Source organism: Cupriavidus sp. 05T42 (assembly GCF_056396345.1).
Genome location: NZ_JBFTLH010000002.1, coordinates 1 through 112,630, shown reverse-complemented (window position 1 = coordinate 112,630; position 112,630 = coordinate 1). Strand labels below are relative to the sequence as shown.

106 protein-coding genes, 1 other RNA gene and 1 riboswitch (1 of these 108 cut by a window edge) are annotated in these 112,630 nt (G+C 66.0%); of the genes, 48 read left to right on the top strand and 59 right to left on the bottom strand.

Annotation, left to right across the window (positions count from 1 at the left end; translation table 11 throughout):
- From AC1EJR_RS02575 to rfbB, 7 genes are all read right to left on the bottom strand, one after another.
- A protein-coding gene (locus AC1EJR_RS02575; protein WP_454757275.1) for an oligosaccharide flippase family protein crosses the window boundary here: on the bottom strand, positions 1-210 show its 5' end (the start). 1,050 nt of this gene lie to the left of the window's left edge; only the first 210 of its 1,260 coding nucleotides appear in the window; it begins with the start codon at positions 208-210; its stop codon lies beyond the left edge, outside the window.
- An 86-nt stretch (positions 211-296) separates the two neighbouring features.
- Positions 297-1,382, bottom strand: a complete 1,086-nt coding sequence (locus AC1EJR_RS02570; protein ID WP_454757276.1) for an NAD-dependent epimerase/dehydratase family protein — start codon at positions 1,380-1,382, stop codon at positions 297-299.
- Positions 1,383-1,404: 22 nt separating this feature from the next.
- On the bottom strand, positions 1,405-2,682 hold the full coding sequence (gene tviB / locus AC1EJR_RS02565) for a Vi polysaccharide biosynthesis UDP-N-acetylglucosamine C-6 dehydrogenase TviB (RefSeq protein ID WP_477112817.1): 1,278 nt from the start codon (positions 2,680-2,682) through the stop codon (positions 1,405-1,407).
- A gap of 69 nt (positions 2,683-2,751) precedes the next feature.
- Positions 2,752-3,306 (bottom strand): dTDP-4-dehydrorhamnose 3,5-epimerase, encoded by a 555-nt coding sequence (gene rfbC, locus AC1EJR_RS02560; protein WP_454757278.1) that lies wholly within the window; start codon positions 3,304-3,306, stop codon positions 2,752-2,754.
- Positions 3,303-4,181: a glucose-1-phosphate thymidylyltransferase RfbA gene (rfbA, locus tag AC1EJR_RS02555; protein ID WP_454757279.1), complete on the bottom strand. Its 879-nt coding sequence runs from the start codon at positions 4,179-4,181 to the stop codon at positions 3,303-3,305. Before rfbA ends, rfbC begins: the two co-directional genes overlap by 4 nt.
- Before the next feature lie 8 nt (positions 4,182-4,189).
- The gene (gene rfbD, locus AC1EJR_RS02550; protein ID WP_454757280.1) at positions 4,190-5,107 is read right to left on the bottom strand and encodes a dTDP-4-dehydrorhamnose reductase; all 918 of its coding nucleotides are present in this window, start codon (positions 5,105-5,107) and stop codon (positions 4,190-4,192) included.
- Positions 5,097-6,161 carry a dTDP-glucose 4,6-dehydratase gene (rfbB, locus tag AC1EJR_RS02545; protein ID WP_477112816.1) on the bottom strand — a complete coding sequence of 355 codons (1,065 nt, stop codon included), beginning with the start codon at positions 6,159-6,161 and terminating at the stop codon, positions 5,097-5,099. Before rfbB ends, rfbD begins: the two co-directional genes overlap by 11 nt.
- Before the next feature lie 224 nt (positions 6,162-6,385).
- On the opposite strand from rfbB, the gene AC1EJR_RS02540 reads away from it, so the two are divergent.
- From AC1EJR_RS02540 to rffA, 13 genes are all read left to right on the top strand, one after another.
- Positions 6,386-7,246 carry a symmetrical bis(5'-nucleosyl)-tetraphosphatase gene (locus AC1EJR_RS02540; RefSeq protein ID WP_454757282.1) on the top strand — a complete coding sequence of 287 codons (861 nt, stop codon included), beginning with the start codon at positions 6,386-6,388 and terminating at the stop codon, positions 7,244-7,246.
- Positions 7,247-7,402: 156 nt separating this feature from the next.
- Complete coding sequence (locus AC1EJR_RS02535) at positions 7,403-8,968, top strand: hypothetical protein (RefSeq protein WP_477104835.1); 1,566 nt, start codon at positions 7,403-7,405, stop codon at positions 8,966-8,968.
- Between the two features lie 17 nt (positions 8,969-8,985).
- The gene (locus AC1EJR_RS02530) at positions 8,986-9,948 is read left to right on the top strand and encodes a glycoside hydrolase family protein (protein WP_477104834.1); all 963 of its coding nucleotides are present in this window, start codon (positions 8,986-8,988) and stop codon (positions 9,946-9,948) included.
- Positions 9,941-10,369: a GtrA family protein gene (locus tag AC1EJR_RS02525; protein ID WP_454757285.1), complete on the top strand. Its 429-nt coding sequence runs from the start codon at positions 9,941-9,943 to the stop codon at positions 10,367-10,369. The genes AC1EJR_RS02530 and AC1EJR_RS02525 overlap by 8 nt, the downstream gene beginning before the upstream one ends.
- Positions 10,366-11,244, top strand: a complete 879-nt coding sequence (locus tag AC1EJR_RS02520; RefSeq protein ID WP_454757286.1) for a class I SAM-dependent methyltransferase — start codon at positions 10,366-10,368, stop codon at positions 11,242-11,244. The genes AC1EJR_RS02525 and AC1EJR_RS02520 overlap by 4 nt, the downstream gene beginning before the upstream one ends.
- Positions 11,245-11,484: 240 nt before the next feature.
- Complete coding sequence (locus AC1EJR_RS02515) at positions 11,485-12,243, top strand: WbqC family protein (RefSeq protein ID WP_454757287.1); 759 nt, start codon at positions 11,485-11,487, stop codon at positions 12,241-12,243.
- Entirely contained in the window at positions 12,236-12,853 is a 618-nt protein-coding gene (locus AC1EJR_RS02510; RefSeq protein WP_454757288.1) for a class I SAM-dependent methyltransferase, read from the top strand. The genes AC1EJR_RS02515 and AC1EJR_RS02510 overlap by 8 nt, the downstream gene beginning before the upstream one ends.
- 3 nt (positions 12,854-12,856) lie before the next feature.
- Entirely contained in the window at positions 12,857-13,531 is a 675-nt protein-coding gene (locus AC1EJR_RS02505; protein ID WP_477104833.1) for an acetyltransferase, read from the top strand.
- Positions 13,532-13,576: 45 nt separating this feature from the next.
- Positions 13,577-14,410, top strand: a complete 834-nt coding sequence (locus AC1EJR_RS02500) for a phytanoyl-CoA dioxygenase family protein (RefSeq protein WP_477112814.1) — start codon at positions 13,577-13,579, stop codon at positions 14,408-14,410.
- Between the two features lie 3 nt (positions 14,411-14,413).
- Positions 14,414-15,382: a glycosyltransferase family 2 protein gene (locus AC1EJR_RS02495; protein WP_454757291.1), complete on the top strand. Its 969-nt coding sequence runs from the start codon at positions 14,414-14,416 to the stop codon at positions 15,380-15,382.
- A 32-nt stretch (positions 15,383-15,414) separates the two neighbouring features.
- The gene (locus tag AC1EJR_RS02490) at positions 15,415-15,960 is read left to right on the top strand and encodes a hypothetical protein (RefSeq protein ID WP_477112813.1); all 546 of its coding nucleotides are present in this window, start codon (positions 15,415-15,417) and stop codon (positions 15,958-15,960) included.
- Positions 15,893-17,548 (top strand): hypothetical protein, encoded by a 1,656-nt coding sequence (locus AC1EJR_RS02485; protein ID WP_454757293.1) that lies wholly within the window; start codon positions 15,893-15,895, stop codon positions 17,546-17,548. The genes AC1EJR_RS02490 and AC1EJR_RS02485 overlap by 68 nt, the downstream gene beginning before the upstream one ends.
- Before the next feature lie 78 nt (positions 17,549-17,626).
- On the top strand, positions 17,627-18,844 hold the full coding sequence (rffA, locus tag AC1EJR_RS02480) for a dTDP-4-amino-4,6-dideoxygalactose transaminase (protein WP_454757294.1): 1,218 nt from the start codon (positions 17,627-17,629) through the stop codon (positions 18,842-18,844).
- 67 nt (positions 18,845-18,911) lie between these two features.
- Here rffA and AC1EJR_RS02475 read toward each other — a convergent pair whose 3' ends face one another.
- The 7 genes from AC1EJR_RS02475 to AC1EJR_RS02445 all read right to left on the bottom strand — a co-directional run bounded on the left by AC1EJR_RS02475 (position 18,912) and on the right by AC1EJR_RS02445 (position 24,441).
- Positions 18,912-19,724: a lysophospholipid acyltransferase family protein gene (locus AC1EJR_RS02475; protein ID WP_454757295.1), complete on the bottom strand. Its 813-nt coding sequence runs from the start codon at positions 19,722-19,724 to the stop codon at positions 18,912-18,914.
- Between the two features lie 45 nt (positions 19,725-19,769).
- On the bottom strand, positions 19,770-21,044 hold the full coding sequence (locus AC1EJR_RS02470; RefSeq protein ID WP_092290637.1) for a dihydroorotase: 1,275 nt from the start codon (positions 21,042-21,044) through the stop codon (positions 19,770-19,772).
- Positions 21,045-21,084: 40 nt separating this feature from the next.
- Complete coding sequence (locus AC1EJR_RS02465; protein ID WP_092290639.1) at positions 21,085-22,056, bottom strand: aspartate carbamoyltransferase catalytic subunit; 972 nt, start codon at positions 22,054-22,056, stop codon at positions 21,085-21,087.
- 61 nt (positions 22,057-22,117) lie between these two features.
- Positions 22,118-22,642, bottom strand: a complete 525-nt coding sequence (gene pyrR, locus AC1EJR_RS02460; protein ID WP_092290641.1) for a bifunctional pyr operon transcriptional regulator/uracil phosphoribosyltransferase PyrR — start codon at positions 22,640-22,642, stop codon at positions 22,118-22,120.
- The gene (gene ruvX / locus AC1EJR_RS02455; protein ID WP_092290643.1) at positions 22,639-23,076 is read right to left on the bottom strand and encodes a Holliday junction resolvase RuvX; all 438 of its coding nucleotides are present in this window, start codon (positions 23,074-23,076) and stop codon (positions 22,639-22,641) included. Before ruvX ends, pyrR begins: the two co-directional genes overlap by 4 nt.
- Complete coding sequence (locus tag AC1EJR_RS02450) at positions 23,069-23,641, bottom strand: YqgE/AlgH family protein (RefSeq protein WP_092290645.1); 573 nt, start codon at positions 23,639-23,641, stop codon at positions 23,069-23,071. The genes ruvX and AC1EJR_RS02450 overlap by 8 nt, the downstream gene beginning before the upstream one ends.
- 92 nt (positions 23,642-23,733) lie before the next feature.
- Positions 23,734-24,441, bottom strand: a complete 708-nt coding sequence (locus AC1EJR_RS02445; RefSeq protein ID WP_441590675.1) for a pseudouridine synthase — start codon at positions 24,439-24,441, stop codon at positions 23,734-23,736.
- 63 nt (positions 24,442-24,504) lie between these two features.
- Between AC1EJR_RS02445 and AC1EJR_RS02440 the strand changes: the two genes are divergently transcribed.
- Positions 24,505-26,085: a cryptochrome/photolyase family protein gene (locus AC1EJR_RS02440; RefSeq protein ID WP_477112811.1), complete on the top strand. Its 1,581-nt coding sequence runs from the start codon at positions 24,505-24,507 to the stop codon at positions 26,083-26,085.
- Positions 26,086-26,094: 9 nt separating this feature from the next.
- Here AC1EJR_RS02440 and AC1EJR_RS02435 read toward each other — a convergent pair whose 3' ends face one another.
- The 3 genes from AC1EJR_RS02435 to hemC are packed head-to-tail and all read right to left on the bottom strand — an operon-like array spanning position 26,095 to position 30,402.
- Positions 26,095-27,285: a heme biosynthesis protein HemY gene (locus tag AC1EJR_RS02435; protein WP_441645499.1), complete on the bottom strand. Its 1,191-nt coding sequence runs from the start codon at positions 27,283-27,285 to the stop codon at positions 26,095-26,097.
- Positions 27,286-27,287: 2 nt separating this feature from the next.
- Positions 27,288-29,396: a fused uroporphyrinogen-III synthase HemD/membrane protein HemX gene (hemDX, locus tag AC1EJR_RS02430; RefSeq protein ID WP_441590681.1), complete on the bottom strand. Its 2,109-nt coding sequence runs from the start codon at positions 29,394-29,396 to the stop codon at positions 27,288-27,290.
- A gap of 10 nt (positions 29,397-29,406) precedes the next feature.
- Positions 29,407-30,402 (bottom strand): hydroxymethylbilane synthase, encoded by a 996-nt coding sequence (gene hemC / locus AC1EJR_RS02425; RefSeq protein WP_441590683.1) that lies wholly within the window; start codon positions 30,400-30,402, stop codon positions 29,407-29,409.
- A 133-nt stretch (positions 30,403-30,535) separates the two neighbouring features.
- Here hemC and ppc point away from each other — a divergent pair, with 133 nt between their 5' ends.
- The gene (ppc, locus tag AC1EJR_RS02420; RefSeq protein WP_477106309.1) at positions 30,536-33,562 is read left to right on the top strand and encodes a phosphoenolpyruvate carboxylase; all 3,027 of its coding nucleotides are present in this window, start codon (positions 30,536-30,538) and stop codon (positions 33,560-33,562) included.
- Between the two features lie 13 nt (positions 33,563-33,575).
- On the opposite strand, the gene AC1EJR_RS02415 is transcribed toward ppc, so the two are convergent.
- Positions 33,576-34,184: a ferritin-like domain-containing protein gene (locus AC1EJR_RS02415; RefSeq protein ID WP_092290901.1), complete on the bottom strand. Its 609-nt coding sequence runs from the start codon at positions 34,182-34,184 to the stop codon at positions 33,576-33,578.
- Positions 34,185-34,370: 186 nt separating this feature from the next.
- Here AC1EJR_RS02415 and AC1EJR_RS02410 point away from each other — a divergent pair, with 186 nt between their 5' ends.
- From AC1EJR_RS02410 to AC1EJR_RS02380, 7 genes are all read left to right on the top strand, one after another.
- Positions 34,371-34,994, top strand: coding sequence for a sigma-70 family RNA polymerase sigma factor (locus AC1EJR_RS02410; RefSeq protein ID WP_369823375.1), 624 nt, complete (start codon positions 34,371-34,373; stop codon positions 34,992-34,994).
- Positions 34,991-35,725 (top strand): anti-sigma factor, encoded by a 735-nt coding sequence (locus AC1EJR_RS02405; RefSeq protein ID WP_441645495.1) that lies wholly within the window; start codon positions 34,991-34,993, stop codon positions 35,723-35,725. The genes AC1EJR_RS02410 and AC1EJR_RS02405 overlap by 4 nt, the downstream gene beginning before the upstream one ends.
- A 119-nt stretch (positions 35,726-35,844) precedes the next feature.
- On the top strand, positions 35,845-37,254 hold the full coding sequence (gene argH / locus AC1EJR_RS02400; RefSeq protein ID WP_092290659.1) for an argininosuccinate lyase: 1,410 nt from the start codon (positions 35,845-35,847) through the stop codon (positions 37,252-37,254).
- Between the two features lie 186 nt (positions 37,255-37,440).
- On the top strand, positions 37,441-37,983 hold the full coding sequence (locus AC1EJR_RS02395) for a TRAP transporter small permease subunit (RefSeq protein ID WP_092290661.1): 543 nt from the start codon (positions 37,441-37,443) through the stop codon (positions 37,981-37,983).
- Entirely contained in the window at positions 37,980-39,710 is a 1,731-nt protein-coding gene (locus AC1EJR_RS02390) for a TRAP transporter large permease (protein ID WP_092290663.1), read from the top strand. The genes AC1EJR_RS02395 and AC1EJR_RS02390 overlap by 4 nt, the downstream gene beginning before the upstream one ends.
- A 277-nt stretch (positions 39,711-39,987) precedes the next feature.
- The gene (locus tag AC1EJR_RS02385; RefSeq protein ID WP_092290665.1) at positions 39,988-40,578 is read left to right on the top strand and encodes a peptidoglycan recognition protein family protein; all 591 of its coding nucleotides are present in this window, start codon (positions 39,988-39,990) and stop codon (positions 40,576-40,578) included.
- On the top strand, positions 40,572-40,976 hold the full coding sequence (locus AC1EJR_RS02380; protein WP_092290667.1) for a hypothetical protein: 405 nt from the start codon (positions 40,572-40,574) through the stop codon (positions 40,974-40,976). Before AC1EJR_RS02385 ends, AC1EJR_RS02380 begins: the two co-directional genes overlap by 7 nt.
- An 83-nt stretch (positions 40,977-41,059) precedes the next feature.
- On the opposite strand, the gene AC1EJR_RS02375 is transcribed toward AC1EJR_RS02380, so the two are convergent.
- The 14 genes from AC1EJR_RS02375 to apbC all read right to left on the bottom strand — a co-directional run bounded on the left by AC1EJR_RS02375 (position 41,060) and on the right by apbC (position 56,671).
- Positions 41,060-43,324 (bottom strand): arginine/lysine/ornithine decarboxylase, encoded by a 2,265-nt coding sequence (locus AC1EJR_RS02375; RefSeq protein WP_092290669.1) that lies wholly within the window; start codon positions 43,322-43,324, stop codon positions 41,060-41,062.
- A gap of 135 nt (positions 43,325-43,459) precedes the next feature.
- On the bottom strand, positions 43,460-44,026 hold the full coding sequence (dcd, locus tag AC1EJR_RS02370) for a dCTP deaminase (RefSeq protein WP_092290905.1): 567 nt from the start codon (positions 44,024-44,026) through the stop codon (positions 43,460-43,462).
- A 116-nt stretch (positions 44,027-44,142) separates the two neighbouring features.
- The gene (locus tag AC1EJR_RS02365; RefSeq protein ID WP_092290671.1) at positions 44,143-44,976 is read right to left on the bottom strand and encodes a formate dehydrogenase accessory sulfurtransferase FdhD; all 834 of its coding nucleotides are present in this window, start codon (positions 44,974-44,976) and stop codon (positions 44,143-44,145) included.
- Between the two features lie 109 nt (positions 44,977-45,085).
- A complete protein-coding gene (locus AC1EJR_RS02360) occupies positions 45,086-45,676 on the bottom strand; it encodes a superoxide dismutase family protein (protein WP_092290673.1) in 591 nt (196 codons plus the stop codon).
- Positions 45,677-45,757: 81 nt separating this feature from the next.
- Entirely contained in the window at positions 45,758-46,966 is a 1,209-nt protein-coding gene (locus AC1EJR_RS02355; protein ID WP_477112810.1) for a formate dehydrogenase subunit gamma, read from the bottom strand.
- A gap of 14 nt (positions 46,967-46,980) precedes the next feature.
- Complete coding sequence (locus AC1EJR_RS02350) at positions 46,981-47,217, bottom strand: EexN family lipoprotein (RefSeq protein WP_092290677.1); 237 nt, start codon at positions 47,215-47,217, stop codon at positions 46,981-46,983.
- Positions 47,214-47,891, bottom strand: coding sequence for a formate dehydrogenase FDH3 subunit beta (gene fdh3B / locus AC1EJR_RS02345; protein ID WP_477112809.1), 678 nt, complete (start codon positions 47,889-47,891; stop codon positions 47,214-47,216). The genes AC1EJR_RS02350 and fdh3B overlap by 4 nt, the downstream gene beginning before the upstream one ends.
- 21 nt (positions 47,892-47,912) lie before the next feature.
- Positions 47,913-50,981 carry a molybdopterin-dependent oxidoreductase gene (locus AC1EJR_RS02340; RefSeq protein WP_092290681.1) on the bottom strand — a complete coding sequence of 1,023 codons (3,069 nt, stop codon included), beginning with the start codon at positions 50,979-50,981 and terminating at the stop codon, positions 47,913-47,915.
- 72 nt (positions 50,982-51,053) lie between these two features.
- Positions 51,054-51,275, bottom strand: a complete 222-nt coding sequence (locus AC1EJR_RS02335; RefSeq protein ID WP_092290683.1) for a formate dehydrogenase — start codon at positions 51,273-51,275, stop codon at positions 51,054-51,056.
- Positions 51,276-51,449: 174 nt separating this feature from the next.
- A complete protein-coding gene (locus AC1EJR_RS02330; protein WP_092290685.1) occupies positions 51,450-52,091 on the bottom strand; it encodes a TorD/DmsD family molecular chaperone in 642 nt (213 codons plus the stop codon).
- 44 nt (positions 52,092-52,135) lie between these two features.
- Complete coding sequence (locus AC1EJR_RS02325) at positions 52,136-54,277, bottom strand: 4Fe-4S binding protein (protein ID WP_477112808.1); 2,142 nt, start codon at positions 54,275-54,277, stop codon at positions 52,136-52,138.
- A 103-nt stretch (positions 54,278-54,380) separates the two neighbouring features.
- Positions 54,381-55,004, bottom strand: a complete 624-nt coding sequence (locus tag AC1EJR_RS02320; RefSeq protein ID WP_477112807.1) for a DUF3306 domain-containing protein — start codon at positions 55,002-55,004, stop codon at positions 54,381-54,383.
- 18 nt (positions 55,005-55,022) lie between these two features.
- On the bottom strand, positions 55,023-55,568 hold the full coding sequence (locus AC1EJR_RS02315; protein ID WP_092290691.1) for a DUF3305 domain-containing protein: 546 nt from the start codon (positions 55,566-55,568) through the stop codon (positions 55,023-55,025).
- Between the two features lie 14 nt (positions 55,569-55,582).
- Entirely contained in the window at positions 55,583-56,671 is a 1,089-nt protein-coding gene (apbC, locus tag AC1EJR_RS02310; protein ID WP_092290693.1) for an iron-sulfur cluster carrier protein ApbC, read from the bottom strand.
- A gap of 375 nt (positions 56,672-57,046) precedes the next feature.
- Here apbC and AC1EJR_RS02305 point away from each other — a divergent pair, with 375 nt between their 5' ends.
- Positions 57,047-57,682, top strand: a complete 636-nt coding sequence (locus tag AC1EJR_RS02305; protein WP_092290695.1) for a YiaD family glycine zipper/OmpA-like lipoprotein — start codon at positions 57,047-57,049, stop codon at positions 57,680-57,682.
- A gap of 262 nt (positions 57,683-57,944) precedes the next feature.
- A complete protein-coding gene (metG, locus tag AC1EJR_RS02300) occupies positions 57,945-60,023 on the top strand; it encodes a methionine--tRNA ligase (RefSeq protein WP_477146863.1) in 2,079 nt (692 codons plus the stop codon).
- Between the two features lie 55 nt (positions 60,024-60,078).
- On the opposite strand, the gene bamE is transcribed toward metG, so the two are convergent.
- The 3 genes from bamE to AC1EJR_RS02285 are packed head-to-tail and all read right to left on the bottom strand — an operon-like array spanning position 60,079 to position 66,580.
- Positions 60,079-60,624, bottom strand: coding sequence for an outer membrane protein assembly factor BamE domain-containing protein (gene bamE / locus AC1EJR_RS02295; RefSeq protein WP_092290907.1), 546 nt, complete (start codon positions 60,622-60,624; stop codon positions 60,079-60,081).
- A gap of 44 nt (positions 60,625-60,668) precedes the next feature.
- On the bottom strand, positions 60,669-64,817 hold the full coding sequence (locus AC1EJR_RS02290; RefSeq protein ID WP_477112805.1) for a translocation/assembly module TamB domain-containing protein: 4,149 nt from the start codon (positions 64,815-64,817) through the stop codon (positions 60,669-60,671).
- Positions 64,817-66,580: an autotransporter assembly complex protein TamA gene (locus AC1EJR_RS02285; protein ID WP_092290699.1), complete on the bottom strand. Its 1,764-nt coding sequence runs from the start codon at positions 66,578-66,580 to the stop codon at positions 64,817-64,819. Before AC1EJR_RS02285 ends, AC1EJR_RS02290 begins: the two co-directional genes overlap by 1 nt.
- A 342-nt stretch (positions 66,581-66,922) precedes the next feature.
- On the opposite strand from AC1EJR_RS02285, the gene AC1EJR_RS02280 reads away from it, so the two are divergent.
- The 5 genes from AC1EJR_RS02280 to AC1EJR_RS02260 all read left to right on the top strand — a co-directional run bounded on the left by AC1EJR_RS02280 (position 66,923) and on the right by AC1EJR_RS02260 (position 70,071).
- Positions 66,923-67,114 (top strand): DUF3460 family protein, encoded by a 192-nt coding sequence (locus AC1EJR_RS02280; RefSeq protein ID WP_092290701.1) that lies wholly within the window; start codon positions 66,923-66,925, stop codon positions 67,112-67,114.
- 53 nt (positions 67,115-67,167) lie between these two features.
- Entirely contained in the window at positions 67,168-68,070 is a 903-nt protein-coding gene (locus AC1EJR_RS02275; RefSeq protein WP_092290703.1) for a segregation and condensation protein A, read from the top strand.
- Positions 68,071-68,226: 156 nt separating this feature from the next.
- Complete coding sequence (panC, locus tag AC1EJR_RS02270; protein ID WP_441590705.1) at positions 68,227-69,069, top strand: pantoate--beta-alanine ligase; 843 nt, start codon at positions 68,227-68,229, stop codon at positions 69,067-69,069.
- Positions 69,070-69,199: 130 nt separating this feature from the next.
- Positions 69,200-69,553, top strand: a complete 354-nt coding sequence (locus tag AC1EJR_RS02265) for a type II toxin-antitoxin system PrlF family antitoxin (RefSeq protein ID WP_441590707.1) — start codon at positions 69,200-69,202, stop codon at positions 69,551-69,553.
- A complete protein-coding gene (locus AC1EJR_RS02260; RefSeq protein WP_092290709.1) occupies positions 69,553-70,071 on the top strand; it encodes a type II toxin-antitoxin system YhaV family toxin in 519 nt (172 codons plus the stop codon). Before AC1EJR_RS02265 ends, AC1EJR_RS02260 begins: the two co-directional genes overlap by 1 nt.
- An 8-nt stretch (positions 70,072-70,079) precedes the next feature.
- Here AC1EJR_RS02260 and AC1EJR_RS02255 read toward each other — a convergent pair whose 3' ends face one another.
- Positions 70,080-71,276, bottom strand: coding sequence for a PepSY-associated TM helix domain-containing protein (locus AC1EJR_RS02255; RefSeq protein WP_441590709.1), 1,197 nt, complete (start codon positions 71,274-71,276; stop codon positions 70,080-70,082).
- 206 nt (positions 71,277-71,482) lie between these two features.
- On the opposite strand from AC1EJR_RS02255, the gene AC1EJR_RS02250 reads away from it, so the two are divergent.
- On the top strand, positions 71,483-72,043 hold the full coding sequence (locus tag AC1EJR_RS02250) for a GNAT family N-acetyltransferase (protein WP_454757306.1): 561 nt from the start codon (positions 71,483-71,485) through the stop codon (positions 72,041-72,043).
- On the opposite strand, the gene AC1EJR_RS02245 is transcribed toward AC1EJR_RS02250, so the two are convergent.
- Both AC1EJR_RS02245 and AC1EJR_RS02240 read right to left on the bottom strand, forming a co-directional pair.
- Positions 72,032-72,697 carry a nucleotide-binding protein gene (locus AC1EJR_RS02245; protein WP_441590713.1) on the bottom strand — a complete coding sequence of 222 codons (666 nt, stop codon included), beginning with the start codon at positions 72,695-72,697 and terminating at the stop codon, positions 72,032-72,034. The two genes, AC1EJR_RS02250 and AC1EJR_RS02245, sit on opposite strands and share 12 nt — an antisense overlap.
- A 61-nt stretch (positions 72,698-72,758) precedes the next feature.
- A complete protein-coding gene (locus AC1EJR_RS02240; RefSeq protein WP_477112918.1) occupies positions 72,759-74,231 on the bottom strand; it encodes a cobyric acid synthase in 1,473 nt (490 codons plus the stop codon).
- Positions 74,232-74,400: 169 nt separating this feature from the next.
- Between AC1EJR_RS02240 and cobU the strand changes: the two genes are divergently transcribed.
- Genes cobU through AC1EJR_RS02220 form a run of 4 tightly spaced genes read left to right on the top strand, consistent with a single transcriptional unit; the run spans position 74,401 to position 78,022 of the window.
- Positions 74,401-75,117, top strand: a complete 717-nt coding sequence (gene cobU, locus AC1EJR_RS02235; protein ID WP_092290717.1) for a bifunctional adenosylcobinamide kinase/adenosylcobinamide-phosphate guanylyltransferase — start codon at positions 74,401-74,403, stop codon at positions 75,115-75,117.
- Positions 75,118-75,127: 10 nt separating this feature from the next.
- Positions 75,128-76,096 carry an adenosylcobinamide-phosphate synthase CbiB gene (cbiB, locus tag AC1EJR_RS02230; protein WP_477112804.1) on the top strand — a complete coding sequence of 323 codons (969 nt, stop codon included), beginning with the start codon at positions 75,128-75,130 and terminating at the stop codon, positions 76,094-76,096.
- Positions 76,093-77,121 carry a threonine-phosphate decarboxylase CobD gene (cobD, locus tag AC1EJR_RS02225; protein ID WP_092290721.1) on the top strand — a complete coding sequence of 343 codons (1,029 nt, stop codon included), beginning with the start codon at positions 76,093-76,095 and terminating at the stop codon, positions 77,119-77,121. The genes cbiB and cobD overlap by 4 nt, the downstream gene beginning before the upstream one ends.
- Before the next feature lies 1 nt (position 77,122).
- Positions 77,123-78,022 (top strand): cobalamin-binding protein, encoded by a 900-nt coding sequence (locus tag AC1EJR_RS02220; RefSeq protein WP_092290723.1) that lies wholly within the window; start codon positions 77,123-77,125, stop codon positions 78,020-78,022.
- Positions 78,023-78,054: 32 nt separating this feature from the next.
- On the opposite strand, the gene cobC is transcribed toward AC1EJR_RS02220, so the two are convergent.
- From cobC to AC1EJR_RS02185, 7 genes are read right to left on the bottom strand one after another with little or no spacing between them, the layout of a single operon-like run.
- Positions 78,055-78,651: an alpha-ribazole phosphatase family protein gene (gene cobC / locus AC1EJR_RS02215; protein ID WP_092290725.1), complete on the bottom strand. Its 597-nt coding sequence runs from the start codon at positions 78,649-78,651 to the stop codon at positions 78,055-78,057.
- Entirely contained in the window at positions 78,636-79,412 is a 777-nt protein-coding gene (locus AC1EJR_RS02210) for an adenosylcobinamide-GDP ribazoletransferase (protein WP_454757308.1), read from the bottom strand. The genes cobC and AC1EJR_RS02210 overlap by 16 nt, the downstream gene beginning before the upstream one ends.
- Positions 79,413-79,434: 22 nt before the next feature.
- Entirely contained in the window at positions 79,435-80,499 is a 1,065-nt protein-coding gene (cobT, locus tag AC1EJR_RS02205; RefSeq protein ID WP_477112802.1) for a nicotinate-nucleotide--dimethylbenzimidazole phosphoribosyltransferase, read from the bottom strand.
- Between the two features lie 19 nt (positions 80,500-80,518).
- On the bottom strand, positions 80,519-81,178 hold the full coding sequence (gene cobO, locus AC1EJR_RS02200) for a cob(I)yrinic acid a,c-diamide adenosyltransferase (RefSeq protein ID WP_092290730.1): 660 nt from the start codon (positions 81,176-81,178) through the stop codon (positions 80,519-80,521).
- Positions 81,179-81,994: an ABC transporter ATP-binding protein gene (locus AC1EJR_RS02195; protein ID WP_092290732.1), complete on the bottom strand. Its 816-nt coding sequence runs from the start codon at positions 81,992-81,994 to the stop codon at positions 81,179-81,181.
- Complete coding sequence (locus AC1EJR_RS02190) at positions 81,991-82,998, bottom strand: FecCD family ABC transporter permease (protein ID WP_092290734.1); 1,008 nt, start codon at positions 82,996-82,998, stop codon at positions 81,991-81,993. The genes AC1EJR_RS02195 and AC1EJR_RS02190 overlap by 4 nt, the downstream gene beginning before the upstream one ends.
- A gap of 36 nt (positions 82,999-83,034) precedes the next feature.
- Entirely contained in the window at positions 83,035-84,993 is a 1,959-nt protein-coding gene (locus AC1EJR_RS02185) for a TonB-dependent receptor plug domain-containing protein (RefSeq protein ID WP_477112801.1), read from the bottom strand.
- 74 nt (positions 84,994-85,067) lie between these two features.
- A riboswitch (cobalamin riboswitch) is annotated at positions 85,068-85,331 on the bottom strand.
- Positions 85,332-85,532: 201 nt separating this feature from the next.
- On the opposite strand from AC1EJR_RS02185, the gene AC1EJR_RS02180 reads away from it, so the two are divergent.
- The 6 genes from AC1EJR_RS02180 to AC1EJR_RS02155 all read left to right on the top strand — a co-directional run bounded on the left by AC1EJR_RS02180 (position 85,533) and on the right by AC1EJR_RS02155 (position 88,932).
- A complete protein-coding gene (locus tag AC1EJR_RS02180; protein WP_092290738.1) occupies positions 85,533-85,868 on the top strand; it encodes a hypothetical protein in 336 nt (111 codons plus the stop codon).
- Positions 85,865-86,203, top strand: a complete 339-nt coding sequence (locus tag AC1EJR_RS02175) for a cell division protein ZapA (RefSeq protein ID WP_092290740.1) — start codon at positions 85,865-85,867, stop codon at positions 86,201-86,203. Before AC1EJR_RS02180 ends, AC1EJR_RS02175 begins: the two co-directional genes overlap by 4 nt.
- 324 nt (positions 86,204-86,527) lie before the next feature.
- A non-coding RNA gene (gene ssrS / locus AC1EJR_RS02170) (6S RNA) lies at positions 86,528-86,744 on the top strand.
- A 112-nt stretch (positions 86,745-86,856) separates the two neighbouring features.
- Complete coding sequence (locus AC1EJR_RS02165; RefSeq protein ID WP_092290742.1) at positions 86,857-87,297, top strand: EVE domain-containing protein; 441 nt, start codon at positions 86,857-86,859, stop codon at positions 87,295-87,297.
- Positions 87,298-87,307: 10 nt separating this feature from the next.
- Positions 87,308-88,120, top strand: a complete 813-nt coding sequence (locus AC1EJR_RS02160; RefSeq protein ID WP_092290744.1) for a sulfite exporter TauE/SafE family protein — start codon at positions 87,308-87,310, stop codon at positions 88,118-88,120.
- A 119-nt stretch (positions 88,121-88,239) separates the two neighbouring features.
- A complete protein-coding gene (locus AC1EJR_RS02155; RefSeq protein WP_441645478.1) occupies positions 88,240-88,932 on the top strand; it encodes an SIMPL domain-containing protein in 693 nt (230 codons plus the stop codon).
- A gap of 54 nt (positions 88,933-88,986) precedes the next feature.
- Here the strand turns inward: AC1EJR_RS02155 and AC1EJR_RS02150 are convergent, their stop codons facing one another.
- The 5 genes from AC1EJR_RS02150 to AC1EJR_RS02130 form a co-directional block, all read right to left on the bottom strand.
- Positions 88,987-90,540, bottom strand: coding sequence for a malonate--CoA ligase (locus AC1EJR_RS02150; protein WP_477104823.1), 1,554 nt, complete (start codon positions 90,538-90,540; stop codon positions 88,987-88,989).
- A gap of 90 nt (positions 90,541-90,630) precedes the next feature.
- Positions 90,631-91,413, bottom strand: a complete 783-nt coding sequence (locus AC1EJR_RS02145) for an enoyl-CoA hydratase/isomerase family protein (protein WP_477112799.1) — start codon at positions 91,411-91,413, stop codon at positions 90,631-90,633.
- Entirely contained in the window at positions 91,413-92,423 is a 1,011-nt protein-coding gene (locus AC1EJR_RS02140) for a Bug family tripartite tricarboxylate transporter substrate binding protein (protein WP_092290752.1), read from the bottom strand. The genes AC1EJR_RS02145 and AC1EJR_RS02140 overlap by 1 nt, the downstream gene beginning before the upstream one ends.
- A gap of 96 nt (positions 92,424-92,519) precedes the next feature.
- Entirely contained in the window at positions 92,520-93,971 is a 1,452-nt protein-coding gene (locus AC1EJR_RS02135; RefSeq protein ID WP_092290754.1) for a malonyl-CoA decarboxylase domain-containing protein, read from the bottom strand.
- Complete coding sequence (locus tag AC1EJR_RS02130; RefSeq protein ID WP_255370682.1) at positions 93,968-94,693, bottom strand: GntR family transcriptional regulator; 726 nt, start codon at positions 94,691-94,693, stop codon at positions 93,968-93,970. Before AC1EJR_RS02130 ends, AC1EJR_RS02135 begins: the two co-directional genes overlap by 4 nt.
- Before the next feature lie 770 nt (positions 94,694-95,463).
- On the opposite strand from AC1EJR_RS02130, the gene AC1EJR_RS02125 reads away from it, so the two are divergent.
- Both AC1EJR_RS02125 and AC1EJR_RS02120 read left to right on the top strand, forming a co-directional pair.
- Positions 95,464-96,552 (top strand): YjgN family protein, encoded by a 1,089-nt coding sequence (locus tag AC1EJR_RS02125; protein WP_092290756.1) that lies wholly within the window; start codon positions 95,464-95,466, stop codon positions 96,550-96,552.
- Positions 96,553-96,572: 20 nt separating this feature from the next.
- Positions 96,573-97,592: a M48 family metallopeptidase gene (locus tag AC1EJR_RS02120; protein WP_477109777.1), complete on the top strand. Its 1,020-nt coding sequence runs from the start codon at positions 96,573-96,575 to the stop codon at positions 97,590-97,592.
- Between the two features lie 6 nt (positions 97,593-97,598).
- Here AC1EJR_RS02120 and lgt read toward each other — a convergent pair whose 3' ends face one another.
- Positions 97,599-98,417 (bottom strand): prolipoprotein diacylglyceryl transferase, encoded by an 819-nt coding sequence (gene lgt, locus AC1EJR_RS02115; protein ID WP_092290761.1) that lies wholly within the window; start codon positions 98,415-98,417, stop codon positions 97,599-97,601.
- 47 nt (positions 98,418-98,464) lie between these two features.
- Positions 98,465-99,442: a LysR family transcriptional regulator gene (locus AC1EJR_RS02110; protein WP_092290763.1), complete on the bottom strand. Its 978-nt coding sequence runs from the start codon at positions 99,440-99,442 to the stop codon at positions 98,465-98,467.
- Positions 99,443-99,607: 165 nt separating this feature from the next.
- Between AC1EJR_RS02110 and ilvD the strand changes: the two genes are divergently transcribed.
- Entirely contained in the window at positions 99,608-101,281 is a 1,674-nt protein-coding gene (ilvD, locus tag AC1EJR_RS02105) for a dihydroxy-acid dehydratase (protein WP_477112798.1), read from the top strand.
- 75 nt (positions 101,282-101,356) lie between these two features.
- Here ilvD and AC1EJR_RS02100 read toward each other — a convergent pair whose 3' ends face one another.
- Genes AC1EJR_RS02100 through AC1EJR_RS02090 form a run of 3 tightly spaced genes read right to left on the bottom strand, consistent with a single transcriptional unit; the run spans position 101,357 to position 103,851 of the window.
- On the bottom strand, positions 101,357-101,866 hold the full coding sequence (locus tag AC1EJR_RS02100; RefSeq protein WP_477112797.1) for a hypothetical protein: 510 nt from the start codon (positions 101,864-101,866) through the stop codon (positions 101,357-101,359).
- Complete coding sequence (locus AC1EJR_RS02095) at positions 101,863-102,300, bottom strand: DNA polymerase III subunit chi (protein WP_092290769.1); 438 nt, start codon at positions 102,298-102,300, stop codon at positions 101,863-101,865. The genes AC1EJR_RS02100 and AC1EJR_RS02095 overlap by 4 nt, the downstream gene beginning before the upstream one ends.
- A gap of 21 nt (positions 102,301-102,321) precedes the next feature.
- A complete protein-coding gene (locus AC1EJR_RS02090; RefSeq protein ID WP_092290771.1) occupies positions 102,322-103,851 on the bottom strand; it encodes a leucyl aminopeptidase in 1,530 nt (509 codons plus the stop codon).
- Between the two features lie 163 nt (positions 103,852-104,014).
- Between AC1EJR_RS02090 and lptF the strand changes: the two genes are divergently transcribed.
- The 3 genes from lptF to AC1EJR_RS02075 are packed head-to-tail and all read left to right on the top strand — an operon-like array spanning position 104,015 to position 106,706.
- Positions 104,015-105,136: an LPS export ABC transporter permease LptF gene (lptF, locus tag AC1EJR_RS02085; RefSeq protein ID WP_092290773.1), complete on the top strand. Its 1,122-nt coding sequence runs from the start codon at positions 104,015-104,017 to the stop codon at positions 105,134-105,136.
- Positions 105,133-106,296: an LPS export ABC transporter permease LptG gene (lptG, locus tag AC1EJR_RS02080; RefSeq protein ID WP_092290775.1), complete on the top strand. Its 1,164-nt coding sequence runs from the start codon at positions 105,133-105,135 to the stop codon at positions 106,294-106,296. Before lptF ends, lptG begins: the two co-directional genes overlap by 4 nt.
- A gap of 5 nt (positions 106,297-106,301) precedes the next feature.
- On the top strand, positions 106,302-106,706 hold the full coding sequence (locus AC1EJR_RS02075) for a sirohydrochlorin chelatase (protein ID WP_369825672.1): 405 nt from the start codon (positions 106,302-106,304) through the stop codon (positions 106,704-106,706).
- A 52-nt stretch (positions 106,707-106,758) separates the two neighbouring features.
- Here AC1EJR_RS02075 and cyoD read toward each other — a convergent pair whose 3' ends face one another.
- From cyoD to cyoA, 4 genes are read right to left on the bottom strand one after another with little or no spacing between them, the layout of a single operon-like run.
- Positions 106,759-107,115 carry a cytochrome o ubiquinol oxidase subunit IV gene (cyoD, locus tag AC1EJR_RS02070; RefSeq protein ID WP_092290779.1) on the bottom strand — a complete coding sequence of 119 codons (357 nt, stop codon included), beginning with the start codon at positions 107,113-107,115 and terminating at the stop codon, positions 106,759-106,761.
- Positions 107,115-107,780 carry a cytochrome o ubiquinol oxidase subunit III gene (gene cyoC / locus AC1EJR_RS02065; protein ID WP_092290781.1) on the bottom strand — a complete coding sequence of 222 codons (666 nt, stop codon included), beginning with the start codon at positions 107,778-107,780 and terminating at the stop codon, positions 107,115-107,117. Before cyoC ends, cyoD begins: the two co-directional genes overlap by 1 nt.
- 2 nt (positions 107,781-107,782) lie before the next feature.
- Positions 107,783-109,759 (bottom strand): cytochrome o ubiquinol oxidase subunit I, encoded by a 1,977-nt coding sequence (gene cyoB / locus AC1EJR_RS02060; RefSeq protein ID WP_477112796.1) that lies wholly within the window; start codon positions 109,757-109,759, stop codon positions 107,783-107,785.
- A 5-nt stretch (positions 109,760-109,764) separates the two neighbouring features.
- Positions 109,765-110,757, bottom strand: coding sequence for a ubiquinol oxidase subunit II (gene cyoA, locus AC1EJR_RS02055; protein ID WP_092290785.1), 993 nt, complete (start codon positions 110,755-110,757; stop codon positions 109,765-109,767).
- A 102-nt stretch (positions 110,758-110,859) separates the two neighbouring features.
- Between cyoA and AC1EJR_RS02050 the strand changes: the two genes are divergently transcribed.
- Positions 110,860-112,260, top strand: coding sequence for an aminotransferase-like domain-containing protein (locus tag AC1EJR_RS02050; RefSeq protein WP_092290787.1), 1,401 nt, complete (start codon positions 110,860-110,862; stop codon positions 112,258-112,260).
- Positions 112,261-112,527: 267 nt separating this feature from the next.
- On the top strand, positions 112,528-112,630 hold a 103-nt coding region (locus AC1EJR_RS02045; protein WP_477106569.1), incomplete at its 3' end, for a transposase.

The window sequence follows — 112,630 nt, the reverse complement described above, 5'->3', positions numbered from 1 at the left end:
GCCGTCCCGCAGGGCAGACACCCGCTGCGTCGTGGCGCGGCCAATGCCGAGATCCAACGCCCCCGCATAGCCGATCAGCCCCCACGCCAACGCGAGCAGGCCAAAGCGCTGACTTCCGAGTCCCGCCAGCAGATGGGGGACGGTGACCGCCGCGATCAGCAGCGGCAGCCCTAGCCCAAACAGATTCCAGGAGATGTGTGATGCGCGCATCTAATTATTTGTGTGATCGCTCATCTCCGTCCATCGACGAAGCCCCGGTCGCGGCACCGACCACCATGGCAGACATCCGACCCAAATCAGCGCTTTGCCTGCGTGCGCTGCCGGTTCACGTACCAGCCCATGGCCTCGTGCAGGCCGTCACCGATGCGGTGCGTCGGCGCGTAGCCCAGCAGCGATACGGCCTTGCCGACGTCCGCCTGGCTATGCCGTACATCGCCGGCACGAAAGTCGCGATACGCCGGTTGCACGTCAGCATCGACGCCGAACGGCCCGAGATTGGTCCGCAGCGACGCAAACAATTCGTTCAGCGTCGTGCGATCACCCACTGCGACGTTGTAGACCTGGTTTGTAGCCTCTTCGCTGGTGGCCGTGGCGGCCAGCAGGTTCGCCTGGACGGCGTTGGCCACGTAGCAGAAATCGCGGCTGGTCTCACCGTCGCCGTTGATGTGCACGGTTTCACCATCCAGCAGCGCGGCCGTCCACTTCGGAATGACTGCCGCATAGGCACCATCCGGGTCCTGGCGCGCGCCGAACACATTGAAATAGCGCAGGCCGATGGTACGGAACCCATAGCAGCGCGCGAAGACATCGGCGTAGAGTTCGTTGACGTACTTGGTGACCGCGTACGGGCTCAGCGGCTTGCCAATGCGATCCTCCACCTTCGGCAGGCCGGGGTGATCCCCATACGTACTACTGCTTGCCGCGTAGACAAAGCGTTTGACTTGCGCATCCCGCGTGGCGACGAGCATGTTCAGGAAGCCGCTGATATTGGCTTCGTTCGTGGCGATCGGGTCTTGCAGGCTGCGCGGCACAGACCCTAGCGCTGCCTGGTGCAGCACGTATTCGACACCGCTGTCACCGGCTTCGCTGCGAAACACACAGGCGCGACGACAGTCATCAAGGTTTCGAATATCGCCCTCGACCAACTGGAAATTCGACCACTGCGCAGGCGTGACCAGCCCGCGAACCTCTTCCAGATTCGCGCGATGGCCGGTTGCAAAGCTGTCCAACCCGACCACGCGCTGATCGAGTTTCAGCAGGGTCTCCAGCAGGTTGCTGCCAATGAAGCCCGCAACGCCGGTCACCAGCCAGGTATGGCGTTCGCTGGCCAGTTGCTGCTTCAGATTTTCGTACGCGCTCGGCTGAGCGGAACTTACCGTCATCTCGTTTCCTTCGCCTGACTGATTACAGACGCCCGTCCGATGCGCCAAGGGGCAGAATCCCCTTGACGTCGAAGAGCACGGCGCCGGGCTGCCCAAGCGCCTTGATACCGCTCTCGCCAAGGGCGATGAACTGCTCGTGGCCAACTGCGAGCACCACTGCCGCGTACTCGCCGCCCTTCGGCATCTCGGCAAGGCATTGCAACCCGTACTCGTGCTCGGCATCCGCCACGCTGATCCACGGATCGAACACGTCGACCTGTGCGTTGTAGTCACGCAGCGAGCGCACGATGTCCACGACCTTGGTGTTGCGGACGTCCGGGCAGTTTTCCTTGAAGGTCAGGCCCAGCACAAGAATCTTGCTGCCCAGTACGTTCAGGCCCTTGCGCAGCATCAGCTTGACGGTCTCGTCGGCCACATGCTGCGCCATGTTGTCATTGATGCGACGACCGGCGAGGATCACCTCCGGGTGATATCCCACCTCCTGCGCCTTGTGCGTGAGGTAGTACGGGTCCACGCCAATGCAATGGCCGCCGACCAGACCTGGCCTGAAAGGCAGGAAGTTCCACTTCGTGCCCGCCGCCTCGAGCACTTCGAGCGTATCGATGTCCAGCCGGTGGAAAATCAGGCTCAACTCGTTCATCAGCGCGATATTCACGTCGCGCTGCGTGTTCTCGATGACCTTGGCGGCTTCCGCCACCTTGATGCTGCTTGCCTTGTAGGTGCCGGCGGTGATGATCTGCGCGTAGAGTTGATCCACGGCTTCCGCCACTTCGGGCGTGCTGCCGCTGGTCACCTTCTTGATCGTCGGCAGGCGATGCTGCTTGTCGCCGGGATTGATCCGCTCGGGGCTGTATCCACAGAAGAAGTCCACGTTGAACGACTTGCCGCTGAATTTTTCCAGCATCGGCACGCACACCTCTTCCGTCGCGCCCGGATAGACCGTGGACTCATAGATCACGACTGCCCCGGCCGGCATGATGCGGCCGACGGTTTCACTGGCCTTGACCAAGGGTGTCATGTCCGGCCGGTTGGCCTTGTCGACCGGCGTAGGAACCGTCACGACAAATACCTGGCAGTCACGCAGGTCGTCGATATTGCTGCTGTAGCGCAGGTGGCGGGCTTCGGCAAGCTCGCCCTCGCCAACCTCGAGCGTCCCATCGTGACCGGATTGCAGTTCGGCAATGCGGGTGGGATTGATATCGAAGCCGACCACAGGACGGTGCTTCCCGAATTCCACGGCCAGAGGCAGGCCCACATAGCCAAGACCGATGACGGCGATTTTTGCTTGATTGAGGTTCATGCGCGGAAAAGAGAAACGTATTGCATATGCGAGCCCGGCCTGATGACAGTCAGCCGGGCCTGACCGGTATCACTCGAACAGCTCGGCAGCGGAAAGCCCGCTGGCCGCGACATCCTTGGCCGACAGCTTGGGCGCGACATCCAGTTCGGGCCAGACGACGCCGATCTCCGGATCGTTCCAGGCAATGGAGCGCTCGTACTGCGGGGCGTAATAGTCGGTGGTCTTGTACAGAAAATCGGCCGATTCCGAGAGCACCAGGAAACCATGGGCAAAGCCAGGCGGCACCCAGAACTGGCGATGATTCTCCTCGCTCAGTTCCACGCCGACCCACTTCCCGAACGTTTCGGAGGACTTGCGGATGTCCACCGCGACGTCGAACACCCGCCCGCGCACCACGCGCACCAGCTTGCCTTGCGGCTGCTGGATCTGGTAATGCAGGCCGCGCAGGACACCCTTGCCGCTGCGGCTATGGTTGTCCTGGACAAAGTTCGCATGCACGCCCGTGGCCTCCGCAAACGCCTTCTCGTTGAAGCTCTCGAAGAAGAACCCGCGTGCATCCCCGAACACCTTTGGCTCGATGATGAACGCGTCCGGAATGGCGGTACGAATGACGTTCAGGCTCATTTGATGGATTCCGAAATGATGTGCTGGAGATACTTGCCGTAGGCGTTCTTCAGCAGCGGCTTGGCCAGCTGCTCGACCTGCTCGGCGGTGATCCACTTGCTCCGGTAGGCGATTTCTTCCGGGCAAGCCACCATCAGCCCCTGGCGGTTCTGCAGCGTGGCGATGAAACTGGCGGCTTCCAGCAGCGAATCATGCGTACCGGTGTCCAGCCATGCATAGCCACGGCCCATGATCTCGACTTCAAGCTGCTTCATGTCCAGATAGCACTTGTTGACGTCGGTGATCTCCAGCTCGCCCCGGGCCGATGGCTTGATATCGGCCGCGATGTCGCATACCTGGTTGTCGTAGAAGTACAGACCGGTCACTGCATAGTGCGAGCGCGGCTTGACCGGCTTTTCCTCCAGCGACAACGCGTGGAAGTTCTCGTCGAACTCCACCACGCCGTACCGCTCGGGGTCATGCACGTGGTACGCGAACACCGTCGCGCCCTGCTGCTGCGCCGCCGAGTTTTCGAGCTGGCGCACCAGGTCGTGCCCGTGGAAGATGTTGTCGCCGAGAATCAGCGTCGACGGGTCATTGCCGACGAAGTCGCGACCGATGATGAATGCCTGAGCCAGCCCATCGGGGGACGGCTGCACGGCGTAGGACAAGTTGAGGCCCCAGTTGCTGCCATCGCCGAGCATTTCCGAGAAACGAGGCGTGTCTTCGGGCGTGGAGATAATCAGGATGTCACGAATCCCTGCCAACATCAGCGTCGACAGCGGATAGTAGATCATCGGCTTGTCGTACACCGGGAGCAGTTGCTTCGATACCGAGCGGGTGATCGGATAGAGTCGCGTGCCGGAACCGCCGGCCAGGATGATGCCTTTGCGCATGATGTCTGTCAGGAAAGGATCTGGTCCAGCAGATGTTCGATGCCCTGCTGCCAATCCGGAAGATGAATGTCGAACGCGTCTTGCAACCGGGACGTGTCCAGACGCGAATTCGACGGGCGCGGCGCCGGCAAGGGGTAGGCGCTGGCCGGAATCGGTTCGATCCCAGCCGGATCGGCCTTCAGCGCCACACCCTTCGCCGCGGCGATGGCCAGGACCTTCGTGGCGTACCCGTGCCAGGATGTCTCGCCGCTCGCGGCAAGATGATAGACGCCTGCGGGAAATGCCTCGCGGCGCCCGTGCAGCCAATGCCGCGCGATGATCTGGGCCGTGACATCGGCAATCAGCGAGGCCGTGGTGGGCGCGCCGAACTGGTCCGCAATCACGCGCAGCGTGTCGCGCTCTTGCGCAAGGCGCAGCATGGTCTTGGCAAAGTTGCCGCCATGCACGCCGGCCACCCAGCACGTGCGCAGCACGATGGCCGTGGCACCGCTATCGGCAATGGCCTGCTCGCCCGCGAACTTACTCCGGCCATAGACGGACTGGGGGTTCACCGGGTCGGTCTCGACGTAGCGACCCGACTTGAGGCCATCGTAGACGTAGTCGGTGGAGTAATGAACCATCAGGCTGCCGAGCTTGCGGGCCTCTTCGGCCAGCACCCCGGGCGCCACGCCGTTGACGGCAAACGCCATATCGGCGTCCGTTTCGGCCTTGTCCACCGCCGTATAGGCCGCCGCATTCACAACCACATCCGGACGCACTTCGCGCATCAGGTCGCGCAGGGCATCGGGACGCGTCACATCACAGCGGTGCCGATCAACGGCGACAACGCGGCCAAGCGGTGCGAGGCTGCGCCGCAGTTCGAAGCCGACTTGGCCATTGCTTCCTGTTACAAGAAGCGTAGGGACGCGACGTGTCTCAGGCTGCATATTGCTTCGCCACCCAGTTCCGGTATTCGCCGGACATCACGTCCTGCACCCACTCCTGGTTGTCGAGGTACCACTGCACCGTCTTGCACAGACCACTTTCGAACGTCTCCGCAGGCTTCCAGCCCAGTTCACGCTCCAGCTTGCGGGCGTCAATGGCATAGCGCCGGTCGTGACCTGGACGGTCCTTGACGAACGTGATCTGGTCGCGGTACGAGCCCTGCGCCTTGGGCTGGAGTGCATCAAGCAGGTCGCAGATCGTATGGACGACGTCGAGATTCGTTTTCTCGTTCCAGCCACCGACGTTGTAGGTCTCGCCCAGTTGGCCTCGGTCCAGCACTTCCCGGATAGCGGCGCAGTGATCGCCCACATACAGCCAGTCACGCACATTCTGGCCATCGCCATAAACCGGCAGGGGCTTGCCCGCCAGCGCGTTGGTGATCACCAGCGGAATCAGCTTTTCGGGAAAGTGATAGGGACCGTAATTATTCGAGCAGTTCGTCGTGACGACGGGCAGGCCATATGTATGGTGATAGGCCCGGACCAGATGGTCGGATGCCGCCTTCGACGCCGAATAGGGACTATTCGGCTGATACGGCGTGGTTTCCGAAAACTGCGGATCCTGGGGTCCGAGCGAACCGAACACCTCGTCCGTCGACACATGAAGAAAGCGGAAAGCGGCCTTGGCGGCTGCATCGAGCCCGCCCCAGTAGGCGCGCACGGCTTCCAGTAGAGTGAAGGTGCCAACGATATTGGTCTGGATGAATTCCGACGGACCGTGGATAGATCGGTCAACGTGGCTTTCCGCTGCGAAATGCACTACTGCGCGAGGCTGATACGTCGCCAGCAGCTGGTCCAGTGCGGCACGGTCACAGATATCGGTCTGGGAGAAGACATGCCGGGGATCGCTATCCAGCGGGGCAAGTGTCTTGCGATTTCCCGCATAGGTCAGCTTGTCGACATTGACAATGCCATCGGCATTATTGTCGCGCAGCCAATCGAGTACGAAATTCGCGCCGATAAATCCGGCGCCTCCTGTGACCAAGATGTGAGGCAAAACTTCTACTCCCTGAAGTCGATATATTTCGAAAACCCGACAAACGCCGAGCATTCCCTCCTTGCCCGTGAGGCGGGACGGGGGAAGATTTAAGTGTCTGTGGAAGTGGCGGTATTCTATCCGACTCACTGCCCGCCCTGCCCCCTACACTGGATCTTTTTGTAGCCTGTTGTAACGCTTGATCGAGCCCAAGGCGGGGCATGGCAACTCAACGGACACATCGCATGCCAGCTATTGCGCACAAGCAAAATGATACCAATGAAGCACTTTTCGCGGTAGGGGATCTCCAGGGGTGCGCCGAATCCCTAAGCCTGTTGCGCACCCGGCTGCCGGACGAATGCCGGCTTCGCTTCGTTGGGGATCTGGTGAACCGCGGCCCGACGTCGCTCGAGACACTGCGCGCCGTCCGGGCGCTGGGAGGTGTGGCCGATGCCGTTCTGGGCAATCACGATATCCATCTGCTCGCTGTCGCCGCCGGGGTGCGCAAGAAAGGCAAGTCAGACACGCTGGACGACATCCTGGCCGCCAGCGACCGCGAGGAACTGCTGTACTGGCTTCGGCACAGACCCTTGGCCCTACGTGAGGGGGATTGCCTACTCGTGCATGCCGGGGTCCTGCCGCAGTGGTCCGCCGCGCAGGTCGTGGATCTGGCACGTGAGGTCGAGGAGCAGTTGCAGGGCGCCAACTGGGAAGGCTTTCTTGCCGACGTCTTCGGTAACGCGGCAGACCGCTGGGACGCCGGCTTGCGCGGCATCGAACGCCACCGCGTCGTGGTCAACGCGCTGACACGCCTACGGTTCTGCACAGCGGACGGCGTCATGGACCTGAAGACCAAGGAAGGGCCCGGCGGCGCGCCGGACGGCTTCCTCCCGTGGTTCGACGTGCCGGGGCGCCAAACCGCGGACGTGACAGTCGTCGCCGGACACTGGTCGACGCTGGGGCTGGTGATGCGCGCCAATCTGATGTTGCTGGATACAGGATGCGTCTGGGGCGGACGGCTCACGGCCGCGCGGCTGGCGAGTGATCCGGCCGCACGTTCGCTGATCCAGGTCGAGTGCCCGCAGTATCGCAATCCGACTGCTTGAGCCGCGCTCGACCTCCGGATCGTCAAAGCCTGCCGCCGAGCCAGTACAATCCGAACCCGAAACGGTCGGTAGACTGGGCATGCCATGCGAATCGGCCTGTCGCTGCCAAGATCGCGAAACACTTTCTTTCCGAAAACACCGCAGGACCCCAGCTGAATGCGCCTGATAGCACTACCCTATTCACCTGAAATGCATTCCCGGCAACTGCTTAGGGTAACGTTGCTGTCCTGCGCGGCGGCGCTGATTGTCTTCCTCTGGCAGGGAAACAAGGGACTGAATCTGCCTGATGAGGGCTTTTTCTGGTACGGCGTGCAGCGGGTGCTCGCCGGCGAGATTCCGACACGCGACTTCCTAGCCTATGACCCCGGCCGGTACTACTGGTCGGCGGCCATTATGAAGTTGCTCGGCAACGACAGCCTGCTGATGTTGCGCGCGACCGGGGCCATGGTCCAGGCATTCGGCATTTTCATTGGGCTGAAGCTGCTCGACACCGAAGCGCATGGGCGGCGCCCAATCGTGCTCGTACTTGCCGCGTGCACGCTGGCAGTATGGATGTATCCCTGGTTCAAGGTATTTGATGTCGTCTCCTCAATTGCGCTGGTTGGCGGCCTTTCATTGGTATTGAGGGAATCAACGCGTCGCACATACTTCCTGCTCGGCGTGGTGGTCGGCATCGCCGCGATTTTCGGAAGAAACCATGGCGTATACGGGGTGGCAGGCAGCATTGGCGCCTTTGCCTTCCTCTCCTGCCGTGCCGACGCCCAGCGGCGCAGCGTGCCGAAGGGCATGGCCGCCTGGGCAGTCGGCATATTCCTGGGATACCTTCCGGCACTGGTGTTGATGATTGCCGCACCGGGTTTCGCCACGACGCTCTGGGACAGCGTTCGATTCCTCTTCACCGAGGTCAAGACCACCAACCTCGTGCTACCCGTGCCCTGGCCCTGGCTGGTGCAGGTCCAAAAGCTGCCGGCACTGGACGCAGCCACCGCTGTCGCACTGGGAAGCTTCTTCGTTGGCGTTATCGCCTTCGGTATTCTCGGCATCGCCTGGTGCTTCGGCCGGCGCCTGCTGAACAAGCCGGTTTCACCCCTTCTGGCTGCCTGCAGTTTGCTGGCGATCCCTTACGCTCACTACAGCTTTTCGCGCGCGGACACGGTTCATCTGGCCCAAGGCATTTTCCCGTTTATTCTTGGCACCCTGGCGGTACTTGTAAAATGCCGTGCATGGATTCGCGTGCCTGCCGCAGCACTGCTTTGCGCTGCTAGCGTCCTCACGCTATTGCCAACCGATGCGGGCTGGCAATGCCATCTCTCCGGCGACTGCACGAAGGCCCAGGTTGGTGGCAGCACGATCAAAGTGAACGGCCGCACGGTCCAGGATCTGGCCTTGATCCACAAGGTTGGCGATCTCGCAGGGCCGGAGCGCAATGTCCTGGTCATGCCATTCTGGCCCGGCGCTTATGCGGTGCTGCAGCGGAAATCCCCCGTCTGGGAAATCTACGCCCTGTTCCCGCGCGGCAACGACTTCGAACGCGCAGAAATCGACCGCATCCGGGCCGCTGCGCCGAGTGTCGTGCTGATCAACAATGCGCCGCTGGACGACCGGGAAGACTTGCGATTTCAGAACACTCACCCGCTGATTTACCAGTACGTCCTGACACACTACGAACTGGCGCCCGGGTTCACCAATGAACCGTGGCACCAGATTTATCGGCGAAAGTAGCCGCCAGGCGGCGTTCATTGCTTGATATCCGCCGCTTCTGCGAACATCTGAATCTAGCTAGCGAGACCCCGATGCGATGGAAGAAAATGGGACTTCTCTTTTGTCCCGACCGAATTCATCCAAAACTTACCAGCCATGCTGCCAATCCGCTGGCCGTTCATCTGCATGAGGACGTCTATCGCGTCTTTTACAGCGGCCGCGATACGCAAAACAGATCGTCGGTCGGGTATGTAGACGTGGACATTGTGAAGCGCACGGTTGTATACGTGCACGACAAGCCCGTCTTCGAGCATGGGCCTGAAGGCAGCTTCTATTCACACGGCGTCAGCATCGGCAACTGCTACCAGGCCGGAAGCCAACGGTACATTCTTTTTATGGGATGGCAGTATCCGCCTGGCGGCCATTGGCGGGGGGATGTCGGGCGCCTTCTCCTCGGGGACGATCTTTCGTTACGCCTGGATAGCGAGAAGCCGTTCATGGCGGCCGATCAAACCGATCCCGTGAGCCTTTCCTATCCTTGGGTCATCCACACCCCGGACGAATACCGCATGTGGTACGGGTCCACGATGACCTGGGATGCAGGGAACGGCGAAATGATCCATGTCATCCAGCATGCCAGTTCTCAGGACGGCCATGCCTGGCAACGGCACGGGTTGGCGGTGCCCTATGTTATTGGCACGGCACAGGCCTTCTCGCGGCCAACTGTCATCGGTAATGCTTCAGACGGCTACCGGATGTGGTTCTCGTACCGCAGCGGTTCGGGAGAGTCATACCGTATTGGCTACGCCGAAAGCCCGGACGGCAGGGAATGGGAACTCGAACTTGCAAAGACCGGCATTGACGTGTCTTCGGAAGGATGGGATTCGGAAATGATCGAGTACCCATTTGTATTCGAGCATAAGGGGCAAGAATATATGCTGTACAACGGCAACGGAAATGGGAAAACCGGCTTCGGACTTGCGCTGCGTATCGATGATTAAGACGGACAGCTTGAAGGTCTCGAATCTTCCCGTAAAACAGCTTCTGAGGTATGCGGTCGTCGGCGTCGTGAGCAATCTTTCTGGCTATTGCGCGTATCTGCTGATCACTTTCTTCGGTGTGGACCCAAAACTGGCCATGACGTTTTTGTACGCCATTGGGGCCGCCGTCGGTTTTTTCGGCAACCGGACCTGGGCATTTTCACATCGGGGCGAGTGGTGGCGGGCTGCCGCCGGTTATGCCGTGGCACACGTGTTTGGCTACCTGTTGAACCTCACGATTCTGTATGTATTTGTCGACAAACTGGGGTATAGACACCAGATCGTCCAGGGTATTGCCATTTTCGTGGTCGCAGGCTATCTGTTTCTCGCTTTCAAGCTTGTAGTATTTCGCGCGACAGAAAATAAACAGGAACTCTCATGAAGAAATGCCTCCAATGCGCGACGACCTTCGCGGGGGAAAAGATAAATTGCCCGGCTTGTAATTGGGCGCCTGCATCCGTCAACCAGTTTCCCGCCTATGCTCCCGAGCTGGCACAGGAAAATAGCGGATTCAAAGCCGAATATTTCACGCGCCTGTCGGAACTGGAAGCGGGAAATTTTTGGTTTCGCGGCCGCAATAAGCTGATTCTCTGGGCATTGCGCCAATATTGTCAAAACCTGAACTCATTCCTCGAGATCGGCTGCGGCACCGGCTACGTTCTATCAGGGATCGCAAACCAGTATCCCAACGCGCAACTGTTCGGCAGCGAAATCTTTTCAGCTGGGCTGAAATTCGCAGCGGAGCGGACGCCCGCGGTCAATTTCATGCAAATGGATGCGCGAAGGCTGCCGTTCGTCGACGAATTCGATGCAATCGGCGCTTTTGACGTTCTGGAGCACATCGAAGAAGATGAGGCCGTGCTCGCCATGATGCACCAGGCGGTGAAGCCGGGTGGGATCCTGCTGCTGACCGTGCCTCAGCATGCGTGGCTTTGGAGCCCCACCGATGACTACGCGTGCCATGTGCGCCGCTACACCGCGAGTGACTTGCACCGCAAGATCGAGGCTGCAGGCTTCACAGTCGTCCGCAGCACATCCTTTGTCTCCGCTTTGCTGCCAGCTATGCTTGCATCGCGCGCGATGCAAAAGATTTCCGGTCGAATCGATGACAATCCCACTGCCGAACTTGAGTTGTCGCCTTGGCTGAACGCCACGTTGGGGACCGTGTTGAATGCCGAAGTCGCAGCGATCCAACGGGGCGTGAACCTACCCGTAGGAGGCTCGCGGCTCGTCGTGGCACAGAAGGCAAGTGGATGAGGCGACACATCGGGACAGGTGCCAGCGATCGACTTGTGCCTGCCTCCGGTTGCGGGGCATCAGGGGCAATTATCAAATTGTCTGATACCTTAATTGCATCGACCCGTGTTATCCTCGCACAATTGTCACAATTGCTGTGCCTGGGAACGCCTATCTTAAGTGGGACTCTTAAAATAGCCCGCTGAATTGATGAATATCGGACATTGATTCTGCTTCCAGACCTCTGCATTGAATAACAGGATGAGCGTGGAAATTGAAAGCAAGCGTAAAGTTGTGGCGATCGTCCAGTCGTGTTACATCCCCTGGAAAGGGTATTTTGATCTGATCGGCTCGGTCGACGAGTTTATTATCTACGATGATATGCAGTACACGCGCCGGGACTGGCGCAACCGCAACCTCATCAAAACTCCCCAAGGGCTGACGTGGCTGACGCTGCCTGTCAAGGTTAAAGGCAAGTACCACCAGTCGATTCGTGAAACCGAACTCGACGGTGACCGGTGGCGTACGGATCACTGGAAGGCCCTGCAGCAGAACTATCGTCGCGCGCCTCATTTCGAGGCAATCGCCGAAATTCTCGAGCCTCTCTTTCTCCAACGAGAATACAGTGGCTTGTCGGACCTGAACCGGACCATGATCGAGGCGCTCTGCCCGCTGCTTGGTATTTCGACCCCCCTGAAATGGTCGTGGGATTACGATCTCGTCGACGGCAAGACAGAGCGGCTGGTCGGCCTTTGCAAGCAAGCTGGTGCCACCGACTATATTTCTGGCCCCGCGGCGAGAGACTATATTCAGGCGGAACTGTTCGCCGACGCAAACATCGCATTGCACTATTTCGATTATTCGGGCTACCCCGAATATCCTCAGCTATGGGGCGATTTCGAGCACGGTGTCACGGCACTTGATCTCCTATTCAATTGCGGAGAGGAAGCCAGGAACTTCATGAAGTATCCAGCGACTTCCGCCAGCGCCGACGGCGAGGAATTCAAAAATCATGGATAACTTGCTTTCACCTGTCGCGAGTTACTACACCGACAAGATCAAGGAATTTGGACCGCAACCCAAGGGCGTAGACTGGAACGGCGAGGACGGACAGCTTCTTCGCTTTGAACAGCTATGCCGCGTCCTGGATCCCGAGGCTGCATTCTCTGTGGTCGACGTTGGCTGCGGCTACGGCGCGTTGCTGGATTTCCTGCAGGAACGCTACCGTGACTTCCAATACCTTGGCATCGATATTTCGGAGACGATGATCGAAACGGCCAGGGACTTGCACAAGGCAGCGGCGCACGCCCACTTCCTCTCCGGCACGGAACCCGAATCGCCGGTCGACTTCGCCGTGGCGAGCGGCATCTTCAACGTGCGACTCGGCAGTGACGAGCCTAACTGGAAGGCCTATATTCGGGATACGCTGCAACGCATGCACGCATTCAGCAAGCGAGGCTTTGCCTTCAATTGCCTGACGTCGTATTCGGACGCAGACCGCATGCGTGCCGACCTGCACTACGCTGATCCGTGTGAGTTATTCGACCTGTGCAAGCGCGAATTTTCCCGGAATGTCGCACTGTTTCATGACTACGGGCTCTATGAATTCACTATTGTCGTGAGGAAATAAGCGATGGAGAACGCGACCAAACCGCTGGTGATTTTCGGTACCGGACAGATTGCTGAAGTCGCATGGTTCTACTTCACTCATGATTCTGCCTACAAGCCCGTAGCTTTCACGGTCGACCGCGCGTTCATGGACAAGGACTCGCTCCTTGGCTTGCCCGTCATCCCCTTCGATGAACTGGCACAGTCGTTTCCGCCCGCACAGGCCGACCTTTTTGTTGCGTTGAGCTATACAAAGCTGAATAGCATACGCAAACAAAAGGTCCAGGCAGTGCGCGACGCCGGTTATCGCACGCCCAGCTACATCAGCAGCCGGGCTACGACGTTCGACGGATTCGAGCCCGGTGGCAATTGTTTTATCCTCGAAGACAACACGATCCAGCCGTTTTCCCACATTGGCGACAACGTCACGTTGTGGAGCGGCAACCATATCGGACACCACGCCGTCATCGAGGACAACTGCTTCATCAGTTCCCATGTCGTGATTTCGGGTGGCGTGCGCGTGGGAGACAGTTCCTTTTTGGGCGTGAACTCCACTGTGCGTGATCACGTTTCCATCGGCGCACGCTGCGTCATCGGAGCAGGCTCCTTAATCAGTGCGGACACCGAACCAGAAGGCGTCTACACGTCGCCACCGTCTGAGCGATCGCGGGTGCCAAGCACGCGCCTGCGCGGCATCTGACGCGCTTACGCAACTGGCGTCGACGAAAGAAAGAAAACGCATCCCATGAATAACGAAAGCTATTACGGAGGCATTCGTCCGAATGCCATGCTGGACGCCATTGCAAGGTATCAAGAGGAGCTCGATGTCCTCGGCTATACCGTCATAGAAGGCGCGCTGGATACCGCGCAACTTGAGGCGTGGCGACAACGGATCGATACCGTCTACGCCCTGCAGGAAACGGAGTTCGGTGGCCGCGAAGCGCTGACTGCGATCGGGGAACAGGATCTGTGCCGGGCCCCGCTGATTTATGACGAGGCCTTCGTCCAGTTGGCGTCTACGCCCACGGTACTCGAACTGATGCGCCGCGTGCTTGGCGACTGGTACATCCTGAATCTGCAGAACGCCATCATCAACAGGCCGGACGAGCGCCATCATCAAACCGCCTGGCACCGGGATTTACCCTATCAGAACTGGACGAGTTCACGACCACTTGCGTTAGGCGCATTGTTCGCGATCGATCCGTTCACGACCGAGACCGGCGGCACCATCGTGCTGCCGCATTCGCACCGCCACAATACGATGCCCTCGGAAAATTACCTGCTGCAACACGCGACGCAAATTACCGCGTCGGCCGGTTCGGTGCTGATTTTCGATGCCATGGTTTTCCATCGCGCCGGGGTGAATCGGTCGTCGCAGATTCGTCGCGGGGTGAATCACCTCTACACCATTCCCCTGCTCAAGCAGCAGTATGATTTTCCCGCCGTGCTCGGCGAGAGTTTCTCCGAAGATCCGGCAATCCGCAGGCTGCTCGGCTACGACTCGCGCGTGCCGAAGAACGCCCTGGAGTGGCGTCGGGATCGTGTAAAACGACTGGCCGCGACGCAACGCCAGCAATAAAAAATGATGACAACACCGGAACTCAGCGTCGTAGTGCCGTCGTACGGCTGCCTGGGCTGCCTCGAAGAATTGTGCGCTCGCCTGGATAGCGTGCTTCGCTCCTTAGTCCCCTCTTTCGAGATCGTCATTGTGGACGATCGAAGCCCGGACAATTCCTGGCCTCTGACAGCCTCCCTGGCCAGTCGCTACGCATCCGTCCGCGGCATTCGACTGAGCCGCAACTTCGGCCAGCAAATGGCGATCACTGCGGGCCTGGAAAGCGCCAGGGGACAATACGTCGTGGTGATGGACTGTGACTTGCAGGACCCGCCGGAGCGCATTCCAGACCTGCTTGAGGAAATCAAAAAGGGCTATGACCTTGTACTGGCACGCCGGATGGAACGAAGCCATTCGGCATTCCGCAGGGCCTCGGCAAACCTGTATTTCCGAATCATGCGCACACTGACCGGGGAATCCGTGGACGGCAGCTACGGCACGTTCAGCATTCTCAGCAGGAAGGTTGTCGACGCGTTCCTCCGCTTTGGCGAGCGCGAGCGCCACTACCTGTTTATTTTGCGGTGGCTGGGTTTTCGCTGCGGGACCATCGAGTACGCCCACGGGGACCGGTATGCCGGCAACAGTGCCTATAGTTTGAGCCGTCTGATCAAGCACGCACTGGGCGGGGTGTTTTTCCAAACCAGTGTCTTCCTGACCTGGATCATCTATGCGGGCCTGTTCTTCACCGCATTGAGCTTCGTCGGGGGCTGCTTTTTCATCTATCGTCATTTCGTCATGACGGCGCTCCCAGGTTGGACCAGCCTGTTCGTGGCGATCTTGTTCTCGACGGGACTGGTGCTCGCCAGCATCGGCACGGTTGGCTTGTATATCGCGCGGATATTCGAGATTGCCAAAGACAGGCCCATGTATGTGGTCGATACCGAATGTGGCTGTGGAGAATCTGAGGACCATTTGCCAATCGAAGGCAGGGTCTAGTGGCTCCCGCGTTGCTCGGGCGTTGGGCCGCGGTGCTGGTGCTGATGGGTGGGCTAGCCACGGCCGCCGGGTGGAATCTGGTCGACTATCACCGTGTGATGGGCAAGAAGCTCGAGGTGGCTCAGCAAATGGCCACGCTGCCCATGGGCTGCGACATTGACGACAAGGCGTGCGAGCGAACCGTCCGACATAACTTCTACACCCTGCTCCAGGCGTTGAAGCTGGATCCTGCCTACAGCAAGCAGCGGTATGCGGTTTTTGTCGACGATCCTAGTTTTTTTGCCGGCGCCTATATCGACCAGCCGTACGATACGCTCCTGAAGCCTTGCGCCATCCAGCCTTTCAGTATTCCGGCACTCACCGGAAAGCCGTTGCTGGGTGCGTTGCACGCGCGAGACAATGGCTGTGCCTACAATTCCTACGGTTACCAGTACCTCCCGAACCATGCCCCTGCAAGCGAAGCTGATCTGGAAGACGCCTGCACCCTTGCGCATGATCGGGGGTTCACGCATGTGGCGATCATCCGCCGGCAAGGCGAAGGCTTCGTTGCCGAAAGAAGCGATTGTGCAGCCAGCTAATCAGGCACTAAGTTCGAGAACATCCACGCACGATCCTTTCGAAGTGGGCGGCTACCTGGCATGTCAATGCGTGGCGATTTGCTTCGCGCTGGCCTTGCACCATTGGGTTTCGGCACCCACCCTGACGCCTGATGCCTCCTTGACGACTGCCATATTGGCGGCCGCGGCCGCAGTCATCGGGACAGTAGCGGTGATTTTCGAAGTGCGTCTTCTCGCCATGCGCAGGCATTGGTTTCAGTCTCCGTTGCTGGCCCTCGCCATCGGGTTCCTGGCGGGACTGGCGCTGCTCTGGGCGGTCCCCAAGCATGTCGACATCGCGTATGTCACGTTCGGCGTGGCGGTTATCAGGTTGCTGATGATGGCAGTCAGCGCGGGGCCGCGCGCGGCTCTTGTGCCGATGCTGGCTGGCGTGGCAATCGGATACTGGGCATTCTTGCTGAGCTTTGCCGATGGCTATAAAACGCTGTGGATCGAGCAAGCAATCCTTTCCGGCACTGTCCACGTTGATCTGCTCTTTCATGCAGCCATCGCCAACATGCTGAGCGGCTATGGCGTGGGCTCACTCGGGGTCGACGGACTCGCGACTTTCCCGTACCACTTCGGTAGCCACCGGCTCATGATGGTCTTGTACGGATTGCTCGGTATTGGACCGCTGCCGTTCTACTCGGTCGTCTTCCCATTGATTTTTGGCCCGCTGTTCGTCTGCGTCATGTTCCTTTTCGCCGTGGCGTTCAAAGGATTCCTGGCACGGGTGGAAGGAAGCGGATCAAGCCCCGGAAGTACCCCAGCCTGGTACTGGGCGGTAGCCTCGATCTGCTTTATTGGCGTGATTGCCGCCCCAACACGCCGGGAGCTTGGCGTCTGGGAGAACGCCTTTCACAGCGAGTCTTTCGGAGTGGCCCTGTTGGTCGCCTACCTCGGCGGCATCTGGCTATTCGACCAGCTCGGCGAACAGATGCGCATCCGGATCACGTGGCGGACCGGTCTGCTTCTCGCGCTCTACCTTTGGGTCCTCTGTCTGCTCAAGATCAGCGTGGGACTAGTCATCGGCGCTGTGTTTGGCTACGTGGTACTGAGAAGCCGGGAGACCATTTTTCGAAAGCTGCTGGGTTGTGTGGCCATTGCACTGCCACTGGGATATGGCCTATGGTTGACCCGAGCGAACACAAATGGCGGTCAGGCTGACACCAGCTTGCTTGATTCGATCAAGCCTTTTGCCTTCCTGCGCGACAGTGTCGGACCAGACTTCTACGTGTTTTCGTTCCTGGCATTTTTTGGGCCGGTGATCATATTCGTACTGTATCGGCTGCTGCTCCCGCGCCAAAAACAAGCGCCCGTCTTGAGATTGCGCCTCAAAAGCCATACGCTGCTAGACGTAGAATTGGCCATTGTCATTACCGTCACCTCCGTCTTGCCAGGAATAGTGCTGGCAGTGCCACAAGGCAGCACCAATTTCTTTGCGGAGGTGTCCTACTGGTGGATGCAACCGCTGATGGCTATCGTCGTCAGCCGGGTACTCATGCGCTTCACGGCGGCCAGTCAAACACCTGATGAAGATTCGCAGAGAAATCGATCAGAAATAGTGTAGATTGGAAAACTTATAGAACGCAGGCCAGATCTGCGACGATAACAACCAAGTCCAGGGAAGGACGCAACGAGAGCTGCTGTGCGAAACATCTCTTTCAATCGACCGTATATGACGGGGCGAGAGTTGCATTACATCTCGCAAGCTCACGCGCGTGGGCACTTGGCCGGCGACGGCCCGCTGACCCATCAATGCCACGCGTGGCTCGAAGCCAAGACCGGCGCACCAAAGGCGTTGCTGACCCACTCATGCACCGCCGCGCTGGAAATGACGGCGCTGCTGATGGACCTGCAGCCCGGCGACGAGATCATCATGCCCTCTTACACGTTCGTGTCCACCGCGAACGCCTTCGTCCTGCGCGGTGCCGTACCCGTGTTTGTCGATGTGAGACCGGACACGTTCAACCTCGACGAGAAGCGCATCGAGGACGCCATCACCCCACGCACCCGTGGCATTGCGCCAGTTCACTATGCGGGTGTCGGATGCGAAATGAACACCATCATGTCGATCGCCAAAAAGCACGATCTGGTGGTGGTGGAAGACGCCGCACAAGGCGTCATGGCGTCCTATCAAGGGCGCGCACTCGGCAGCATCGGCCATCTGGGAGCCTATAGCTTCCACGAGACCAAGAACGTCATCAGCGGCGAGGGCGGCGCATTGATCGTGAATGACCCGGCCTACGTTGAGCGTGCGGAAATCATTCGCGAGAAGGGTACCGACCGCAGTCGCTTCTATCGTGGCCAGGTCGACAAGTACACCTGGCGCTCGGCAGGCAGCTCGTTCCTGCCCAGCGAGCTTACCGCTGCATTCCTCTGGGCGCAGCTAGAAGAGGCGGAGCAACTGACGCAACGGCGGATGGCATTGTGGAATCGATACAATACCCTGCTGGCCCCGCTCGAGGCCGAGGGCCTGTTGCGCCGTCCGGTCATTCCCACGGATTGCCAGCATAACGCCCACATGTATCAGATTCTGGTCGCAGAAGGCACAGATCGCCAGGGCGTACTGCAGGATCTCAAGGCGGCTGGCATTGGCGCGGTGTTTCACTATGTGCCGTTGCATTCGTCGCCGGCAGGCATGGAATTCGGACGCGCGCATGGCGACCTATCCGTCACGGACGACATCGCATCGCGCCTGATTCGACTGCCACTGTGGCTAGGCCTGGCGGAAGACGATCAGGTCTACGTTGCCGAAGAACTCCGGAAATCGTTGACCGCCCGATCGAGCGCGGTACGCAAGAACGTAGCGCGTCCGAGCGCATTCGCGGCACGCCACGAGAACGCCGTCGCGGCAGTGCGTTGAGCCCTCGGTAGTACGCGGCAAAAAAAATCCCGGCAACCTGCCGGGATTTTTTTGCCTGCGCGGTCACCTATACCGTTGCCGGCTGGTCGGCGCCTTTGGCTTCCACCTGATGCGCACGGCTAACGCTGGCGGCGGCGGCAACCAGATCCGCACGTGCGAGGTCGGCGACGACCTCCCGTGCAAAACCAGCAAGTTGCCGCCGGTTATCTGACATGGGGTGAAGCATCTGCCCGACGACCAGCCGCGCCTTGATCGGCGGCGACCGCAATATCATGTCGAGCGAGTCCAGCAGCGACAAATCGCCGATATAGGCCGGCGCCGCAGTCGGTTCGCCGGTGGCTGCGTCCAGATACCGCAGCCCCACCGGTTGCACCGGCAGCCCGCCCGCCACTGGGGCCTGCATCAGATTGGCATGGAACGGCAGCACCTCCGTCCCATCCGTCGTCGTCCCCTCCGGGAACACGCACACCAAGTCACCGTCGCGCATCACCTCGGTAATGTGATGGAGCACCCGGTGCGCGTCCCTTTTGCGTCCACGCTCGATGAAGATCGTGCCGGTCTTCTCGCATAGCCAGCCGACGAGTGGCCAGCTACGGATCTCGGACTTCGCCACGAAGCGTGCGGGATGCCAGCTATGGATCACATAGATGTCGAGCCAGGAGATGTGATTCGCAACCATCATCGCGCCACGCGGCGCGGGCTGGCCGGGCGCCAAACCCTGCACCTCCACTTCCACGCCACACAGCTTCAGCAGCTTGCGCGACCAGTTGCGGATCAGCCGCTCGCGCATCGCCACACTCGCCCACGGGAACACCGTGGCGCAGATCAGCATGCCGCGCAGCATCAGCAGGATGAGGCGCGTCTTGCGTAACCAGATCATCGTAAGGGCTCTCGGATGATATTGATCGACTAAGATCCGTGCTGATCAGCGCGCTTCGTGCACGATCTGGCCACCGACCAGCGTCATGCGCACGCGCCCTTCCATCTCGTAGCCGAGCCACGGCGAGTTCTTGCCCTGGCTCTTCAGCGCGCTACGCTCCACCTTCCACACCTGTTTCGGGTCGAACACGCAGACGTCTGCCGCGCTGCCGGTGGCCAGCGTGCCAGCACCAAGGCCGATCACGCGGGCCGGCTCACTGGTGATGCGCGCCAGCGCCTTCACCAGCGGCACCTTGTGCTCGTTGGCCCAGCGCAGCGTCAGCGGCAGCAGCAATTCCAGGCCGGTGGCGCCGGGTGAGGCCTCGTCGAATGGCAGCAGCTTCTCGTCGTCGTCCACTGGGGTATGGTCCGAGCACAGCGCGTCGATGGTGCCATCGGCCAGGGCGGCGATGATGGCATCCCGGTCCCGCGCACTGCGCAGCGGCGGCGAGAAGCGCATCTGGCTATTGAAGAAGCCGATGTCCACGTCCGTCAGCGCCACATGGTGCATGTTCACGTCGCACGACACCCTCAGCCCTTCCTTGCGCGCCTGCCGCACCAGCTCCAGCCCGGCCGCCGACGACAGCCGGCACAGGTGCACGCGCGCGCCCGTGGTGCGCATCAGTTCGAAGATCGTATGCAGGCGCACGGTTTCGGCGATCACCGACACGCCCGAGAGGCCCAGCCGCGACGCCACCGCGCCACTCGCCGCCACCCCGCCGCCGAGGAACGGGTCCTCGGGACGCAGCCACACCGTGTAGCCGAAGGTCTGCGCGTACTGCATCGCGCGCAGCAGCACCTGGGTATTGCGGATCGGCATCTCGGCCTGACTGAAGCCGACGCAGCCGGCCTCGGTCAGTTGGCCCATCTCGGTCAGGATCTCGCCCTTGAGGCCCAGCGTCAGCGCGCCCAGCGGGTAGACGTGGGTCTGGTTCAGCGTGCGGGCGCGGAATTTCAGCATTTCCACCAGGCCAGGCTCGTCCAGCACCGGGTCGGTGTCGGGCGGGCAGACCAGGCTGGTCACGCCGCCGGCGGTGGCGGCGGCCACTTCGGATTCCAGCGTCGCCTTGTACTCGTAGCCGGGCTCGCGCAGCCGCGCGGAGAGGTCCACCAGCCCCGGGCAGACGATCAGCCCGCGGGCGTCGATGGTCTTGTTGGCGTTGAAATCGGCCGGTGCGCGGCCCACGCCGACGACCTTGCCGGCGGCGATAAACAGGTCTTGCTCGGCGTCGAGGTTCGCGGCCGGGTCGATCAGGCGGCCACCCTGGATGTGAATCTTCATGTTCTGTCGCTTGGCGTTCGGTTGTTCGGGGGAGCCTGACTCAATCATTGTTGCCGGCGACGATGCCCATCACCGCCATGCGCACGGCGATGCCGAACGTCACCTGGTTCAGGATCACCGATTGCGAGCCATCGGCCACGGCGGAGTCGATCTCCACGCCGCGGTTCATCGGCCCCGGGTGCATGACGATGGCATCGGGCTTGGCCAGCGCCAGCCGCTCCGGCGTCAGCCCGTACGCCTTGAAGTATTCCTGCGCGGACGGCAGCAGCGCGCCGCTCATCCGCTCGTTCTGCAGGCGCAGCATGATCACCACGTCCACGCCCTTCAGGCCCTCTTCCATATTGTGGAAGACGCGAACGCCCATCTGCTCCAGCCCGGACGGCAGCAACGTGCGCGGCCCGATCGCGCGCACTTCCGGCACGCCGAGCGTGGTCAGCGCGTGAATGTCCGAGCGCGCCACCCGCGAATGCAGGATGTCGCCGATGATCGCCACCGTCAGGTTGGTGAAATCCTTCTTGAAGTGACGAATCGTGTACATATCCAGCAAACCCTGCGTCGGGTGTGCGTGGCGGCCGTCGCCGGCGTTGATCACGTGGACGTGCGGCGCCACGTGCTCGGCGATCAGGTACGGCGCGCCCGAACTGGCGTGGCGCACGACGAACATGTCGGCGGACATCGCCGAGAGGTTGTTGATCGTGTCCAGAAGCGATTCGCCCTTGCTGGTGGAAGACGCGTTGATGTTCAGGTTCAGCACGTCGGCGGAGAGCCGCTTGGCGGCAATCTCGAACGTGGTGCGCGTCCGCGTGGAGTTCTCGAAGAACAGGTTGAACACGCTCTTGCCGCGCAGCAGCGGCACCTTCTTCACGTCGCGGTCCGAGTCGGAGAGCGAGACGAACTGGCTGGCGGTGTCGAGGATGTGCGTGATCATGTCACGCGACAGCCCCTCGATCGACAACAGGTGCTTCAGCTCGCCATTCTTGGTCAGCTGCGGGTTGCGGAACATCTTGGTCATGGCAGGTCGGGCGCGGGCAGGGTCGGTCTGGGTGGCTTGCGGAGGTGCGGGTCGGGGCCGGTCAGGCACGGGCTTCGGTGGCGAAGGCGAAGCGCGTGGCGGCACCCTCGCCCTGGCGGGACAGCACCAGGGTCTTGTCTTGGGGCAGTTCGATGGTGGCCGCGGCAAAGTCGGCGGCAATCGGCAGGTTGCGCCCGCCGCGGTCGGCCAGCACCACCAGCGCCACACGCCCCGGGCGGCCGTAGTCGAACAATTCGTTCACGGCGGCGCGAATCGTGCGGCCGGTGGCCAGCACGTCGTCAATCAGCAGGATGTTGCGGTCCTGCACGTCGAACGGCAGCGTGGTCGGCTCGGCCTGGCTGTGCAGGCCCTTCTTGGCGTAGTCGTCGCGGTGGAAGGCCACGTTGATCACGCCATGGCTGTCGAGCTTCAGGTCCGCTGCCAGGCGCTCGGCAATCCAGGCGCCGCCGGAGTAGATGCCGGCCACGGACCAGTTGGCGCGCTCGGCCGCCGGCATCAGCGCCTGGGCCTGGTCGCGCAGCGCGTGGTAGAGCGCCTCGGCGTCGGGAGTGGAGGTCTGGGTCATAGCGGAAGCTCGTCGAAATACTGTTGCAGGATGATGCGGGCGGCCTCGGCGTCCAGCGCGCCGCGCTTCGCCCCAGCCATGGCGGCGGCGCGGGAGCTGTAGCGCTCGTCCACGAAGGCCACTGGCAGGTCGAAGCGGCCGTTCAACTGGTTGCCAAAGCGGCGCGCAAGTCGCATGGAGGCTTGTTCGGCATCGTCGGGGCCGGCTTCGGGGTTGACCGGCATGCCCACCACGAACTGCACCGGCGTCCAGTCGCGCACCAGCGCGCTCACGGCCTCGAAGCGGCCTTCCACGGTCACATTGGGAAGAATGGTCAGCGCGCGGGCCTGCCGGGTGATGAAATTACCGAGCGCCACGCCGATTTTTTTCTCGCCATAGTCGAAGGCGAGGACGGTGCCGTCCGGGGGCGTCGCGCGCCCCGCCTGATCAGGCATGCCCCGCCTCGCCCGAGAGCATCGTGAAATCTATGCCCAGCAGGCGCACTGCGGCGGCGAACCGCTCTTCGGGCGGCACGCTGAAAATAATCTCGGGATCGGCCTGGACGGTCAGCCAGCCGTTGCGGCTCAGTTCTTCCTCAAGCTGCCCGGCGCCCCAGCCGGCATAACCCAGCGTGAGCAGGAACCGGTGCGGCCCGCTGCCGTTGGCCACGGCTTCGAGCACGTCCTTGGAGGTGGTCATCTCGAGCCCGCCCGGCACCGCCAGCGACGACACATAGACACCGACCGGATCGTGCAGCACGAAGCCGCGCTCGGTCTGCACCGGGCCGCCGAAGTAGACAGGCTGATGGGCCACAGGCTGGATTTCGAGCTTGAGATCGATCTTGTCGAACAGCGTGGCCATGTCGATGTCGATCGGCCGGTTGATGACCAGGCCGAGAGCGCCGCGTTCGTTGTGCTCGCAAAGGTAGACCACGGAACCCGAAAAAGTCGGGTCGGCCATGCCGGGCATGGCAATCAGGAACTGATTCGTGAGATTGATTGGAGCTTCGGGCGTCGCCATGGCTGCATTTTATCAAATCGCTGCCGGTCGGCCCGAAACTTTCTGCCGGCCTGCGCAGCATCCGTCACCGGAGGGTTCGTCGATGCGGCCCGTCAGTCGGCCGGCTTCAGCGCGGCCAGGTCGTCCGCCGTGAGCCAGCGCCATTCGCCCGGCGCCAGGGCCGGGTCGAGCTGCAGGCGGCCGATGGCACTCCGATGCAGCCCGCTCACATGGTTGCCGGCGGCTGCCACCATGCGTTTCACCTGGTGATACTTGCCCTGGATCAGCGTCAGCCGCAGGCTGTGTTCGCCGGTGATCTCGCAGCCTTCGGCGGCGATCGGGGCCGGTTCGTCGTCGAGTTTCACGCCGGTGCGCAGTGCCTCGGCCTGCGCCTCGGTCACGGGCTCGGCCGTGGTTACCTCGTAGAACTTCGGCACCTTGCGCTTGGGCGAGGTCTGGGCGTGGATGAACTGGCCGTCGTCCGTCAGCAACAGCAGGCCCGTGGTGTCGTGGTCGAGCCGGCCCACGGCCTGTACTTCGCGCTGACGCAGCGGCACCGGCAGCAGGTTGTAGACGCTCTCGTGGTGTCGCGGCCGCTGCGAACACTCATAGCCGGCGGGCTTGTGGAGCATCAGGTAGGCCTTGGTGCAGGCCAGCCACGCCTCGCCATCCACGGTCAGTTGCAGGCCATCCACCTCGAAGCGTGCGCCGGGGTCTTCGCATAGCTCGCCGTTGACCTCGACGAGCCCGGCGGCCACGAGGTCGCCACAATAACGGCGCGTGCCGAAGCCTTGGGATTGCAGAATTCGATCGAGTGTCATGGCCATGGGAATGCTCTGAAATGCGGATGTGATGCCGGGGTATCCATATGTTAGGGTACGACGATGCCAAGATCGTCCCAGCCCCAATCGATGGATGCCGCCGGCCGCGCGCCGTATCGTATCGAACAACGGTTCGAACGCGGCCTGGTCTGGTTCCGGCGCGACCTGCGCGCCGACGACCACGCGGCGCTGCATTATGCCCTTAAGCACTGCCGGCAGGTATGGTGCGTGTTCGTCTTCGACCGCGAGATCCTCGATCCCCTGCTGGAACGGGGGCTCCAGGCCGACCGTCGTGTCGACTTCATCCTGCGCTCACTGGCCCCGCTGCACGCGGCCCTGAGCCAGTGGGGCGGCGGCCTGATCGTGCGCGATGCCAAGGCCCGCGAGGCGATCCCGCAACTCGCAGCCGCCCTCGAGGCCAAGGCGGTCTTCGCCAACCACGACTACGAACCGGCCGCCAACGCCCGCGATGCCGCCGTGCGCGATGCGCTGGCCGCCGATTCCCGCGTGCTGTTCACCTTCAAGGACCAGGTCATCTTCGAGGCCGACGAGGTCCTGAACGGCCAGGGCGCCCCGTTCGCCGTGTTCACGCCCTACAAGAACGCGTGGCTGCGCACGGTGCAGTCATTCGACCTGCGCCCCTATCCTGTGGATAAGTACCGCCACGCACTGGCGCCGGTACCGGCCCCCTATCGCCGGGACCTGCCCACGCTGGCCGACCTGGGCTTCGCGCCGAGCAACCTGCCCGAGATCGCCATGCCGACCGGCTCGGACGGCGCCCATGCGCTGTTCGACGAATTCCTGGACCGGATCGGCGACTACGGCCAACGCCGCGACTTCCCGGCACTGCGCGGGCCGAGCTACCTGTCCGTGCACCTGCGCTTCGGTACGATCTCGATCCGCACCCTCGCCCGCGCCGCTCACGAAACCGTGCTGCGCGGCGGCGCCGCCAGCGCCGGGGCGGCGGTATGGCTCTCGGAACTGATCTGGCGCGACTTCTACTTCATGATCCTGCATCACCACCCGCGCGTGGCCGAAAGCAAGTCGTTCCACCCCGAGTACGACGGCCTGCGCTGGGTCGCCCCGCAGACCGGCGAGCGCTATTTCCAGGCGTGGTGCGAGGCCGCCACCGGCTATCCACTGGTGGACGCGGCGATGCGCCAGATCCGCCAGAGCGGCTATATGCACAACCGGCTGCGGATGGTGACGGCGAGCTTCCTGGTCAAGGATCTGGGCGTGGACTGGCGGCGCGGCGAGCAGTATTTCGCCGATCAGCTCAACGATTTCGACTTCGCGGCCAACAACGGCGGCTGGCAATGGGCGGCGTCCACAGGCTGCGATGCGCAGCCCTACTTCCGCATCTTCAACCCGGTCACGCAATCGGAAAAGTTCGACCCGAACGGTCAGTTCATCCGCAAGTACCTGCCGGAACTGGCCCGGCTGCCAGACAAATACCTCCACGCGCCGTGGACGGCGCCGGAGGCCGTGCTGGCCGAGGCCGGGGTGCGACTGGGTGAGAATTATCCGAGGCCGATCGTGCAGCACGACGTAGCCCGGCAGGAGACGCTGGCGCGCTACGCGGTGGTGAAGACGCCGAAGGCGAAGGCAGCCGCCCGGGCGAAGCTGGCGGAAGAGGAAAGCTGAGCCATCGGCTCAGGCCGCCAGCATCGCACTTTCCCGATAATGCCGTTGGGCATCCTCGGGGCGCTCCGTTTCCTCGAACAGACGGGCCAGCGCCAGATGCGTGCGCACGCGGAGCCGGACTTGCGATTCCGGGTCGGCGTACTTCAGCGCGCGCTCGAAGTTCGACTGGGCCTTGCCCCAGAGCTGCTCGCCCAGGCACAGCACGCCCAGCGTGTAGTACAAATCCGCATCGGCCGGATGTTCGGCCAGCCATTTCTCGGCCTGCTGGATCTGGGGCAGCGCCTTGCCCGGCTCGGCGCATTCGGCATAGCGCTGCACGAGGCGGCTGTCCCAGTTGACCCGGAGCGCTTCCTCGACAATGCGCCGCGCCTCGTTCTGGCGGCCCAGCGCCGAGAAGTAGCGCGCCGCCGGCTCGGCAATGCGCACCGCGTGCCGCTCATCGGGCGACAGCGAGCGCCAGAAGTGGTACAGCCCTTCCGCGTCATGGCGACGCTCGTCGAGCATCGCCTCCACCGCCAGCTGCTTGAGCCGCAGCGCCAGCACCGGGTGCAGCGCGTTGCGCTTCTCCAGCGAGCGCGCCAGCCGCAATACCTCGGTCCAGTTCTTCAGATGCTGGTGCGCACGCAGCGCAATCCGTTGCACGTGGATCTGCCGCCCGCCCTGCGACTGCAACTGGGCGATGGTTTCCAGCGCGCCCTCGGCGTCACGGGCATCGACTAGCAGTTCGGCCATGGAAACCAACCGCGCCTGAGCGCGCTCGGGGTCCGTGACCTGCGCCATCCAGGCGTCGCGGCGTTCCGATTCCTGCATCCGGTGCGCGGCCCGCGCGCCCACCAGGGCTGCGGTCTGCGCCTGTTCCGGCCACGCCTGGGCATCGCGCGCGGCGCGCTCGGCCCGTGCGAAACGTCCGGCAAACAGGTTTTCGATCGACTCGCGTAGCGCGGCCTGCGCCTTGCTCATGCGGCTGCGTTCGCGGTAAGCGGCAGCGCGGCGCGGCATCTCGGAGAGGTGCCGGAACGTGGTCAGGATCGTCCACACCCCGAAGAACAGCAGCAATAGCAGCGCCAGCGTGAGATTCAGGGACATTTCCACCCGGTACGGCGGGTAGAACAGCACCACGTTGCTGTGGTTGAACTGCGTGAACAGCGCCAGCCCGACGGCGCCGGCGAACAGGACCGCTACCCAGAACAGAAGTCGCATGGCTACTCCTTCTTCAGGGCACGCAGCGCGCCAAGGCTCTCGGCCATGGTCGGCAGCGAGACCGAGACCGCGCTGGCCTGCGCCTGCTTGAGCAGGGTCAGCACGCCCTGCACGCGGCGCGAGCGGGTATCGAAATATCGTGAAATCAGCGCCTGGGCGGCGGCGAGGTCATTACGGAACACCGGCTCGTTGCGCGACAGCAGCGCCAGCCGCGCGTTGAGCAGGCGCAGCTTCACGTTCTCGCGCAGGAACCAGCCCTGGTCGCCGGAGAGCAGCAGCGCGTTGGCGTCGTCCACCTTGCGGATGCGGATCACCTGCCCCATTTCGGCCAGCACGTAGTGCCAGAGCCGCACGAAGGCGTTGCCGGATTCGGGCGTCGGCTGGGTATTTTGTGATGCTTGCGCCGCGCTGGCGGGCTTGCCGTTCTCGCCGGGCGTGCGGTCGAGCATGCGTTCGCCAGACAGCAGCGGCAGCACGTCGATCTGGTTGATCGACTCATCGAGCTTGATCGCGGCGCCGGTCAGGTCCGTATCCGGCACGGCTTTCATGCGGGCGATGTCGCGCGCCAAGGCCCGGCGCAGCTGGTTGTACTGCGGCTTGTCGGCCCGCGCGAGCCGCGCGTCGGCGCTTTGCAGCGCGGCCAGCGCCACCTGCACGTTGCCGCTGAGCTGGAGTTGCTGGCCGGCGTTGGTCAGCAACTGCTGGATCTCGGCAATTTCCCAGTCGTCACGGTTGCGCATCAGGTCCTGGTAGACCTGCTCGAGCGCCACCTGCTTGTCGCGGGTCTCGACCACCTGGCCGTCCAGCGCGCCGACCTTGGCCTGGAGTTCCTTGACCGTCTCCTGCGCGTTGCGGGACAGCACCCGGGTCTCCTGGACCAGCGCGTCGTTGTTCTGCTGGCGCCGCGCCAGTTCCTGCGTCAGATGTTCCACGCGCAGTTGCAGCCACCAGAAGCCGGCCGCGGTGGCCAGCACGATGACGGCGGCGACGATCCACCACGGGTTCATGCGGCGCGGTGCGAACGCAGCGGTGGGGGCACTGGCGGCAGGAGCCGCAGGCGGCGCGACATGCGGCGGCGGGGCCGATGCCGCAGCGGCTGCGGAGGCTGAAGAAGAGGAGGACGTAGTGTCTGGCGTCACGCGATCAACCTTCGTTGACGGGGAATCTGGAACCGGCGCGCGCGGGGTTGGCGTCGGAGCGACGGCCACCACCGGGGTGTCGGATGAATCTGGGCGGACCAGCGCCTCCGCCGGCCCCGCGTGGGCATCGGCCCACTGCGTGCAGGCGGCCAGCAGGCCGGCGTCGCCGGGCGCGGCGGGCAGCACATGGGCGAAGCCCAGCGCGTTCGCCTGCGCGGCAATTCTCGCATGCGGCGCAATGCACTGCATCTGCTTCAGACGCTCGTGTTCCTGCGGCGACAGGTGCAACCGGGCCAGCGCGTCGAGGTTGCGCACGGCTTCGGAACTGGTCAGCAGCCACGCGCAGGGCGGCGCGCCCGGCTTCAGGTTATCGCGCACGGCCTGCCATTGCATGGACGTGGGCTCCGGCAGCGTGCGGCTGTATGCCTCCACCGCGTCGACGGTGGCGCCGGCATCGCGCAGGCGATCGCCGAGCCAGTCGCGCCCGCCGTTCCCCCGTACGATCAGCACGCGCTGGTTCGAGAACGCGCCGGGCGAGGTGTCGAGTTCGGACCAGAGCGCCTCGGAATCGAAGCGCGCCGGTTCATTGTGGATTTCCGCGTTGCCATGCGCCCCGGCCGGGGCCACCACGCGATAGGCAGGCGCGGCAATGCCGCGTTCGGCCAGCGCCGCCACGCTCGACGGCCCGACCACCGCCACCGGCACCTGGGCCGGCCATTGCGGCAGCGCCGGCGCGTTCTGCACGTTCGCCAGCGCATCGAGCGCGAACGAGACCGCATTGGGGCTGACGAAGACCACCAGCGCATAGTCGGCGAGCCGGGCCAGCGCTGCGCGCAGCGCGGCGTCGTCGGCGGGCGGGCCAATGGCGAGCAATGGGAAGCCGAGCACGTCCAGTCCAGCGGACTGGAGCGCCTCGGTCAGTTGCCGGGACTGCCCGGCAGGTCGCGTAACTACGACGGTCGGGCGGGGCATCGCGCGCGCCTCAGGTCGGACCCGCCGCGGCAAGCGCCGCCAGCACGTCATCGGCACCGCGCGCCAGCAGGTCGCCGGCCACCGATGCGCCGAGCTGCTCGGCCGCCTCCAGCGTGTCCACCGCCCGGGCCGCATGCGCACGTATGTCGCGGCTGCCGTCTGGCAGGGCCACGAAGGCGTCGAGTTGCAGGGCATCGCCACGCCAGCGGGCATGGGCGCCCAGCGGCACCTGGCAGCTACCGCCCAGCCGGCGCGACACGGCGCGCTCGGCCGACACCGCCAGCAGCGTCGGCGTATGGTTCAGCGGCGCCAGCCATGCGGCGAGTTCGGGTCGATCGGAACGGATCTCGATACCCAGTGCGCCCTGCCCGGCCGCCGGCAGCGAGGCCTCTGGCTCGATCAGCGCGCGGATGCGCTCGCCCAGGCCCAGCCGCTTCAACCCGGCCGCAGCCAGGATGATCGCGCCGAATTCACCGGCGTCCAGCTTGCGCAGACGGGTGTCGAGGTTGCCGCGCAGCGGCTTGATGACCAGATGGGGATAGCGGGTGCGTAGCGCGGCTTCGCGGCGCAGGCTAGACGTGCCGACCACGGTGCCGGGCGGCATCTCGTCCAGCGACGCGAAGTGCGACGAGACCAGCGCATCGCGCGGGTCTTCGCGTTCCATCACGGCGGTGAGCGTGAAGCCGGCGGGCAGTTCCATCGGCACATCCTTGAGCGAATGCACGGCCAGGTCGGCGCGGCCCTCGGCCATCGCCACCTCCAGCTCTTTCACGAAGAGCCCTTTGCCGCCTACCTTGGACAAGGACTTGTCGAGAATTTGATCACCCCTTGTCGTCATGCCGAGAATGGACACATCGCACGAGGGATAGTATTGTTGCAACGCAGCACGTACATGTTCAGCCTGCCACATCGCCAGCCGGCTTTCGCGCGAGGCGATCACGAGCTTGTGCGGCATGCTGCGGGATACGGCAGCGGACGAAGAAGACGGAGACGCAGGTGCTTGCATGCGCGCATGTTAGCACGCACCCCGGCGGCCTCAGGCCCCGGAATGCGCCCGAAATCGCTTCGCCGCATATCGGACATGACCAGGGCGCCTTCAAGGCGACCGGCACCTTATAAAAGACAGAGGAGATGACTGCATGACCCAGCCCGTCGCGCGCCCATCGGGCCGCACCCGTACCACCCCTGCCCGCAAGTCCGCCAAGACCACCGCTGCGCCACGTGAAGCGGAAGGCACTTCCGCCGCCCCCGCGAAGCCGCGCGCCGCCCGTGCCAAGCTGGCCGTGGTGGCCACCAATGGCGCGACGGTCGCCGATGCAGCCATCGCCGCGACCTCCCCCGCGCGCCGTACCGCCGACAAGGACCTGCCGCTGCGCGAGGACATCCGCTTCCTGGGCCGCCTGCTGGGCGACTGCGTGCGCGAGCAGGAAGGCGAGGCGGCGTTCGATCTGGTTGAGACGATTCGCCAGACCGCCGTGCGTTTCCGCCGCGAGAACGACCGCGCCGCCGGCGCCGAGCTGGACCGCCTGCTCAAGCGGCTGTCGCGCGACCAGACCAATCAGGTGGTGCGCGCCTTCAGCTATTTCTCGCACCTGGCCAATATCGCCGAGGACCAGCACCACAACCGCCGTCGCCGCGTGCACGCACTGGCCGGCTCGCCGCCGCAGCCGGGCAGCCTGGCCCGCGCGCTGGAAGCCATCGACGCCGCCGGCGTTACCGGCAAGCAGCTGCGCAAGTTCCTCGACGAAGCGCTGATCGTGCCGGTGCTGACCGCCCACCCGACCGAGGTGCAGCGCAAGAGCATTCTCGACGCCGAGCGCGAAATCGCCCGCCTGCTGGCCGAGCGCGACCTGCCGATGACCGCCCGCGAGCGCGACCACAACACGGCGCAACTGCGCGCCCGCGTGACCACGCTGTGGCAGACCCGCATGCTGCGCAACAACCGGCTGATGGTGGTGGACGAGATCGAGAACGCCCTCTCCTATTACCGCACCACCTTCCTGCACGGCATTCCGCGCCTGATGGCCGAGATGGAGGAAGACATCGCCGCCGTCTTCCCGACCAGCAAGAAGGGCAAGGCCGGCACCGCGCCGGCACCGCTCGCCCCGTTCCTGCAGATGGGGTCGTGGATTGGCGGCGACCGCGACGGCAATCCGAATGTGACCGCCGAGACACTCCAACACGCCGCGCGCGAGCAATCGCAACTGATCATGGCGTGGTATCTCGACGAACTGCACGCGCTGGGCGCGGAGTTGTCGATGTCGTCGCTGATGGTGGATGTCAGCCCCGAGCTGATCGCGCTGGCCGATGCTTCGCCGGACCATTCCGACCACCGTTCCGACGAACCGTACCGCCGCGCGCTGATCGGCATGTACGCGCGGCTGGCCGCCACCTCGCAGAAGCTGACCGGCCACGAGGCCCAGCGCCACCCGGTGGCGGACGTCGCCCCGTACGACAATGCCGAGGCCTTCGCCGCCGATGTGCAGGTCGTGATGGATTCCCTGCGCACCCACCATGGCGTGGCGCTGGCCCAGGCGCGCATCGACGCGCTCCAGCGCGCCATCGCCATCTTCGGCTTCCACCTGGCCTCGGTGGATATGCGCCAGGTGTCCGACGTCCACGAGGCCGTGATCGCCGAACTGTTCGCCGCCGCCGGCGTGGAGCGCGACTACGCCGCGCTGCCCGAGGCCCGCAAGCGCGAACTGCTGCTGGCCGAACTGCGCCAGCCGCGGCTGCTGACCATGCCGTGGCACGAATATTCCGAGCAGACGCGCAGCGAGCTGGCGATCTTCGCCATGGCGCGTGACCTGCGCGCCCGCTACGGCAAGCGCGTGGCCCGCAACTACATCATTTCGCATACCGAAACGCTGTCGGATCTGATCGAGGTCATGCTGCTCCAGAAGGAGTCCGGCATGCTGCGCGGCACGCTCGGCAGCAAGACCGATCCGGCGCGCATGGAGCTGATGGTCATCCCGCTGTTCGAAACCATCGAGGACTTGCGCAACGCGGCCGGCATCATGCAGTCGCTGCTGGACCTGCCCGGCTTCGACTCGGTCATCGCCCATCACGGCGTGGAGCAGGAGGTGATGCTCGGCTATTCGGATTCGAACAAGGACGGCGGTTTCCTGACGTCGAACTGGGAGCTGTACAAGGCCGAGCTGGCGCTGGTGAAGCTGTTCGAGGCGCGCCGCGTGAAGCTGCGGCTGTTCCATGGCCGGGGCGGCACCGTGGGGCGCGGGGGCGGGCCGACCTACCAGGCCATCCTGTCGCAGCCCCCGGGCACCGTGAACGGCCAGATCCGGCTGACCGAGCAGGGCGAGATCATCAACAGCAAGTTCGCCAATGCCGAAATCGGCCGGCGCAACCTGGAGACCGTGGTGGCGGCCACGCTCGAGGCCTCGCTGCTGCCCACGCAGAATGCGCCGAAGGACCTGGAGTCGTTCGAGGGCGTGATGCAGCAGCTGTCCGACCGCGCCTTCACCGCCTATCGCGACCTGGTCTACGAGACCCCGGGCTTCAAGGACTACTTCTTCGCCACCACGCCGATCACCGAGATCGCCGACCTGAACCTGGGTTCGCGGCCGGCGTCGCGCAAGCTGATGGACAAGAAGAACCGCAAGATCGAGGATCTCCGCGCGATTCCCTGGGGCTTCTCCTGGGGCCAGTGCCGGCTGCTGCTGCCGGGCTGGTTCGGCTTCGGCAGCGCGGTCAAGGCGCTGGTCGATGAGGCGCCGGACGAAAAATCGCGCAAGGCCACGGTGGCCACGCTGCGCCGCATGGTGAAGAGCTGGCCGTTCTTCTCGACGCTGCTCTCGAACATGGACATGGTGCTGGCCAAGACCGACCTTGCGGTGGCGTCGCGCTACGCCCAACTGTGCGAGGACGCCGCGCTGCGCAAGAGCGTGTTCGCGCGCATCAGCGCCGAGTGGCACCTGACCAGCGACATGCTCGCGTTGATCACCGGCCGCCAGGAGCGGCTGGCCGACAACCCGCTGCTGGCACGCTCGATCAAGAACCGCTTTGCCTACCTGGACCCGCTGAACCACTTGCAGGTCGAACTGCTCAAGCGCTACCGGGCAGGCAAGGACGGCGACGACGTGCGCGTGCGGCGCGGCATCCACCTGACCATCAACGGCGTGGCGGCCGGGCTGCGCAACAGCGGCTGATCGACATCGGCATCTAGCCGACGAAGGCCCCGGGCACGGGGTCTTCGCCGAGCGCCGACAGCAGCACGGCCCAGTGCATCGCCTCATCCCCGAGGATGCTGCCGGCGGCCCGGGTCAGTTCCCGGTTGTGGAAATTCGGCAGTACGCCGAGGTAGGCCGCCGTGGCGCCCTTCTCCAGCCCGGCCGCGAAGCGCAGCACATCGGCCTGCGTCTTGAGTTGTTCGGCGGGAAAGTTGTAGTCCCCGGGCTTCTTCGCCGTCACCGGCGTGCCGCCCAGCTTGCTGACGGTACCCGCCAGCACCTGCGCGTGGGCCTTGTGATGGCCCTGGAACTTCACGGCGGTGTCCAGCACCGGCTTCTGCAGCAAGCCGCTTTCCGCGCCCACCTGATACGCCGCGATGGCCTGGTATTCCAGCCCGAGCGCGACATTGAGGATGTTGATGTCATCGCGGGTGCTGCCCGACTGGGTCTGCGCCCAGGCCGGCATCGATTCGCCCAGCGAAAACACCGCGAGCGAGCCGAGCGCAAACAGCCCGGGGGCCTTCAGCAGGCCGCGCCGGCGGGCATCCGGCAGGGTGACGATGCGCGATGCGGCGGCGGGACGTTCTTCCAGAGTGGCCATTACGGTCTCCTGTTCCTTTTGGGGGGAGGCGCGCCACGGGTTGGCGCACCTGTCCGCATATACGCGGCAGCGCGCCAGACGGATGCAGCCGATGCGGTCCATCGGCTTTCCGTCCTTTCCAGCCTTTCCAGCCCATTCTTCCTATACTCAGGCGGAGCCCCTAGCCCCGCCCCCGTGCCTGCTTCCCTGCCCTCCTCCGCGGATGCCCACGCAAACCCTGCTCCTCCCGAAGCGGCGGCGCAGCCGGACCCTGCCGCGCGGCTGGCGGGCCTGCTGCAGGACATCGCCCTGGGCGACCGCCCGGCGCTGCGCGCGCTCTACGACCTCACCGTGACGAAACTGTTTGGCCTGGCGCTGCGTATTACTAATAGGCGGGATTGGGCGGAGGACGTCGTGCAGGAGAGTTTTGTCAGCATCTGGCATCACGCCGGCGACTATCGCCCCCACGTGGCGGCCCCCATGACCTGGATGGCCGCCATCGTGCGCAACCGGGCGCTGGACTGCCTGCGCCGGCAGGCCGCCGCGCGGGGTGGCCAGCCGGCACAGCCCGATGACGACCTGGAAGCCTGGTTGCCCGACGACCGCGCCGGCCCCGCCGACGCCGCGCTGGCGAGCGAACGCGCGGCGGCACTGGCCCGCTGCCTGCAACGGCTGGAACCGTCGCAGCGGCAGGCCATCGCCCTCGCCTATCTGCGCGACCTGAGCCACACCGAACTGGCGGCCCAGCTACAGGTGCCGCTCGGCACCATCAAGTCGTGGATCCGGCGGGGGCTGGAGCGGCTGCGCACCTGTCTGGAGGGGCTGGCATGAGGCTCACCGGCCATCCTGACCTGCTCGACCGTCTGGCCGCCCAATATGCACTGGGGGTGCTGCGCGGCGGCGCGCGGCGCCGGCTGGAGCGGCTGGCGCACGAGGAGACCGCCGTGCGCGCCGCCATCGAACGCTGGCAGGCACGCCTGACCGGGCTGGCGGAGTTGCAACCGGCGGCCCAGCCAGTCGACAAGGTCTGGTGCGGCATCGAACAACGGCTGGGCTGGCAGGCCGCCCCGCTCAAGCTGAAGCCGCCGCCCCCGCGCCACTGGTGGCAGGCCTTCCAGGACGCCCCGGTGCTGCTGCGCATGGCCTCGGCGGCGCTGGCCTTGCTGGCGCTGATGGCCGTGGGGGTGTCGCAATGGCTGGTGAACCAGCGCGAGCAGGCGCCGACGATGTCCGCCGTGGCGATCCTGAACGATGATCAGGCTCGGCCCGCCGTGGTTGTGCTCTGGGATGCCCCCGCCAGCACGGTCACCGTGCGCCGCCTGGATCACCTGAAGCTGGCCGACCAGCAGGTGCTCCAGCTCTGGGCCCTGCCGGAAGGCGGCAAGCCGCAGTCGCTGGGGGTGATCGGCCGGCGCCACGAGGTGCGGCTGGAAGTGAAGCGCGCGCCGGACAGCGTGCCGGCGCTCGCCATCAGCATCGAGCCGCCGGGCGGCTCGCCCAGCCCGGACGGGCCGTCTGGGCCGGTGGTGTTCCAGGGCCGGGTGGTCGCCCAGCCGGCTTGAGGCGAGGTAACGTCCAACGGGCGCGGAATCCGTCCCCGGGGGCGATATAATCGCGGTTTCCCGAATTTCGCCAGCGCCCGCCGCCGTTCGCGGTGCGCGCAACAACTGTCCCCTCGCCCATGACCTCCCAACTTGCCAAGAAAGGCGAAGCCTGGTCCGCCCGCTTCTCCGAACCGATGTCCGACCTGGTGAAGCGCTACACCGCATCGGTCTTCTTCGACAAGCGCCTGGCGCTGTTCGACATCGCCGGGTCGCTGGCCCATGCGGCCATGCTGGCCAAGCAAGGCATCATCGCCGAGGCGGACCGCGCCGAGATCGAGCGTGGCATGACGCAGATCCGTGGCGAGATCGAGTCCGGCGCGTTCGAGTGGAAGCTCGACCTCGAGGACGTCCACCTGAATATCGAGGCCCGCCTGACCGCGCTGGTCGGCGACGCCGGCAAGCGCCTGCACACCGGCCGCTCGCGCAATGACCAGGTGGCCACCGACATCCGCCTGTGGCTGCGCAGCGAGATCGACAACATCATCGGCCTGCTGGGCGCCCTGCGCGCCGCGCTGCTGGACCTGGCCGAGCAGAACGCCGACACCATCCTGCCCGGCTTCACCCACCTCCAGGTGGCCCAGCCGGTCACCTTCGGCCACCATCTGCTGGCCTATGTGGAGATGTTCACGCGCGACGCCGAGCGCATGGCCGATTGCCGAAAACGCGTCAACCGGCTGCCGCTGGGCGCCGCCGCGCTGGCCGGCACGAGCTACCCGATCGATCGTGAGTTCGTGGCGTCCCAGCTTGGTTTCGACGGCGTTTGCCGCAATTCGCTCGACGCCGTCTCCGACCGCGACTTCGCGATCGAATTCTGTGCCGCCGCCGCGCTGGTGATGACGCACGTCTCGCGTTTTTCCGAAGAACTGGTGCTGTGGATGAGCCCGCGCGTCGGCTTCATCGACATCGCCGACCGCTTCTGCACGGGCAGCTCGATCATGCCGCAGAAGAAGAACCCGGACGTGCCCGAACTCGCCCGCGGCAAGACCGGCCGCGTGAACGGCCACCTGATCGGCCTGCTGACGCTGATGAAGGGCCAGCCGCTCGCGTACAACAAGGACAACCAGGAAGACAAGGAACCGCTGTTCGACACGGTGGACACCGTGGTGGACACGCTGCGCATCTTTGCCGACATGGTGCCGGGCATCACCGTGAAGCCGGAGGCCATGCGCGCCGCCGCGCTGCAGGGCTACGCCACGGCCACCGACCTGGCCGACTATCTGGTCAAGCGCGGCCTGCCGTTCCGTGACGCCCACGAGGCCGTGGCCCACGCCGTGCGCGCCTGCGACGACCGCCGCTGCGACCTGGCCGACCTCACCGTGGCCGAGCTGCGCGAGGTCTCCGGCCTGGGCGACAAGTCGAGCCTGATCGGTGACGACGTGCACGCCGTCCTGACGCTGGAAGGCTCCGTGGCCGCCCGCGATCACATCGGCGGCACCGCGCCCGCCCAGGTGCGCGCCGCCATCCAGGCCGCCCGCGCCGCGCTCTGAAAACGCACGTGAAGCAGTAAGCTTTCCGTAAGGTTCGGAGAGCCCCGAAACCGCCGTGGCGCAAGCCCCGGCGGTTTTTCTTTGGCGCCCGTGATGTGCACGCGACGCCGGTAGGTACATCCCCCTAGCGCCGATAGAATTTGTTACAGATACACTAATCGCCGCAAAAACCGGGGGAGACAACCCATGTATTACTTGCTTGGTCTGTCACGACAGATCGACAGGTTGAACCAGCACACAGGCAGAGTTGCAAACATCATGATCCTGCTGTCGTGCCTGGTCAGCGCGGGGAACGCCCTGCTGCGCTATGGCTTCAACCTCAGTGACAACTGGCCACTCGAACTGCAGTGGTATATGTTCGCCATCGCCGTGATGTTCGGCACGTCGTACACGTTCCAGCGCAATGAGCACGTGCGCGTGGACCTGATCTACGGCAACGTGTCCGAGCGCGCGCAGCACTGGATCGACATCTTCGGCATCGTCGTGTTCCTGCTGCCCTCCACGATCCTGTTCACATGGCTCTCGTGGGAATCGCTGTTCCTGCCCTCGTGGCGCATCCTCGAGCAATCGGGCAACTCCGGCGGGCTGCCGCGGTACCCGATCAAGCTGGTGGTGCCCATCGGCTTTGCCCTGCTCACGCTGCAGGGCATTTCCGAGCTGATCAAGCGCTTCGCGGCCCTGAAGGGGCTGGTGCGCATCGAATCGAAATACGAGAGGCCGGTGCAATGATCCCGTTGGAATATATGCCGCCGCTGATGTTCGGCGGCCTGGTGGTATTCATGCTGATCGGGTTCCCGGTCGCATTCTCGCTGTCCGCCGTGGGTCTGGCGTTCGGCTTCCTGGCCATCGAGTGGGGCTACTTCCCCGTCCAGTTCCTGCAGGCGGTGCCGAGCCGGGTGTTCGGCAGCGTGCTGGCCAACGAGTTGCTGCTGGCCATTCCGTTCTTCACCTTCATGGGGGCGATCCTCGAGAAGTGCGGGCTGGCGGAGGACATGCTGGACTCCATGGGCCAGCTCTTCGGCCCCGTGCGCGGCGGGCTGGGCTACTCGGTGATCATCGTCGGCTTCATCCTGGGGGCGATCACCGGCACGGTGGCGGCGCAGGTCATCGCCATGGCCATGATCTCGCTGCCGGTGATGATGCGCTACCGCTACAACATGAAGTACGCCACGGGCGTGCTGGCGGCCTCGGGCACCATCACGCAGTTGGTGCCGCCGTCGCTGGTGCTCGTGGTGCTGGCCGACCAGCTCAAGACCCCGATGGGCAGCGCCGACGTCGGCAGCATGTACCTGGGCGCCTGGGGCCCCTCGGTGGTCCAGATCGCGCTGTTCGCGCTCTACACCTTCGTGATCACCCGCATCAAGCCGGACTGGCTGCCGCCGGTGCCCCCGGAGGCGCGCACGCTGACCGGCTGGGCCCTGTGGCGCAAGTGCCTGCGCGGCATCATCCCGTGCGCGGTGCTGATCTTCCTGGTGCTGGGCACGATCATGCTGGGCATTGCCACACCGACCGAGTCGGGCGCCATGGGCGCGGTGGGTGCGTTGGTGCTGGCCGTGATCCGTGACAAGGGCTTCAACCGGATCGACCGCACGATCTACCGCGTGGGCCTCGCCGCCACGCTGGTCGCGGCTGGGGTCGGCTTCTACGCGTTCGGCTCCCACGCGTTCCGGATACCGCTGGCGCTGGCCTATCTGGTCCTGCTGTGGCTGCTGGTCCGCGCGGGGCAGTTGACCGACCTGCGGCTGCTGATCGTCGATGCCTACCAGTCCACGGCACGCCTGACCGCGATGGTGGTGTTCATCCTGATCGGCTCGACCTGCTTCTCGGTGGTGTTCCAGGGCGTGGACGGCGGCGCCTGGGTGGAGCACCTGTTCACCTCGCTGCCGGGCGGCTGGATCGGCTTCCTGATCGTGGTGAACCTGTTCATCTTCTTCCTGGCGTTCTTCCTCGACTTCTTCGAGATCGCCTTCATCGTGGTGCCGATGCTGGCACCCGTGGCGGTGAAGGTGCTGACGCCGGTGGTGCTCGAATCGATGGGCGGCAATCCCGAAGCGGCCGCCACGGCGGCCCTGGTGTGGTTCGGCGTGATGCTGTGCGTGAACATGCAGACCTCGTTCATGCATCCGCCGTTCGGCTTCGCGCTGTTCTACCTGCGCGGCATCGCCCCGAAGGAAGTGAAAAGCTCGGACATCTACTGGGGCGCCCTGCCCTGGGTCGGCCTGCAGATGGTGATGGTGCTGCTGGTGATGTTCTGGCCGGGCATGGTGACGGGCCTGCTGGACAAGGGCTCGCTCAAGCACAGCAACTCGGCGGAGGTAAGCATCCCGCTTGGCGGAGAGGATGCCAAGCCGGCGGCGCCACCGGGCGGCGCATCGAGCCCGGGCACGCTGGAATTGCCGGCCGCCGAGCCCGCCGAACCAGCCGCACCGCAGTTCGAGTTCGAGAAGAAGAAGTAATACGGCCGAATCGGACTGCACAAGAGCCCCGCGCGATGCGGGGCTTTTTTTCGTCCGTCGTTTGCGCCAAGGGCCGAGTGCCTCCAGATTTTTGGACGTAGTGCTAAAGACGGCAGCGAGTCATTACGGTATTGAACGCATTGGTACCTTGCCACGTCAGGGCCATGACTTCCATGGCTACCGACCTGCGATGGCAAGACAACCGACGAGATCGTGTTTCTGCCGCAGACACGGTACGACAGCAATACCGGTAAGGCGGCCTGATTTAGGAGAGACCATGCTGTTCATATCGAAGGAAGGACACGTTGACTCAGATCGTATCGTTGTACGGATTTATCCTCGGATCGAACGCGGTCCGATGCACAAGGTGAATGGAATTGTGGTGCATCAGACGGCAGCTCCCACGGCCTCCAGCACCTTCAGTTCATATCAGGTCAATGGCGCCAATGGCGCACACTTCCTGATTGATAGGGATGGGACTATCTATCAGACCGCGTCGCTGAGAAAAAGAACGAACCACGTCGGCAATATCAAGTCGCGTTGCCTGGAAACCAGGAAATGCTCGCCGGCAGAGTTCAATGCCGCCTACCCATTGAAATGGCGACCTACGCCACTATCGCGGCATGAGCACAGGAAACCCTTCCCCGAACGATATCCCGGCAATACGGATTCGGTTGGCATTGAACTGGTAGGGGCATACATTGAGAAAAACGAAGTGTACGAGTCCGTGACCCCGTCACAGAATGACGCTGTTCGATGGCTCGTAGCAGAACTTTCAGCCACCCTGAAAGTGGCCATGGGCGATGTCTACAGACACCCTCAACTCTCTCGGAAAACCGAGTCCGAAGCGAGCTCCGCAAAATGGTGAGAAACCTGTTGCTCGCGCTATGCGCGATGTTGTGGCTTGTCATGTCGCCGGTCGCACATGCCCGTGCTGTAAAGGCGGTGACGATAGATGCCGTAGGACTCAGCAGGCTCGAGGAGATGGCGCAAGAATGCAAGAAATTCCGGCCTTCCGTGAAACTGGTAAAACGCTATTTCTCGCGTGCCTATCCGGTAGATGCCATCTACTACTCCAAAAAGTTCTGGTCGCCTTGTTGGGCGTCGGGAACCATCGAGTACGCAGATGGAAATCGCGGGAAATGGCGGCTGAGTTCCGGTGGGGCGGCCTACCTCGAATGGAGTCATTCAGGCGAGGTGATCTTGTATTTCAAGAATAATGGTTGGCAAGATCCCTTTGGGTCCGGCTACGACGAGTCGGTCTAAACAAGAAAAACCGGCGCCAAGGCGCCGGTTTTTTGTCGATCCGTCATGGCGGAACCTCCGAGAGGAATCCGAAACGGACATCCCTACTGCTTCACGCAGTCCACAAAATAAGCCTTCTGCCCGTCCACCTCGTCTTCCACCAGACCGTGGATGTCGGTTTCAAATCCCGGGAACAGCTTGTTGAACTCGCGTGCGAACTTCAGGTACTGGACGATGGTCCGGTTGAAGCGCTCGCCCGGGATCAGCAGTGGAATGCCCGGGGGGTACGGCGTCAGCAGGATGGCGGTGACGCGGCCTTCCAGTTCGTCCACGGGCACGCGCTCGATCTCGCGATGGGCCATCATCGCCCAGGCGTCCGACGGCTTCATGGCCGGCTCCATGTCCGACAGGTACATCTCCGTCGTCACGCGCGCCACATCGTTGGCCTTGTAGACGCTGTGGATCGCGTCGCACAGGTCCCGCAGGCCCATGCGCTCGTACTGCGGGTACTTGCCGACGAACTCCGGCAGCACGCGCCACAGCGGCTGGTTCTGGTCGTAATCGTCCTTGAATTGTTGCAATTCAGTGACGAGCGAGTTCCAGCGGCCCTTGGTGATGCCGATGGTGAACATGATGAAGAACGAGTACAGGCCCGTCTTCTCGATGATGATGCCGTGCTCGGCCAGGTACTTGGTGACGATGGCCGCCGGGATGCCGCGCTCGCTGAACTCGCCGTCCACGTCGAGGCCCGGGGTGATCAGCGTGGCCTTGATCGGGTCGAGCAGGTTGAAGCCGTCGGCCAGGTCGCCAAAGCCGTGCCAGCGCTCGTTGGCCTGCAGTATCCAGGCCTCGCGGTCGCCGATGCCGTCTTCGATCAGCGCGTCCGGGCCCCAGACCTTGAACCACCAGTCGCCGTTGTTGCCGGCCTCGTAGTCGCCCTCCACCTTGCGCATGGCGCGGCGGAAGTCCATCGCTTCCTGGATGCTTTCCTCGACCAGCGCGGTGCCGCCCGGGGCTTCCATCATCGCCGCCGCCACATCGCACGAGGCGATGATCGAGTACTGCGGGCTCGTCGAGGTATGCATCAGGTAGGCCTCGTTGAACCGGTAGCGGTCCAGCTTGCGGGTCTCCGAGTCCTGCACCAGGATCTGGGACGCCTGCGACAGCCCGGCCAGCAGCTTGTGCGTGGACTGCGTGGCGAACACCAGCGCGTCCTTGCTGCGCGGCCGGTCACGGCCGATGGCGTGCATGTTGCGGTAGAAGTCGTGGAAGGCGGCGTGCGGCAGCCAGGCTTCGTCGAAGTGCAGCGTGTCGATCTCGCTCGCCAGCATCTCCTTGATCTGCTCGGCGTTGTACAGCACGCCGTCGTAGGTGCCCTGGGTGATCGTCAGGATGCGCGGCTTCTGGTTCTTGGCCTTGCTGGCGAACGGATGGTTGGCGATCTTGCGGCGGATCGTCTCCGGGTCGAATTCGCTCTTCGGGATCGGGCCGATGATGCCGTAGTGGTTGCGCGTCGGCATCAGGAACACCGGAATCGCGCCGGTCATCATGATCGCGTGCAGGATCGACTTGTGGCAGTTGCGGTCCACCACCACGATGTCCCCCGGGGCCACGTTGGCGTGCCAGACCATCTTGTTCGAGGTCGACGTGCCGTTGGTCACGAAGTACATGTGGTCCGAGTTGAAGATCCGCGCGGCGTTGCGCTCGGATGCCGCCACCGGGCCGGTGTGGTCCAGCAGCTGGCCCAGCTCGTCCACGGCGTTGCAGACGTCGGCGCGCAGCATGTTCTCGCCGAAGAACTGGTGGAATACCTGCCCCACCGGGCTCTTCAGGAACGCCACGCCGCCAGAGTGGCCCGGGCAGTGCCACGAGTACGAGCTGTCCTGCGCGTAGGCAATCAGGGCCTTGAAGAACGGCGGCGCCAGGGTGTCAAGGTAGACGCGGGCTTCGCGGATGATGTGACGCGCCACGAACTCGGGCGTGTCCTCGAACATGTGGATGAAGCCGTGCAGCTCGCGCAGGATGTCGTTGGGAATATGGCGCGAGGTGCGCGTCTCGCCGTACAGGAAGATCGGCAGGTCCGAATTGCGGCGGCGCACTTCGTTCACGAAGGCGCGCAGCTTCTCGATGGCGGCGGCTTCGGGCTGGTCATCGGCGCGCACGAACTCGTCGTCGTCGATCGAGACAATGAACGACGATGCCCGGCTGGACTGCTGGGCGAACGAGGTCAGGTCGCCGTAGCTGGTCAAGCCCATCACTTCCATGCCTTCGCGCTCGATGGCCTCTGCCAGCGCGCGGATGCCCGAGCCGGAAATGTTCTCGGAGCGGAAGTCTTCGTCGATGATGATGACGGGGAAGCGGAATTTCATCGGTCGATCCTTGATGAGAAGGCTTTGGAAAGACTTGAGCCACATGGCCGCCGGAAGGCTCCCCCGGGCGGCGTCATGTGGCTCTTTCGTCAGAATTGGGCGGCCGTCGGTCCGGACGCCGGCATTGTAATGCGGTCAGGTCTTCGGCAGTGTGACACCGTGCTGGCCCTGATACTTGCCGCCGCGGTCGGCGTACGAGGTCTCGCAGATTTCGTCGCTCTCGAAGAACAACACCTGGGCGCAGCCCTCGCCGGCGTAGATCTTGGCGGGCAGCGGGGTGGTGTTCGAGAACTCCAGCGTCACGTAACCTTCCCACTCCGGCTCGAACGGGGTCACGTTGACGATGATGCCGCAGCGCGCGTACGTGCTCTTGCCCAGGCAGATGGTCAGCACGCTGCGCGGAATGCGGAAGTACTCCATCGTGCGGGCCAGCGCGAACGAGTTCGGCGGGATGATGCAGACATCGCCCTTGAAGTCCACGAAGGACTTCTCGTCGAAGTTCTTCGGGTCGACGATGGTGCTGTTGATATTGGTGAAGATCTTGAACTCGTCCGCGCAGCGGATATCGTAGCCGTAGCTCGAAGTGCCGTAGGAGACGATCTTGCGGCCGTCCTCCTCCCGTACCTGGCCGGGCGCGAACGGCTCGATCATGGCGTGCTGTTCCGCCATGCGGCGGATCCACTTGTCGGATTTGATGCTCATATTGGCTGGCGGAATGGACGATGGGCGGCGCCCGGCCGAGCCGGTGCCGCTGGAATGGGGCGCATTGTACAACCAATCCGCCTGCGAACCGCCTCCGGCGGCCCCCCGACGCGCCTTCAGGCCGGCGCGGCCGCCTCGGGCTGGCTGTGGCGGAACCGCTCCCGCCCGGTATACAACAGGAAATGCTTGCCGGTGCAGCGCGCGAACAGGCTCAGGTTGACCCGCTGGGCCATCTGGTAGCCCATCTGGGTCACCCCGGAGCGCGACAGCAGGAACGGAATGCCCATCTGCGCGCCCTTGATCACCATCTCGGAGGTCAGCCGGCCCGTGGTGTAGAAAACCTTGTCCTCGCCGGTCATGTCTTCCAGCCACATCCGGCCGGCGATGGCGTCCACGGCGTTGTGCCGGCCCACATCCTCCACGAACATCAGCAGCTCGCTGCCCCGGAACAGCGCGCAGCCGTGCACCGAGCCGGCCTGCTTGTAGACCGACTGCTGCAGGCGGATGGTGTCGATGATTGCGTAGAGGGTTTCCTGGGTCAGCGTGGCATCCCCGGGCAGGCGGATGTTGTCGACCTCGTCCAGCAGCGAGCCGAACACCGTGCCCTGCCCGCATCCCGTGGTCACCACGCGGCGCGCGGTGCGTTCCTCGATGCGGTCCACGCCGGTGCGGGTGGTCACGGCAGCCGATTCGGTCTCCCAGTCCACCTGGATCGCGGCGATGTCCTCGATGTCGTCCACCAGCCGCTGGTTGCGCAGGTAGCCCAGCACCAGGTGCTCGGGCGCGCCGCCCAGCGTCATCAGGGTCACCAGCTCGCGCTTGTCGAGGTAGACCGTCAGCGGCCGCTCGCCCGGCAGCCAGGCCGGGCGCACGCGGCCCTGTTCGTCAACGACCTCCACCTCCTCGATCAGCGGGACGGCGGCATGGGTCAACTCGGGGCGCAGGGGCATGGGGGCGGGGGCGGGAAGGTGCCGGCCCGTGGCGGGGGCGCCATCGGGCCGGTTTCAGGGGCGTTTTGTTACTGCGGAACTACGGTTTATAGCCAAAAACTATCGACACTCAGGATGCGGCGACCACGCCACACGCGATCCGGCCGCCAGCGTTGCCGGTCGGCTGGGTGCGATAGTCGTCCGGGTCCTTGTGGACGATCACGGCCTTGCCGATCACGCTGTTCGGGCCCGGGCCGACGGTGACGTCCGGCATCAGGAACTGTACGCGCGCGTTGCCGCTGGCGTCGGCGGTCAGGTTGTTCATGTCGCCGGCATGGTGCTCGGGCATGGTCATCTGGCCGTGCGGTTTGCCGGCAGGGTTGAAATGGCCGCCGGCGCTCATCGCGTCAGGGGCCGAGCAATCGCCCTTCTCGTGGACATGGAAGCCATGCGAGGTGCCCGGAGGCAGGCCCGTGACCGCCACCACCACCATCACGCCGGCCGTCTGCTGGTCGAAGGTGACGCGGCCCGCGGTATTGGTGCCGCTCTTGGACTGCAACGGTGCCGCCGCCTTGGCGCCCACGGCGACCCGTGCCGCCGCCGGCGCGGCAGCCGGGGCCGCGCTGGCGCTGGCCGCATCGCTGCTGGTGCCCGAGGTTCCGCATCCCGCCATCACTGCCACGGCGGTGCCCACTGCCAAACCGCAAAGTACACGTTTCATGCCAAACCCTCCTCTAGAGTTGACTGCCGTGGCGATTGTAACGCCGCCCCGGCCGGGTGCATGGTGCGCTGCGGTAAACCCTCACACTTCGCCGGGACGCGGCCGCACGCGCGGCGTGTCGTCACGGGGCGTGGAGCGCTGGGCGGGAATCTTGCCGGACTGGATGTCGTCGTACCAGATCTCGTGGTGCTCCCGGGCCCAGGCCTCGTCCACGTAGCCATCGCGCATGGCGCGGTAGGCGCCCTCCATGCCGATCGTCCCCATATAGATATGGCCGCAGGCCAGCACGATCATCACCACGGCCGAGACCCCATGGATCACGTGGGCGATCTGCATCGTGGCGCGGTAGTAGTCCAGGCCCGGCACGATCATGTCGAGCACCCAGCCGGAGGCCGAGAGGACCAGCCCGAGCAGCACCATCCCGCCCCAGAACCACATCTTCTCGCCGGCGTTGAAGCGCGCGCTGGGCACGTGGGCGCCGGAGGCGAGCCCGCCGAGCTTGCGCACCCAGACCACGTCGCCACGGTTCGGCACGTTGTCACGCACGAACACCACGAAGGTGGCAATGATCGACAGCGTGAACACCGGCCCGGTCAGGTTGTGCAGGTTCTTGAGAATGTAGGTGAGCCAGCCGAACAGCGTGTGGCCCATGATCGGCAGCAGGAAGTGCTTGCCGAACAGGATCACGATGCCCGAGATCGCCAGGATCACGAACGAGATGGCCACGGCCCAGTGCACGAAGCGCTCGGTGGGCGTGAAGCGCTCGATCATGCGGCCCGTGCGCGGGGACTTGAGCGGGATGGTGCGGCGCCAGGCGAAGAAGGCCAGGATGGCCGCCGGCACCAGGATCAGGATCCAGCCGCCCCAGACCGTCAGCACGCCATTGCGGAACAGCCGCCATTTCTGGCCGGTGCGCTGGATCAGCACCCCGGCTTCCTTGGCGGGCAGGCTGCTGTAGTGATGCTGGTCCGAGTTGACCTCGCGCCAGACCGGCGCGTTGTTGCCCGGCTGGGTCACCGAGCGCTCCTGCTGCGAGCGGGCCTCGGCGGCCACGTCGCGCCGGGGCACGTTGAAGATGTTCTCGCTGGCCACGCCCGCGAACGGCTGCACCGGGTGCGTGGCGGGATTGTTGGCGTCCGCCTGGGCCTGGGCCTGCGTCGGGGCCTGCGCCTGCGCCGGAGGCTGCGCGGCAGGCGGCGAGGCCGGCGCCTGGGCCAGCGCCGCGCCCGCCACACCGGCGGCAAGGACCACCCCGGCCAGCAAGGTCTTGAGGGTCTGGATGACGGTCATGGCGCCTCCCCCGCTCATTGGATGCGGTTGTACTCGTTCTGGTACTGGTTGCGCTGATGGATCTGACGCTGCCAGCTGTCCTTGTCGCCCGCCGTCCAGCCCTTGGCCACGAACGGGTCGCCGGGGGCGCCCTGCCAGGCGATGGAATCCGACTTCTTGTGCGTGGCCGAGACGGTCTGCGGCTTCTCGCTGCACGCCGCCAGCAGCGCGACGGTGGCGAGCATCGATACGATCAACGCGGTGCGGGTCATGACGGCTGCCCTCCGCCGGCCGGGGCGCCGGGTGCGGTGCCCTGCGGGGTGCTGGGGGCCGCCGGAGTGCCGTTGGCAGGCGCCTGCGGCTTGCCATAGGCCGTGCCCCAGCCGAACACATCGCCGCCCGTGCCGCGCTTGATCACGCGGTTGCGCAGGATGTCGGCAATCACGTCGCCATCGCCGCCGAGCAGGGCCTTGGTCGAGCACATTTCCGCGCAGAGCGGCAGCTTGCCCTCGGCCAGCCGGTTGCGGCCGTACTTTTCGAATTCTTCCTCGCTGCCGTTCTTCTCCGGGCCGCCGGCGCAGAACGTGCACTTGTCCATCTTGCCGCGCACGCCGAAGGTGCCCTCGCTGGGGAACTGCGGGGCGCCGAACGGGCAGGCGTAGGAGCAGTAGCCGCAGCCGATGCAGACGTCCTTGTCGTGCAGCACCACGCCGTCGTCGGTGCGGTAGAAGCAATCCACCGGGCAGACGGCCATGCAGGGCGCGTCCGAGCAGTGCATGCAGGCCACCGAGATCGACTTCTCGGCGTTGAGAACGCCGTCGTTGATCGTCACCACGCGGCGCCGGTTGACGCCCCAGGGCACCTCGTGCTCGTTCTTGCAGGCAGTGACGCAGCTGTTGCATTCGATGCAGCGCTCGGCGTCACAGATGAATTTCATGCGTGCCATGTGTCTCTCCGCTTCTCAGGCTCAGGCAAACCGCTCGATCTGGCAAACGGTGGTCTTGGTTTCCTGCATCATCGTCACCGAGTCGTAGCCGTAGGTGGTGGCCGTGTTCACGGCCTCCCCCCGGACGATCGGGTACGCGCCATCGGGATAGAACTGCTTGAGATCCTTGCCTTCCCACCAGCCCGAGAAGTGGAACGGGATGAACGCCGTATCCACGCCCACGCGCTCCGTCACCAGCGCGCGCACCTTGAGGCGGGCACCGGTCGGCGTGCGCACCCAGCAATAGTCGCCGTTGCGGATGCCCCGCGCGGACGCTGCCTGCGGGTTGATCTCGACGAAGTTCTCCTGCTGCAGCTCGGCCAGCCACGGGTTGGAGCGGGTTTCCTCGCCGCCACCCTCGTATTCCACCAGCCGGCCCGAAGTCAGGATGATCGGGAATTTCTCGTAGATCTTGTTCTCGATGTTGCGCTGCTGCACCGACTTGTACAGCGTGGGCAGGCGCCAGAAGGCCATCTTGTCGTCGTGGGTCGGGTACTTGGCGACCATGTCCGGCCGCGTGGAGTACAGCGGCTCACGGTGCTGCGGGATCGGGTCGGGGAAGTTCCAGACCACGGCGCGCGCCTTGGCGTTGCCGAACGGATGGCAACCGTGGTTCTTCATCACCACGCGCTGGATCCCGCCCGAGAGGTCGGTCTTCCAGTTCTTGCCCTCGGCGGCCTTCTTCTCGGCGTCGGTCAGGTCGTCCCACCAGCCCAGCTTCTTCAGCAGCACGTGGTCGAACTCGGGGTAGCCGGTGGTGATCTCCGCCCCGGCCGAGCAGGAGCCATCCTCGGCCAGCAGGTTCACCCCGTCGCGCTCCACGCCGAAGTTGGCGCGGAAGTTGCCGCCGCCGTCCATGACGTGCTTCGAGGTGTCATAAAGATTCGGCGATCCCGGGTGCTTGAGTTCGGGCGTGCCGTAGCACGGCCACGGCAGGCCGAAGTAGTCGCCGGTCAGGTCGTAGCCGGTGACCGGGTCCTTGCCGCCCTTGCAGCGCAGCGTCTTCACGTCGAACATCTGCATGTTGCGCATATGCGACTTGAGCCGCTCCGGCGACTGGCCCGTGTAGCCGATGGTCCAGTTGCTGGCGTTGATCTCGCGCAAGATCGATTCGGTCTCGGGCTCCTGCCAGGTACGGCCGGCGCGCTTGACCTCAATCATCTTGTAGTTCTTCGACAGCTCCTTGCCAAAGCCGAGCTTCTCGGCGAAGGCCTGCATGATGGTGTGGTCGGGCATCGATTCGAACAGCGGCTCGATGACCTTCTCGCGCCATTGCAGCGAGCGGTTCGAGGCCGTGCACGACCCCGAGGTCTCGAACTGGGTGGCCGCCGGCAGCAGGTAGACGGCGCGGTTCGGATTGATCTTGTCGCCGTCGGTCGGCGTCATGTTCGCCATGGCGGCCGTGGCGGAGGGGTACGGGTCCACCACCACCAGCAGGTCGAGCTTGTCCAGCGCGCGCTTCATCTCCAGGCCGCGCGTCTGCGAGTTCGGGGCGTGGCCCCAGAAGAACACGCCACGGACGTTGTTGTCCTGGTCGATCAGGTCGCGCTTCTCGGTCACGATGTCGATCCAGCGGGACACCGTGGTGCCGGACTTTTCCATCAGCGTCTGCGAGACGAACTGCTTCTTGATCCATTCGTAATCCACGCCCCACACCGCCGCGTAGTGCTTCCACGCGCCGGTGGCCAGGCCGTAGTAGCCCGGCAGGGAGTCGGGGTTCGGGCCCACGTCGGTGGCACCCTGCACGTTGTCATGGCCACGGAAGATGTTGGCGCCGCCGCCCGACACGCCGATATTGCCCAGCGCCAGCTGCACGATGCAGGAGGCGCGCACGATCGCATTGCCGATGGTGTGCTGGGTCTGGCCCATGCACCAGACCAGCGTGGACGGGCGATTCTTCGCCATGGTCTCGGCCACCAGCTTCACCTGGGCCTCGGGCACGCCGCAGACTTCCTCGACCTTGTCCGGGGTCCACTTGGCCAGGACCTCGGCCTTGACCTTGTCCATGCCGTAGACGCGGTCGTTCAGGTACTTGGGGTCTTCCCAGCCGTTCTGGAAGATGTGATACAGCACGCCGAACAGGAAGGCGATGTCGGTGCCCGAACGGATGCGCACGTAGTGATGCGCCTTGGCCGCCGTGCGGGTGTAGCGCGGGTCCACCACGATCACCTTGCAGCCGTTCTCCTTGGCGTGCAGCAGGTGCAGCATCGACACCGGGTGCGCCTCCGCGGCGTTGGAGCCGATATACAGCGCCGCGCGGGCGTTCTGCATATCGTTGTACGAGTTCGTCATCGCCCCGTAACCCCAGGTGTTCGCCACGCCGGCCACGGTGGTGGAGTGGCAGATGCGCGCCTGGTGGTCGGTATTGTTGGTGCCGAAGAACGACACCCACTTGCGCAGCAGGTACGACTGCTCGTTGCTGTGCTTGGAAGAGCCGACGAAGAACATCGAATCGGGGCCGGTCTCCTGGCGGATGGCCTTCATCTTCGCCGTGATCTCGTCCAGCGCCTGGTCCCAGCTGATCTTCTGGTACTTGCCGTTGACCAGCTTCATCGGGTACTTGAGCCGGTACTCGCCATGGCCGTGCTCGCGCAGCGCGGCACCCTTGGCGCAGTGCGCGCCCATGTTGATCGGGGAGTCGAAGACCGGTTCCTGGCGTATCCAGATGCCGTTCTGCACCACGGCATCCACCGCGCAGCCCACCGAGCAGTGGCCGCACACGGTGCGCCGTACCACGATCTCGCCCTTGCCGGCCCCGGCGCCGGTCTTGCCGTCGTCGGCATCGGCCTTGCGGATCAGCGTCAGTTGCGTGGCGGCCAGCCCGGCACCCACGCCGATGCCCGACCGCTTGAGAAAGCTGCGCCGATCCATCGTCGGCATCGCCCCGGCCAGCCCGGCGGCCAGGCGGGACGCCAGGCGCCCGTTGCCATTGCCATTGCCATGACTATTGCCATGACTGGAAGGATGGGCCTGCGGAGCAGTTGGGTCGGCGAGCCGGTTCGCAACCCGGTCGGTCTGGCCTTGGTCCGCGCGCTTGCGGGTCAGGATCATGTCTTGCCTCGGCGAAAGAGGGGGGACGAGAGACAAGGCGCGCCAGCCGGCACGCCGTGCGGGCGCCCAGGTCTAGATCAGCGTGGTGCGGTAGTACTTGCGGATATGGGCGGAGACCCGGTAGCCCTGGCTGTCGGGCGCGGGATCGGCCGCATCGGCGGTGGTGGGCGGCGCGAGGGCATCGGCCAGCGCCGATTGCCCGCGCGTGGCCACAGCGGCGGCACCGGCAGCGGCAACCACGCCAGCCCCGGCCAGGAAGGTCCGGCGTGCGACCCGGGATTGCTTGTCTTTCATGGGGGCTCCTGTCGGCTTTGCGTGACCGATGGATGATCTATTTATGCCTTGTCTTGCATATTCTAGATTGAAGCGAAATGAAAGACCACACTGTCAATCGGAAAATCCTCAAACTGCGGATAAACCCGGTGCTTGCGTTGGCCTTTCACACGGCTTTCACACAATCGCCCTGCCTCAATGCATCTCCAGCGCCACCGCCTCCACGCCGGTGAACGCGCGCAGCAGTTCTGCCGCACTGCGGTAGAACTGCGCCTGCGGGTGCTCGCCCAGCGCGTCGCAGAGTCGCTCCATCCACGGCTGCATATGGCGGGCAAAGAAGCGCTGCTGCTCGCCGGCGTTGCAGACCGCCACATCATCCCCCGCCACCAGGAAGCGCATGACCTCGCACAGTGTGGCGATGTGGTCCTCGGTCTCGCTGATGCCCTCGTGCCGCGCCAGCCCGTAGCGGGCCAGGTCGTCGCGCAGCGCCACCAGCGGGCGTTCGTTCAGGAAGCCGGCCAGGTAATAGGAGCCGTACAGGAAGACCTCCTGCTTGCCCACGCCGACGAACAGGCGCGCGTACTCGTCGGCGGCTTCCTCGGCGGTGGTCGTCGATGCTGCGTCGCACAATGCGTTCCAGGCCTGGCCCAGCACCGTGCGGGCGTCCTCGGCATTGGCGCGGTTGGCGGCGATATGGTGGAGCAGCGCGGCATCGGGCGGCTGGAAGAACAGCGTGGCCAGCAGGCCGTAGAGGTCCGCGCGGGCCATGTCCTCGGCGTCGGGCTCGCCGGGGGCCGGCGCGGGCGGGATCAGCTGAATCGGCTGGAAATCAGTCATGTCTTGATAGGTCTGGTCGGCCGCACCCTGCGGGGCGACTGGCGTTACTGGAGCGTGGCCCCGCGCGTCGCGCCGGTGTCTTTTTCGATCATGTCCACCACGCGGCAATCGGCACACATCTTCAGCCGGTCCGCGTTGGCGCCCGCGAAGGCCGGGTGGCCGGCCAGTCGCACCAGCATCGACTGCACCATCTGGGCGGTGCCGAACGGCTTGGCGCAGCGGATGCAATGGAACGGCTGCGTCTCGTTCAGCGTCACCGTGCGGCGGGCGCCCTCGCCCGTCAGCAGGCGCGGCACCAGCGCGATGGCGTCCTCCGGGCAGGTGGTCTCGCACAGCCCGCACTGCACGCAGTTGCGTTCGATAAAGGCCAGCACCGGGCGCTCGGCGTTGTCGCGCAGCGCGTTGGACGGACACGCGCCCACGCAGGCCATGCACAGCGTGCAGCGGCCCGTGTCCACGGTAATGGCGCCCAGCGGCGCGCTGGCGGGCAGCGGCACCACTTCGGCCGGCACCGGGGCATGGCGGGCGAGATGGTCGATGGCGAAGTCGAGCGTCTCGCGCTTGGCCAGCGCCGCGCGGAAGCTGGCCGGCGGCGGCGCGGTCACGCGCGACGGGGGACTGGCGAGCGCGGCGAGGCCGGCATCCAGCCCGCCCACGTCGCCCGCTTCCACGAGCGTCAGCCGCAACCCGCGATAGCCCAGCCCTTCGACAATGGCGCGCGCCACATCCATCTGTTCGACCAGTGCGGCGCGGTACTGCGGGGCCTCGTCGCCGGTCAGCAACACGGCCACGCCGCCCGCGCCCCAGCTCAGCGCCGCCAGCCAGAGTTCGATGCCGGTGGTAGCCGGGTGGAACAGCGGCACGGGAATCACGTTGGGCGGCACGCCGCGCGCCTGCCCGGCCCGGGCCGCGCGGCCCAGCGCCAGGATGGCCGGATTTCCATACTCCTCGCCATGCAGTAGCAGCACGGCATCACGGCCGCCGGCGGCGTTGTAAGTCGAGACCAGCGTGCGCAGCCGCTCGCCAAGCGCCTCGGGGCCGGGATAGGCGTAGCTGATGGCGCCAGTCGGGCAGACCGTGGTGCAGGCGCCGCAGCCCATGCAGAGATTGGGCGTGACCTCGATGGAACCCTTGCCATCGCGCCACCGCGAGCCAATCGCCTGCGTCGAGCAAATGTCGATACATGCGGTGCAGCCGGTGGTCTGGTTACGGCCGTGGGCGCACAGGCTTTCCTTGTAACGGAAGAACTTGGGCTTCTCGAACTCACCCACCAGTTGTTGCAGTTGCAGCGCGTGGGCATGCTGGCGCGCCACGTCGGCGCCCGCGTGCAGGTAGCCCTGCGGGGGCTGGTGCATGGCGAAGGCCGGGGCGTCGTTGAGGTCGAACACTAGGTCGAAGCGCGCCTCGGTAGTGGCGGCAGGCCGGTCGAAGTCGATCGCCGCCGCCGCGCCGCAGGCCTTCACGCAGTCGCGATGGTCGCGGCAGCGGTCCAGGTCGATCTGGTAGCTGAAGTCGATCGCCCCTTCCGGGCAGGCATCGACGCAGGCGTTGCAGCGCGTGCAGAGGTCGAGGTCGATCGGGTTGCTCTGGCCGGCGCCGGTCCGCCAGCTGGCCGTGAAGTTGCCGAGCCAGCCGGTCAGGCCGGCCAGCGTGCCGCTGTGGACGGGCCACGCGCGGCTGGCGGGCGGCGTCACATCGCTGATCGATGCGCCGGTCAGCAGCACGGTGACTTCGAGGCCGGCCTCGGTGAGCCGGCCCGCCCAGGGCAGCGCCCGCGCGGCCGGGCCCAGTACCAGGACGGCGCCGTGCGAGCGGTAGTCCACCACCGCCACCGGGTCGGGCTCGGGGAGCGCGGCGGCAGCCAGCAGGGCGGCGATCTTGGCGTTGGCGGTGGCCGGGTCACGGCGCGCGCCCTGCGACCACCCGCCGGTCTCGCGGATATTGACGAAGCGCACCGGCGCGGTGACCACACCGCCCTCGCGCGCAGCGCCAGCCACCTCGGTGAACAACGGGCTTTCCTGGGTGCAGGCTACGATGACGTCTTCCGCGCCATCGAGCGCCCGGCGGAAATCGCCGATTTCACGCCGGCACAGCAGGCGGTGGACCTTCAGGGAACCAGAGGCATCGGACAGTGCCGCCCCGTCAAGCGGCATGGTGTCGTTGCAATTGCAGATCAGCGTCGGCATGGGGCAAGACTGCTTGCCGGCCCGGCGCCTCTTCGTGGTGGAGGATCGTCCGGTCGGCGGATTTGTAGGGGTGGCCCATTCTAGGCCCACACGCGGCGCAGGGCTACGCGCGTTTATCCGCAGGGAGGGGCGAGATGGCGATGTCGGCGGGGAGGTCGGCGGGGAGGTCGGCGGGGAGGTCGGGCGCGGATTGGGCTTGCGCGACCTCGGTTTCCGGGGATTCCTCGGCTTCCAGCGCCTTGGAATCGGCCGCCATCTCGCCCTCCCCCTCCGTTTCCTTTTTCTCTTTCGCTTCCCCTTCCTTTTCCTCTTCCTCGATCGGGTCGAACAACCCGAGCGTCTCCGACTGGGTCATGCGGCGCAGCACATCGAGCGGAATCGGGTCCGGCTTGCCGTAGTCGTCGATATAGGTGTCCAGCCCGTCCATCACATTGAAGTGCGGATCGGCAAACAGGGTCTTCAGCGCGGCGCGCTTGACCGTCTCGTCCACGCCACGCGCCACGAAGCGGGCGATGTTGTCGCCCGGCTGCAGCAGCGCCACGTCGGCCAGGGTGGGCAGCGGCGCGGCTTCCTGGGTCTCGGCAGGTGGCGCAGCGGGGGATTCCGCTAACGCCGCCGGGGTGGCTTCAGGCACCAGCGCCGGCTCGGCGGGCACCGGCTGGCCCTCGCGCACGGCGGTCTTGCGGCGCGACCAGCGCGAGAGGAAGGAGGAATCGGCGTCGCTCATGGCAGGGTCCGGGGCCGGTCAGTACCGCGCGCGGTCTTCCGGCGCCTTGAAGGACTCCGGACGGCGCCGTTTCTTGGGCTCGGGGCGATAGTTTTCCTGCGTGAACGCTTCGAGCCACTCGCGCTGCGCGGGTTCCAGCGGCACGTTCTCCACGCTTTCGCCGGCATCGAGCCAGCGCCCGGCCTCGTTGTAGGAGAGCGTCACCGTCACCGGCACCGCGCGGGTCTCGCCATCGGCATCGGGCTCCTCGGCCATGCGCCACAGCACGAACCAGCACGGCGTGGTCGAGGTCAGGTTCAGGTAGTAGCCCTCGCCCTCGTCGCGATACAGCGTCACGGGATGGCCCGGATAGAGCCAGCGCGCGCCGTGGCTGTCGGCATCGAGCCGCAGCGGCGCGGCGCCGTACTCGCCCAGGTCCGGCAGCACCGCGTCCAGCTCCCACTTCCAGGGCTGCCAACGGTTGGCCAGTGGCACCTTGCGCATCACCACGGCCATGGTGACCCCAGGCCGGCCCGCCGGCGGGGTCTCGGGCGAGACAGGCGATGCGGGAAGGGTTTCGTCCATGGCGGCGGCCGGCCTCAGGTGTTCTGCACCACGATGCTCGGGAACTTGTTCGTCATGTCACGTGCCTTATCCGCCACTTTTATGGCGACCTTGCGCGCCACTTCGCGGTAGATCCCGGCAATCGGACTATCCGGCTCGGCCACCACGGTGGGGCGGCCGGAATCGGCCTGTTCGCGGATCGACAGGTTCAGCGGCAGGCTGCCGAGCAGGTCCACGCCATACTCGCTGCTCATCTTGTCGCCGCCGCCTTCGCCGAAGATATGCTCGACGTGGCCGCAGTTCGGGCAGCAGTAGACCGCCATGTTCTCGACGATGCCGAGGATCGGAATGCCGACCTTCTCGAACATCTTGAGCCCCTTGCGGGCGTCCAGCAGCGCGATGTCCTGCGGCGTGGTCACGATCACGGCGCCGGTCACCGGCACCTTCTGCGACAGGGTCAGCTGGATGTCGCCGGTGCCCGGCGGCATGTCGACGATCAGGTAGTCCAGGTCGTGCCAGTTGGTCTGGCGCAGCAGTTGCTCCAGGGCGGACGTGACCATCGGGCCGCGCCACACCATCGGATTGTCCTGCTCGATCAGGAAGCCGATCGAGTTGGCCTGCAGGCCGTGGCCCTCCAGCGGCTCCATGGTCTGGCCGTCGGCCGACTCGGGGCGGCCGTCGATGCCCAGCATCATCGGCAGGCTCGGGCCGTAGATATCGGCATCGAGCATGCCCACGCGGGCGCCCTCGGCGGCCAGCGCCAGTGCCAGGTTCACGGCCGTGGTGGACTTGCCCACCCCGCCCTTGCCCGAGGCCACCGCAATCACGTTCTTCACGCCCGGCAGCAGCTTCACGCCGCGCTGCACCGCGTGGGCCACGATCTTCATGGTCACGGTCACGCTGACGTTGGTCACGCCGGGCAGGGTGCGCAGCGCGCCAATCACGAGCTTGCGGATCGGTTCGATCTGGCTCTTGCCCGGATAGCCCAGTTCCACTTCCACCGAGACATCGCCGCCGTCCACCCGCACGTTGCGGGCGGAGCGCGTGGACACCAGGTCGCGGGCCGTGTTGGGATCGATCACGGTGCGCAGGGCATCGGTTACCTGTTCAATGGTGAGGCTCAAGGCAGACTCCGCTTCTTTATATAGGTCGGTGGGGATTAGGCGCGTAATGTATCAAAGTATGAAGGAGCAGCCAGGGGCGCGATAGCGCCGGGCGAGATCCCCTCCATCGAGTGTGGAATTACAGACATTTACATCTCTGACACCTTTGCCCTTGTGCGGGTGCTGCCATGTCCCTATTGTAGTGCGCCAGTGCCCGGCCACCCGCCTGGGGCAACGCCGGCAAGGCGCCCGGCCCCCATCGTCCTGCTTGTTTTCAAACGCATGATGAAACTTGTGGGCGCTCGATGCGTCAATCCGGCGGATGCAGTTACCATGCGGTATGCCGTTGGCTGAACATTTGTGAAATATCCCAGCATGTCATCAGAAGGAGAAAGCATGAGATTCAAGCTCGTCACCGTCTCGCTCGCCGTTGCCGCAGCCCTGGCCGGTTGCGCCACGGAGCAGCAGACCCATACCGCGGTCGGCACTGGCGTGGGCGCGGCCGTGGGTGCCGGCCTGGGCAACCTGATCGGCGGCAACACCACTGGCACGCTCGTGGGCGCGGCGGTGGGCGGTGCCGTGGGCGGGGCCACCGGCTACAACTGGAATGCCATCCGCGGCAAGCTGAGCAAGGACACGGCGGGCACGGGCACCCAGATCACCGAGCAGCCGGACGGCTCGCTCAAGGTGAATATCCCGAGCCAGGTGACGTTCGATACGGACAGCGCGAGCATCAAGCCGTCGTTCCGCTCGGTGCTCGACCAGGTGTCGCAGACCCTGGGCCAGCACCAGGACGTGGTCGCCAACGTGGTGGGCCATACGGACAGCACCGGCAACCCGAACTACAACATGCAGCTCTCGCAGCGCCGCGCCCAGAGCGTGGCGTCGTACCTGGGTGACCGCGGCGTCGCCCGGAACCGCCTGAGCGCCGAGGGCCGGGGCCAGACGCAGCCCGTGGCGGACAACGCCACCGAGGCTGGCCGGGCCCAAAATCGACGAGTCGAAATTTTCTTGAAACCAATTCAGGGGTGAGCGGGTCATACCGTTCAGATACCGCTTGCCACCGTTGCTGGCTCGCGATGGGTGGCTGACCTCCCGGGCGGTATCTGATTTCTCCTCCTTTTCCGTTGTGGAAAGCTGCGCCGGTACCAACCGGCGCTTTTTTTTGGTCGAACGGTTTGCAATGCCGATTCCGGACGCGCCGGCGCCCCGCTTGCTAAAATAGCCGCTTTCCGTCCTCGCGCCCGCCCTCCGGCGGCCCGCCGGACCTCATCATCATTCCCCGGCCTCCTTCATGACCGCACGTCGCATCCTCGTCACATCCGCCCTGCCGTACGCCAACGGCCAGATCCACATCGGCCATCTGGTGGAATACATCCAGACCGACATCTGGGTCCGGTTCCAGCGCATGATGGGCAACGAGGTCTATTACGTGGGCGCCGACGACACCCATGGCACGCCGGTCATGCTGCGCGCCGAGAAGGAAGGCATCAGCCCGAAACAGCTGATCGACCGCGTCTGGAGCGAGCACAAGCGCGATTTCGACAGCTTCCTGGTCTCTTTCGACAACTACTACAGCACCGACGCCGAGGAAAACCGCCAGCTCTGCGAGAAGATCTACCTGGCCCTGAAGGCCGAGGACCTGATCGCCGAGCGCGAGGTGGAGCAGTTCTACGACCCCGTCAAGAACATGTTCCTGCCGGACCGCTTCATCAAGGGCGAGTGCCCGAAGTGCGGCGCCAAGGACCAATATGGCGATTCATGTGAAGTATGCGGCACAACTTACGTGCCGACCGACCTGAAGAACCCGTATTCGGTGGTCTCCGGTGCCACGCCGGTGCGCAAGACGTCGACGCACTTCTTCTTCAAGCTGTCCGATCCGCGCTGCGAGAGCTTCCTGCGCGAGTGGGTGGCCGACCTGGCTCAGCCGGAAGCCGCCAACAAGATGCAGGAATGGCTGGGCGGCGAAGGCGAGGCCTCCACGCTGAGCGACTGGGACATCTCGCGTGACGCCCCGTACTTCGGCTTCGAGATCCCGGGTGCCCCGGGCAAGTACTTCTACGTCTGGCTGGACGCCCCGATCGGCTACTACGCCAGCTTCAAGAACCTGGCGGAAAAGAAGGGCATCGACTTCGACGCCTGGGTCGGCCCGCACTCCACCGCCGAGCAGTACCACTTCATCGGCAAGGACATCCTGTACTTCCACACGCTGTTCTGGCCGGCCATGCTGCGTTTCTCGGGCTACCGCACGCCGACCAACGTCTTCGCGCACGGCTTCCTGACGGTGGATGGCGCCAAGATGAGCAAGTCGCGCGGCACCTTCATCACCGCGCAGAGCTATATCGACACCGGCATGAACCCGGAATGGCTGCGCTACTACTTCGCGGCGAAGCTCAACGCGAGCATGGAAGACCTGGACCTGAACCTGGACGACTTCGTCGCCCGCGTGAACAGCGACCTGATCGGCAAGTACGTGAACATCGCCAGCCGTGCGGCGGGCTTCCTGGTCAAGCGCTTCGACGGCAAGGTCAACGAGGCCGCGCTCGGCAACCCGCTGCTGGTGCAGCTGCGCCAGGCCGCGCCGCAGCTCGCCGCCTTCTACGAGGGCCGCGAGTACAGCAAGGCACTGCGCCTGGTGATGGAGCTGACCGATGCCGTGAACGGCTTCGTGGACGCCAACAAGCCGTGGGAGCTGGCCAAGGACGAGGCGAAGCGCGATGCGCTGCACGCAGCCTGCTCGGTCTCGCTCGAAGCCTTCCGCCTGCTGACGGTCTACCTGAAGCCCGTGGTGCCGGCCATGGCCGCCGGCGTGGAGCGCTTCCTGAACATCGAGCCGCTGGACTGGCGAGCCATCGACAAGCAACTGTCGGCCGACCGTCCGGTGCAGCCGTACGCCCACCTGATGACCCGCGTCGACACCAAGCAGATCGAGGCGCTGGTGGCTGCCAACCGCGACTCGCTCCAGGCCACCGCCGCCCCGGCTGGCGCTGATGGTGCCCAAGGCGCCCCGGCCGGCATCGAGCCGATCGGCGACACCATCACGATCGATGATTTCGCGAAGATCGACCTGCGCGTGGCGAAGATCGTGGCGTGCGAGAAGGTGGAAGGCTCCAGCAAGCTGCTGCAACTGACGCTGGACGTGGGCGAAGGCAAGACCCGCAACGTGTTCTCGGGCATCCAGTCGGCCTACACGCCGGAGCAGCTGGTGGGCAAGCTGACCGTGATGGTGGCCAACCTGGCGCCGCGCAAGATGAAGTTCGGCATGTCCGAAGGCATGGTGCTGGCAGCCTCGGCGGCCGACGAGAAGGCCAATCCGGGCCTGTACATCCTGGAACCGCACAGCGGCGCGGTACCGGGCATGCGGATCGGCTAAGTTCGCCTACCGTGTGTTCGCTCCCCTCTTCCCAATGGAGAGGGGAGAAAAGACTTCATCCCCCCTGCCGCGACGGGTCGTCGCTGCGTGACGTGGTGGTCACCACGCCCTGGCTGTTGAAGTGGACGTTGAAGAACGCCCGGTCCGCGGGCGACTCCTGCCAGCGATAGCCCCACACCTCCTCCTGCTTCAGCGCGAACGCCTCCACCTTGGTCGGCTTGCCGAGCATGCGCCGGATGCCGTCCTGGCTCATGCCGGGGCGCACGCGCTGGAAGTTCTCGGCCGTCAGCACCTGTTCGATGGTGCGCACGGTGCCGTCCGGCGCGGTGGTCACCATCCACGTGGTCACGCCCTCGGGCCCGCGCGGGTACTCCAGCCGCTTGCCGCCATCGGCCTCCTCCCACACGATCTCGGGCTTGCCGGCCTGGCGGCGCACGTCATCCTCGGTCGATTTGCCGATCTCGATGCCCTTGAATAGCTGGCTGTCCGGCTTCACGCTGTTCCACGTGTCGCGGGCCACGTTGCCGGCCTTTTTCATCGCTTCGTCCACTTTCTGCTGGTCGCAGCCGACCAGCGCAAGCAAGGAGGCAATCAGTCCCATGGTGGCAAGGCGTCTGCGCGACGCGTAAGTGAAGGTCATGGTGGTTATCGCTTGATGGCTTCCACAGGGTCGCCGGCCGGCTCGCTGGCCGACGCGGTGCCAGCGTCGGCAGCCGTGGACCGGCGCGGTGGTTCGGCGGCAAACAGGCTACTCCAGTTATTGAAGCGGCGGTTGAACAGCACCGACAGCCCGTTGATCGACCCGCCCTTGGCAATCAGCGACCAGCGGCGCGAGAACGCCCAGGTCAGCTTCACCACGTTCGACGCCGAGGTCAGGCTCTGCTCGTAGCCGACCGAGATCTGCTCGGTCACGGCCTTGCCGACGCTGACCACCTGCTGGTCGTTCAGGCCCGCCGTGGACGGCCCGATCGAGAATTCGTCGATGCCGAGGTGCGAGACGATGCCCTTCCCCGCCCGGCCGCCGATCATGCCCAGCGCCGCGCCACCGAGCGCGCCGCCGCTCAACTGCCGCTGCTGGCCCGCCCCGGCGCTCTCCGCCCCGTAGCCGAACATCAGCCAAGACAGCTTGTCTTCCTCCGGCACATTCGGCTCCGACACCAGCCGCACGCGCGGAATCCGCACCGTGCCGGTAACCTCCACGCCCGCCTCCACCTCCTGGTTGCGGCGCATGGCGCGGATGTTGATGTTCGGATTGTCGATCGGCCCGTTGAAGTTGATGATGCCGCGCTCGATGTTGAGCTTGCGGCCGAACGCCTCGTACGTGCCATCCACCACGCGCACCGTTCCCGTGGCGCGCATCGGCGCCAGCGGCTCGCTCTTCACGCCGAGCTGGCCCGCGAGCTTGATGTCCGCGCCGGCGCCCCGGAAGCGGAAGTCGTCGCCCAGATCCACGGTGACGTCGATCAGCGGGCTGAAGCGGCTTGCCGGCTGGGACTCGGGCACCACCGGCGTGGCGGCGGTCTTGAGTTCGCGCTGGTCGCTGCGGCGCACCACCACCACGTCGTCGCCGAGCACCGGCGCGCCGGACTTGGGCAGGTCGAACAGGCCACGATCGACGCGGAACTTGCCGCGTATCGCAATCTGTTTGTTCTCGTTGGCGATGCCGGCCTCGCCCGAGACGATCAGCGTGCGCTCGGGGCTGGCAAATAGCTGGAGCTTGTCGGCCACGATCTTGGCGGTGAGGTTCGGGTCGGTCTCGCCCAGCTTGACGTTGCCGGTAGCCACCAGCGTGCCGTCTCCGCCCCGGAATCGCACTTCCTTCATTTCCACCGTGTTCTGGTCGAGCACGATATGGACCACGCCGTCGGTCAGGCGGATACCCTGGTCATACAGCGTCACGGCGATCTCGCTGCCGTCCAGGGTGCCGGTCAGCAGCGGATTGCCGACCGTGCCGCCGAGCCGCATCGCGGCGGCCAGCTTGCCCTCGAACGCGTACTGCGGGCCGGTCAGGGATTCCAGCGACTTCAACCGGGGGATGTCCGCCGACACTGTGCCGGCCAGCGTCGAAGCCGGCCCCACGGTCAGCAGCCCCTGCTCCTGCACCAGCCCTGCCGACGCATCGACGTCGATCTTGCCGATCCGTGCCGCCGTGGTGCCGCCGCGCAACGTGACCCGGTTGCCAACGAACTCGGCGCGCAGCGCGGTCTCGCCCAGCCCCAGCGTGGTCCAGCCCCGCCCGGCGCTGATCGAGGCGTCGCCACTGCGCCGGCGGATCTCGGCAAACCCGGTCGCCGTCTCGGCCAGGTTCAGGTTCCAGCGGCCGTCCAGCACGAGGTCCGAGCGCAGCGGCGGCGGCTCCCCGGTCAGCGTTTGCATCAGTTTCAAGATATTGGCCACCTCGACCCCATCGAGATTGCCCTGCGTGCGGATGCGGCCATGGTCGAACTCGAATCCGTCGATGTTGGCCGTGGCGCGCTCGAACAACAGCCGCGCCTGCCCGAGCCGGATGTGCTGGTCCGCCACCAGCAGCTGCGTCGGCGCCGCCAGCCGCACGATGGTCGTGCCGCGCAAGTCGAGCGTGCGGATGGTGCCGTTCCAGCCCTTGTCACCCTGCCACGCGCCCTGGCCAGCCAGCGTCAGCTGCATCGGCTGGCGGTTCACCGTGCCGGCCGCCTTGGCGTCGAAGGTGTGATTGCCCTGCGTGCCGCTCAGGTTGGCATCGAGCGTATGGACGGTGGCCTGCGGCCCCTGATAGTCGCGCGCGGCGAGTTGCACGGACACGGTGCCGTCCAGGCCGCCGCGCAGTTCGGCATGCCCGCTGGCGCTGGCCACCTTGTGCGGGCCGATCACCAGCGCCTGCGCGCTGTAGTCGCCCACCACCTCGGGACGCTTGAGCGTGCCGGTGACCTCGGCGTCCAGCTTGGCGCGCCCGGCCACGCCGAACTTGAGGCGCTCCAGTTGCGGGGCATCGACATTGACCTTGAGCCGGTCGCCGCGCGCGCCGAAGCTGCCGCGCAGGTTGACCTGATTGCCGGCCATCAGCAGGGACGCCTCGCTGGGCAGCAGCCGCCCGCCCTCAAGCCGGATCTTGCCGGTGCCGGTCATCGGCAGCCCGGCGTACTCGCTCTCGTGCAGACCGAAATCGAGCGCCACCCTGAGCACCCTGGCCAGCGAGCCCGTGGTCGAGAAATCGGCATTGATGCGGCCCGGCGCCACCTTGGCCAGCCGCGCCGGATCGAAATTGGCCAGCTTGCCCTTGAAGCTGAACGGCTGGGTGTCCTTGAGGCCGAGCTTGCCCTCGGCGGTCAGCGTGCCGGCGCCCAGCCCGGCGCGCAGCGCGGACAGCGTCACGGCGTCTTCGTCCACGCGCGCATCGGCGAACAGCTTCAGTTCGCCGCCGGCCAGGTCCAGCGCCACGCTCTGGCGGCCCGGCTCCAGCCGCAGGATCACCGGCCCGGAGAGATTGGTCGGCACCAGCGTTGTATACAGATCGGCCGCGTTGAGCCGGTGCACGTCGAGGTCGAAGCCGCCGCGTCCGTCGTGCAGCGCACCCTGCCCGACGATCTCGGCCTTGCCCGGCAGCGCGATGCGCAGGTCGCGCAGCGTCTGGGCCATCTCGCTGACCTCCACGCGCGCCCGCACGCTGTGCACCGGCAGCCGTTCCTTGTCGATGGGGCCGGGATCGAGGTTGCGCACGGTGACCTCGCCAGCCACGGCCAGCGGGTTGCGCGTGCGCGGCGCCGGCTGTGGCACCGGCGCGGAGGCCGATGCCGCCGAAGCCGCCGCCACCGCACTCGCCGTGGACTGCCCCGGCGCCGGCTGGGCGATCTGCGGCGGCGGTGCCACCGCTTCCACGGGGCGCAGCTCGGCATGCACGGTCAGGTTGGCCTGCGGCGCCGTGGGGCTGAACAGGCGCGGGTTGATCCGGTCCCCATCGATCAGCAGGTGGGTGAACGGCACCTTGCCGAACGGCGTCACGTCGATGCCGGCCCGCGCGCGGATGCGGTCGCCGGTGGCTTCCGCCTCGGCGCGCAGGGCGTCCAGCGCGCCGTTGGCCGTGGCCGATACGGCGAACGATTCGTCCTGCCAATGGCCCTCCAGCAGCGCCTCGGCGGAGAGCGCGAACGGCGCCTGCCCGGCAATCTGTGCGTTGGCCTGCAGCTTGCCGTACGGCGTGACGAGCTTGTCCACCACCACGCGGTGACGCATGCCATCGGAATGGAGCGCGCCGGCAAGATCGGAAAACACCTGCGGCGTGGCCGTTGCGGGCGGGCCCTGCAGCAGCGACAGTTCGGCAATCGTCAGCGTGTCGACGTCGATGGCCAGCGGCAACTCCAGCGACTTGGGCATCTGCGCCGGCCCGGTGTCCGGCGTGGGCGCGGACGGCGGCAGGCGCACGTCGATCTTGCCCAGGCGCAGCCATTCCACATGCAGGCGCGCCGGCGACCACGTCGCACTCCAGCGGCTATCGATCTTGTCGATGCTGACGCGCGTGTCGCCGCTGGCGTAGACCACATCGCGCAGCCGCAGGCCGCTGACGACCGTGCCGCCCTCGAACGTGCCGGCCAGCATGCCGGCGGAGAAGCGCGTGGCCAGCGTCCAGAGCTGGCGCGTGCCGGCCTCGGTGCGCAGCGCCACCACGGCGGTGGCGATGGCGGCGATCAGCAGCGCCAGCAGTACGGCCAGCGTCCAGCCGAGCACTCGCCAGACGCGGCGGCGTATTGGACGGGGGGGGCGCGGCGCGCGCGGTTCATCTTCATTGCGGCGGGGCACGGGTGGCATGTCCATATGCATCAGAACGCCACCCCAAGCGAGATATGCGGCCGGAACTGGTTCTGCTGGATGCCATAGGCGATGTCCAGCTGCACCGGGCCCACCGGACTGCGCCAGCGCGCGCCCACGCCCACGCCGTGATAGAGCTTCACGCCGTGCAGGTCGTTGGTGGCCGTGCCCATGTCCCAGAACGCCGCCACGCCCCATTCGGGCTTGAACCAGTACTGGTATTCCAGGCTACCGGTGCCCAGGAAGCGCGCCGGCAGCACGCTGGCGCCGTTCGGCGTGCCGATCGACTGGTAGCTGTAGCCGCGGATGGAATCGGTACCGCCCGCGCGGAAGCGCAGCGAGGCCGGAATCAGCGCCGGATCGGCCGAAGTCATATTGGCACCCAGTTCCAGCCGGGCAATGAACAGGTCGCGGTTGCCCACTGGCACGTACTGGCGAATCCGGCCATACATGCGCAGGAAGGTGGCATCGCTCAGGATATTCTTGGCCGCCACCCCGATCTGCGTGCTGATGACGTTGCCCCGGCGCGGGAACACGGGGTTGTCCACGTCGCGGCGGGTCCAGGCGAAGGCCGGCACGAGCGCCTTCGAGATCTGCTCCGGCTGGCCGAACGGCACGAGGTTGTCGTAGTAGAAATCGAGCGACACGGTGGTGTCGTACTTCTCGCGCGAGCGCGAGCGCTTGAGGCCGGCGCGCCAGCTGGTCAGGTCGGTACTCTCGATGTCGATCGTGCGCTCGTAGCTGCTGTAGATGCTGTTGCGGTAGGTATGCGAGTCCGGCGGCATGGCCGCCTCGATAAAGCCGTACTGGCGCTTCTGCTCGATGCGCGCCTGGGTGTCGAGCACCCACGCGCGGTTGAACAGGTTGTAGTACGAGTAGCGGCCTTCCACCTGCGCGCCGGTATCGGTGGTGAAGCCGACACCGGAACTGACGCGGTGCGTCGGATATTCCCGCACGCGCACCTTCACGGGCGCCACCACGGTCTCGTCCTTCGCGGCGGCCTCGGCCGATTCGGCCGGCGTCGGCTCGGCCAGATCCACCTGCACATTGGAGAAGTACGGCTGGTTCTGGATCGCCCGCTGCAACTCCAGCAGCCGCTCTACGCGGTATGGCTCGCCCTCGCGGAGCGGGTTCACGTTGCGGACGATCTGTTCGGGATAGCGGCGCGTGCCCTCCACCTCGAGCGGCCCGAGCACGTAGGCCGGCCCGCTCTCGAAGCGCGCCGACAAATCGGCGGCATGCTCGTCCGGCTCCACCCGCGCGCGCGACGCCGTCTGCTTCGCGCCATAGTAGGTATGGCTTTGCAGGGCGACCAGCGCGTCTTCCTTGGCCTTGTCCCAGTCTGCCTGGCGGAACGGGTCGCCCACGGGCAGGCCCCACTTGGCGCGCATCTCGTTCACCTGCTGCGGGTTCTGCGTGGCGGCCGGGCCGGTCACCTCCAGGTCCACGCGCCGGATCAGCGTGCGCGCACCGGCGTCCACGCTGATATGGACCACGCGGCTGTCGCCCTCGCCGGTCACGGTGGCCTTGGTTTCGGGATCGAACCAGCCCTCGGTGGAGGCGAACTGGCGCACCTGCTCGCCCACAGTTTCCACCATGTAGGCGAACTGGTCTTCGGAAATGTCGGTGCGGGTGGTGTAGCGCGCGAGGTCGAGGTGTTCCTCGAGGATGTCCTTGAGGACCTTGGGGGCCTCGATCTCCACCTTGTAGGCAGCGCGGGCGGCCAGCGCCTCGGACGCCAGCAGCTGGATCAGCAGCCCGGCCAGCCCGAGCATCAGGGCCAGCCCTGCCCGGCGCAGGCGCGCGCGGCAACCGTCCCCGGCTTGGGGGGGCTGTGGGGGGCATTGCAACGCCCGGCTTGCGGCGCTCCTTGTGGCCACGTGACCCAAGTCGATCCTCATCCGTCCGTGTCGATCCGGCAAAGTCGCTATTTGACCACACCCGGCCCCGCGTCCGACGCCGGAATCGCGTCAAATTACACCGGAAACCGGCGCCCGGGGCCGCTTCCCGGTTCGCGCCCCGGACATCGTCCGCCGATTCCTCCTTGCCCGGTCGCCGATACGGTAAAATCGTGCCCCACTATTCCCCCACTCCGCCACCGGGCGGCGAGTTTCATCATGGCCATGTACGAATCGGAAATCACCCAGTTCATCAAGACGCTCAAGCAGGAACGTCCTGCCCTTGAAGCCGAGCAGCGCGAAGGCCGCGCCCTGCTGTGGGACAAGACCCCGATCGACCTCGAGGAACGCGCCCGCGCCAACGACTCGCGCGTGGCCCAGAAGCCGTATGTGTACTCGTCGGGCAACTAAGCCCGATTGAGCCCGATCCCGGCCCGCCCGATCCCGAACCCGACCTGACCCGGATGCATCCGAGCGAGAAAGACGCGCAGGAAAAGCTGACGCTGCCCGTGGAGCTGCCAACCGTGGCGCCCGCCGGCGGTGCGGCCTCAACCAGCCCCGGCGACATGGTCGACGGCATGGCCTTCGCGCGCCTGTACGGCGAGCCGCTGTTCAAGCTGCCGCAGGACCTCTACATCCCGCCCGACGCGCTCGAGATCTTCCTGGAAGCATTCGAAGGGCCGCTGGACCTCTTGCTGTACCTGATCCGCAGGCAGAACTTCAACGTGCTGGACATCCCGATGTCCCAGGTGACGCGTCAGTATCTTCTGTACATCGAGCAGATCCGCAAGACCAACCTCGAGCTGGCTGCCGAATACCTGCTGATGGCCGCGATGCTGATCGAGATCAAGTCGCGCATGCTGCTGCCGGTGAAGAAGGCCGACAGCGACGACGAAGCCGAGGATCCCCGCGCCGAACTGGTCCGCCGCCTGCTCGAATACGAGCAGATGAAGCTGGCCGCGCAGCGGCTGGACACCGTGCCGCAACTCGGCCGCGACTTCCTGCGCTCGCAGGTCTATATCGAGCAGAGCCTGTCGCCGCGTTTCCCGGACGTGGAAACGATTGACCTGCAGTCCGCCTGGGCTGACGTGCTCCGGCGCGCCAAGCTCAACCAGCATCACAAGATCTCGCGCGAGGAACTCTCCGTGCGCGAGCACATGAGCCAGATCCTGCGGCGTTTGCAGCACTCCAGGTTCATGGAGTTCACCGAACTGTTCGACGACGCCATCCGCTCCGGCAAGGGCGTGCCGGTGGTGGTGGTGAACTTCATCGCCATGCTGGAACTGTCCCGCGAGGCCCTCGTCGAGATCACGCAGGCCGAGCCGTTCGCACCAATTTATGTGCGATTGACGTACACGCCGACCTGATTCCCACGGGTCAAGCCGCCGAGGCGGCATTTCGAATGGCGCGGATGCTCTACAATCCGCCGACAACCGGCCATCCCCCGTTTCAGCGATTTCAAGAGCCGGTGCACCCCGGGCACGCACCCGGGCGCTCTCCTACCACGACAGCACACCACGTACATGAAAGTCATTTCCTCTATCCAAGAGCTGCGGGACCAGTTGCGCGGGCAGAATCGCGCGGCGTTTGTCCCCACCATGGGCAACCTGCATGAAGGCCACCTGTCGCTGATGCGCCTGGCCCGCCAGCATGGCGACCCGGTGGTGGCATCGATCTTCGTCAACCGGCTGCAGTTCGGCCCGAACGAGGACTTCGACAAGTACCCGCGCACGCTGCAGGACGACATCGAAAAGCTGCAGAGGGAAGGCGTCTACGTGCTGTTCGCGCCCACCGAGCGCGACATGTACCCGGAGCCGCAGGAATACCGCGTGGAGCCGCCGCACGACCTGGGCGACATCCTCGAAGGCGAGTTCCGCCCCGGCTTCTTCAAGGGCGTGTGCACGGTGGTGATGAAGCTGTTCTCGTGCGCCCAACCGCGCGTAGCCGTGTTCGGCAAGAAGGATTACCAGCAGCTGATGATCGTGCGCCGCATGGTCAAGCAGTTCGCGCTGCCGATCGACATCATCCCGGCGGAAACCATCCGCGCCGAGGACGGGCTCGCGCTGTCGTCGCGCAACCGCTACCTGACCGAGACCGAGCGCGCCGAAGCACCGATGCTCTATAAGTCTCTCCATGAGGTGCGCGATACGGTACTCGCGGGCGACAAGGTCGACCTGCTCCAGGTGGAAGCCGATGCCGTCACCAAGCTGGCCGCGCGCGGCTGGAAGCCCGACTACGTGTCCATCCGCAAACGCGAAAACCTGCAAGCCCCCACCCGCGAGGAATTCGCCGCCGGCGAACCGCTGGTCGTGCTGACCGCCGCCAAACTGGGCGCGACGCGGTTGATCGATAACCTCGAGATTTGAGGTTTCAGCTTCTTGCTGCAAGAGAGCCCGCCATTGCGCGGGCTTTTTTTCGGCCCATCGGTAATGCATTTGCATTGCTCATGTAATGCAAATGCATTACCATGACGGCATTGTGTTGAGGAGTTCCACCATGCCGCTCGTGTACCACGCCCCCGAGGAGGCCGTTGTCGAGGCGGAATCGTCGCTGACCGACCGATTCCAGACCACCGTGCCCGACGTCATCCGGCGCGCGTTGAAACTTGAGCGCCGCGACAAGATCCGTTACGTGGTGCGGCCAAGTGGCGAAGTCGTCATGCAGCGAGCAACGGGCGCGACGGTATCCCATGACCCGGCACTCGCCCCCTTCCTGGACCTGCTGGAGCGCGACATCGCCCAGCATCCGGAACGCCTGCGTGCGCTGAGCGTGGATCTGCTGGCCCGGATCGACGAACTCACGCGTCAAATCGGGATCGACCTCGACGCCCCGCTGCCGGACGAAGACTGATGGCAGAGCCGCAAACCGAGACCCCGGTCGTCAACGGGTGGCGGTTGTACGCCCATCCGTTGTTCATCGATCAACTGACGTCGCTGACCATCACCGTCGAGGGGCTGGCAAGAAAAGATCCGGAAGGCTATCGGCAGAAGAACGCCGCGAAGCGGCTCAGGGCGATCTTCGAGTTGATGATGAACAGGATTCCGTCCGACCCGTCGAACGCCGAATACCGGCTCGGGGGGACGCTGGGCGACACGCACAAGCACTGGTGCCGCGCGCGGTTCTTCCAGCAGTACCGGCTGTTCTACCGCTTCAACGCGCAGCAGAAGGTCATCGTGTTTGGCTGGGTCAACGACGAGACCACCAAGCGCGCCTACGAAAGCAAGACCGATGCGTACCGCGTGTTCGCGAAGATGCTGGCGAACGGCAATCCGCCCGACGACTGGGACAGCCTGCTGGCCGCGGCGCAACTGGCCGAGCGAGAGCTTGCTGGCCTCGTCACGCCGCTGCGCAGTGTCTCGATGAACTAACCCCCCGCTCACCCCGCCCGCAGCATCCTCTCCCGTTCCCGCGCCAGATGGCGGCGGTGGCCGCTGCGGCGTTTCCACCAGATCAGCACGCCGGTGATGGCGAAGATCAGGGGGATCAGGCCGAAGGCGGTGATGAAGGCGCGGCCCGGGGTGCCGAAGGCTTCGCCGGAGTGCAGCGGGTACAGCCAGGTGATGAGGGTGTCGCCGGACGGCGTTTCCGCAGCCAGCGGGTCGCGGGCGCCGAGGCGCTGGCCCGTGTAAGCGTCCAGCCAGAGGCGCGTGGAGCCGCTGTCGTTACGGACTTCGCCGGGCTGGCGCACGCGCATCTCATAGGAATCGCCCGGCTTGCGGGGCAGGCCGATGCGCGTGACCAGCGCGTTCGGATACTCGCGCTGGGCGGCCGTCATGGCCTGGGCCGGGGTGATCGCGTGCACGCCAGCCGGCGGCGTGGCCGACTGCGGCTTGTCGTTGGGGCTCACCGTCATCACGCTACTGATGATCGGCGTGACCCACTTCGGCAAATTCAGGTACCAGCCCGAGAACGCGATGGTGGCCAGCACCGGCGCCACGAAGATGCCGCCCGCCCGGTGCAGCGTGTAGGTGAAGCGCGACCACGAGCCGCCGTGCGCAATGCGCACCGACTGCTTCAGCCCGCGCGCCGTCAGCTTCGGCAGCCACAGCACGATCCCCACCAGCACCAGGATCAGCAGCATCATGCCGCCCACGCCGGTGATGGTCTTGCCGGTCTCGCCGCTCAGCAGGTAGCGATGCAGGTGGAACAGCGTCGGCATCAGTTGCTGGCGCGACAGCCCCGGAATGCCCCAGAACCGCTCACCCTTCACGGTCAACGTGATCGGATCGATCATCACCTGCCGGGAGCGCCCCAGCCCGGCCTCGGGCCCCTTGAGCGGGTAATAGGCGGTGAACACGCCGTGCTCGTGCGTGGGCAGCATCAGCAGGTTCGGCTTGCCGTACTGCGGGTCGGCCATCAGCTTGGCGGTCACCGTCTCCACCGTGGCCGCACCCACCGGAATCCGCGCCGACGAGGACGCCACGAGCAGGTCCGGGTTGAGCCAGGTGTCCAGTTCCTCGCGCCACGCAATCATGGTACCGGTCAGGCCCATCAGCACGAACAACAGGCCGAAAGTCAGGCCGATATAGAGATGGAGCTTGAGGAAGACGGTACGAAGACGGCCGGAGACCATGGTGTCAGGGGCGGATTGGGGATTGTAGAGTGCCGCATCAGTCACTAAATAACGTGCCGATCCACCACACCGGAGGCGACCGCTCGGCATCTGTGGGGCAGCCCGCAAATGCAAATGCGAAGAATTCGCGATTCTAACAGTGGCACGTTAAGATCGGTGGTCGTGCGGTGGCGTTGCCGTCGTGCGCCGCCCACACCTGCCCCGCCATGTCCGATATCGAACTCACCCCCGCCACGGCCGCTGACGCGGACCTGCTGGCCGCGCTGCACACTGACAGCTGGCGCCGCGCCTATGGCGGCCTGATTCCCACCGAATACCTCGAAGACCACGCCCCGGCCGAGCGCCTCGCCACCTGGCGCGCACGCATGCTGGAGGACGCCGAGGCGCCGCTGATCGTCACCATCCTGCGCGTGGACGGCAAGCCGGCCGGCTTCAGTTGCCTGATGCCGCTGGCCGAACCGGGCTACGGCATCTACCTCGACAACCTCCATGTGATGGCCGATTACCAGGGCTTCGGCCTCGGCAAGCGGCTAATGACGCACTGCGCCGCGCGCGTGGCCTACGAATGGCCCGGCAAGCCCCTGTTTCTCTATGTGCTGGATGGCAACGCCCAGGCGCGGGCGTTCTACCAGGCGCTGGGCGGCGAGGAATCGGCGAGTTTCGACGACCCGTTCCCCGGCACCGACCTGATGGTGCCGATCCGCCGGGTGACGTGGGTCGATGTGGACGCGCTGCTGCGACGGCTGACCGGGAGTTCAGGCGGCTGAAGGGGAAGGCGCGGCCGGCTGCATCGCCGAACCCCCATCGAGCCAGTGCAAAATCGGCTGCCACTGCTCCCAATCCCGCGCCACGCGTGACGGCGCCACGTCCCACAGCGTCAGCCCGTGCGCGGCCAGTTGCACGTAGTTCTGCGTATCGCGCAGGTAGCCGAGCACCGGCAAGCCAAGACCTTCGACAAATCGTTGCAATTGCTCGGCCGCGCGCGTGCGCATGTCCACGCGCATGCCGATCACGCCGACGGCTACCTCGCCGTGGCGCACGCGCTTTTCATCGGCCAGCTTGGTGAGGAAGTCCTGGGTGGCGAGGATGTCGAACATCGACGGCTGCAGCGGCACCACCACGCGGTGCGCCAGCTTCATGACATCGCCGAAGCGCCAGCCGTGCAGGCCGGCCGGGGTGTCCAGCACCACGTGGGTGGTGCCCTTGGGTGGCCGGGCGATGTGATCGCCATTGATTTCCCAGGTGCGGATGGGCGGCGCGGCGGCCGGACGCAGCCCCAGCCAGGCGCGCGAGGACTGCTGGCGATCCGTGTCGCCCAGCATCACGGCATGGCCGTGGCGGGCGAAATAGCCCGCCAGATTGGTGGCCAGCGTGGTCTTGCCCACGCCGCCCTTGGGATTCGCGATCACGACTACCGGCATGAAAAGCTCCAGGAACCGATGGCTGCGATAGTCTACCGGCTCGGCGCCCCGGACTGAATGGTCAGGACTGCCCTGAAAGCGGTCCGAGCAACGCAGCCAGGTCGAGATGGGCGGCCATGGTGTCCGCCAGCCGGTCGATCGATGCCTCCCGCAGCGCGTCGAGGTCCACCCCCTCCGCGTGCCGCAAACCGGCCCAGCGCAACAGCGCGCCGCACGCGGCGGGGTCGTCGAACAGGCCGTGGACGTAGGTCGCCAGCACCTGATCGTCGTCCGAACGGGCGCCATCGGGCCGCCCGGCCCCATCGCCCGAAATGTTGTCTTCCAGCCACAAAGCGGGCCGATCCAGCGCCGGCCCCTCGGTCACGCCGAGGTGGATCTCGTAGCCGCGTACCGGCGCCGCGTCGTCGCCGGCCAACCGGCCGCCGACCTGCCGCAACTGCTTTTCCGGGGCCAGCGTGGTGTCGAAGTCGAGCCAGCCGAGGCCATCGCTGCTGCCGGCCGGGCCTTCACGGCCGTCCGGGTCATGAATCCGCCGGCCCAGCATCTGCATGCCGCCGCAGATGCCGATCAGCTTGCCGCCATAGCGCAGATGCCGCGCCAGCGCGTGGTCCCAGCCGTTGGCGCGCAGGAAGGCCAGGTCCGCGCGCACGCTCTTGCTGCCGGGCAGGATCACAAGGTCCGCCGGCGGCACCGGCATGCCCGGGCCGATGAAACGCAGGTCCACGCCGGGATGGGCGCGCAGGGCATCGAAATCCGTATGGTTCGAGATACGCGGCAGCACCGGCACGATCACGCGCAGCACGTCATCGCCTTCCCGGGCGGGCTGGGCGTCGATGATCGCGTCCTCGGCATCGAGATGCAGCCCGTGCAGGTAAGGCAGCACGCCGAACACCGGCTTGCCGGTGCGCGCGGTAAGCCAGTCAAGCCCCGGCTCCAGCAGGCGGATATCCCCCCGGAAGCGGTTGATGATGAAACCGGTCACGCGCGCGCGCTCGGTCTCGGACAGGCAATCGAGCGTACCCACCAGATGGGCAAACACGCCGCCCCGGTCGATATCGGCCACCAGCACCACCGGGCAGTCCACCCGCTCGGCAAACCCCATGTTCGCGATGTCGCGGTCGCGCAGGTTGATTTCGGCGGGGCTGCCGGCGCCCTCCACCAGCACCACTTCGTACGCCTGTTTCAGGCGGTCGTGGCTCTCCAGCACGGCGGCCATCGCCTGCGGCTTGTAGGCGTGATAGGCGCGGGCGTCCAGGTCCATGCGCGCGCGGCCGTGGATGATGACCTGCGCGCCGATGTCGCTGCTCGGCTTGAGCAGCACCGGGTTCATGTCCGTATGGGGGGCGAGCCCCGCCGCCTGCGCCTGCAACGCCTGCGCGCGGCCGATCTCGCCGCCATCGACGGTCACCGCGCTGTTCAGCGCCATGTTCTGCGGCTTGAACGGCACCACCGCCGCACCGGCGCGCGCCAGCACGCGGCACAGCCCGGCGACGATGGTGCTCTTGCCTGCATCGGAGGTGGTGCCCTGGACCATCAGGGTGCCGCGCAGGGCACGCCCGCCGGCCAGCGGCGCAGCGCTGGAAATAGTTTTCGATTGCATGGCGCGATTATCGCAGCGTCGTTGCCCGGCCGGTGCGCCACGCGCGGTGGCCCTGCAAGTTCCATGCGTGCGGGCACCGCATGCCGCCGCTACAATACGCCGGATGGAAACCAAGGCCATCGCCAAGTCACTCGGCATCACCGGACCCGCCGACCCCGCGTCGGCCGGCGCCGCCGTTGCCAGCACGCCCGAGACGGAGACCGCGCCGCAGCCGCAGGCCGGTACGGCGGTCCCGCGCATGCTCACGCTGGTGCTGGGCGGGGCGCGCTCGGGCAAGAGCCATTTCGCCGAACAGCTCGCCACGGACCACGCCACGCTGACGTGCGGCCCGGTGACCTACATCGCCACCGCGCGCCATGACGCCGAGCCGGCCGACGAGGAAATGGAGCTGCGCATCGCGCTGCACCGCGCCCGCCGCCCGGCCGACTGGGCGCTGGTGGAGGAGCCGGTACACCTAGCCGACGCCCTTTACGCGCACGCGCGCCATGACGGCTGCATCCTCGTCGATTGCGTCACGCTCTGGCTCAACAACCTGATCTTCGACGAGAACCGCGCCTACCCCGAGTACGGCGTGATTACCCCACCGCCCGCCTTCACCGAGGAAATCGACGCGCTGCTCACCGCGCTGCCGATGCTGCCGGGCCACGTGATCCTGGTCTCCAACGAGATCGGCTTCGGCGTGGTGCCCACGGGCGCCATCACCCGTTTCTACGTGGACGAACTGGGCCGCCTGAACCAGAAGCTGGCCGCCGCCGCAGACCGCGTGCGCCTGCTCGTGGCCGGCATTCCGGTTGCGGTCAAGGGCGCCGACCCCGCGTGATCTTCCCACCATGTTGATGATGTCCTGGGCGGCCTGCGTGGCCGCCGCGCTCGCCGGCGTGCTGCTGGACCGCTGGCTGGGCGAGCCGCGCCGCTGGCATCCGCTGGTCGGCTTCGGCCGTCTGGCCGCCGCGCTGGAAGCGCGTCTTAATCGCCCCGCATGTTCCTCACTACGCCAACGCACCGCCGGACTGCTGGCCTGGGCGACGATGGTGCTCGTGCCGGCCGCACTGGCCTGGGGGCTGGTCGCGCTTGCGCAGCAGGCGCACCCGGCGCTGGCCTGGGCGCTGCACGCGGTGGCGCTCTACGCGGCGCTGGGCGCGTGCAGTCTGACGCAGCACATCGCGCCGATTGCCGCCGCGCTGGCGCGCCATGACCTGGTCGATGCCCGCCGGCTGACCGCGCGCATCGTCTCCCGCGACACCACCGATGCCGACGCCGAGGCGCTGGCCCGCGCCGCCTGCGAATCGGCGCTGGAAAACGGCAACGATGCGATCTTCGGCGCGCTGTTCTGGTTCTTTATCGGCGGCGCCCCGGCGGTGATCGTGTTCCGGCTCGCCAATACGCTCGACGCGATGTGGGGCTATCGCACGCCGCGCCTGCTGCATTTCGGCTGGGCCGCCGCGCGGATCGACGATGGCCTCAACCTGATCCCCGCCCGGCTGACCGCGCTGACCTATGCGCTGCTCGGCGCTACCGGGCAGGCGCTGCGCTGCTGGCGCACGCAGGCGCCCGCGTGGTCCAGCCCCAACGCGGGTCCGGTGATGGCGGCCGGCGCCGGCGCGGTGGGCGTGGCGCTCGGTGGCGGCGCGCGCTATCACGGCGAGTGGGAGGAGCGCCCGCCCCTCGGCCTGGGCGAGCGGCCCGGCGCGGCCCATGTCGATGCCTGCCTGCGGCTGGTGCAACGCACGCTGTGGCTCTGGCTCGGGCTGGCGATGCTGAGCGTGCCGCTGGCGATGACGATGGGGATGGCCCCATGACCGCCATCGCCCCGATCCGCCATGGCGGCAACCTGCTCGCCGCCGCGCGCCGTTATGGCCGGCCCGTGGCCGAATGGCTCGACCTGTCCACGGGCATCAATCCGGACGGCTACCCGGTGCCGCCGCTGCCCGCCGAGGTCTGGCAACGGCTGCCGCAGGATGACGACGCCCTGGCGGACATCGCCGCGCGCGCCTACGGCGGTGCGCACGCGTTGCCGGTCGCCGGCTCGCAGGCGGCCATCCGCACGCTGCCGCGCCTGCTGCGGCCCGGGCGGGTGGGCATTGCCGCGCTCGGGTACAGCGAGTACGCCCCGGCGTTCGCGCTGGCCGGGCACACGGTCGTGCCGCTCGATGAAGCCGATTTCGCCCGGGTCGATCTGGCCGATGACCTCGACCATCTGGTGGTCGTGAATCCGAACAACCCCACCGCACGGCTGCTGCCGGCGCAGACGCTGCGCCACTGGCATCGGCAAGTGGCGGCCCGGCACGGCACGCTGGTCGTGGACGAAGCCTTCATGGATGCGCTGGCCGCGCCGTCGCTGGTGGCGGACGCCGCCGCGCCGGGCCTCGTCGTGCTGCGCTCGCTCGGCAAGTTCTACGGGCTGGCGGGCGTGCGCTGCGGCTTCGTGTTCGCGGCGCCGGACCTGCTCGCGGCACTTGGCGATCAGCTCGGCCACTGGACCGTCTCCGGACCGGCGCGCGCCGTCGCCCAGCATGCCCTCACCGATGCCGATTGGCAGCACGCCGCGCGCGTCAGGCTCGCCGCCGCTGGCCAGCGGCTGGCCATGCTGCTGCGCGAACACGGGCTGGCCCCGGTGTCACAGCCGCTGTTCAGCTGGATCCCCGATGCCCGCGCGCCGGCCCTGCACGCGGCGCTGGCGCAGCAAGGCGTGTGGACCCGGCTGTTCGATGCGGCCGGCGGCTGCCCCGCCAGCCTGCGCCTGGGCCTGCCACCCGATGACGAACCCTGCTGGCGCCGGCTTGACCGCGCGCTGGCCGACGCCACCTCCTCTCTCGCACCCTGACATGACGAAGTCCACCGCCGCGCTGGCCCTGCTTGCCGCGCTCCTGACCTCCACCGCCCACGCGGCCGTTTCGGTCATCGACGATGCCGGCAACACCGTGACGCTGGCCCAGCCCGCGCGCCGCATCGTCTCGCTGGCGCCGCATGTAACGGAGCTGCTCTACGCCGCTGGCGGCGGCGACCGCATCGTCGGCACGGTCTCCTACAGCGACTACCCGCCGCAGGCGCGCGACCTGCCGCGCGTGGGCGACAACAAGGCGCTGGACCTCGAACGGATTGCCGCGCTGAAGCCGGACCTGATCGTGGTCTGGCGCCACGGCAACGCGCAGAAGCAGACCGACCGCCTGCGCGCGCTGGGCCTCCCGCTGTTCTACAGCGAGCCGCGCAAGCTCGAATCGATCCCGGAAAACCTGGAGAAGCTCGGCAAGCTGATGGATACCGGCCCGGTGGCCACGCGCGCCGCCGCGGACTTCCGCCAGCAGGTGGAGACGCTGCGCAAGACCTACGCCAACCGGCCGCCGGTGACGGTCTTCTATCAGGTCTGGCAGCAGCCGCTGATGACGCTGAACGGCCAGCATATGGTCAGCGACATGCTGGCGCTGTGCGGCGGGCGCAACCTGTTCGGGAGCGAGCCGCCGCTGGTGCCGACCGTGTCCGTGGAAGCGGTGGTGGCCGGCAACCCCGAGGCGATGATGACGGCGGGCATCGGCGCCACGCGGCCGGACAAGCCGCTGGCGGATTTCTCGATGTGGGAAAAATGGAAGTCGGTGACGGCGGTGGCGCGCAACAACCTGTTCATCATCGACGGTGACCTGGTCAACCGCGCCGGCCCGCGCGTGGTGCAGGGCGCGGCCGAGATCTGCAAGGATCTCGATATCGCGCGCTCGCGCCGGCCGTCCTGACTCAGATTCGTACTCGTTCGACCGAATTCGATCTAGTTCGACAGCCGGTTCCACCAGCCGAGCCGTGCGCCCATGCCATCCGCACCATCCAGATGGAAGCGGCACGTGGCCCCAAAGCCCAATTCCCACCCCAGCGTGCGCGCCAGCGGCAGGCCCAGCCAGTGCGCAGCCAGCATGCGGATGGGGCCGGCGTGGGTCACCACCCAGAGGCAGCCCCCGGCGTCGGCCGGCAGCGATCCGGCCCAGTCCACCACGCGCGCCATGACCTGCGCGGCGCTCTCGCCGCCGTGCGGACGCGCCGCCATCAGGTTGGCCGCCCAGTGATCGAGATCGGCGCGGTCGATGGTCGCCCACTCCCGCCCTTCCCACTGGCCGAAGTCCAGCTCCCGCAGGCGCGGTTCGATTTCCGGATGGATGCGGGTGTCGATGCCGTGGGACAAGGCCGACGCCGTGTCGCGCGCGCGGGCCGCCGGGCTCGTCAGGATGCGGTCCGGCCGCAGACCGTCCAGCGTGGCGACGATCCGCTCGGCGGGCGGCGAGACGGGCAGCGCCAGCGCGAGGTCCAGCGCGCCGTAGCAGATGCCCGGCGCCACTTCCGGCCGGGCGTGGCGGATCAGGACCACGTCCATGCGGCCGCCACGAGGTAGATCGACAGTTCGCTGCATTGCTGCGCCATGCCGAGGCAATCGCCGGTATAGCCGCCCAGCCGGCGCACGAAGTACGCGCCCAGCGCCGCGCGCACGACAACCAGCACGACGATGGCCACGCCCGCGAATGTCGGCCCGAGCAGCGCCAGCGGCGCCACGCCGCAGACCAGCGCGAACAGCAACCCGGCCCCGGCCAGCCGCTGCGCCACCGGCTTGGCCTTGCCCTCCGCGCGCACATAGTCGTGCGTGGCGAGGAAGGAGATGGCCATCGCCCGGCTCGCGCCATGGCCGGCCACCAGCACCGCCAGCAGCACGGCCAGCCCGCCCGCCTCGCCCGTGGCCAGCAGCAGTTGCCACTTGAGCAGCAGCGCCATGACGATGGCGATGGCCCCGAAGGCGCCCACGCGCGAGTCGTGCATGATGGCCAGCACGTCCTCGCGCCGATAGCCGCCGCCGAAGGCATCCACGCAATCGGCCAGACCATCCTCATGGAACGCGCCGGTCAGCAGCAGCGTGGCGATCATGCCCAGCGCCACCGCCACGGGCGCGCTCCACAACGCCAGCGCGCCCCAGGTGACCAGCGCGCCGGCCACGCCCACCAGCAGACCCACCAGCGGAAAGTAGCGCGCCGCCGCGTTGAGGTAGTGCGGCTGGAAGCCGACCCAGCCGGCCAGCCGCTGCGGCAACGGCACGCGCGTGAAGTAGCCGAGGGCGGTCAGGAAGAAGCGCAGTTCGTCGGCCATGGTCGGGTTTTCCGGATTCCGATCAGGCCGCGCCGGGGCTCACGCCGGCACCGCTGAACGTCGCCATTTCCTTAAGGAACGCCGCCGCCGACGCCACCAGCGGCCACGCCAGCGCCGCACCGGTGCCTTCGCCCAGGCGCAGGTTCAGGGCCAGCAGCGGTTCGGCGCCGAACTCGGCCAGCAGGGCCTTGTGGCCGCGCTCATCGGAACAATGCGAGAACACGCAGTACTGGAGCACGGTCGGGTCGATCCGTGCCGCCACCAGCAGCGCGGCGGAGGCGATGAAGCCATCGACCAGAATCACCATGCGGCAGGCGGCGGCGGCCAGGTAGGCGCCGGTCATCGCCGCGATCTCGAAGCCGCCGAAGGTGGCCAGCACGTCCAGCGGCGCGGTGACCTCGGCGTGGCGGGCCAGCGCGCGCTCGAGGATCTCGCGCTTGCGGGCCACGCCGGCGTCGTCCAGCCCGGTGCCGCGCCCGGCGCAGTCGGCCAGCGGCAGGCCGGTCAGCCGGCTCATCAGGCAGGCGGCGGCGGAGGTGTTGGCGATACCCATCTCGCCGAAACCGATCACATTGGTGCCCTGCTCCGCATGGCGCAGCACGCGCGCCATGCCGGCCTGGATGGCCGCGCCAGCCTGCGCCGGCGTCATCGCGGCTTCCTCGACGAAATTGCGCGTGCCGTCCGCCACGCGGCAGTTGACCAGACCCGGCGCGGCCGGCAGCGGCGCGCGCACGCCGGCATCCACCACTTCCAGCACCATGCCGTGCTGGCGCGTGAAGACATTGATCGCCGCGCCGCCGCCGAGGAAGTTCAGCACCATCTGGGCCGTGACTTCGGGCGGGAAAGCGCTCACGCCGGCTTCGGCCACGCCATGATCGCCGGCAAAAACGATGATGGTCGGGCGGGTCAGCACCGGCTGGGTCTCGCCCCGGATCAGGCCGATCTGCATCGCCAGCGACTCCAGCCGGCCCAGCGAGCCGGGCGGCTTGGTCTTGTCATCGATGGCGGCCTGGAGCGCGGCACGCAGCGAGTCATCGAGCGGGGCGATCGGGGGAAGTTGCAGGGGGGTGTCGGTGAAGGTGGACATCGTCATTTCCGCAGTGTCTTTACATTTCTACGCCGCGCTGGGCCTTGATACCCTGCTGGAACGCGTGCTTGACCGGGGTCATCTCGGTCACGGTGTCGGCGGCCTCGACCAGCGCCGGCGGCGCGCCGCGGCCGGTAATGACCACGTGCTGCATCGGCGGACGGGCGCGCAGGTCGGCAATGACCTGCTCCACGTCGAGGTAGTGCAGCTTCAGCGCGATATTCAGTTCATCGAACAGGACCAGCCCGATGGCCGGATCCTGCAGCATGCGCCGGGCGATTTCCCAGGCGGCCTCGGCCTTGGCCACGTCGCGCGCGCGGTCCTGGGTCTCCCAGGTGTAGCCCTCGCCCATCACGTGGAACTCGCAGGCTTCCGGAAAACGCTGGAGGAACATCTCCTCGCCGCTCGGGATGGCGCCCTTGATGAACTGCACCACGCCCGTGCGCATGCCGTGGCCCATCGCGCGCACGACCATGCCGAAACCCGAGCTGGACTTGCCCTTGCCGTTGCCGGTGGTGATCACGATCACGCCGCGCTCGGTCTGCGCGGCGGAGATCTTGGCGTCCACCACTTCCTTCTTGCGCGCCATGCGGGCCTTGTGGCGGGCGTCGCGGCCGGCATCGTCTGGGGTGTCGGGCGTTTCCGGGGTGTCCGGCGGGTTGTTGTCGATATCGCTCATTTACGAATTTCCAGTCATCCCATCGGGAATCAGCGCCGTATGGAGGCCGTCGCTGACGCTGACGATGGGGGTGCGCAGCGCGCGGGAGCACTGCGCGGGGGTGAGGACTTCCGGCGCGGAGCCGTGCAGCGCCTGACCGTCTTCGGACATCAGCAGCGCATGCGTGGCGTAGCGGCGCGCCAGGTTGAGATCGTGCAGGATCACGACGGCCGCGTGGCGGCCTGCCGTGGTCAGGCGGCGCAGCAGTTCCAGCACGAGGATCTGGTGGCGCAGGTCGAGGTGGGCCACCGGCTCGTCGAGCAGCAGCAGCGGCGCCTGCTGGGCCATGGCGGCGGCCAGCGACACGCGCTGGCGCTCGCCGCCGGAGAGCGTGAGGACATCGCGCGTGGTCAGGGCGTCGAGGTCGAGTTCGGTCATGACGTCGCGCACCACGCGGTCATCGTCGCCCTGGCCCCAGCCCCAGCCGCTCATGTGCGGATGACGTCCCACGCGCACGGCGTCCTGCACGGCCATCGAGAAGGTGTCGTGCACGGCCTGCGGCAGGTAGGCGCGCTGGCGGGCGAGCGCGGCTGGCGCGGCGCGGGTGACCGGGATGTCGTCGATGCAGACCTCGCCGCCCTCGGGCGCGCGCAGGCCGGCCAGCACGCCCATCAGCGTGGACTTGCCCACGCCATTGGGGCCGACCACGCACCAGAACTCGCCCGGCGCGATGGCCATCGACAGATGCTCCACCAGCACGCGCGACCCGGTGCGCAGGGCGACATCGCGCAGGTGCAGGCTGGGACAAGGCGCGAGCGGCGTAGACCAATGGTTCATCGCGGCCTCCGCAGCAACAGATAAAGGAAGGTCGGCACGCCGAGCAGCGCGGTAATCACGCCCACCGGCAGTTGGGTCGGGGCGATCACGGTACGGGCGATCAGATCCGCCGCCATCAGCAATGTGCCGCCCAGCAGCACCGAGGCCGGCAGCAGCAGCCGCTGGTCGTTGCCCCAGGCCAGCCGCACCATATGCGGCACGACCAGGCCGACGAAGCCGATCGACCCCGCCGTGGTGATCGCCGCCGCGATGGCGAACGAGGCGATCAGGAAGGTGGCCAGCCGTACCCGGCCCACCTGCACGCCCAGCGATTGCGCCACGGTCTCGCCGAGCAGCATCACGTTGAGCGAGCGGGCCATCGGCATGGCCAGCGCCAGCGCCACGGCCAGCGTGGCCAGCGCGGCGCCGTAGCTGGCGGTGCCGCCGAGGTCGCCCGTCAGCCAGAACAGCATGCCGCGCAGCCGCGATTCCGGCGCGATGGCCAGGATCAGCGTGATCAGCGCGCCCCAGCCGGCGGCCAGGATCACGCCGGTCAGCAGCAGGCGGGCGCCCGCCTCGTGGTGGCCGCCCTGCACGCGCGGGTGCAGCAGGTCCCGGCGCGCCAGCGAAGCCACCAGCACCATCGACAGCAGCGCCCCGCCGGCGGCGCCGGCCTGCACGGTCCACAGCGGCAGCATCAGCAGCATCGCCAGTAACGCGCCGGTGGCGGCGCCGCCCGAGACGCCTAATACATAGGGCTCGGCCAGCGGGTTGCGCAGCAGCACCTGCATCAGCGCGCCAGAGAGCGCCAGCAGGCCGCCGCACGCGAACGCGGCGACGGCACGGGGGAGTCGCAATTCCCTGACAATCGCCCCGGCCATGCCGGCATCGGTGGCGGTCAGGGCCTGCCAGAGCTGCGAGGCATCGAGCGATACGCTGCCCAGCGCGAGCGACAGGCCGAACACGGCCAGCCCCGCCAGGGCGAGGACCAGCCAGACGGCCAGCGCGCGGCGCGCCTCAGCCATGGCGGACCCCGCCCGGGCGCGGCGCCTTGCCGGGCCTCATTTCTGGCGCCATCCCAGCGTGACGAACCCCGCCCGGCCCTGCGTGGCGTACGGATAGGCGAGCTGGTAGTTCTTGTCGAACAGGTTTTCCACGCGGGCGGCGACGAACCATTGCTTGTCGATGTTGTAGCGGGCGGTGAGGTTCAAGATACCGTATCCGCCCAGCCGGCGCGAGCCGTTGTCCATCCGCGACGACGACACCAGCCACTCGCCCCCGAATCGGAAATCGCCGAAATTCCGGCCCACATCGAACGACGCATGGCGGCGCGCGCGGCGCAGCAACTGGGTGCCGTTGGTCTCATCGACCGGATTCTGGAAGGTCACGCTGGCGCCGACATCGGTGCCGAGCAGGTTGGCGCGCCAGGACGCCTCCACCCCCTGCACCTTGGCCTTGTTGACGTTCTGCGCCAGGAACAGCCCGTTGGCCTGCTGCGTGGAGACGATCAGGTCGTTGTAGCGGGTCTCGAACGCGGTCACGCGCAGCAACCCGGTGGCGGCAGTCTCCACCTGCACGCCCAGCTCGGCCGACTTCGCGCGCTCCGGCTGGAGGTTCGGCTGGCCGAAGTTCGGGTAATAGAGTTCGTTGAAGGTCGGCGCGCGGAAGGCGTTGCTGACGTTGGCGATCAGCTTGACCGCCTGGGTCAGGTGGAAGCCATAGCCGGCGAAGAAGCTGCCCTGGTTGCCGAAGTCCGAATAATGGTCGTTGCGCGCGTTCAGCTGCAGCTGGTGGCGGCCGATCTTGCCTTCGTAGCCGCCGTAGACCGAGAACACATTGCGGATGGGCGCGTTGTAGGCGCTGGACGACAGTTCCTGCTGGAGGTAGTCGGTGCCGAACAGCAGCGTGTGGTCAGGCGTCAGCGCGTACTCGTTCTGCCAGTTGAACTGGCGCGAGCGCGTGCTGAACAGGCTGTCGAACAGGCCGTTCTTGGTGGTTTCGGCGCGGTCCTCGCTCTGGGCGACCTTGAAATGGGTGCGCCAGTCGGGCAGCAGCTTGCCGTTGACGAAGGCGGACAGCGTGTACAGCTCGCTATCCATGCGCAGGTCGTCGGTCGGCTTGCCGCTGGTGCTGTCGTACGACAGCTGGCTGTTGGAGTAGTACGCGGCCACGCCGGCGTCCCAGTCCTGGCTGAACTTGTGCTTCACCTGGCCGGAGACGCTCTTGTTCTCGTACGGGTTGTCGGCCGGGTTCGGGCCGATGCCCTGCCGGGCGCGCGTGGGGTTGTCGCGATTCCATTTCGCGGCGTCGATCGACGAATAGCCGTCGGTCTTGAAGATCGACCCAGTGACGTTGAACGAGGTGTCGCCCACCTGCCCGCCATAGCCGACCGTGCCCTGGCGCGTGTTGTTGCTGCCGTACTCCACCGAAGCGTTGGCCGCCGGGGCCTGGCCGGCGCCGCTCTTGGTGAAGATCTGCACCACGCCGCCGATGGCGTCGGAGCCGTACAGGGCCGAGACGTTGCCGCGCACCACCTCGATATGGTCGATCTGGTCCGGCAGGATATTGCTGAGCTGCGCGGTGCCGCCGCTGGCACCGGCGATGCGCACGCCATCCACCAGGATCAGCACCTGGTTGGAATTGGCGCCGCGCATGAACAGCGTGGTGTTGGCGCCCATGCCGCCCGTGGTGGCGAACTCCACGCCCGCCTGGCCGCGCAGCAGCGAGCGCAGGTCCGGCGCCTGGGTGTTGACGATGTCTTCCTGAGTGACCACCGTGGTGTGCGGCAGCGCCTCGGTCACGGCCTGCGCGGTGCGCGAGGCGGTGACGACCACCGGCGCGAGCGTCTGGCCGGGGGCGGCGCCGCTGGCATCCGGCGCGGCTTGCGCGTGGACCATGGCGGGGTAGAAAGCGGGTACAAGGGCGGGCACGAAGGCGGCGATGGCCGCCAGGATGGCGGGCACGCGCGGGCGGACCGGCGGCTGGGTCGCGGCGGTCTGCCTGTGGAGCGAGGAACGCATGTTGCTGGATGGATGGAAGTACGGCCGGGCCCGTCCCCGCGGGCCTTGTGGCGAAGTGGCGCGCCGCTGTGGAGCGGTGCGCCCGCGTTCAGGCCGGTATCCGGGCTGACGACATCAGGCCGGCCGCCTTCCCGATCGCTGGATCCCCGTCAAATGGCGGGGTGGATCAGTGGCATGCTGGCAGGCCCTTGCGCGGCGCATGGCGCGCGCGCGGTCGCTTACCGTTGCGGGGGCAGCACAGGTTGGCCCAGCGCGCGGCGCGCCCCGGACTCCCTGTTTCCCGTTGAACTGCGGCCCTGTGGGCAGGGTCGCGAGCACCTGGAACGTGCGCGAGTGTAGGCAGTTTCACCGGGGCCGTCAATCTGGCGGACGTGGTGCGGAACCGTCCACTCCGGGGCCGGTTACCCGCACGTTGCGTGACGATCGATGCAACTTCCTGGCGACGCTGCAGTCAGAAACGTCTCGTTGACGACGTGGCCGATCCGGCATCGGCTAGAATCCCGAAACCTGACCCACATTCCATCGGACAGACAGGCACTATGCTCAACGAACTCGAACAACTGGCCGCCAAGATCGGGCGCGTGCTGCATCACGCAGACACCCTGGCGGCGGAAAACCAGCGGCTGCGCGCGGAGATCGACCGCCTGCGGGCCGAGGCGAGCCAGTTGCGCACGGACCGCGAATCCATGGCGGCCGACCGCGAACTGCTCAATATCAAGATCGAGGAAGCCCAGCTGCGCATCCAGTCGATTCTGGACAAGCTGCCCACGGCCAGCGATGCGCGCCAGCTCGACCTGCTGGGCGAAGGCGCCCCGGCCACCGGCTCGGACCCCGATGCCAGCGGCGCGCACCCCGCCCCCGGAGAACACGCATGAGCAATAAGCAAGTCGAAGTGAACATCGCGGGGCAGCCCTACCGCTTCGCCATCGCGCCAGACAACGAAGCCGCGCTGCTGGAGGCGGTGGCGCTGGTGGACAACCAGATGAACAAGCTCAAGGGCAACGTCTCCGCCAAGGGCGTGGAGCGCGTGGCCGTGATGGCGGCCATCAGCATCGCCTCGGACCTGCTGGCCATGCGCCGCAAGCAGGAGGAGGACGGGCAGATTCCCGTGGACGCCGTGCGCGCCCGCATCCGCGAGCTGAACGAGCGCGCCGACGAGGCACTGCGGCAGTACGCGCACGTGGGCACCGACCCGCGCGCGCCGGGCTGACATCGACATCGGACGGATCTGGCCGGACTTGAAATCACACCGCATCGGCCGCACATGACAGGCATGTGAAGCCGATGGCGCAATGTCGGATTTGGCCGATGTCCGGTGTTGAAAATGTAACGATGCAACATGCCGAACTTGGTATGCCTGACGACGCGGTGTATAGTGTAGCCAGACTGCACAAACGCCTTACCGGTGCAGCATACAGGTCAGGTTATCGCGCCCGACCGCCGTTTTCATCCCATCCTGTTTCGAAACGGCAAACGTCTGACATCACCCCAGCTGCTCGCAGCGTAAGGTGAATATAAAGTCAGACGTTTGACAGTTTCCCTGCCTGGTTCGTGAGGGTCATAACTCCTTGAACCGATATGCATTGCATGGTGCGGGATTATGTCGTGTGGGCGAGCGCGTCACCGCATTCATAGTCTTGGTTCTGCCTGGACTCCCTGAGTGGGTGATGTACCCAAAATGCGACTTCCGCAGCCACTCTGAACCTCACTTGGGTTCAGGATGCCGACCCAGCGGCCGAGGCGGGGACCCCTCAGAAGGCGGTGGTTTTCAGAACCACCGCCTTTTTTCTTTGACCGACGGATACTGGTATCGTGACGCCACCCGCCGCCAAATCGGGCCAACGCGCCCCCCAGTACTGGCTGATGAAGTCCGAGCCGGACGAAGCCAGCATCGACGATCTTGCCAGGCGCGGCACGCTGCCGTGGACGGGCGTGCGCAACTACCAGGCGCGCAACTTCATGCGCGACCAGATGCGCATCGGCGATGGTGTGCTGTTCTACCACTCCTCCTGCCCCGAGCCCGGCATCGCCGGACTGGCCGAGGTCTGCTCCCAGCCCTACCCCGATCCCACGCAGTTCGATCCCAAGAGCGATTACTACGACAAGGCCTCGAAGCCCGATGAGCCGCGCTGGTCGCTCGTGGACGTGCGTTTCGTGCGCAAGAGCGCGCTGGTCCCGCTGCCCGCGCTGCGCGAGCACGAGGCGCTGGCGGACATGGTCGTGCTCCGGCGCGGCAACCGCCTCTCCATCACGCCGGTCACGCCGGCCGAATGGCGCTATATCACCGAACGGCTGATGAAGTGACGGGGCGACCATGAGTCCTGTCCTGATTCCGGGGCTGCTGATCCTCGGCGCCTTCACCGGCTTCTGCGCCGGGCTGCTCGGCGTGGGCGGCGGCATGCTGATGGTGCCCTTCCTGACGCTGTTTTATACAGCCATGCAGGTCTCCGACAGCCACATCGTCCATATGGCCATCGCCACGTCGATGGCGACCATCCTGTTCACCTCGCTCTCCTCCGTGCGCGCCCACCACAAGCGCGGCGCGGTGCGCTGGGGCATTGTGCTGGCGCTGGCGCCGGGCATCCTGGTGGGTGGCCTGATCGGCGGCGGCAAGATCTTCAGCGTGCTCAAGACCGGCTGGCTGTCGCTGCTGTTCGCGGTCTTCGTCGGCTTCTCGGCGCTCCAGATGCTGCGCAGCCGCCGGCCACCGGCCGCGCGCCGGCTACCGGGCACACCGGGCATGGTCGGCGTGGGGTCGGTCATCGGCCTGATCTCGAGCCTGGTGGGCGCCGGCGGCGGCTTCATCTCCGTGCCGTTCATGACCTGGTGCAACGTGCCGATCCACAACGCCGTGGCCACGTCGGCCGCGCTCGGCTTCCCGATTGCGCTCGCCAGCGTGGTCGGCTACGTCTGGGGCGGCTGGGACGTGGGCGGCCTGCCGGCCGGCTCGCTCGGCTATGTGTACCTGCCCGCGCTGGGCATCATCGCCATCGCCAGCGTGCTCACCGCGCCGCTGGGCGCGCGGGCGGCGCACAACATGGACGTCAACGCGCTGCGGCGCGTGTTCGCCGTGCTGTTGGCCTGCCTCGCCTCGTACATGCTCTGGAAGGCGTGGCGGACGTTCTGAGCGCGCCGCTCCCTCCGTATTACACGGCGAAACACCCGGATACAGTCATTGCAGCCGCGCACGGAACGAAGTGCGCGGAAAGGCGTCTGAAAGCCACCACTTTGATCGGGAGAACAACAATGAAACAACTGCTTGCGGCCACTTTGCTGAGTACCACCGCTGCCGTGGCATCGGCCCAGACCCTGCCGCCGCCCGCCGGCGTACTGTCGCTGTCCGCCGAGGCGGTCACCGAGGTACCCACGGACGTGGTGCAACTGACGCTGGCCGCGGAACAGGAAGGCGCCGAGCCGTCGGCGATCTCGTCCGCGCTGTCGGCCCGCACGCAGGCCGTGCTGGCGCAGGCCAAGCGCACCTCGGGCGTGGAAGCGCAGTCGGGCGGCTTCACCATCCATCCGAGCACGGACCGCAACGGCCGCATCAGCACGTGGCGCGGGCGCTCAGAAGTGATCCTGAAGTCGAAGGATTTCGCGGCGGTGTCGAAGCTGGCCGGCGAACTGGCCAACCAGATGCAGGTGCAGAACGTCGCCTTCTCGCTCTCGCGCGAGGCACGCCAGGCCACCGAGGCGAAGCTGGCCGAGCAGGCCGTGTCGGCGTTCCGCGACAAGGCCCAGACCAGCACCAAGCTGTTCGGCTATAGCAGTTATACGATTCGTGAAGTGTCGATGAACGACAGCGGCGGCGTGGTGCCGCCGACGCCGCGCATGTATGCCGCCAAGGCGATGTCCGCAGACGCCGGCGCGCCGATCCCCATGGAAGGCGGCAAAGCCCATGTGACCGTGTCGGTCAATGGGTCGGTCCAGATGGTGAAGTAAACAGGTAGTTCGGCTTCCCCCTCTCCCAGTTCTACAGGGCGAGGGGGAAATCCATCACAGCGCGGCGAACTGCTCCCGCAGCACGTTCTTCTGCACCTTGCCCATCGTGTTACGCGGCAGCTCGTCCACCACGTGCACGCGCTTGGGCACCTTGAAGTTGGCGATACGGCCACGCAGCGTGCCGATCATCCCCGCCTCGTCGATCTCCGCCCCCGGCTTGCGCACCACCACGGCCACCACGGCCTCGCCGAAATCGGCATGCGGCACGCCGATCACGGCCGATTCCACCACGCCCGGCAGTTCGTCGATAAAGCTCTCGATTTCCTTCGGATAGACGTTGTAGCCGCCCGAGATAATCAGGTCCTTGCTGCGGCCCACGATCGTCAGGTAGTCGTCCGGCACCTTGCGCTCGCCGGCCTGGCTGACGATGGCTCCGCCGAAGCGGCCCACGTCACCGGTCTTGAACCAGCCGTCGGCGGTGAATTCCTCGGCGGTCTTCTCCGGCATGCGCCAGTAGCCCTTGAACACGTTCGGCCCCTTGACCTCCACATTGCCGATCGCGGCCGGCGCGCAGGGGTTGCCCTCGCCATCCATCACGCGCACCGACACGCCCGGCAGCGGCATGCCCACCGTGCCGCCGATGCGCTCGCCGAGCTTGGGATCGTACGGGTTCGAGACCAGCATCACGGTCTCGCTCATGCCGTAGCGCTCCAGGATGGTGTGGCCGGTGCGCTCGCGGAAGCCGTCGAACGTCTCCAGCAGCAGTGGCGCCGAGCCAGACACGAACAGCCGCATGTTGCCGCACACCTCGCGGTTGAAGCGCGGCTCCTGCAGCATGCGCACGTAGTAGGTCGGCACGCCCATCATCACCGTCGCGCGCGGCAGGAAGGCAAGGATCTGCGCCATGTCGAGCTTGGGCGCCCAGATCATCTTGGCGCCGGCCAGCAGCGCGCCGTGGGAAGCTACGAACAGCCCGTGCACGTGGAAGATCGGCAGCATGTGCAGCAGCACGTCGTCGCTGCGCCAGCCCCAGTATTCGTGCAGCGTCTGGGCGTTGGAAGCCAGGTTGCGGTGCGTCAGCATCGCGCCCTTGCTGCGGCCCGTGGTGCCGGAGGTATAGAGGATGGCCGCGAGGTCATCGTCGCCCTTCGTCACGGTCTGGAAGGTGTCCGGCTGGGCGGCCGCGCGGGCCAGCAGCGAGCCGCTGCGGTCGTCGTCCAGCGTGAACACGTGCGCGGTGTTGTGGCGGAACGCCACCTTCGACACCCAACCGAAGTTCTTGCTGCCGCAGACCACCACGGCGGGCTCGGCGTTGCCCACGAAATAGTCGATTTCCGATTCCTGGTACGCGGTGTTCAGCGGCAGGTACACATAGCCCGCGCGCAGCGTGGCCAGGTACAGGAACAGCGCCTCGGGCGATTTCTCCACCTGCACCGCCACGCGCGCGCCGGCCGGCAGCTTCAGCGCGGCGAGCAGGTTGGCGATCTTGGCGGTGGCACGGTCCAGGTCATCCCAGCTGTAGTACAGCCCGTCATGGGTCTCGATGCAGCACGCGCTGCGGTCGACGGGAAAGCGGGATTCGAACAGGGCGAACAGATTGGCGTTCATGGTACGGAATCGAAGGAAATAGGATGCCGGCGAATAAGACGGGATTGCGGTGGCGAAACCGGCACGCGGACGTGCCGGCCGGCCGCCATCTTACTCCCCGGTGAACTCGGGCCGCCGGTGCGCCAGAAAGGCGGCCACGCCCTCGGCGTGATCGCGGCTGCCGGCGTAGGCGAAATGCGCGTCGATTTCGGCCGCCTGGAGCGGCGCGGGATCGGGCGACAGGCGACGGATCGTCGCCTTGTTGATCCGGGCGGCCAGCGGCGCGCCGGCGCAGAGGCGCTGCACGGTGGCGGCTACCTCGTCGTGGAGCGCGGACTCGGCCACCACGCGTGTGAGCAAGCCCTTACGCTCCGCCTCGGCCGCATCGAACACACGGCCTTCCAGCAGGATTTCCAGCGTGACGGCGCGCCCGGCCAGCGCCAGGAGCCCGCCCAACTCGCCGGGCGCCATCGGGAAACCCAGCCGGTTGATTGGCACGCCGAAGCGGCTGCCCGCCGCGGCGATGCGCAGATCGCAGTGGCAGGCAATTTCCAGCCCGCCGCCCACGCAGACACCCTCGATCATCGCCAGCGTCGGATGCGGGCACGTGGCGATGGCCGCCAGCGCCGGGGCGAGGATCTCCGTGTGGTAGCGGCGCACCGACGCCTCGTCGCCCCGCACGACCGGAAACTCGGCGATGTCGGCGCCGGCGGCAAAATTGCCTTCGGCGCCCCGCACCACCACGCAGCGCAGCGACGTATCCGCCGCCAGCTCCGCGAAGCCCGTGGTCAGCGCCTGCCACATGCTGGTCGAGATCGCGTTGAGCTTGCCCGGATGCGACAGCGTGACCGTGGCCACGGCGCCGTCCCGCGCGAACGTGACGGTGCCGCCCATCAGTCGATCTTGGCGCCGGAGCGCTGCACCACCTCGGCCCAGCGCTTGATTTCGGCATGCTGGAACGTGGCGAACTGGTCAGGCGTGAACGCCGGCGTTTCCGAGCCGTTCTGGAGCCAGATCTGCTTCATTTCCGGCGAGTTCAGTGCCTTGGTGGTCTCGGTGTAGAGCCGGTCGATCACTTCCTTCGGCGTGCCCTTCGGCGCCCAGAGCGCGTACCACGTCGACACCTCGTAGTTTGGCACGCCCGCCTCGGCCGCCGTCGGCACGTTCGGGAAGGCCGGCGAGCGCTTGTTCGCCGCCACCGCCAGCGCCTTGATACGGCCCGCGCGGATGTGTTGCGCCGACGAGCCCAGGCCGTCGAACAGCATGTCCACCTGGCCGGCGATCAAATCCGACAGCGCCGGGCCGGCGCCCTTGTAGGGGATGTGCGTGATGAAGGTCTGCGTCTGCAGCTTGAACAGCTCGCCCGCCAGATGGTGCGACGAGCCATTGCCGGCCGAACCATAGTTCAGCTTGCCCGGATTGGCCTTGGCGTAGGCAATCAGCTCCTTGAGCGTGTTGGCCTGCACCTTGGTCGGATTCACCACCACCACCTGCGGCGGCTGGGCAATCACGGTGACGGGGATGAAGTCCTTCTCGATGTCGTAATCGAGCTTCTTGTAGAACGACGGGGCGATGGCGTGGTGCGCCCCGCCGATGAAGATGGTGTAGCCGTCCGGCGCGGCCTTGGCGGCGATGCTGGCGCCCACGGTGCCGCCCGCGCCACCGCGGTTGTCGATCACGAACTGCTTGCCGAGCTGCTTGGACAACTGGGCGGTCAGCGGACGCGCGAAGGCGTCGGTGCCGCCGCCGGCGGGGAACGGCACGATCACGGTGACCGGCTTGCTCGGCCACGTATCGGCCAGCGCGGCCGGCGCATACATCGACCCTGCCGACGCGGCGGCTACACCCGCCACGACCGCGAACGCACGCGCGCACGCGGTCAGATGGAACTGACGACGTTTCATGTACTGTCTCCTCTCTCTACTTGCTGCGGAAAGTCAATCGAAGTACTACATTCACCCGACAAAAATGCCTGGCGTCATCCGTGCCCGACCCAGGGGTCACAGCAGCTTGCCCACCGCACGGCTCATGCGGGGATTGCCATCGCCAAGGCGTGCCAGATTGTCATCCAGCGCCTCCGGCACGTAAAGATAATTCACCATCATGCCGCACGACTGGGCGCGGCCTTTTCGCGACAGGTCGGCAGCCCAGTTCAGCCGCTCCACGCAGGCGCCATTGCCCAGGTGGAAGCGCGCCACGGGGTCCGCCGGCTGCCCCGGCGCGCCCTCGCGCACGAGGTAGTGGGCGGCCAGCGTCAGCGCGGTATCGCGCACCACGGGGTCCGGCGCGTCGGCGGGCAGCGCGGCCAGCCAGCCGGCGCCATCCGTGGGCGGCGTGCCCTGGCGCTCGGTCCAGCGCGCCAGGCGCTTCTCGCCCAGGATCGTCACGATGGCGTCGCCGTGCTGCTTGCGCAGCCAGTCGGCAAACCCGGGCAGCGGAGACAGCGTGGCGAACTGTTTCAGCTTGGGGAACTCGCGCTGCAATTCCTCGATGACACGCTTCAAGAGGAAATTGCCGAAGCTCACGCCGCGCAGCCCGGCCTGCGTGTTGGAGATCGAATAGAAGATAGCCCACTTGACCCGGCGCAGGTCTTCCAGCGGCGCGGCCTCGTCAAGCAGCGCCTGCACGTTGGCCGCCATCTCGGGCACGAAGGCCACCTCGACGAAGATCAGCGGCTCGCGCGGCATGCGCGGATGGAAGAACGCGTAGCAGCGGCGGTCCGAATCGAGCCGGTTGCGCAGGTCGGTCCAGGAGGCGATTTCGTGCACGGCCTCGTAGCGGATCAGCTTTTCCAGCAGCGAGGCGGGCGAGTCCCAGGTGATGGGCTGCAACTCGAGCAGGCCGACATCGAACCAGTTCGAAAACAGCGCTTCCAGGTCTTCGTCGAGCACGCGCAGGCCCGGCACGCGCTTGTGCCAGCGGAGCATGTCCGCGCGCAGCTGGATCAGGAAGTGCAGGCCGCACGCGCTGTTGTCGCTCTTGCCATGGTGCGCGGCCAGCCGCTTGAAGAAGCGGATGCGTGCGTTGGACAGCGCCTGCGACAGGCCGGACGCCGCGCCAGATTGGGAGGCCGATTGCGCGCTGCCCGACTTCGCGCCAGCACCATCGGCACCCGCCGCCACTTCGGCCAGCACCGTCAGCATCGCCTGGCGCACCGGCTCAGGCGCGGCCTCGTACTCGGCCTGCCAGGCCTGTGCGGCGGCGTTGGCGGCGCCATCGGTCAGCCGGGCATCGAAACAGGGGCGAAGCTGCTCGCGCTGGCGCTTCATCGCGCGCGTGGACAGCGCCGGGGCGTCAGCCTCCTCCGCCTTGGCACGCTTGGCCGGGGCGGTTTCCCCTTCGCCCTTGCGGCTCCACCAGCGGCCGAAGCGCGACAACAAGGTATCGCCGACCGGTTCCGTGGCTTCCAGCGGGGCGCTGACTTTCTGTTCGGCGGGATCGAGGGCGCTCATGAGACTCCTGCGGCGAGAACGTTGCGGAGAACGGGTGAGGCGGCGGCTGCGGACTCGGCAGGCTCCGGGGCCGGATCGGCACGATCCAGCGCCCGCAGCGCGCCGCGCTGGCGCAGCACGTGGGTCTTCATCAGCGCCTCGGCCCCTTCCGGGTCGTGCGCCTTGAGCGCGGAAAACACCGACATGTGCTCGGCGCACGATTCGTGAATCCGGCCCGGCAGCTTCAGGCTCTTGTGGCGCGACAGGCGCAGCACCTTGCGCAGGTCGCTGACCACGCCGGACAGCCAGCGGTTGCCGGCCAGGCGCTGGAGCGCCTCGTGGATCTGATAGTTGGTTTCGTAATAGGCGTCGATGTCGCCAGCCTGGGCGTAGCGCGCGAGGTCGGCGTGCAGGCCCTCCAGCGCGTCGAGATCGGCCTGCGTGACGTTGCGCGCGGCCTCGTAGGCGCAGCGGCCTTCGAGCAGCGCCATCAGCGGGAAGATCTCATCGAGATCCTGCTCGGTCAGCGCGTTGACGAAGCAGCCGCGCCGGGGCTCCAGCCGCACCAGCCCTTCGGCCGCGAGCACCTTGAGCGCCTCACGCAACGGCGTGCGCGAGGTGCCGAGCGAGGCGGCCAGCGCCACTTCGTCGATCCATGCGCCGGGCATCAGCGTGTGATCGTCGATCATCGCCCGCAAACGGTCTGCCACTTCGAGGTACAGCGCCTGCCGGATGATTCGCACGATGCCTCCGGTCCCGGGATACCGGGGAAGACTGCCCACGCGGCGTATGCGCCGCAATAATTCATAATTATGGGGAGCGCCGGCAGCGTGGCAAGCGGTTTCGATGCTGCAATGCGGAAAGCGACAAAAGGCGTAGCGCGCAAACCTCGCCAGCCGTTTCGGAGACATTCGGGGAGTACAAATAGGTGCAGCGGACGACTTCCCCAGGCCTCCCTGCCGGGGAAATCGTCCGCGCCTGAAAGAACCGCCGTCGGACATCTCATCGCTTGCCGGCGCTCGTTGCCGACGTGCGTGGACCAGAGTGATTACCTGGCGCTGGCCCGCGCCTGCCCCCGCTGAAGCGTCCCGTTGGGACGCGGACTTTCCCGTTGCTTTTCTGCTGCGTGGCGTCATCCCGGTCGATGTCCTCCCTCGGTCCATCGCCGCGGGCAGCTTCGCCATGCCACCCGTCTTTTTGTAACAAGTCATAAAGCGAATACCGTGCCATCCTACTTAAGTCATTGATTTTATTGAGGTGGACGATTGACGACTTGTTACATTTCATGGAGCATGTAACAGGATGTTTCTCCGTCGTTACGACTGACCTCGACGCGCCAACACTCTCTGACTCGTCTATTCCGGCGTTTTGTGATGGACAGCCGTCAGCGCAGTGCCACAATGTGTCGCCCGGCGCACGAAAGGCCCGGGCAAATCGGTTGCAAATATGAAACGAGGGCGGTTGGCGCCAGAATGCCGACCCACGACGCCCCGACGACCAGGGAGGTCAAAACATGGCATGGGATCACAAGGGCGAGCACTTCATCGGTGCGGGATCATCGGATTTTGGGCATACGCCCCCGCCGCCGGCACCGCTTCAGCTCTCGTTTACCGGATCGGGCTCGGAATACTTCCGTATCTGGATCGTCAACGCGCTGCTCACGGTGGTCACGCTCGGCATCTACTCCGCGTGGGCCAAGGTCCGCACGCTCCAGTATTTCTATCGCAACACACGGCTCGATGACGCCGCGTTCGACTATCACGGCAAACCGGGCGCCATCCTCAAGGGCCGCGCCATCGTGCTGGTGCTGGCCATGGTGGTCCAGTTCAGCGGCGTGGTGAGCCCGGTGCTGCCGCTGGTGTTCGCGGTGGTCTTTGCCGCCGTGTGGCCGTACCTGCTGGTGCGCTCGCTGCGCTTCCGCATGGCCAATTCGAGCTATCGCGGACTGCGCTTTGCCTTCACCGGCGGCGACAAGGAAGCCTACAAGGTGTTCCTGCTGTGGCCGATCCTGTCGACGCTGACGCTCGGCCTGCTGGCGCCGCTGGCGCACCAGCGCTTCAAGCAGTACCAGCACAACCACACGCGCTTTGGCACGGCACCGTTCGCGTTCGATGCCACGTCTGGTGACTTCTATGGCGTGTACCTGCGTACCGGCATGGTGACGGCGCTGTTCATGATCGTCGGCGCCGTGCTCAGCGCCATCGCCATCCCGGCCGGGGCCGATACCAAGGGCGGCGTGGCCATCGTGCTCGGTGGGACGGTCGCGTTCACCTACTTCGGCATCATGCTGACCGGCCCCTACTTCACGGCCAAGCTCCAGAACCTGGTCTGGAGCCACACCACGCTGGCCCCGCACCGCTTCGAGAGCCGCGTGGGCGCGGGCCGCATGATCTTCATCACGATTACCAACTGGATCGCCATCGCCCTCACCTGCGGCCTGTTCCTGCCGTTCGCGAAAGTCCGCTCCACCCGCTACCGCGTGGAATCGGTGACGATGTTCGCCGCCGGTCCGCTGGACGCCTTCGTGGCCGGCGAAGCCGAGCAGGTCAGCGCGCTGGGCGACGCCACCGTGGACTGGTACGACATCGACATCGCGCTCTGAGCGCGGCGCGGAGCATCGCCATGGTAGCGGCCCGGTATTTCGACACGCGCTCGTCGCGCGCCCATCCCGTCGTGCTGATCGTGCAGGGCGGGCAGGCCATCCTGCACGATGCCGAGGGCGCGGAGGTGCGCCGTGCGCCGCTGGCCTCGCTGCGGGTGTCCGAGCGCAACAAGCGGGCGCCGCGCCTGGTGACCTTCGATGACGGCGCGTACTGCGAGGTGGCTGACCACGCCACGTTCGAGGCCATGCTGGCCAGCACCGGCCACCGCGAGGGCTGGGTGTCGCGCGCGCAGAACAGCTGGCGGCTTACGGGCCTCGCCCTGCTGGGGATGCTGGCCGTCGTGCTGGGCGCCTATTTCTATCTGCTGCCGTGGAGCGCCGAGGTGCTGGCGTCGACCGTGCCGGCGTCCATCGAGGCGCAACTGGGCCAGGCCACGCTCGACAGCCTCGACCACGGCCTCGTGACGCCAAGCAAGCTGCCCGCCGCCGACCAGCAGCGGATTCGCGACAACTTTGCCGCGCTACGTCGCCCCGACGATCCCGACCACGCCTACCAACTGCTGTTCCGCCACGGCGACCGGCTCGGCGCGAACGCGCTGGCGCTGCCGGGCGGCACCATCGTGGTCACGGACGAACTGGTGGCCCTGATCGGCACCGGTGCCGGCATGATGGGCGTGCTGGCGCACGAGGCCGGCCACGTGGCGCAGCGCCACGGGCTGCAGCAGGTGATCCAGGCATCGGCCGTCGGCGCGCTGGCGGCGTACTTCTTTGGGGATTTTTCGACGGTGCTCGCCACGGTGCCGGCCGCGATGCTGACCATGCGCTATTCGCGGGACCATGAGCGCGAGGCGGACGCCTACGCGGTAGAGGTGATGCGGCGGAACCGCTTGCCGGTCTCCGCCCTTGCCGATGTGCTGGGGAAGCTGGAAGACGCCCATGGCGGCAAGTCGTCGGACAAGTCCGAGGACGATGCCAGCTTCTTCTCGACCCACCCGCTCACGCGCGAGCGGATCGAGGCCATCCGGGCCGCCGGGAACTGACGGCGATCAGCGCGCCGCGCCCGCCGCGGCGCCGTTGCCCTGGCGGCGATAGGCCCAGACCATCATCAGCACGCCGGCCAGCACCATCGGCAGGCTCAGCCACTGGCCCATCGAGAAATTCAGCGCCAGCAGGCCGAGGAAGGTGTCCGGCTCGCGCGCAAACTCGGCCAGGAAGCGGAAGCCGCCGTAGCCGATCAGGAACGCGCCGGACACCGCCCCCATCGGGCGCGGCTTGCGCGAGAACAGCCACAGGATGAGGAACAGCGCCACGCCTTCCAGCGCGAACTGGTACAGCTGCGACGGGTGGCGCGGGATGTTGTCGCCAGCCTGCGGGAAGATCATCCCCCACGGCAGGTCGGTCGGACGGCCCCACAGTTCGCCGTTGATGAAGTTGCCGATGCGGCCGGCAGCCAGCCCGCACGGGATCATCGGCGCGATGAAGTCGGTCACTTCCAGCCAGTGCCGGCGCCGCACCTTGCCGAACACCCACATCGCCACGAGCACGCCGAGGAAGCCGCCGTGGAACGCCATGCCGCCCTCCCAGACCTTGAAGATCTCGAGTGGATGCGTGAGGTAGTAGGTCGGCTTGTAGAACAGCACGTAGCCCAGCCGCCCGCCCAGGATCACGCCGAGCACGCCGTAGAACAGCATGTCGTCGAGGTCGCGCGTGGCCCAGCCGCGCGCGGCGATGTGCGGCTGGCGCACGCGCAGGCGGCCGAACCACAGGAACATGATGAAGCCGGCCAGGTACATCAGACCGTACCAGCGGATGGCCAGCGGGCCCAGGTGAAGCGCGACCGGGTCGAATTGCGGATGAACGAGCATGGCGGAGGAGAGGTATTTATATAGTGTCTGGGGTGATGCCGTCGGGGTCATGCTGCCTTGATACCATCGTCCTGCGACAGGCCGATGGCGGTGGCCAGCCCGGCCGCGATGTCGATGAACGACCGCAGCACCGGCGCCATCCCCGATTGCCCGGCCGAAGGCCCGGCGGCGCCTTCGCGCCAGACCAGGCCGGTCTCGATCAGCGGGCCGGCATCGCGCAGCGTCAGGTAGGACACGCCCGTACGCCGCAGGTTGCACAGCGATGCGGGCACCAGCGCCACGCCCATGCCAGCTGACACCAGGCTCACGATGGTCTGCATCTGGATGGCCTCCTGGGCAATCGCCGGCGTCAGGCCGTCCCGCGCATAGTAGCCCGTAATGATGTCATAAAACGCCGGCGCGCTACGACGCGGGAAGATGATCAGCGGCTCGTGCGCGGCGTCGCGCAGGGCGATTTCGGTCGGCGCAGGGGCATCGGCGGCGAGGCTGGCGGGCCGCCAGCCATCGGGCACGGCCAGCACCAGCGGCTCGCGCACCAGCGGCAGGTACGAGAGCCCGTGCGGCATCACGGCCAGTTGCGGACGGATGACGAGACCCGCGTCGATCGCGCCCTCGGCCAGCGCCTCCAGCTGGACGTCGCTGGTGGCTTCGCGCAGTTGCAGTTGCACCTCGGGGTGCCGAGCGCGGAAATGCCGCAGCAGCTCGGGCAGGATGCCGTAGTCGGCCGTGCTGACGAAGGCCAGCGCCAGCGAGCCCACCTCGCCCCGCGCCAGCCGCTGGGCCAGCCCGGGCAGCGCGGCGGCATCGGCCAGCACGCGGCGCACCTCGGGCAGCCACTGCTGGCCGGTGGGCGTCAGCATCACGGACCGGCGCGTGCGCGCGAACAGCTGCACGCCGATCTCCTCCTCCAGCGACTGGATCTGCTGCGAGAGCGGCGGCTGGGTCATGGCCAGCCGCCTTGCCGCGCGGCCGAAATGTAGCTCTTCCGCCACTGTCACGAAGTACCGCAGTTGCCGCAGGTCCACGCACGCTCCCGTTCGTCGCTGTGATAGATTTTTCGACTCAATACAGGTCAAATAATATATTTGACATGATACTACGCAGGCGGCATCCTTCAGGCCACAAACACGGCAGGCCGTGGCATCGACCACGTCCGAGCCCGCCGCAAACTCCCCGGAGAGACCCCCACCATGGCATTCAACAAACGCTCGAAGCACATCACGCAAGGCGTGGCGCGCTCCCCCAATCGTTCGATGTACTACGCGCTCGGCTACCAGAAGGAAGACTTCGACAAGCCGATGGTGGGCATCGCCAATGGCCACTCGACCATCACCCCCTGCAACGCCGGCCTGCAGCGCCTGGCCGATGCGGCCGTGGACGCCATCAAGGCGTCCGACGCCAACCCGCAGATCTTCGGCACGCCGACCATCTCGGACGGCATGTCGATGGGCACCGAGGGCATGAAGTACTCGCTGATCTCGCGCGAAGTGATCGCTGACTGCATCGAGACCGCAGCCCAGGGCCAGTGGATGGACGGCGTGGTCGTGATCGGCGGTTGCGACAAGAACATGCCGGGCGGCATGATCGCGCTGGCGCGCACCAACGTGCCGGGCATCTACGTCTACGGTGGCACCATCAAGCCGGGCAACTGGAAGGGACGCGACCTGACCATCGTGTCGTCGTTCGAAGCCGTGGGCGAGTTCACCGCCGGCCGCATGAGCCAGGAAGACTTCGAGGGCGTGGAAAAGAACGCCTGCCCGTCCACCGGCTCCTGCGGCGGCATGTACACGGCCAACACCATGAGCTCGTCGTTCGAGGCGCTGGGCATGTCCCTGCTGTACTCGTCGACGATGGCCAACCCGGACGAGGAAAAGGTCGACAGCGCCGCGGAATCGGCGCGCGTGCTGGTCGATGCGATCAAGAAGGACATCAAGCCGCGCGACATCATCACGCGCAAGTCGATCGAGAACGCCGTGACGCTGATCATGGCCACGGGCGGCTCGACCAACGCGGTGCTGCACTACCTGGCCATCGCGCACTCGGCCGAGGTGGAGTGGACCATCGACGACTTCGAGCGCATCCGCCGCCGCGTGCCGGTGATCTGCAACCTGAAGCCGTCGGGCCAGTACGTGGCCACCGACCTGCACCGCGCGGGCGGCATTCCGCAGGTGATGAAGCTGCTGCTGAACGCCGGCCTGCTGCATGGCGACTGCCTGACCATCACCGGCCGCACGCTGGCCGAGGAACTGGAAGGCGTGCCCGACCAGCCGCGCGCGGACCAGGACGTGATCCTGCCGCTCGACAAGGCGCTGTACGCGCAGGGCCACCTGGCCATCCTGAAGGGCAACCTGGCCGAAGAAGGCGCGGTCGCCAAGATCACCGGCCTGAAGAACCCGGTCATCACCGGCCCGGCGCGCGTGTTCGAGGACGAGCAAAGCGCGATGGACGCCATCCTGGCCGACAAGATCAACGCCGGCGACATCCTCGTGCTGCGCTATCTGGGCCCGAAGGGCGGCCCGGGCATGCCGGAAATGCTGGCGCCGACCTCGGCCATCATCGGCAAGGGGCTGGGCGAATCGGTGGGCTTCATCACCGACGGCCGGTTCTCGGGCGGTACCTGGGGCATGGTGGTCGGTCACGTGGCGCCCGAGGCGTTCGTGGGCGGCACCATCGCACTGGTGATGGAAGGCGATTCAATCACGATCGACGCGCACCAGCTGAAGCTGGAGCTGAACGTATCCGATGAGGAACTGGCCAAGCGCCGCGCCACGTGGCAGCAGCCGGCGCCGCGCTACACGCGTGGCGTGCTGGCGAAGTTCTCGAAACTGGCCTCGACTGCCAGCAAGGGCGCCGTGACGGACTGACCCTGCCTGGGTCCCCGTCTCCCCTCTTCCGCCTGCGGGAGAGGGGAAAACTCTCTGCTTTCCCTGCTTTCTCTGCTACATCCCGCCCGGATCGCGCTCGATCTCCTCGAGCGTCGCATCCAGCCATTCCACCAGCCTCGCCTCCAACGCCTGCGTCAGCTCGCTGGCCAGTTGCGCGGTCAGCGGCGCCAGCCGCGATTGCAGCGTGGCTTCGGTATGGGCTTCCACCACCTGCGGCCACTCGGTGCGGAAACGCATCATCACGCGCGTCAGCAGTTCCGAGCGCACCGCGCGCAGGTCATCCTCACCCGGCAGAAAGGGCACCGGGTCGATCATCGGCGCTTCCGGATCGTCCTCCACCCCACCCTCGGTATCGCCGACTGACGACACCAGCCCTGACTCAGGCATGTTTGCCGTGTCGATGACCGTGCTGGCGGGCGTGTTGGTCGACATGGAGGCATGCCCCGGCGGCGGCGCGAAGGCGGTCTCCGGCAGGTCGGGCAGGTCCACGACCTCGGTCAGCAACGGCACGCTGTCGTTCGGGCCCAGCCGCGGAATCACCCGCGAGGTGGTACGTTCACTCATGCGGATTCTCCCTTGGCGGACTGGCCAATGTCGTGGTGCGTGAGCGGATAGCCGCGCTCACGATAGAAGCGGTAACGGTCGCGCCCGGCGGCACGTTCGGCCTCGCCGGCCCCCACGACCTCGATCAGCCGCTCGAAGCTGGCGAACTGCGCCGGCGCCTCGGGCGACAGGTTGACGAGGATCTGGTGGTGCGGCACGCCCTCGAGCGTGGCGGCCAGGATGATCGGCGTCACCGCCGCGTTGGGGCTGTCCAGCCCGCAATGCGGCAGGAAGTCGAGCGGCGAGAACGTCCACAGCCGCGCATCGAGCTGCGTCAGCTGCTGTGCCGTGCCGTATACCACCACCTTCTGGCCCGCGCCGTACGCCTTGCGAACCAGGCGGCAGACGTAGGCCAGCGTGTCCGGCACGTTGCTGTGGAAGTCGATGCGCGTCATCCCGGCTACCTTTCCGTCGATTTACGACGCGCGATCCATCAGGAACTGCGTCAGCAGCGGTACCGGACGACCGGTGGCGCCCTTGGCCGCCCCGCTCTTCCAGGCCGTGCCGGCGATGTCCAGGTGGGCCCAGTCGTACTTTTCCGTGTAGCGCGCCAGGAAGCAAGCCGCCGTGACGCTGCCCGCCGGGCGGCCGCCGATATTGGCCATGTCGGCGAAGTTCGACTTGAGCTGGTCCTGGTAGTCATCGTCCAGCGGCATGCGCCAGGCGGTGTCCATGGCCTTGCGGCCGGCGTCCAGCAGCTGGTCGGCCAGCAGGTCGTTGCGCGCGAAGAGGCCGCTGTTCACGTGGCCGAGCGCGATGATGCAGGCGCCGGTCAGCGTGGCCACGTCCACCACGGCGGCGGGCTTGAAGCGTTCCACATAGGTCAGCGCATCGCACAGGATCAGGCGGCCTTCGGCGTCCGTATTCAGGATCTCGATGGTCTGGCCGGACATGCTCGTCACCACGTCGCCCGGCTTGGTGGCGATGCCGCTGGGCATGTTCTCGCAGGTCGGGACCACGGCCACGACGTTGATTTTCAGGCCCATTTCGGCCACGGCCTGGATCGTGCCGAGCACCGAGGCGGCGCCGCACATGTCGTACTTCATCTCATCCATGCCCTCGCCCGGCTTCAGCGAGATGCCGCCGGTATCGAAGGTGATGCCCTTGCCCACCAGCACCACCGGGGCCTGCTTGGCGGCGGCGCCGTCGTAGCGCAGCACGATGAACTGCGGCGGCTCGACGCTGCCCTTGGTCACGGCCAGGAAGGCGCCCATGTTCAGGGCCTCGATCTGCTTGCGGCCCAGGATCTCGGCCTTGAGCTTGTGGCGCTTGGCCATGGCCCGGGCGGTATTGGCCAGGTAGGTCGGGGTGCAGATGTTGGACGGCAGGTTGCCGAGGTCGCGGGTCAGCTCCATGCCGTTGGCGATGGCGGTACCGCGCACCACGGCCTGGGTGGCCTGCTTGGCGTCGGCGGCATCCACGGCCAGCACGATCTTGCGCAGCGACGACTTGTCCGTGCCCACGCCCTTGGGCGGGCGCTTGAGTTCCGGATGGCGCTCCAGCAGGCGGTAGCCGGCGTCACGCACCAGGGTGATGGTGGTGATCACGGCCCAGGCCACGTCGCGCTGGGCCGGCGGCTGCTGGGCCAGGCACCAGAGGGCGGATGCGGCCCGCGTGCCGGACAGCGCACGCACGGCGGTGCGCACGGCCTCCACGAAAGCCTTGTCCGAGAACTCGGCTTCCTTGCCCAGGCCCACCAGCAGTACGCGGGCGGCGCCAATCCCGGCCACTTCGTGCAGCATCAGCTGGGTGCCGCGCTTGCCCTCGAAGTCGCCCTGCTTCACCAGACGCGCCACCAGCCCCTTGGTGGCGACATCCAGTGCCTTGGCCACACCAGCCAGGCTCTGGCCCTCGAACAGGCCAACCACCAGGCAGTCGGTCTTCGTGGCCAGGAAACCATTTTGGCCGGCTTTGCTCCAATCCAGGGCTTTTGTGCTAAATTCCATCGCGCTTCCTTCAGGGGCTCGTCGAAAAGAAAGGCCCCATTATCCGCGATTTTCATCCGCGATCTGCCGCCGCCGATCCGCCACGCTGACAGCCCGCGGTCCTGCCAGTCCCTCGGCCCCCGGTACATCGCCCGCTCCGGCCGGCAGCCGGAAGCGATTCCGCATGATCTTTCAACAAGCCCTGCGACGCGAGCTCGCCTACACCGCCGGCGCGGTGTTCCTGGTGATGCTGACTTTCATGCTCACGTCGCTCGTGATCCGCATCCTGGGGATGGCCGCCAATGGCAAGGCCAGCCCCAACGACGTGCTGATGCTGATCGGCCTGGCCACCATCGGCTATTTGTCGATCCTGCTGTCGGCCACGCTGTTCATCTCCACGCTGATCGTCCTGACCCGCTGGTACAAGGACTCCGAGATGGTGGTGTGGTTCTCGGCCGGCATCTCCCTGCGCGACCTGATCAAGCCGGTGCTCCAGTTCGCCGCGCCGTTCTTCGTCATGGCGTTGCTGCTGGGCATGTTCGCGTGGCCGTGGGCCAACCAGCAGAGCAGCCTGTTCCGCGACCGCTTCCAGCAGCGCGGCGTGCTGTCGATGATCGCCTCGGGCCGCTTCATCGAGCCGGCCAACGGCAATTACGTGCTGTTCATCGAGGGCATCGACGCGGACATGAAGTACGCGCGCAACGTCTTCGTGGCCAATGCCGAGGCGGGCAAGATCGGCGTGGCGTTGTCCCACCAGGGCCAGTTCCAGACCATGCCGAACGGCGACCGCCTGGTGGTGATGGAACACGGCCGGCGCTACGCCGGCACGCCGGGCCAGCTCGACTACCGCATCCTGGAATTCGACCGCTATGCCGTCAAGGTGGACAACAAGCCACCCGAGAGCGAGAGCGACATCCCGCCCAAGTCCCGCGACACGATCGACCTGATCCGCAATCCCACCCGTGAGAACCTGGGCGAACTGCTCTGGCGTGTCTCGCTGCCGATCCTCGCCTTCAATTTCGTGATGATCGCCATTCCGCTCGCGTACGTGAACCCGCGCCTGGGCCGCTATACGCCGCTCGTCTTCGCCGTGCTGATCTACCTGACCTACAGCAACATGATCAACCTGGCGCAGGCCTGGGTGCGCTCCGGGACGCTTTCCTTCTGGATGGCGCTCTGGCCGATCCACGTGCTGGCCTTCCTGGGCGCCGTGGGCATGTTCCGATACCGGCAGAACCGCAGCCTGGGCGGCTGGCGCGCCGTGTTCGGCATGCGCCGCAAGGCGCCCAAGGGGAGCCAGGCATGAGGATCCTCCAGGTCTACGAGCGGTATTTCGGCCGCCTGATCTATGGCGTGTTCGCGTTCATCCTGTTCGCGGTGCTGTCGCTGTTCGTCTTCTTCGACTTGCTCAATGAGCTGGAGAGCGTGCAAGGCGGCTACACCTCGCTGGTGGCGTTCTTCCACGTCATGCTGGAAGCGCCCACCCGGGTGTACGAGGTGCTGCCGATCGCGGTGCTGATCAGCGCGATCTACGTCTTCTCGCAACTGGCCAGCCAGTCGGAATACACGATCTTCCGCGTGGCCGGCCTGAACACGCGGCAGGCGTTGTTCTCGCTGTTCAAGCTGGCCGTGCCGCTGGCCGTCGTCACCTTCATCTTCGGCGAATTCATCGGCCCCGCGGCTGAGCAATACGCCCAGAAGGTGAAACTGGAGGCGATTGGCGCCACGGTGTCGGCGGGCTTCCGCTCCGGGGTCTGGGTCAAGGATCGCGACAAGGACACCACGCCCGAGGGCGCCGGCGGCGAGGTCACCCGCTTCGTCAATGTGCAGGGGCTGAAGCCGGACCAGACCATCAACGGCATCACCATCTACGAATTCGACCAGCAATACCGCCTGCGCGTGATCCGCGTGGCCAAGGAAGGCCGCTACCAGGGCGGTCAGGCGTGGCAGCTCAATGACGTCAACGAAACCCGTTTCATCGAGCTGCCCCACCCCGACGGCGCCAAGGGCGACGCCCTGGCGCCGGACTTCCGCGCCGAGCAGGCCAAGTTCCCGAACATGGTGATGCACTCGGAGCTGACGCCGCAGATCCTGTCGGTGCTGCTGGTCACCCCGGAGCGGATGTCCACGCTCGACCTGTTCCGCTACATCCGCCACCTGCGCGACAACAAGCAGGACACGCAGCGCTATGAAATCGCCTTCTGGAAGAAGGTGGTCTATCCGCTGACGCTGTTCGTGATGGTGGCGCTGGCGCTGCCGTTCGCGTACCTGCACGCGCGCGCCGGCGCGGTGGGCGTGAAGGTGTTCGGCGGCATCATGCTGGGGCTGTCGTTCCACTTGTCGAACACACTGTTCTCGCACGTCGGCCTGCTGCACACCTGGCCGCCGATCGTCTCGGCGCTCGTCCCCGGCACGCTCTACCTGGCCCTGGCGCTGAGCGCCCTGCGCTGGGTGGACCGGCATTGACGGCCGTGGCCACCACCGGCCTGGTCCTCTTCGCCCACGGCGCGCGCGACGCGCGCTGGCGCGAGCCCTTCGACCGGCTGCAGGCCAAGCTGTCTGCCCTGCTGCCGGACACCGCCGTGCGGCTGGCCTTCCTCGAACTGATGGAACCGTCGCTGCCCGTGGCGCTGGCCGAACTGGCCGGCGTTGGCGTGGCGGAAGTCACTGTCGTACCGGTGTTCTTCGGCCAGGGCGGCCACATCCGCCGCGACCTGCCGGCGCTGATCGACCAATGCCGGGCGCAATTTCCGGCGATGCGGATTGGCTGCGCCACGGCGGTGGGCGAGGCCGAAAGCGTGCTGGACGCGATTGCGGCGTACTGCGTGGGGGCGGTGGCAACAACACCATCGCGGCAATCGCCGATAGGGGAATGATCTGAAGACACGTCCATCAGCCTCACCGATGGACGTGCCAATTGCCTGCAATCTATCGGCTGCTGCCAACAGGCACCGACTGCATCGGCATCATGTTCAGGTTGGCGTTGTGCATGACCCACAACGACCCCGATACGACAATGGCGATCAGGAACACGGTACACGCAAAGATGGCCGTGTTGCCCCGCTGGCCCTTGCGCGGGCCCAGGTGCAGGAAGAACACCAGCTGCACCAGCAACTGGACGATACACAGCGTCACGATCATCAGCAGCCCCGCGCGCGGCGGCAACAGCTCGCCCATCACCGCACCGAACGAGATGAACGTCAGCACCAGCGAGAGCACGTAGCCGGTCAGGTGGCTGCGCAGGCTGCCATGGTCATCCTCATGCGCATGTCGTTGGTTGGCCATCACAGGAACTCCCGCAAGTAGACGATGGTGAAAACGCCGATCCAGACCAGGTCCAGGAAGTGCCAGAACAGGCTCAGGCAGGCCAGGCGACGACGCACGATGTCATCGAGACCGAACACCTGCACCTGGTTGACCATCACGATGATCCAGAGCAGCCCGGCGCTGACGTGCAGGCCGTGCGTACCCACGAGCATGAAGAACGCCGACAGATAGGCGCTGCGGTTCGGGCCTGCGCCCTCGTGCAGCAGTTCGTGAAACTCGAAGATCTCCATGCAGACGAAGGCGGCACCGAGCGCGAACGTCAGCACCATCCAGCGGATGACTTCGTTGGGGTTGCCCTTGCCGTTCCGTACCTTCTGCATCGCCACGCCGAAGGTGAGGCTGCTGGTCAGCAGCAGCACCGTTTCGCCGAGCACGAAGCGCAGATCGAACAGTTCGCGTCCGGTCGGGCCGCCGGCCGTGCCGTTGACGAGCACGCCAAATGTCGCGAACAGCGAGGCGAAGATCAGGCAGTCGCTCATCAGGTACAGCCAGAAGCCAAGCGTTAGGCTGCCTTGCGCCTGTTCGGCGTGATGCGCGTGATCGTCATCGTGCGCATGCGCGGCGTGGGTCTCGTGGTGCGGTGCCTGCGCGGCGTCTGCGCGCAGTTTCAAGGTCGTCGTCATGATCAGTTGGCCCCCTTCAGTTGCGCAAAGCGGGCGCGCTCGATGCGCTCCACTTCGGCGGCCGGGACGTAGTAGTCCACATCGCGGTCATAGGCGCGGGCGATGAACGTGCAGATCATCGCGGCCAGGCCAAAGCCCGCCATCCACCAGATGTGCCAGACCAGGCCAAAGCAGAGCACCAGCCCGAACACCGAGACGATGAAGCCCGCTGACGTGTTGCGCGGCATGTGGATGTCTTCATACGCGGCAGGCGCCACGTAGGCGCGGCCCGCTTCCTTGTCATCCCAATGCTGTTCCAGCGACGTGATGTGCGGGACGTGCGCGAAGTTGTAGAACGGCGCTGGCGAGGCAGTAGCCCACTCCAGGCTCCGGCCGTCCCATGGATCGCCGGACAGGTCGCGGTTCTTGTTCCGGTCGCGCACGCTGACGAACAGCTGCCACAGGATCGCCAGGATGCCGCAGCCGATGACCACCGCCCCCACCAGGGCAACGATCAGGTAGGGCTGCCAATCGGGATTCTCATAGTGGTTCATGCGGCGCGTCATGCCTTGCAGGCCCAGCGCGTACAGCGGCATGAACGCCAGGTAGAAGCCAATCAGCCAGCACCAGAACGCGACCTTGCCCCAGAACTCGTTCAGCGTGAAGCCGAACACTTTCGGGAACCAGAACGTCATGGCCGCCAGGCAGCCAAACACCACGCCGCCGATGATCACGTTGTGGAAGTGGGCAATCAGGAACAGGCTGTTGTGCAGCACGAAGTCCGCGCCCGGCACGGCCAGCAGCACGCCGGTCATGCCGCCCACGGCAAACGTCACCATGAAGCCAATCGTCCATAGCGTCGACGAATGGAAGCGGATGCGTCCGCGGTACATCGTGAACAGCCAGTTGAACAGCTTCACGCCGGTCGGAATCGAGATGATCGACGTCATGATGCCGAAGAAGGCATTGACGCTGGCGCCCGAACCCATGGTGAAGAAGTGGTGCAGCCAGACGAAGAACGACAGGACACCGATCGACGATGTGGCGTACACCATCGACGTGTAGCCGAACAGCGGCTTGCGCGAGAACGTGGCGATGATCTCCGAGAACGCGCCAAAGCAAGGCAGGATCAGCACGTAGACCTCGGGGTGGCCCCAGATCCAGATCAGGTTCACGTACATCATCGCGTTGCCGCCAAGCTCGCTGGTAAAGAAGTGCATGTCCAGGTAGCGGTCGGCGGCCAGCAGCGCCAGCGTGGCGGTCAGCACCGGGAAGATGGCGACAATCAGGATGTTGGTGATCAGCGCGGCCCACGTGAACACCGGCATCTTCATCAGGTTCAGGCCCGGTGCGCGCATGCGCAGGATCGTGACGATGAAGTTGATGCCGGTCAGCGTGGTGCCCAGCCCCGATATCTGCAGTGACCAGATGTAGTAGTCGACGCCTACCGTGGGGCTGTAGCCGAGCCCGCTCAAGGGCGGATAAGCGACCCACCCAGTGGCCGCGAAATCGCCGACGAACATCGACATCATGACCAGCACCGCGCCCATCGCCGACATCCAGAAACTCAGCGAGTTGACGAACGGGAACGCCACGTCGCGCGCGCCGAGTTGCAGCGGCACGATCACGTTCATCAAGCCGAGGATGAACGGCGTCGCCACGAAGAAGATCATGATCACGCCATGCGCGGTAAAGATCTGGTCGTAGTGATGCGGAGGCAGGTAGCCGGTTGCCTCGCCCACGGCGATGGCCTGCTGGGTGCGCATCATGATGGCATCCGCAAAGCCGCGCAGCAGCATGACCAGCGCCAGGATGATGTACATCACGCCGATGCGCTTGTGGTCGACGGAGCAGATCCACTCTTTCCAGAGGTAGGACCATTTGTTGTAGTACGTGATGGCGCCCAACAGCGCGGCGCCGCCCAGCAGCACCATCACCAGCGTGCCCATGATGATGGGCTCGTGCAGGGGGATGGCGTCGAGAGAGAGTTTTCCAAGCATGATGATTAGCGCTCCAGGGTCTGCTGCTGCGCCGGGAGCGGCGGCATGTTGGCGCCGGCAATGGCGCTGATGGTCACCGGGCTGTCAGCGCGGCAGATGTCGCCATTGCTGGCCATGTACTGGTCCACCACGCCCTGGAACAGGCGCGGATCGACCTTGGCGTAGAGCGTGACGGGGTCCTTGCTGCTGGGTTGCTCCAGCTTGCGGTAGGTCTGTTCGTCAAGCATGTGGCCCGATGCCCGGGCGCGCTCGATCCACGCATCAAACTCGGCGCGCGACGTGGCGACGGTGCGGAAATGCATGTCCGAGAAACCGGCGCCGCTATACGCCGCGGACCGGCCATCGAACACGCCAGGCTTGTCGGCAATCAGATGCAGCTTCGTCTGCATGCCGGCCATGGCGTAGACCATGCTGCCCAGGCGCGGGATGAACAGCGCGTTCATGGTCGATTCGGCCGTGATGCGGAAGTTGATCGGCGTCCCCACTGGCACGGGTAGCTCGTTCAGCGACGCCACGCCGTATTGCGGATAGATGAACAGCCACTTCCAGTCGAGCGCCACCACGTCCACTTCCAGCGGCGCCACCTTCGATTCGATCGGGCGGAACGGGTCGAGCTTGTGCGTGGTGTCCCAGATGATGATGCCGAGCAGCGCCACGATCACGCACGGAATCCCCCACACCACCACTTCAATGCGGGTCGAATGCGACCAGCGCGGCGCGTACTCGGCCTTGGTATTGCCTTCGCGGTACCGCCACGCAAACACCAGCGTAAGGATGATCACGGGGATCACCACCATCAGCATCAACGCCGTGGCCAGCACGATCAGGTCCCGCGTTTGCACGCCGATGGACCCGCTGGGGTCAAGCAGATCCCACGAACAACCGGCCAGGCTTAGCGGTAGCGCGGCGAGGGTCAGCCAACGCCAGAGAACAGGAGAAAGGAAACGGGGAGACTTTCGCCGACGGACGCCCCGCGTATCGGCCACACGCACATGCATAACAACCACCTTCGCAAGAAAAACGGGTTATCCGGTTTTGTATGGATTTACCCGAACCGCGAGGCATGCTAATGTAAGACAACGCCCATACAAGAGATTTCGATGCCGAATCAACACTCGAACGAGGCACCCGCCCGGCCCGACTGGGCCCGGCCACTTCGAGAAGGAAGCGGATCGCGATACCTTCAGATCGCCGACCTGATCGAGACGGCGATGCAAGGCGGGAGTCTTACCCCGGGCGACCGCCTGCCCTCGCAGCGACAGCTCGCGTCCCTGTTCGGCGTCGACCTGACGACCGTGACCCGTGGCCTGAACGAGGCGGCCCGACGCGGTCTTACCGTCGCCCGTGGCTCTCAAGGGACGTTCATTGCGCTACCGGCTTACGAGTTGTCCCAGGCCGTGGATCTCAGCATGAACGTGCCACCTCCGGCGCCCGGCATCGATGTCGGCGAGATGCTGCGACGGGGAATTGGGCAACTCACCCTGCGCGCGGATCCGGCACTGTTGATGACCTACCACCTGGGTGGCGGCACGACAACCGACCGGTCTGCCGGCGCGCGTTGGCTAGCGCCGATGCTGGGCTCGGTCGCCGAGGACGACGTCGTGGCATGCCCCGGTGCGCAGACGGCGTTGGCAGCCCTGATCATGGCTGGCACGGAACAAGGCGGCGCGATTGCCGCCGAGCCCTTGATTTATCCCGGGGTCCGGGCCGCCGCATCGCAACTCGGCAGGCGCATCGTCACGATTGCGGTCGATGGCGACGGCATGCGCCCAGACAGCCTGGAAGCGGCATGTCAGACGGAAGGGGTCCGGCTGGTCTACCTCAATCCAACGCTACAGAACCCGACGACGCATACGATGCCCGAGGCACGACGCCGAGACATCGCCCGTGTCGCGGAGCGGCAGGGCATCCTGATTATCGAAGACGACCCCTACTGGCTGCTCACACCTGATGCGCCCCCACCTATCGCTACCCTGGCGCCGCAGCAGACCGCCTATGTCTCGACGCTCTCGAAGTGTCTGAGCCCGGGGCTGCGGACCGCGTATGTGGTCGTGAAGGATCCGACCGTTCAGAACGCGATGCTGACTGCGCTCCGGGCCATCACGCTGATGGCGTCGCCGCTGGCGACGGCGCTCGCCACGCAGTGGATCCTCGATGGTGCCGCGAAGACGCTCCTTGACGGCATTCGGACGGAGGCTGACGCGCGGCAGCAAATCGCCAGACAATGGCTGGCGGGCTTCGATGCCAACCCTGCCTTGGGCATTCATATCTGGCATCCACTGCCGAGCTATTGGACATCGGCAGACTTCACCCGGACCGCGCGTTCCGAAGATCTTCGCGTGACCGGCGCCGACGCTTTTGCGGACGGCACGTCCGTTGCAGGTGCCATCCGGATTTCACTCGGTGGGGTCGCCGAACGCGGGCAGTTGTCGCTTGCGCTCAAGAAGCTGTCAGGGCTTCTCGCGCGAAGGCCGGTGCGCGACACGTTTCAGGTCATTTGAGACGTCGGCTCAGTCCGCTCAAACCGTTCCAGCCTCCGAACGTGAGTCCGCCTGGCTCAGCGCCTGACGGACAAACCAGTTCGATGGCTGAGCCTACTGCAATCCATACAACTACATCGTTTGTATGCATTCAAGCCAATGATAATCCGTATCTTCTGCGTCGATGTACGGATTTGCAAACCGGATTCGTGATCGGCGATGAACCAAAAAAAGCCAGAGCATTGAACTGCACCCCAAAAGTTGGACACCAACTTTTGGGGTGTTTTCATGTATCGGTACTCGGAGCAGTTCAGGCTGACAGTTATCCAGAGCTACCTGGACGGTCAGGCAGGCTATGGTGAGATCGCCAAACGCCATGAAATAGACAGCG

Bases quoted from the DNA above. Each gene is read 5' to 3' on its own strand.
- AC1EJR_RS02570 (WP_454757276.1), bottom strand. From the start codon at position 1,382: ATGACGGTAAGTTCCGCTCAGCCGAGCGCGTACGAAAATCTGAAGCAG.
- tviB (WP_477112817.1), bottom strand. From the start codon at position 2,682: ATGAACCTCAATCAAGCAAAAATCGCCGTCATCGGTCTTGGCTATGTG.
- rfbC (WP_454757278.1), bottom strand. From the start codon at position 3,306: ATGAGCCTGAACGTCATTCGTACCGCCATTCCGGACGCGTTCATCATC.
- rfbA (WP_454757279.1), bottom strand. From the start codon at position 4,181: ATGCGCAAAGGCATCATCCTGGCCGGCGGTTCCGGCACGCGACTCTAT.
- rfbD (WP_454757280.1), bottom strand. From the start codon at position 5,107: ATGCAGCCTGAGACACGTCGCGTCCCTACGCTTCTTGTAACAGGAAGC.
- AC1EJR_RS02540 (WP_454757282.1), top strand. From the start codon at position 6,386: ATGCCAGCTATTGCGCACAAGCAAAATGATACCAATGAAGCACTTTTC.
- AC1EJR_RS02535 (WP_477104835.1), top strand. From the start codon at position 7,403: ATGCGCCTGATAGCACTACCCTATTCACCTGAAATGCATTCCCGGCAA.
- AC1EJR_RS02525 (WP_454757285.1), top strand. From the start codon at position 9,941: ATGATTAAGACGGACAGCTTGAAGGTCTCGAATCTTCCCGTAAAACAG.
- AC1EJR_RS02520 (WP_454757286.1), top strand. From the start codon at position 10,366: ATGAAGAAATGCCTCCAATGCGCGACGACCTTCGCGGGGGAAAAGATA.
- AC1EJR_RS02515 (WP_454757287.1), top strand. From the start codon at position 11,485: ATGAGCGTGGAAATTGAAAGCAAGCGTAAAGTTGTGGCGATCGTCCAG.
- AC1EJR_RS02510 (WP_454757288.1), top strand. From the start codon at position 12,236: ATGGATAACTTGCTTTCACCTGTCGCGAGTTACTACACCGACAAGATC.
- AC1EJR_RS02505 (WP_477104833.1), top strand. From the start codon at position 12,857: ATGGAGAACGCGACCAAACCGCTGGTGATTTTCGGTACCGGACAGATT.
- AC1EJR_RS02500 (WP_477112814.1), top strand. From the start codon at position 13,577: ATGAATAACGAAAGCTATTACGGAGGCATTCGTCCGAATGCCATGCTG.
- AC1EJR_RS02495 (WP_454757291.1), top strand. From the start codon at position 14,414: ATGATGACAACACCGGAACTCAGCGTCGTAGTGCCGTCGTACGGCTGC.
- AC1EJR_RS02485 (WP_454757293.1), top strand. From the start codon at position 15,893: ATGTGGCGATCATCCGCCGGCAAGGCGAAGGCTTCGTTGCCGAAAGAA.
- AC1EJR_RS02475 (WP_454757295.1), bottom strand. From the start codon at position 19,724: ATGATCTGGTTACGCAAGACGCGCCTCATCCTGCTGATGCTGCGCGGC.
- AC1EJR_RS02470 (WP_092290637.1), bottom strand. From the start codon at position 21,044: ATGAAGATTCACATCCAGGGTGGCCGCCTGATCGACCCGGCCGCGAAC.
- AC1EJR_RS02465 (WP_092290639.1), bottom strand. From the start codon at position 22,056: ATGACCAAGATGTTCCGCAACCCGCAGCTGACCAAGAATGGCGAGCTG.
- pyrR (WP_092290641.1), bottom strand. From the start codon at position 22,642: ATGACCCAGACCTCCACTCCCGACGCCGAGGCGCTCTACCACGCGCTG.
- ruvX (WP_092290643.1), bottom strand. From the start codon at position 23,076: ATGCCTGATCAGGCGGGGCGCGCGACGCCCCCGGACGGCACCGTCCTC.
- AC1EJR_RS02450 (WP_092290645.1), bottom strand. From the start codon at position 23,641: ATGGCGACGCCCGAAGCTCCAATCAATCTCACGAATCAGTTCCTGATT.
- AC1EJR_RS02445 (WP_441590675.1), bottom strand. From the start codon at position 24,441: ATGACACTCGATCGAATTCTGCAATCCCAAGGCTTCGGCACGCGCCGT.
- AC1EJR_RS02440 (WP_477112811.1), top strand. From the start codon at position 24,505: ATGCCAAGATCGTCCCAGCCCCAATCGATGGATGCCGCCGGCCGCGCG.
- AC1EJR_RS02435 (WP_441645499.1), bottom strand. From the start codon at position 27,285: ATGCGACTTCTGTTCTGGGTAGCGGTCCTGTTCGCCGGCGCCGTCGGG.
- hemDX (WP_441590681.1), bottom strand. From the start codon at position 29,396: ATGCCCCGCCCGACCGTCGTAGTTACGCGACCTGCCGGGCAGTCCCGG.
- hemC (WP_441590683.1), bottom strand. From the start codon at position 30,402: ATGCAAGCACCTGCGTCTCCGTCTTCTTCGTCCGCTGCCGTATCCCGC.
- ppc (WP_477106309.1), top strand. From the start codon at position 30,536: ATGACCCAGCCCGTCGCGCGCCCATCGGGCCGCACCCGTACCACCCCT.
- AC1EJR_RS02415 (WP_092290901.1), bottom strand. From the start codon at position 34,184: ATGGCCACTCTGGAAGAACGTCCCGCCGCCGCATCGCGCATCGTCACC.
- AC1EJR_RS02405 (WP_441645495.1), top strand. From the start codon at position 34,991: ATGAGGCTCACCGGCCATCCTGACCTGCTCGACCGTCTGGCCGCCCAA.
- argH (WP_092290659.1), top strand. From the start codon at position 35,845: ATGACCTCCCAACTTGCCAAGAAAGGCGAAGCCTGGTCCGCCCGCTTC.
- AC1EJR_RS02395 (WP_092290661.1), top strand. From the start codon at position 37,441: ATGTATTACTTGCTTGGTCTGTCACGACAGATCGACAGGTTGAACCAG.
- AC1EJR_RS02390 (WP_092290663.1), top strand. From the start codon at position 37,980: ATGATCCCGTTGGAATATATGCCGCCGCTGATGTTCGGCGGCCTGGTG.
- AC1EJR_RS02385 (WP_092290665.1), top strand. From the start codon at position 39,988: ATGCTGTTCATATCGAAGGAAGGACACGTTGACTCAGATCGTATCGTT.
- AC1EJR_RS02380 (WP_092290667.1), top strand. From the start codon at position 40,572: ATGGTGAGAAACCTGTTGCTCGCGCTATGCGCGATGTTGTGGCTTGTC.
- AC1EJR_RS02375 (WP_092290669.1), bottom strand. From the start codon at position 43,324: ATGAAATTCCGCTTCCCCGTCATCATCATCGACGAAGACTTCCGCTCC.
- dcd (WP_092290905.1), bottom strand. From the start codon at position 44,026: ATGAGCATCAAATCCGACAAGTGGATCCGCCGCATGGCGGAACAGCAC.
- AC1EJR_RS02365 (WP_092290671.1), bottom strand. From the start codon at position 44,976: ATGCCCCTGCGCCCCGAGTTGACCCATGCCGCCGTCCCGCTGATCGAG.
- AC1EJR_RS02360 (WP_092290673.1), bottom strand. From the start codon at position 45,676: ATGAAACGTGTACTTTGCGGTTTGGCAGTGGGCACCGCCGTGGCAGTG.
- AC1EJR_RS02355 (WP_477112810.1), bottom strand. From the start codon at position 46,966: ATGACCGTCATCCAGACCCTCAAGACCTTGCTGGCCGGGGTGGTCCTT.
- AC1EJR_RS02350 (WP_092290677.1), bottom strand. From the start codon at position 47,217: ATGACCCGCACCGCGTTGATCGTATCGATGCTCGCCACCGTCGCGCTG.
- fdh3B (WP_477112809.1), bottom strand. From the start codon at position 47,891: ATGGCACGCATGAAATTCATCTGTGACGCCGAGCGCTGCATCGAATGC.
- AC1EJR_RS02340 (WP_092290681.1), bottom strand. From the start codon at position 50,981: ATGATCCTGACCCGCAAGCGCGCGGACCAAGGCCAGACCGACCGGGTT.
- AC1EJR_RS02335 (WP_092290683.1), bottom strand. From the start codon at position 51,275: ATGAAAGACAAGCAATCCCGGGTCGCACGCCGGACCTTCCTGGCCGGG.
- AC1EJR_RS02330 (WP_092290685.1), bottom strand. From the start codon at position 52,091: ATGACTGATTTCCAGCCGATTCAGCTGATCCCGCCCGCGCCGGCCCCC.
- AC1EJR_RS02325 (WP_477112808.1), bottom strand. From the start codon at position 54,277: ATGCCGACGCTGATCTGCAATTGCAACGACACCATGCCGCTTGACGGG.
- AC1EJR_RS02320 (WP_477112807.1), bottom strand. From the start codon at position 55,004: ATGAGCGACGCCGATTCCTCCTTCCTCTCGCGCTGGTCGCGCCGCAAG.
- AC1EJR_RS02315 (WP_092290691.1), bottom strand. From the start codon at position 55,568: ATGGACGAAACCCTTCCCGCATCGCCTGTCTCGCCCGAGACCCCGCCG.
- AC1EJR_RS02305 (WP_092290695.1), top strand. From the start codon at position 57,047: ATGAGATTCAAGCTCGTCACCGTCTCGCTCGCCGTTGCCGCAGCCCTG.
- metG (WP_477146863.1), top strand. From the start codon at position 57,945: ATGACCGCACGTCGCATCCTCGTCACATCCGCCCTGCCGTACGCCAAC.
- bamE (WP_092290907.1), bottom strand. From the start codon at position 60,624: ATGGGACTGATTGCCTCCTTGCTTGCGCTGGTCGGCTGCGACCAGCAG.
- AC1EJR_RS02290 (WP_477112805.1), bottom strand. From the start codon at position 64,817: ATGCATATGGACATGCCACCCGTGCCCCGCCGCAATGAAGATGAACCG.
- AC1EJR_RS02285 (WP_092290699.1), bottom strand. From the start codon at position 66,580: ATGCTCGGGCTGGCCGGGCTGCTGATCCAGCTGCTGGCGTCCGAGGCG.
- AC1EJR_RS02280 (WP_092290701.1), top strand. From the start codon at position 66,923: ATGGCCATGTACGAATCGGAAATCACCCAGTTCATCAAGACGCTCAAG.
- AC1EJR_RS02275 (WP_092290703.1), top strand. From the start codon at position 67,168: ATGCATCCGAGCGAGAAAGACGCGCAGGAAAAGCTGACGCTGCCCGTG.
- panC (WP_441590705.1), top strand. From the start codon at position 68,227: ATGAAAGTCATTTCCTCTATCCAAGAGCTGCGGGACCAGTTGCGCGGG.
- AC1EJR_RS02265 (WP_441590707.1), top strand. From the start codon at position 69,200: ATGCCGCTCGTGTACCACGCCCCCGAGGAGGCCGTTGTCGAGGCGGAA.
- AC1EJR_RS02260 (WP_092290709.1), top strand. From the start codon at position 69,553: ATGGCAGAGCCGCAAACCGAGACCCCGGTCGTCAACGGGTGGCGGTTG.
- AC1EJR_RS02255 (WP_441590709.1), bottom strand. From the start codon at position 71,276: ATGGTCTCCGGCCGTCTTCGTACCGTCTTCCTCAAGCTCCATCTCTAT.
- AC1EJR_RS02250 (WP_454757306.1), top strand. From the start codon at position 71,483: ATGTCCGATATCGAACTCACCCCCGCCACGGCCGCTGACGCGGACCTG.
- AC1EJR_RS02245 (WP_441590713.1), bottom strand. From the start codon at position 72,697: ATGCCGGTAGTCGTGATCGCGAATCCCAAGGGCGGCGTGGGCAAGACC.
- AC1EJR_RS02240 (WP_477112918.1), bottom strand. From the start codon at position 74,231: ATGGTCCAGGGCACCACCTCCGATGCAGGCAAGAGCACCATCGTCGCC.
- cobU (WP_092290717.1), top strand. From the start codon at position 74,401: ATGGAAACCAAGGCCATCGCCAAGTCACTCGGCATCACCGGACCCGCC.
- cbiB (WP_477112804.1), top strand. From the start codon at position 75,128: ATGTTGATGATGTCCTGGGCGGCCTGCGTGGCCGCCGCGCTCGCCGGC.
- cobD (WP_092290721.1), top strand. From the start codon at position 76,093: ATGACCGCCATCGCCCCGATCCGCCATGGCGGCAACCTGCTCGCCGCC.
- AC1EJR_RS02220 (WP_092290723.1), top strand. From the start codon at position 77,123: ATGACGAAGTCCACCGCCGCGCTGGCCCTGCTTGCCGCGCTCCTGACC.
- cobC (WP_092290725.1), bottom strand. From the start codon at position 78,651: ATGGACGTGGTCCTGATCCGCCACGCCCGGCCGGAAGTGGCGCCGGGC.
- AC1EJR_RS02210 (WP_454757308.1), bottom strand. From the start codon at position 79,412: ATGGCCGACGAACTGCGCTTCTTCCTGACCGCCCTCGGCTACTTCACG.
- cobT (WP_477112802.1), bottom strand. From the start codon at position 80,499: ATGTCCACCTTCACCGACACCCCCCTGCAACTTCCCCCGATCGCCCCG.
- cobO (WP_092290730.1), bottom strand. From the start codon at position 81,178: ATGAGCGATATCGACAACAACCCGCCGGACACCCCGGAAACGCCCGAC.
- AC1EJR_RS02195 (WP_092290732.1), bottom strand. From the start codon at position 81,994: ATGAACCATTGGTCTACGCCGCTCGCGCCTTGTCCCAGCCTGCACCTG.
- AC1EJR_RS02190 (WP_092290734.1), bottom strand. From the start codon at position 82,998: ATGGCTGAGGCGCGCCGCGCGCTGGCCGTCTGGCTGGTCCTCGCCCTG.
- AC1EJR_RS02185 (WP_477112801.1), bottom strand. From the start codon at position 84,993: ATGCGTTCCTCGCTCCACAGGCAGACCGCCGCGACCCAGCCGCCGGTC.
- AC1EJR_RS02180 (WP_092290738.1), top strand. From the start codon at position 85,533: ATGCTCAACGAACTCGAACAACTGGCCGCCAAGATCGGGCGCGTGCTG.
- AC1EJR_RS02175 (WP_092290740.1), top strand. From the start codon at position 85,865: ATGAGCAATAAGCAAGTCGAAGTGAACATCGCGGGGCAGCCCTACCGC.
- AC1EJR_RS02165 (WP_092290742.1), top strand. From the start codon at position 86,857: ATGAAGTCCGAGCCGGACGAAGCCAGCATCGACGATCTTGCCAGGCGC.
- AC1EJR_RS02160 (WP_092290744.1), top strand. From the start codon at position 87,308: ATGAGTCCTGTCCTGATTCCGGGGCTGCTGATCCTCGGCGCCTTCACC.
- AC1EJR_RS02155 (WP_441645478.1), top strand. From the start codon at position 88,240: ATGAAACAACTGCTTGCGGCCACTTTGCTGAGTACCACCGCTGCCGTG.
- AC1EJR_RS02150 (WP_477104823.1), bottom strand. From the start codon at position 90,540: ATGAACGCCAATCTGTTCGCCCTGTTCGAATCCCGCTTTCCCGTCGAC.
- AC1EJR_RS02145 (WP_477112799.1), bottom strand. From the start codon at position 91,413: ATGGGCGGCACCGTCACGTTCGCGCGGGACGGCGCCGTGGCCACGGTC.
- AC1EJR_RS02140 (WP_092290752.1), bottom strand. From the start codon at position 92,423: ATGAAACGTCGTCAGTTCCATCTGACCGCGTGCGCGCGTGCGTTCGCG.
- AC1EJR_RS02135 (WP_092290754.1), bottom strand. From the start codon at position 93,971: ATGAGCGCCCTCGATCCCGCCGAACAGAAAGTCAGCGCCCCGCTGGAA.
- AC1EJR_RS02125 (WP_092290756.1), top strand. From the start codon at position 95,464: ATGGCATGGGATCACAAGGGCGAGCACTTCATCGGTGCGGGATCATCG.
- AC1EJR_RS02120 (WP_477109777.1), top strand. From the start codon at position 96,573: ATGGTAGCGGCCCGGTATTTCGACACGCGCTCGTCGCGCGCCCATCCC.
- lgt (WP_092290761.1), bottom strand. From the start codon at position 98,417: ATGCTCGTTCATCCGCAATTCGACCCGGTCGCGCTTCACCTGGGCCCG.
- ilvD (WP_477112798.1), top strand. From the start codon at position 99,608: ATGGCATTCAACAAACGCTCGAAGCACATCACGCAAGGCGTGGCGCGC.
- AC1EJR_RS02100 (WP_477112797.1), bottom strand. From the start codon at position 101,866: ATGAGTGAACGTACCACCTCGCGGGTGATTCCGCGGCTGGGCCCGAAC.
- AC1EJR_RS02095 (WP_092290769.1), bottom strand. From the start codon at position 102,300: ATGACGCGCATCGACTTCCACAGCAACGTGCCGGACACGCTGGCCTAC.
- AC1EJR_RS02090 (WP_092290771.1), bottom strand. From the start codon at position 103,851: ATGGAATTTAGCACAAAAGCCCTGGATTGGAGCAAAGCCGGCCAAAAT.
- lptF (WP_092290773.1), top strand. From the start codon at position 104,015: ATGATCTTTCAACAAGCCCTGCGACGCGAGCTCGCCTACACCGCCGGC.
- lptG (WP_092290775.1), top strand. From the start codon at position 105,133: ATGAGGATCCTCCAGGTCTACGAGCGGTATTTCGGCCGCCTGATCTAT.
- cyoD (WP_092290779.1), bottom strand. From the start codon at position 107,115: ATGGCCAACCAACGACATGCGCATGAGGATGACCATGGCAGCCTGCGC.
- cyoC (WP_092290781.1), bottom strand. From the start codon at position 107,780: ATGACGACGACCTTGAAACTGCGCGCAGACGCCGCGCAGGCACCGCAC.
- cyoB (WP_477112796.1), bottom strand. From the start codon at position 109,759: ATGCTTGGAAAACTCTCTCTCGACGCCATCCCCCTGCACGAGCCCATC.
- cyoA (WP_092290785.1), bottom strand. From the start codon at position 110,757: ATGCATGTGCGTGTGGCCGATACGCGGGGCGTCCGTCGGCGAAAGTCT.
- AC1EJR_RS02050 (WP_092290787.1), top strand. From the start codon at position 110,860: ATGCCGAATCAACACTCGAACGAGGCACCCGCCCGGCCCGACTGGGCC.